A 104454-nucleotide genomic window follows, 5' to 3' on the forward strand; every position below is an offset into this window, starting at 1 on the left:
ATTTACGTAACTGGCAGGTCACGTTTTTATTATACACATTAGGAGTTAAAATAACTGAATACATCGCTAAAGCTTCTATAGAACCACGCGACTATCGCGTGGTTTTCCTTATACAAAAAGGGATACGAAACAATTTGTCTCGTATCCCTCTCCATAGAGCACAGGGACGGTGTTTGTACCACAAACACCATCCCCATGGCTCCATCTTGCCGCCAATTCAGCATCATTTATTATTTATTCACCGGAAATACAACGGTCAGAAGCATTTTGAATCTTTCTACTGCATAAACGGCATGCGGAATCGTCGCCGGCATTACCAGTGCTTCTCCTGCCTTGCAAACATGTTTCACTCCACCTACAGTAAATTCTCCAACCCCATCCAAGACAGTAACCATCGCATCACCTTTGGAGTCATGTGTTCCAATCTCCTCGCCTTTTTCAAAAGCAAACAAAGTAACGCTGACTGCATCATTCTGTGCCAGTGTCTTGCTGACTACCTGCCCCGGCATGTAATCTACTTCGCCTGCCAGATTTACTACTTTTTCATGTTCAATATTTTTAATATATGGCATAATTACAATCTCCTTTTTTATAAGTATCTGTCATGATCCATTTTATCATACACATAGATTTTTCTTTACAGCATAACTTTACTCTCTTTTCATACTTTCTGTCAATCCTGGTTTCCGAACTCTCAACGCGTCAGATCTTTCACCCACTTATATTTTCGGAAATGGTGCAGCACCCACGGTAATTTTCCTACTTCATCGATGCAGGTACATGCATAAACAACCACAACCGGCCAGTGAAAATAATAGGTACCGGCGGCAGCCAGTGGAATCGCCAGGCACCACATACAGACAGCAAGACTGTACATATCAAACAGTGTATCTCCACCTGCACCGAAAATTCCGTTGATCGTTACGTCATTGATCGCACGCCCGATCATATAAAAAGCTATTACGGCGAACATTCCTTTCAGGTAGGAAATTGCCTGTGGTGTCAATTTCACAAAATGTAAAACAACTGGTGCCGCCACACACATCAGAAGTGCTGCCACAATGCCGCAAAAGCAGGAAATCTTAAGAAGACGGATTCCATATTCTTTGCCACGTTCCAGATTTCCGGCTCCAAGTTCATTTCCTACCATGATGCCAGCCGCACCGGAAATTCCGGCACTAAGACAGCAGACCACATCTCGCACAACTGCCGCTACAGAGTTTGCTGCCGCTGCATCGACTCCCAGATGTCCCATGAACGAAGAATAAGAGGTAAAACCGATTCCCCAGAACAGACAGGCTCCCAGAAGTGGCATGGCACATTTGGAAAAATCTTTTGACAATTGTTTATTTCTGCGAAACAGAAACTTCATTTGCGGATGAATATATCCTTTTCTGTAAGATACTGCCACTGCACATGTCAGCTCGATGATACGTGCGATCAGGGTCGCCAGTGCCGCACCACGGACGCCCATTGCTTCCAGCCCGAATGCACCATAAATAAATACCGCGTTCAAAATAATGTTGATACAGACCGTTGCTGAACTGATGGCAGCTGTTGTCCTGGCATGCTCACTCACTTTCATAATAACCAGATAACACTGTGAAATTCCTGTAAGCAGATAAGAAAATCCTGCAATCCGCAGATAATTCACTCCGTAGTCAATCAGAACACTCTCATTTGTAAAGATCAGCATCAGATATCTGCCGCCGAATGCACAGGCTACAAAAAACACAACCGATACCAGCCCACAGAGCCGCAATGCCATGCAGAAGATTTCATCCAGTGTCTTCACGTCACCTTTGCCCCAGTACTGTGCTCCCAGAATTCCAAGGCTTGCTGTTGCGGCTGACAAAAACATATTCTGGATAAACTGAATCTGCGTCGCCAGCGACACCGCTGACATATAATTCTGATCCATTCCACCGAGCATAAATGCATCTGCAACCGCTACCAGTGCCAACATCAGATTCTGCAACACGATTGGAAGCATCAGCCCCCATAATTTGTTATAAAATATTTTGTTGTTCGTTTTTCCGTTCACTTTCTTTCTCCATTCCCCCACTTATTCTTTAATAACCAGATATTATGGCAATCGTATCATGTACTCTGTGCAAGTGCAATGTATTTTTATAAGCCAGTTTCATCCTCGTGAGATATCGCCTGTAAATACTTATCACATTTTACTTTGTTGACCTGTTGGATAACTACTTGAATTTAAACCATCTGATTTTGGGCATTTTATTGACTCCAGTCAGATTTACTTATATCAGGACCAACCATTTTTCATGCTTCCAATGACTTACTCTCTCCGCAGTCATCCCTATTGCACTTTATGACCACCATCAGCAGCATTCACCGGCAACTCCTCATGTCCTGCTCACTCCATCCCACAACACTTCCGTACTTCCTCTACCCACTCTTCTACATGACTGCAAAACAGTTCTTCATGCTGCATATCATGTCGACGGATATCCGGATTTTTGAAATATGTACGATATCTCTGCTCATATTTTTTGCCCATTTTGGTAGCGTAAAATACATGGATCGTAGTTCCCGGCACATCGATTCCATGCTGTACCTTTGTGACAAGATCCGAATAAAACTGGTTATAAATACTCTTCTTTGTAACCCACGGACTGCCACCTTTACCGATTCCGAACATATCCAGGAAACATTTTACAAGTTCCCTCTTCGCCTCATCTGCCTTCTCCATTCTCTTCTGCATAAACTTCGGAAGTGTACCTGTCTGCAACATTTTATACATGATCGGCACAATGATATTTGCCTGAATCTTCGCCATAAGCGGACCAGCCTCGTCCATATCACTGCTTCCAATGATGCCATGTGCTATCCGTATCCGCCTACGCTGGATCAGAAGTGATACAAAACTTCCACCAAGTGAACATCCATATGCTGCCATAATCTTTCCATTGTATTTCTGAATGATTTCCCGCTCAATCTTTACGCACTCATCTTCCATCGACTGAAATTCCGTTTTTTCATTCGGATCAAATCCATCATAAGACACAGCCACCGTATAAAAGTACTGATGCAATCTCTCCAGTACATGATCAAAACTGTTATATAAACAACAGGTCCCCGGGAATAAGAAAATCACCGGTTTATTTTTATCTCCACTTTCATAAAATTGCATAATCTATCCTCCCCGTCTGTTATCATACAATAGCGCTCATGTTAGTTTCTTCTAACCTCTGTATTCTACATTTTACCATACTCTTTCTAAAAAGGAAGTGAATTTCGCACCAAAGTCTGCACCAAATTTGTTGCACCAAAAAGGATGCAGAAAGCGTACATCACTCTCTGCATCCTCATATCTATGCCTCATCTAATACCTGTCTTACAGTTTCTTTCAAAACTTTCATATCTACCGGTTTCGCCACATGTGCATTCATCCCGGCATCCAATGCATCATGGATATCTTCCACAAAAGCATTTGCTGTCATTGCAATGATCGGAATCTTCTCCGCCATCGGATGTCCGGATTTGCGGATTGCCTTTGTTGCTTCATATCCATTCATAACCGGCATCTGCACATCCATCAGGATCAGATCAATCTCTCCCGGTGACGACTGTCCAAACATGTCCACAGCTTCCTGCCCGTTTTCACAGACTGTGCATACCGCTCCCTCCATTTTGAGAAGCTCGACAATGATTTCCGCGTTAATCTCATTATCCTCAACAACCAGGACATGCATGTCCTTCAGAATCTGTGCCTCTTTCTCAACAGCCGAAGACTCTCCATGCTGACTCCATACCAGTTTCTCACTGATACACAGTTCCAGATCCAGTGTAAAAGTAGACCCGGCTCCTTTCTGACTTCTGACAGAAATACTTCCACCCATCAGGTTTACAAGATTTTTGGTGATTGCCATTCCCAGGCCACTTCCCTGAATTTTATTGATACGTGTATCTTCTTCTCTTGAAAATACCTGGAAGACATTTTTTACATATTCTTCGCTCATTCCATAGCCATTATCTTCCACAATAAACCGGTAATTTGCACATGCCGCACTGCGTTGCGGAAGTTCCTGTACGCAAAGTCGGATATGCCCTCCCTGCGGTGTGTATTTTACCGCATTGGACAACAGATTCTGAAGAATCTGATTCAGACGAAGCCTGTCCACCATAACTATTTTATGCAGAAGATTTTCTGTAACAACATCAAACTGCTGCCTCTTCGCCATCGTCTGTGGTCGAACCAGAATGTCAATATTTTCAATGATCTCGTCCATATTTTCTTCTTCCAGGGACAACTGCATCTTGCCGGCCTCAATCTTGGACATGTCCAGCACATCATTGATCAGCCCCAGCAGATGACGACTGGAAAAAGCAATCTTACGCGTGTATTCTTTTACCTTTTCCGGATCATTATTAGCTTTTCCAAGCAACGTCGTAAATCCTACGATGGCATTCATCGGAGTTCGCATGTCATGACTCATATTGGAAAGAAACTGACTCTTTGACTGGTTTGCCTCCTCCGCAATATGAAATGCTTCTTCCGCTGCTTTCTTTGCCGCTTCCAGCTGCTGATTGACTTCCGATAATCGTTCGTTACTTTCCAGTTCAAACTGATACAGTGAACGCGTTTTCCTGTTCCTGTACCAGATATAGAATCCGGCACACAGGAGCGCCAGTGCAGCTCCGGTCAGTACAAAAAATGTATGTACGATGGAATTTATCATATTCATCGTATTTGCAGCTACGCTGTCCGCTGATACAAGAAAAAGCATCGTCCAGTCATAATCCGCAATCTTTTTCAGACAATAATAGTACTCCTGCCCCTCATAAAACACATTCGCACAAACAAATCCATTCTTGTCCAGATCAGCCTTACAACTTTCAAAATCCGCATAATGCGTGTATTCCATCTCTTCCAGAGTACGGAATGCATTACGTCCTTTCAGGAAACTGGTCTTTTGCTGTTCATCAGAGTACATTTTGACTCCATTATCCCGAAGGATATAAGTCAGATTGTCATTGGAATATGCATTCGATCTGAAATATGGTGTCAGTGCACTCATATCTTTCAGAAGTACCGCATGTGTGATGCAGATTTCCTCTGTGCCTTTCATAATCACCAATGACTGTGGAAGTTTTTCTGCAAAAGCCATCTGGTTTTCGCTGCTTCCCATGGAATCCGTCAAAAAGCTCTGACGCTTCTGCAAATCATCAATCTCTGCTGAACCGCTCCAGATTCCCTGTTTACCATTGCTGTCATAAAAAATCCCTTTATCATCCAGAAGAATGATCCTGCAGCCAAGTTGCTCCATTTCCAGCTGACTTATTACATTTCTCAGATATGAACGCATCTGCAGTATATTTCCCGGATGCTGATAATTCAGTCCACTCACAATACCTGAAAGATATATCCACTGAGAATCCAGTGTATTTTCCAGATTTGTATACAAAAGTTCCGTACTTTCCGTCAACTGACTTACGCGTTCTTTATATATCTGTTCATTCAGATATCTGCGGAAAAATCTTCCTCCTGCAGCACTTATACAAAGACCCGTGATAATGGCAAATATAATAGCCAGAACCGGTGGGAACATCCTTCTATTCGGTTGTCTCTTGTGTTGCTGTCTCTGTTCCTCTGTCATCTCCACTCCAATGTATCTGCTGATATCTCACCTTTTTGCTGCAGATAGGTTTTTGCTGCTTCAAGTCCGGAAATTCCTGTATCCTGAACCTTTCCATTTTCTTTAAGTTCCTTTGGATCTCCGCAGAGCACAGTTGTATACTCCTTATCCTCCTCCAGTTCTTCCCCGTCTTTTGTCATAAGAACATACGGATAAATAACATCATCCCAGTACAGACTGTATCCCTTCTGATACAGCTCTTTGATTTCACTTCCTGTAAGTTGTGCCGTATGAATCGTGTCATACCAGCCCGTCGGCAAAAATACGACCAGATCATCTTCTGTGATCGGCCCTTCAAACAATCTGCCATTTACTCCATAGAAGTTTTCCCATGCCGCATCAACATCTTCTTTCCATTCATTGACAGAAACCAGTGCCACTTCCGCATCGCAGGCTTCTCCAAACATAATTCCCGTCAGTTTCGCACACTGCTCCGTATCCAGCGTATCCTTTGCTGTTCCATAGCTTTCCTGTCCGTTTTTAATATAATTCGACTGGAGCCTGTCAAAAATCTCCAGCACTTCCTGCCCTGTTTTTTCCCCACGGATCCAGTCTGCCGCTGCCTCTCCACCGTCTGCGATCACAGCCTCCCATCCAGAATAAATAAGAGATGCTCCATGTCCCATCTGTATTTCTTCGGTAGCTTCCTTATATGGACTGTCGTCCGCAACTGTACCATCCTTCAGAGAAGAAATAGAACTGCCTCTGCCACCTTCCAGCGCTTCTTCTCCCTCCGGAGTCGACAAAACTTCCATAAAATGCAGCGCATCCTCTAACTTCTGCTCATTTCCTTCATCTTCCAGATGCTTGTTGATGCCATAATATCTTCGTACAGAAGTAATATACATATTCTCGCTGCCATCCTCTGAGAGATACGGCATTATCCCGTACTGATCTCCGGTTCCATCCTCATTTTGTGTCCACCGATCCATATTTCCGATTATAAATGCCGTATTTCCCTCATAAAATTTGTTCTGACAGTCAATAATTCCAAGATTGTCACTGTCACTGTTGATCATACCGCAGTCTATCCACTTCTGAAAATATTCCGCACAGTCTGAAAGGCCATCCACTGCTGTTGCTTTGCCTTCCTCAAACTCCTTTTCCCAGGCAATTCCATCTTTTGTCATCAGAAACATTGTATCTGCGACATTACAGAAATACTGAAAACTAAAACCCGGAAGTCCAAGCATCGTAATACATGGCTGCACACCTGCCTCTTCTATCTTCGGCAGAAGCACTTCGAGTTCGTTAAAATTTTTTGGAATATTCCATCCATGTTTCTCAAATAATGTTTTATTATAGATGATCCCTCTTATAGAATAATCTCCCGGAAGCAGATAATTTCCGCCGTCCACACTGCAGGCATCCAGATTCACTTCATTATAGTTACTGCTGAACTCTTCCCCGGAAAGATCCAGCAGATGCTCTTTCTGCAATTCATCATCCCAGGCATACGTCGTCGTATAGATGTCCGGAATACTGTCTGTTTCAAGCTGTCTGTAAAAATAACGCGACTGATTCTGACCAATATACCCCTCGATCTGAAGCCGGATCTCTGGATATTTCTCATTGACCAGTTTCATAAGTTCTGTATAATCCTGCCCTGAATCCACGATCGTCAACGGTTCGTGACCGTCTGTTTCTTTTGCAGGATCCTCTTTTTCTGTAATATTCTGTTCTGCATGATCTGTTGTTTCTTTTTGTTCTGCTGTTGGCATATTTCCTCCGCAGCCTGCCAACGCCGACACTGCCATCGCACCGGTAAGAGCCAGACATGCTAACTTTTTCTTTCCCATACGATACCCCTTTTATTCTTTTACAAATTCCATTCCCACAGAATGACATATATGCAGAATTATACTCGCCTGTACAACTTTTTGTAAATACATAACGTCATATTTCAAACGAAAAAAAATACGACATACCAGTTTTTAATCTCTTATCCGGTCTGATCCGGAACATTTTTTCTCTGGTATGTCATATTCTTTTGTTACTGTTCACTCCATTCACATTCACTCTTATCTGAAAATGTTTCGGAACGAACTTTCTGCTATTTCTGTAATTTAAATTTCACATACACCGGGTCATGATCAGAATAAGAATAGCCGGTATTGATATCCTCATAAGAAATACATTCTATATTATCCGAAATGATAAAACCATCCAGTGTAACCGTATAGGTTTCTCCCGGTACATATTCCATGTCTGCATTACGGGCACTGTCCCACAGATCTTCCCGCTCCTGATCAGTCAGCTGGTCAATGCAGAATCCAAAATGTTCCGGAAGTTTTTCACGCGGGAATGGATATGCCCAGGATTCTCTTTCCGTGGAGTCGTCCTCTGCAGCCTTCAGATCATGATTGAAATCACCACCGCAGAGCACATAATTTCCTGCTTCGTATTCTTTCTGCATATCCTCTGCCAGCATGCTGATCTGACCTTCCCGGATTGCATCGCTGTTCCCATAGGCCGACATATGCAGTTCGAAGATTACAAGTTCTTTGCCATTGTTCACCGGAACTCTGGAAATACTGTAGCAACGATCCAAATCAAAAAATTTGCTGAAAGAAGTCGATACCGGAAAGCTTCTTCTCAGAGAATCTGTAACCGGATATCTGGAAAACAGAGCCAGTCCGGATCTGCTCTTGCCATGTGGCTGGGTAAATGGATAAAATAAGAATGCAGAATCGTAATTCTGTGCAAATACGGTATCATAATCTGAGAAACAGTCCTTCAGTATGGAGTATTCGTTTACATGGTAGCTTCTGGTGGAATCCAGATCTACTTCTTCGATCAATGCAAAATCCGGATCGTAAGAAGCTACCAGTTCTCCTGCACCCTGAACCGTCTCAAGCACACTGTCCTTGCTCTTTGCCCAGGAAGATTTACCACCATCCATAAAGAAGCTGAAATCCGGTGTGTATGCGCCAAAGCCGATATTGTATGTAAGTGCGGAATATTCTTTGTCCGTCGTAAGCTCCGCCTCTGCCGCATGAGATTCCACCTCCAGCGACAGATTGTCCTCGATGCGGTGATAGCTTGCAAAAAGATAGATGATATACGCGATCAACGCGACCACAACCACCCCTGCTATTATTCCAATGATCTTAAAAATCTTTTTTGCTGTTTTCATAAGTTTACCCCCGCTTCCTTGTGATCCACAGAAATGTACATGTAAATATGATTCCTTTGACGATCGATGTTGCAGAAAGTGCCCACCAGATTCCGCTGAGTCCCATGATTCCGCCGAGAATAATTGCGAGCGGGATTCTGGCGCTGGTAAAGGTGATACTGATGATACTACAGAGTCTCGTCCTGCCAAGTCCGGACAAAGCCCCTACTGTTGTCAGTTCCACACACATAAATGCCTCGCTGAATCCAATGATCACGAGATAACCAACTGCTGTCTCAACTGCCTTCGGTTCGTGGAAAAAGATATCTGCGATCACATTGGGGAAGCATATGAATGCAAGTGAGATCAACACTCCCCAGATTCCAACCGTCCATAGTGATGCTTTGTAACCTTTTTTCACACGGTTCATTTTACCGGCTCCGTAATTCTGCGCAATAAAAGCATTCAGTGCCGCCGCAAAACCATCTGCCGTATTCCAGGAGATCGACTCGATCTGTCCACCGACTCTCTGTGTCGCAACTGCCTCTGCGCCATATCCCGATACCATTCGTGTCAGAACCATAGAAATTGCACAGTATGCCATTCCCTGAATCGCTGTCGGGATTCCAATCTTGCAGATTCCACCCAGATATTCACGTGGGATTCTGGCAAAAAGCCGGATTCCTTTCAGTACATTTTCTTTTTTCCGTACAATAATCGCAAGAACCATAATGCTCATAACGATCGCCTGTGCCGTTACCGTTGCAATTGCAGCTCCGATCACACCCAATTTCGGAAAAGGTCCCGGTCCAAGGATCAGAATGGGATCCAGGATCATGTTTGTGACAAGCCCGATCAGATTCGCCAGAAATGGTGTCTTGGAATCTCCCTGTGCCGTATAGAGTCCTGTCAGCGTCAACGTCATAAATGAAAATACAATCAGCCCGCACGCAATCCTCGTATACGACATAGCCGCTGCATGCGCCTCGGTATCTGCCAACTGAAAAAAGCCGACCATCTGCTTCGTAAATACCAGCGAAAGAATCGCATATGCCATTCCCATTGCCGCTGCCAGCTGTACTGCTGTCTGTGCAAATCCATGTGCCCTGTCCCGTTCACCGCGTCCGATGCACTGTGCAACCTGCACCTGACCGCCCATTCTCGCCATAGAGGCAAGTCCCTGCGAAAGCCAGGTAAACATACCGCCAACTCCAACACCGGCAACTGCCTTCGATCCAAGCAGCCCGATCCACGCCATATCCGTGATATTATACAAAGTCCCAAGAAACGACGATGCCATAATCGGAATGGCAAGCTTCGTCAACGTTTTCAGAATAGGACCCTTTGTTAAATTTCCCTCCATCAATTAAATTCCTCATCCGTTTTTATTTTCACTCTATTATGCAGATCTGGATCCATCTCAGAATTCCAGATATCTTTTGCATATCATCCAGTATTCCTATTATACATGGTTTGCAATATGTTTTCACCATATATTTCATACAGAAAAAAAGCTCTCACCACGTTTCATTGTGATGTGAGCTTCTTTCGACCATTTTTATTTATATTTCACCGCAGTTCCATAAGCGATCACTTCTGCTGCCCCTGCCATGACCTGAGAGGAGCCATACTTGACACCGATCACCGCATCGGCATCCATCTCTTTTGCCTCATCTACCATACGCTTCGTGGCAATCTGTCTTGCCTCATTCAGCATTTCTGTATAACCTACGATCTCGCCTCCAACCAGGGTTTTCATACCTGCCATGAAATCTCTGCCGACGTTCTTGGTCTGCACAACGGTTCCTTTTACGATTCCGAGTGGCTCAAAATCCACTCCCGGGATATATTCAATACTTAGAAGCTTCATCTTCTTCTCCTCCTTCGATCTCTTTCATTCTTCCTGCAAGTGCTATGAGCGTTCCTGCAATGATGACTGCCGGGATCCCTGTGATCAGCAAAAGCAGTCCCAGCGGAATCGGGTCCTGCGTGTTTGCCCAGAATACGATTACGATCGTAAGTAGCATGAGCACCGTCATAACCGCTGCACCGATGATCGCTCCCGTTCTTTTTTTCTTGTGCACATCCGTTTTGTTTACGTTCATAAACTTTGCACCTTCTTTCTCCATCTGCTCGATTTCTTCCAGACAGTCCTCTGCATTCAGAGATTCCAGTGACCGGTGTTCCAGGATCAGGCGTTCGCACATGTCCTGCATCTTCAAAAGACCTTCCTTTCGATGTTCCAGTTCTTTGAGATGCTGTTCCAGACAGATCTGCAGGCTTTTCTTTTTTTCGAAGAGAAGTTTCATTTCTTCTATGGAAATATCCATCTTTCGGAATAATTTGATCTCCTGAAGCCGTATGACATCCTCCTGATGATATTCCCTGTATCCGTTTTCGGCACGTTCTACATTGAGAAGCCCCTGGTCTTCATAAAAACGGATATTTTTTCTTGTGATTCCTACAAGCTCTTCCACCTGTTTGATCTTCATTGCGCTACCTCTTACTTTCCTGACAGTCTGAAAAACTCTTCATATCGCTGTCTGTACTTGTTTTATACAGCTTCCATAAGGTGGAAGGTCAAGTGTTTTTTGAAAATTTGTTTTTTTCGTAAATTCACATGTCCCGCTGCTCACAAATTATTGTTTATCACTTCTTACTATAGCAACGATGGATGCAAGCAGAAGAAACATCGGGTAAAAAAGTTTCGGAATGATCTGAAAAGCAGAAATTTCACCACCCAGCTCATTGACCGCTGAGATTGCCACGAGCATCTGTGCACCATATGGAATGATTCCCTGAAAGATACAGGAAAAAGTATCCAGCAGGGAGGCAGTTTTTCTTGGTGCGATCCCATACTCCTGTGCCATCTCTCTAGCAATCGGATTTGCCATGACAATGGCTACTGTATTATTCGCAGTTGCAATATCCATGGCTCCGACAAGAAGTCCCATACCAAGCTGCCCGCCTTTTCTGCCACGGAAGATTTTGTGGATCCAGCCAAGAAGTGCATCAAAACCGCCGTACTCACGAATCAGCGCACACATCGCCGCTACCAGGATCGCCACCATACAGGTCTCAAACATTCCTGATACGCCGGATCCCATATTCGTCAGAAGATCAACTGGCGTGATGTGCCCTCCGGCAAGCATGATGATCGCGCCGGAAACAATTCCTGTCAGAAGAACCACAAATACATTAATTCCAATAATACCGCCGATCAGCACCAGAACATACGGCAGTATCTGAAGCAGATGATAGGACTGGCTGACATGTCCCTGAATCTCCGTCTGAAAAGACAGGATCAGAATCAGAACAAGTGTGGTCAGTGCCGCCGGAAATGCTATCCAGAAATTTTCACGGAATTTATCTTTCATCTCACAGCCCTGTCCGTTGCAGGCTGCGATCGTGGTATCAGAAATGAAAGAAAGGTTGTCGCCGAACATCGCGCCTCCCATGACCGACGCCACACAGAATGCCAGGTCAAAACCTGACGCACTGGAAACAGCCGCCGCGATCGGCACCAGAAGCGTGATCGTTCCCACAGAAGTTCCCATTGCTACCGATACAAAACACGCAACTACAAATAAAACCGCTACAGAAAATCTCGCCGGAATCAGCGTCAGCATAAAATATGCCACACTTTCCGCGCTGCTTCTTCCTACCACGCCGACAAAAGAGCCTGCTGCGAGAAAGATCAGAAGCATTGTAATGATATTTTTGTCTCCGACCCCATGCGCCATGATCTCAAGTTTCCTGTCAAAACTTACTGCCCTGTTCTGCAGACAGGCAACCAGGATTGCGGCAAGAAATGTAACCACGATCGGTACATTATAAAATCCCATCGGAATCTTCATCACATACTCAAACAAAATGCCAAGTCCCAGGTACAGTATGAGAAATATCCCAATTGGCAGAAGTGCGATGGCATTGCCTTTTTCTTTTTTCATTATCAAATCCTCTTCCATAATAATAGTAAAAAAATATGGGAAGGCTAAGCTTCCCATGTAGAAATCTTTATTTCTGTAATTATAATAGGTTATTTCTCCGATTCTGTCAATCAAAATGGAAGAGGATTCAATTACGCCCGGATGTCTCTTTTTTTCAGAAACATTCCAGCAACTAGAAACATTGTTACCAGCCAGAAACTACAGCTGAAAAAGAATAAAATGTAATCTCCTCCGCCAAACACATCTTTGCTTTTGTTGGCGTTCATGCCTGCCTGCATCAGTGCATAAGGCCAGAACAGAGAAAGGCCTTTGCTCCCTGCCAGCAGACCAGTGATGCCGCCCACCAGCCCGAGAAAGATCGGAATGGCAAAGCTTCGGATGACCATAGCCAGTACAAGCTGTGCCGCAATGACCGCAAGTGCTCCCAATGCACCGCGAAGAAGAAAAGCCAGCAGGATCATCGGTGGAACTCCCGGAAGATGTGCAAAAACTTTTCCACAAAACGCATACAGCAAAAATACAAACAGATGTGTCAAAAGAGCCAGTTTTGCCACCACAACAAATTTCGCCAGAAAAAGATCTATCGGTCTGACCGGGCTTGTCATAATAAGATTCCAGTTGTGTCCAAGATGTTCCATTCTCCACAGATAGGCTGCATAAGCAGCCACCATTGCAGGAAAGAAAAACATCGAATAAAACAATGTATGCTGTGTCCAGAGGCTGTACCAGCCATCTTTGAGGATCTCCAGATTTTGCAGATAATTAAACGTTCCATATATTGCGGAAATGAGTGGCAATGCAAAAAACAGCCCCCAGATCGGAGACGCATGCAGTTTTCGGTTTTCTGCCTGAATACAGTGCTTCAACATCTTTTACACCTCCTGTTTCTGTACTCTTCGCCATGCTGTATAGAACAAGCTCATGACCAGCAGCACAGTAAAAATGAGCAGCCCCCAATTGTACGGCCGTGTTCCATAAGTAACCGTATGTGCAGCCTGGTCCCAGTTTGCAACTTCATAAGTTCCCAGTGGAACAAAATAACCCCAAGGAACAAAATAGCTGACGACCTTTGGCATAAAAGCAGAAAACAGCCCGGTCAATGATGCTATGATTCCTGCACAGAGTGCCAGAAGCGGATTTCCGGTCAGCAGCATGAGCAGAAATGCACCAAAAAAGAGCATCAGTTCCACTGCCAGTGTACAGCCTGTCAGATAAAAAAATTGACTTATTGGAAAATCCTCTGTGTAACCATATATTTTTCCTGTCAGAAATATGCCTCCCATTTCCAGAAAGGTCACAAGCAGAACTTCCATGATACCAAACAAAGCTTTTCCAAGGAACAGACTCCTACGGCTCTGCAGAGTATAAAGAAGTTTCCAGGTACTTCCCTTGACTTCCATATCCCATAACCGGCTTGCCAGTACTGCCATTACGATCGGAAGAATCAGCACATTGGCAATCGGAATGCTGTAAAACAATGCACTATACGCATTTGCCAGTTCATCCGGACCGGGCGATAACAGACCGCCTGTCCACAGCATTACGATCAAAGGGACCACCAGGCAGAACAGCAGATCATGCCTGCGGTGAGCTTTTTGTACTTCTACACGAAAAGCACCTGCCATATCATGCCACCTCCCCGCCGTTCTGTGTCAGACTCAGGAAAATTTCTTCCAGGCTTTTTGTCTCCGAAGTCAGTCCGACAACTCCGACACCATTTTCAGCAAGTGTTCGGACCAGTGCCGCCAGTATTTCATCAGAAATCGACGGCAGCTGCAGGATATCGGGATGATGTGTCATTGTCTGTGTCAGAATGCCCTGACGGTTCAGTATGTCAATTCCTTTTTTCACATTTAATACTCGAATCTGGAGGCCGCCCCGGCTGTGCTTACGCAGTTCCTGCAGGGAACCTTCGAATATCATTTTTCCATGATCCAGAATTCCAAGCTGTGTGACCATCTGCTCCATTTCACCGAGCAGATGACTGGAGATCAGTACCGTCGCTCCGGTGCTTTTCGGCATGGACGCAATGAGACTGCGCATTTCCTGGATTCCTGCAGGGTCGAGACCATTGGTCGGCTCATCCAGAATCAGCAGTTTGGGATTGCCAAGTAATGCCATTGCAATGCCAAGCCGCTGTTTCATTCCAAGAGAGTACTGCCCGACTTTGCGGTTTGCATCAGCAGTCAGATGTACGATCTCCAAAACACGATCAATGTCTTTGTGGTCGATGTCTTTCAGGTCTGCAATGATCTTAAGATTTTCACGTGCCGTCAGGTGCAGGTAACCTGACGGGGACTCGATCAGGCTTCCCGTCTTTCTCAGCAATGCGATACGATTTTCCTCATTCATCGTATGTCCGAATAGTTTTACACTGCCGCTGGTCGGGTGTACCAGACCAAGCAGGATTTTCATACTTGTCGATTTTCCGGCACCGTTGGGGCCAAGAAAACCGTAGACGCAGCCCTGCGGTACTGACAGATTCAGATGATCCACTACGATACGACCATTGTAGCTTTTGCAGAGGTCGTGGGTTTCAATAACAGAAATCATATACTATTCGCTCCTTCTTATTAAAAATATTGTCACTTTGCAAATTCCGGTTCCATATCAGGATTTCCAAACACTCTTCCTGTTGGAACAGTTTAAAGCTTACACTGTCTACCTTAATCCATCGCAAACCCTGTCTTAATTTTGGCTTAAGTTTTTGGGATTTTCAGATAGAGTGATTGAAAGTATGATATAGTAAAACTGAATTTAAGACTGACTGATTGTTTGAAAGGATTCTGATTATGAACAGTATTTATGAAGTTCGGATTCTGATCGTAGATGATAACAAAGATCTGCTTCGTCTTCTCTGCGAGCAGCTGTCTGGTGCAGGTTACAGACATATCCAGACCGCAGAAAACTGTGCTACGGCCAAAAAACTGTTTGCGGCTGAGATCCCGGAACTGATGATCCTGGATATCAACCTTCCGGACGGCGATGGTTTTTCCCTGTTCCGTACTCTGCGTGCCAAAGCAGACGTTCCGGCTCTTTTTCTCTCCGCAAGAGATGCCGATGCGGACCGTTTATTTGGACTCGGACTTGGTGCAGATGATTACCTGACAAAGCCTTTTCTGATACAGGAACTGCTTCTTCGTGTTCAGCATATCCTGCAGAGAACTTATCGTGCAGAACTCGCCCGCACCAAGTCAAAAGAGTTGAAACTTGCAGATCGAAGTGTGAATCTGAACGATGCCCTCGTTACGCTTTCAGACGGAGATACGATTCCTCTGACAGCCACAGAACTGGCACTGCTTCGCAAACTGGCGGATAACCGCGGACATATCGTGACTTATGATTCTCTCTGTTCTGCTGTCTGGGGTGCAGATTACTATGGATATGAAAACAGTCTCGGTGTTCATATCCGTCACCTGCGCCAGAAACTGGAGCAGGATCCAAACCAGCCGCGCTGTCTGCTTACTGTGCGGGGAATTGGCTATAAACTGGCAAAGGAGGAACTGGCGTGAAAACTTTTGCCCGACTGATCTGGCGATATGTACTGACAGCAGTTGGCGTTGTGCTTCTACTGTTGGTTCTGACAATTTCACTTCTGGGATGGATTGGCTGGCGTGAAGGATATCTTCAGCCGCAACGTGAATATTCCTGTAGTGAAATTGCAGATTCTATGGTTAAAACAGACAATGGAATGACTTTTGGAACAGAACATGCTCCGGAAGAATGGATGGACGGTTATGCATGGGCTATGATCCTTGACGAAAATGGAAATGTGAAATGGAATTATGGTCTGCCGGACGAACTGAATCACCATTATTCTTCCAGCGACATCGCCAGTTTTTCCCGCTGGTATCTGGATGATTATCCGGTATTCTGCTGGTCCGAAGATTATGGTCTGTTTGTGGCTGGTCTTACCAAGGGAAGTCTCTGGAAATATAATCTTTACAATTCACCAAATGTTCTCCAGGATATCGTCCACGGTATTCCGATGGTTGTTCTTGGCATGCTGCTGTTGGTTCTGATCTTTTGTTTATGGATTGGCTGGCACGGAACCAAAAGGTTAAAAATTGTGGCAGAAGGGCTGGATGCACTGGCTGACGGACAGACTGTCCAGTTACCGACAGATGGCTTTACCGGAGAACTGGCTCAGAAACTGAATCAGACCAGTTCTCATCTGCAGAAACGAAATGAAATACTTGTGCGGCGGGACGATACGCGAACGCAGTGGATCGCAGGTGTCAGTCATGATGTACGCACACCTCTGGCTCTGATCCTTGGATGGGGAGAACAACTGGAACAGGATTCTTCTCTGCCAGATACAGTACGGCACAAGGCTGCAGGGATCCGTACTCAATGTGAAAAACTTCGCTCTCTTATTGACGACCTGAACCTGACCAGCAAACTGGAATATGGTGCGCAGCCACTCCGAAAAGAAACTTTCACCGCCGGACCACTGTTCCGGGAACTGGTTGCTCAATTCTACGACAGTCCCCTGGCAGAAAACTGCGAAATTACGCTGAATCAGACAAATGCCGCCGAACACGCACAGATTTCTGTCGACCGTGCCCTGCTCGCTCGACTTCTCGAAAATCTGCTGAGCAACAGCGTGCGGCATAATTCTGAATCTGTTAAGATTTCTGTTCAGACTGAAATAACAGAAGATTTTCTATGCCTGACAGTAAGTGACAACGGCAAAGGCTATCCCCCGGAAGTTCTTGCGGCTCTGAATCTACAGGAAACCAATGAAAATACGCCGCATATTCTGGGACTGCATGTGGTCGAGCATATTGCTGCGGCGCATGGCGGAAGAAGTATTTTCGAACAAAATTATCCCAGCGGAGCCAGGACGTGTGTCTGGTTTCCGCTGGGATGATATTCCCATATTAATCTCATATTCTCAAAACAACATTTCCATCTGCTCACCAACCTCTATTCGCGCTGTAATCAGCTCATCTGGTTCTTTTCCTCTTTTGTGCTCGGCTTTCAAATACTGTAAACCACCCCGGAGGCTTGCCGCAATCAGATTCAATACATAAATATTGTCAAAGCGGTTGTAAATGGAATCGCCGCCCAGACCAGTCAGGCAGATGAGCTGTGTGTTGGTCTTTTTTGCCATATCCATCAGTGGAATCAGCAGATGCGAAGCATTTGTCTGTGCGAACGGATTGTCCATGATCAGGACTTTTCCTTCATTTTTGTCTGCAAAAATATCGGTATCATCCCGCCTCATATAATACAGAAGACTGGAAAGGATAACAAATGCGGACAAGAATCCCTCGCCCCCTGAGTTTCTGGAAACTTCTTTCCAGGTAATCGGATATTCCCTCTGTGCCTCGATCTTATAAAGATGGATCTGCACATTTCCGATTCCCACTACCTGATCATACAGATTCCTGGTAGTAATACTGGAGCCAAAAAATTCCTGTGCATTCTCATTCTTTTCGAAAAGTTCCACACCTTCCTTCGTGATCTTGTCAATAAAATCTTCCAGCCGAAGGTGATAAAGCCCTGCATTTTCCTCCCAGTCCGGAATCTGAATCTTCAACATTTTAATATTTCTGTCCCGGATGGTGATCGTGGAATTATGGTCGATCTTGCCCAGGTTATTATGAATTTCCTGAATATAATCTTCCATAAGCTCTACAATTCTTTCCTTTTCTCTTTCCACAACAGAAATATCCACTTCCAGCTTTTCCATAAGGCTGTCAAAGGACTGGACTGTTGTCTTCAGCTGCATCAGAACACGCTGTGCATCACCTGAAAGCTCCAGCATCTGCTCCAGAGGTTTCCGGTAAAAATCATCCTGAAAACTTTCCATGCGGATAATCCTGTTTAAAAGCTGCACGAGCTGTTCTTTTTTCTGCCGGGTCTCTCTGATCTTCTGATTGTAATCACGGATAAGAATTCCTTTGAAATTTCGCAGTTCTTCTGCGGTCAGAGTATCCGAAACCGGTTCCCGGTCTTCCATTTCTATCGGAATCAGTTCATTATATTCCGATAGAGCTGTCAGATTTTCTTCATAACTTCGAACTTTTTTACTCAAAAGATCAGCATGCTTTTTCTCTTCTTTCTTCTGATAAAGAAGCTGATTCTTTCTTGCTTCAAAATCCTGTCCCTGAATCTCCTTCTTTGGCAATGGTTTTTCTTCTCCACATACAGAGCGGATGCTTTTCTCCAGATCTTTGATTTTACTCTGAGCGACTGCTGCTTTTTTGTCTGCATCATTCCACTGCATATCTTTTGTCTGGATTTTTCTTCGGAAATCTTCCAGAATCACTTCCTGATGTGATTCTTCTTTTCGGTCATAAATTATATTCGCCCACTGCACCGGTTTCAGCCGATATTTCTTCTGAAGATGCTCAAGTTCATCCTGTTCTCTCTGGAAACGACCGACAGCTTTCGCCTCTCGCTCTTCCAGATCTTTCAGCTCCTGAGAAAGAACAGAAGTGATGGCCTCATAACGCGCCTCCATCTGCTCTGCAGACATTTCTTCCGGCAAAGTATACTGCCCCGCCTTTTCATATGCGGCATATCTGGTGTATTTCTCATTCAGTTTTTCGGCTTTCCGTTCCAGACTATTCAACGTATTTCGTGCTGTATTCTGTTCTTCCAGAAGTTTTCTCTGACGCTCCCTTGCCAGTTTCTGGTTTTCCTGAAAACGCTGTTCTTCTTTTTTGCATTTTTCCAGAGCTGCCCTGTTACCCTCGTATACGACATAGTCTTTTTCAAGCTGTCCAAAATCTGCAATACGCTGTTTCTGGTTCTGAATTTCCAGACCTGTTTTTACAATGAAATCCTGTAACTCTTCATGTTCTTTTTTCAGTCTGTCAAGGTTCTGTACCGTCTCCAGAATGTCTTTTTCAAGATTCTGTTTTTCCATTTCCAGCTTGTCCAGAAGTTCCTGGATTTCCTGCCATTTTTCCTTTGTTACAGACTGATTTTTAAGTACTTCCTGTCTCTGGAAATACTCTGCATATTCTGTTTTACGGACTTTTACAGCCTGTGCAGTTTTTTCCAGTTCCTGTTTTTTCTCCCAGATCATTTCCTGAAGTTTTTCTTCATCGAGAAGATTTTCATTAAACAAAATATAGAAACTGATTCCCGGAAAATGTACCAGTTTATCTGCATATTTCTCCTGGATTTCTTCGATTTTTTCTCTTTCTACAATCGGTACAGGAAAAGAAGTGCAGATATTTCTGCCGTTATTTGCCAGCTTTTCCATTTCCTGCCCTGACAGAATCAATGCATATGGGAGGAATGGATTCCTTCGAACAAGTTCCTGATTTTTCTTCTGGGAATATCCGTTTTTCTTCAGCCATTCCATACCATAAACAATGTGGATTCCCAGATTATCCAGTTCTTTTTTCAGATCTTCCGGCAGTTCCAGAACCTTGCCGCTGGTGAGATTCTGGTATTCTTTTTCCAATATATCTTCTTCTTTTTCCAGGTTTCTCCGTAGTTCCTCAAGCTCTTTCAGCTTTCGTTCTGATGTAGCAAGAATCCTATCACGGTCAAGGAGATATCCTGCCTCCATATCCAGATATTTGAGGATATTTTTTCTTATTTCCAGTTCTTTTTCATAACGCTGATAAACTTCTGTCTGTTTCTGTATTTCCGCTTTTTTATGAACCAGTGCTTCTTTCTTATCTTCCAGACTGCGCTCCTGGCTTCGGATCATCTCTTTTTCGGATTCCAGTTTCTTCTGGCTTTCTGTACGATCTCTTACAGTTCTGGTAAGCTCCTGTTCATAGATCTGATGTCGGATTTCCAGTGTTCCGGCCTCATAAACTCCCAGAATATTTCGCGCAAGCTCTTCCTGATATCTGGAATTAAACTGCTCCTCCTGACGACTGTATGTCTCAATCTGGCTTTCCAGCTTTCCCTTTTTACCATAACAGTCACGTATTTTTTCTTCCAGTTCTGTAACTCTGCGTCCTTCTTTCTCCGCTTCTGTTCCCGTCTTTTGAATATTTTCAAGCTGCGCATCCTGCTGCTCTTTATTCTCACGAAGATATTTTTCAAAAAGATTTCTGAGGGCAAATCCAAGTGCTTTTCGTTCCGGTTCCAGATCAGCTCCCTGTTGTCTCGCTGCTTTGATTTTTTCCCTGAGAAGATCCAGTTCTTCCTTTTCTTCTGACACAGACTGCTGCTGTCTGGCACATGTCAGAATATGAAGTTTTTCCTCTGTTTCCTCTGCCCGTTCCTGGAGATTTTCTCTCTCCATATCAATCATATCCCGGTTTCCCAGATGAAGATTTTTTTCGTCTTCCCAACCATAAAGCTCACTGGAAAGCCTCTCATATTCTACTCTGGAAATATCCTGATCCAGCTTTTCCATAACTGATTCTGACTGTCTGTATTCCTCTTCTGTTGTCTGTAAAAGACCGTTTATATCGTGGATAAACCAGGCGATTTTGTTCTGCTGCCGGCCTTCTTCGTGCTCCGCACTCTGATATTCTTCTGTCTGTTTCTGGATTGCATCGGCCTCTTCTTTAAACTGACGGATGCTGTCTCTTCGTTTGATTTTGGAACGATTGTCCTTATACTGTCCGGCATATTTTTCCAGTATGGACTGAAATTCCCGGATACGGTTTTTATCCTTGTTTAATTTACTTTCGATTGCTTCGAGAAACCATTTTTCTGTCAGCCCTTTTTCATCTTTGCAGTCGGAAAAAAGCTCTGAAAGTCCGGATTCTTTTACATTGATTTTCTTGATAATGGTCTCCCATTCTTTATAGTTGATCTGGTATTCCAGTAGTTTCTCGAAATACTGGCGGGACTGCGCATAATTTGTCAGATCATAATAAAAAAATTTCATATCTCTGTCTTTTTTGTAACTTTCAAAAAGCTGTCGACAGGAATTGAAATTCTTGAGGATCATCTCTTTTTTTCCTTTTTCTACTACAGGAAGATGACGGATATCCTGGATGCAAGGTTCCTGATACTCACTCACAATTCCTGTGATATCCAGATTTTCTTTGCTTTCTTCCTGCATATCCTGTGCTTTCCTGATCATAAGGCCAGTAAGGACGTAACCAGCTCCCTGATCCAGTGCCCACTCCACGAGAATAAAGGATGGCTTCGCTGTAGTAAAATAACTCTCAAACGGACGGTCTTTTGCATTACGATATCTTCCATGTACAAAAGGAGCTGTCAGCATCTGCACAAGTACAGATTTTCCACCTCCGTTCTGCAAGGAAATCAAGGTACTTTCGCCGTTAAAGTAAAGGATTTCATCGCTGACACGATTTGCATTATTATTGTAATTTACATTGATCAGGCGTACTGCATTAATTTTACTCATCTTTTGCCACCCCCAGTACTCTCAAAACTCTCTGGTAATTGTTCTGATTCAGAAGATTCCAGTCCATAAAATTGTCCAGTTTTCTGGTCGTCTTTATCATCTCATCCTGCACCACATATTCGATCAATCCCTGTTTCTGAAGGAACATGAGAATGTTGTAGATAAATCCTTCTTTGGTTGTTTTGGCTCTGGAACCTCTGTCATCGGATTTCAATGCCTCATAGGTCTGATAAAGTACCTGAAAAGAAATTCCGGCTGTATCTTCCTTTGTCTCTTCTTCATCCGCACCTTCTTTCAGACGAAGTGAAATACAGTTCATAAACTCTCCAACACGCATGTACTCCCTGGACTTACTGCTGCTTCCCTGCCCGTCAAAGAACTCCACAAGCAATGTGAGAATCGCAAACTGGGACAGATAATAATCTTTGTCGGTCGCTCCTGATTTACATAATACAGCCTTCAACTGCTGCTTGGAAAAACCAAGAAAATTATTTTCTTCCTTTGGAATAAGATAGATTACATTTCCATATCGTTCTATATTACTGCCTGCTATATCTCCCTGAGATTTCACCAGATTTCGCACGGTTTCTTCTTCTGTATATGCCTTGTATAAAAGAAGTTCGTCTTCCTCACGCAGTTCATGATGCTCCAGAAGATAATAAAATATTTCCTGACTGGTGCGTATTTCCTCTGCTTCGTATGCCATATCGATTATTCCTCGTTTCTTACAATCCGGATCAGGATATTTGAACAGCGGATACTCTTCGTTTCTCCCATTTCCGTTGGTACATTATCAAAAGTAACGGTGTTTCCGTCTTCAATCCTGTATACTTCGATCTTATTTATTTTCTGATCTGTAAATCTGTCTTCTGAAAGTTTGAGAAGCATTTCGCTCAATTGAAAATCCTCTGTCTGCTCCTGGATAAACTCGCTTCTCTCTTTCTTTATCTTTTCTATGTCAATCTCTTTGTTTCGTATCAGCTCAACCATGATTTCCTTAAAAATCTCCACACTCGGAATAAGCTGTTTCTGAATTTCTTCGGAAGTTTTTTCGTCTTTCTGAATTTTATTTTGCAGATTCAGAAGTGAAATTTCGCCCTCTGAAGCAGCCTGTTCCAGAAGAATTTCCAGACTGTTTTCGTACTGTTTCATTTTCTTTTTGTGCTTCTCTTCCTGCTCTTTTCGATACGTTTCTTCATCAAAATCCAGGATTTCTTCTGTATCTTCTTCCTCATTTCTGGTGGAAGGTTTCTCATACAACAATGCTTTATTCAGATTATAAATCTTGCCTGGTTCTCTGTTAAACAGTGGTCTGAGAAAATATTCCAGATTTTCCAGTGCCGCCGGATTTTCCAGAACTTTATCATAAAATTCATTACGGAAAGAAAATCTCCTTATCAGTGATACCTGTGACAGAAGTTCCAGTTCTCTGGTATAAAGTGCTTTCAGGTCAAAGTGGCTGCTGAGGATTTTCTGGTGCTCATCAATGGTACGGTTCAGATAGCTCTCAATGATACGCAGATTCTCCAGATTTTCTTCCTCTTTTTCACCAAGACGACGCACATTGATATTTTCTTCTTCAAGTTTTTTAACACGGCTTCGTACAAGTTCCCGGTATTTCTGGAATTTTTCTTTTGTATCACTTATTGTATCCAGATTTTCCAGCAAAATTTCTTCATAATCTTTGACAGAATAGTTCAGTGCATTTCTGCGGATCTTTCCCATTGCTTCCTGAATTTTCTGCAACTGGATGCGCATCAGATTAAATACATTTTTTATCTCATCCACAGCCTTATCGTAGCTCTGTTTCTCCAGATGCATCTGAAAAATCATTTCATGGATGGTAAGTTTCATATTATTTTCAATTTCAAGGGTGGAAAGGATGAGATTGTACCCGTCATCCGTCAGATAATAAGAAGTTCGACGGACCTCCTGATCAAGATATACAATTCGATTGGCAACATAACTGATATGCATGATATGATAAGCATTCTGATCAAAATCGTACCCATCAAAGTACATGGCACGGCCTTCATTTGACAGAATCACATTAACAACAAAGTCTCCCAGTTTCCTGCTGTCTTCATAGGAAATTTCTTTATGCAGGTACCTGCTGTTGATAGTGTCAATATATGCACCGATGTCATCCATCGTACAGTTTTCTTCCTTCAGAGACTGTTCCATAATATAAAGCATCACAGCAAAAATGAGATTCATCTGTTCATCAAATTTTGAGAATCCAAACTGTTTCCAGGATGTTTTCTGTATGCTGTTCTGTATGAGCACTGCATACAGCCCTACGTTTTTCATTCGTTTAGGGAAATTTTTCAGAAATTCGTACTGCATTGTTTTCTCCCTTCGTCCATGATGTCAAAATCCATCGTATTCAATATTTCCTGAGGGATATATCTGTCTTCTTCCAGGATCTTTTTCATCTTGCAAACAGTCTGTTCATCAAAATATGAAAAAAATTCTAAACTGATATTTCTGTTCTGGTGTTCTTTGGTTCCAGGTAATATTTTTACAGACTCAGCTTTCCTGAGCATTGCCTTATATGCCGATACAAAAGGAGTTATTTTCCATCTGTCTTTGAACTTTTCGGCAAGATTTTCATAAATCCCAATACCCTCATAATCCAGATCTCCGAAATATAATATCGTGTTTCCCGAATGCTTCATATATGGTTCTGCGCACAGATCAAAGTCCTGAAAAGAACGAAGAATTCCTTTCCCCGCACCATAGATCAACGTTCCTGTTTCTATATTAAAAATTTCAGTATGTCCACTTAACAAATAGTTTCTCATACTGAAAAAAGTATCTTTATTCTCCAAAATCAGAAGATTCTGAGGAACATTTCTTGTATGTGTGTAATATGGCAATGGTTCTGTTGTTCGGTATACATTCAGGGACTCTACATTTATTCCGCAACGCTTCAGAATTTTCCTGCCCTGTTCTCGGTCAAGGAACTTTTCTCTGTTCCATATTTCAAAGCTTCTCTCGTTCAGAGATTCTGCGATTTGCACTCGCTCTGAATTGTCTTTGAAATACTCATCCAACATAATTACCCACGGGCGATCCTTTTCATAAACATCCGGATGTGCCAGGTAATAATCCACGGAAATCTTTGTTGAAAGAGAATATTTCAGTTCTTCTATATAGTCACTGTAATCTTTTTGCTCTTCCAGAATCCAGTATTCCCGATAAAGTGCCGGCTTCTTGCCATTTGTTTTGGAGGCTTTTACCGGTTTTATCTTTCCTTCCCGCAGTAACTCGCAGACGTATTCGTATTGCTCCTGATAGGAAAGATTTAGTCTGGTATGAATGAGATTTTCCAGGGAGATTCGTTTCATGAAAGGTTTCTCCTATCAATTTTTTTCTCCACCCACTTTGGCTTCTATGGCAACATTATACATCAGGCCTTTGCTTTTGCACAACAATAAATATCATTATATTTCTGTTCCTTTTTTAGCAAAAACAGGGAGAGTACGACGCGTTACATGCATATGTAAAAATATCAAAAATTTTCTTCATTCTCTTGGTTATTAATCTCTTTGATCAACTGTACTGCTTTCTCCGTGTCATCGGTTTTCACGAATATATCCACTCCATATATTCCAAATCCAGGTGCTCCATGCATTGCAATATTTGCACCTGCTTCCTGCGAAAAAGCAGTGATTCCATTTTGTTTCAGCATTTCTACGAGTTGTTCTGCCTCTACTATGTCCCGTGCATTATAGATTTTCGTCCATTCTGTCTTCGTGGATGGCACGTCTTTTTCCATTTGACCATTTGCCAGGGCTTGACGTTTTTTTGATTTATTTATGCTGCAACTTTGTCCAGTGTTTCTTTCAGCTCTTTATTCATAGTCTGGCTCCTTTCACCATCCAGGAGCTCTCTTATTTCGATGTCGTAATATTCTGCCAGTTCAACAAGAACACCAAGATCCGGCATATTCGTTCCTGTCTCCCATCTCGACACGGTTCTTGCCGATACCCCAAACTTCTCGGCAAGCTGCTCCTGTGTAAGATTTTTTTCTTTACGACATTGCTGTAAAAAAGCTCCTATCTTTTTTGTATCCATGTCCTTACCTCTCTTTCACTTACAGCTTACCAACATCTACCAGAATTACCACGACATAAAACGAGAATTCATGTTTTTTCAAACCAGACATTGCATGTCTACCATGATCCGAAGGGTATTTTTACCTTTCATTGACTTGATTTCCAGCTACTGAACTCAGAGTCATCTGATTTTCGTTGTTTCATTGATTCGATTTAAGCTTGTTCATATAAAAGTCATCTGATTTGATAGCTTTCAATGACCTACATTATACTTACTATAACATAAACCAACCAATTTATGGAGTTTTGGTTGGTCTCTATCTGACTTTCTTCCACCTTAGTCATTTACAACCATCAATTTTGTGGACCTCAAGCAGTGTTACTTTTCTCCTAGTCATCTACAACCATCAATTTTGTGGACTTCAAGCAGTGTTACTTCTCCCCTGGTCATTTACAGCCTATAACTTTGTGGACTTCCAACAGCCTTACTTTTCTCCTAGTCATCTACAAGTATCAATTTGTGGGCTTCCAACAGTCTTACTTCTCCCCTGGTCATCTTACAGCAAATTTCTCGCGGGCTACCCACAGTCTTTCCTTAAAGCCAGTCATTTATGACCAATAGCTCAATTCCACACAACAGAAAAACCCCGGAAACCTTACGGTTCCGGGGCAATCTTACGCTTGAACACATGGTATCTTGTGATACCGATTTATATATTATTATCTGTCAATCAGTGATTACTCGATGATTGTAGCAACACGTCCTGATCCAACAGTACGTCCACCTTCACGGTATCGGTCTTGCATATTAAGACGTTTTTTTCGTATATTTCTGTCTTTTTATTATCATTTTCAGCCGGAAATCCGGAGCGTTTTTCTGATTTTGAATTATTTTGTTATCATACTGTTATCACAACTTCTTTGGTGAACACTCAATAAAAACAAATTTAGGATTGCATATACACTCACAGGTTGTTATGATCGTTCTATGGGTGCTACCTACACGGTAGGCGGTTAGTCCTTCTACGGAGGGACTGTGGTCTACACTCCGTTACGGTCGGTGCTAAACGAGTGCCACCGGCACTCAGCACCCCTCCGATTACATAGAAATCCCCAGCTCGGCTGACGGAAATCTTGCTAAAGGAGGGGATGCCAATGTTGACGCTTGAAGGTCTGATTGCTGTTATTAGCCTATACTTGACAGCTTTCAGTCTCGGATACACAATAGGAAGCAATAAGACACAAAAATAGCCGCCCCAGTCTGCTAAACTAAGCGGCAATTTTTGCTATATTCACACTCAATACACTGAATAAAATCCGTTACTGTTGAATCTCTTATTTACTGATAAAACTTGATTTTTCTTCTTTGAACCTTTAATATTCATTGTAGATACCTCTTGTATTCGTTAGATTTTACCAACTTGCCGGTCAGTAATAATCTAATTTTACTTGAGGTATTTTTTTGTCAATCTCTTGACCTATTTAAATTATACAGGAAGCTTTTTGGCGTTTTTTTAGGCATTCTGTGCTTTTCTTTTTGCAATTTCTTCTTTCATCGCAGGAAGTGTTTTTTCCAGATCAAACTTGCTTACAAGAATAAACATAATAACAAATATCACTAACGGTGTTACAATAGTGAATCCGTAAATTGCCATTTTTGTAGCTGCCGGCGCTGCAGTCAGTGCAGCATCATAGCCGACTGCCGCAAGGAACCAGCCGATAATAGATGTTCCGAGCCCGCTTCCCACTTTACCGCCAAAGCTGGATGCACTGTTGGAGGTTGCTACCATTCTTACACCATATTTATATTCATTATAATCAATTGACATTGCCGTCATAACTCCAACCAGACACATCATCGGAATGGTTGCAAATGTTGTAATACTTCCGAATAATGCGTAGCAGAAAAAGATGTCTTTTGTGAAGAGAAGCAGTATATTTGCTCCTGCACCCATTGCAAAGCTCACCAGCAGCGTTTTCACAACACCAAGTTTCTTAATCATCGGTCCTACAAATATGAATCCTAACAGGGTCGGAATCATTCCGATTCCTCCGAGAACGCCGACCAGGTTGTCATTGCCGAAAATCCATTTACAGTAATATACTCCCGCACCCGCTGTAAGACCATATATAATGCATGAGAGCAGATTCACCACAAGAACAATCACCCAGTATTTGTTGTGGAACAGCTTTCCAAGCGCTTCCTTAAACGGAATCACTTCTTCATCCTCTTCTTTCGCTTCTACTACCGCTCCTGCCTCTGTTGCTGTCTCACGGCTTGTTGCATAACAAATCAAGGCTGCCAGTATTACAATAATTCCCATGATAAAGCCAAATTTAATCCATGCGTTTTGGTTTCCGCCCAGTGCATTCGTAATCGGAATCATACAGATTGCAAATATCATACCTGCCACATAACCGGTCGCCGCTCTCCATGTTCCCATGATGCCTCGTTCTTCCTGGCTGTTCGTACGAACGGTCATAAGCGAGTTATAAGGGATTGCCATTGCCGTATATAATACTGCTGTCAGAAGAATGTTCGTTATTGTCACGTAAATAATCTGTCCCATATCTCCTATTTTCGGCACCGTAAACATCAGAACCATTACAATACCTGCCGGAATTCCCGCTTTCAAAAGCCACGGACGATATTTTTCTTTTCCCGGTTTTGTATGGTCAATGATATTTCCCATAATCAGGTCTGTAAATGCGTCAATAATCTTACAGACAATAAACATTGTTGCAATCGCCCCAGCAGCCATGCCAACCTTATCCGTATAGAAGTATGTAAGCTGTCCTACCAGTGTGGACATCGCATTCAATGCGAACTGTCCCGTAGCATCTCCGAAGTAATCCTTCACGCGCATTACTTTCTGAACGCCAAATTTGTCCTTTCCTAATGGTTTTTTACTCATTGTGTCCCTCCTTCATTTCGTATCACATTTCCTTGATATCTTGTAAGCTTAAAATATCACATTCCTATTTGTCTGTATTTTAATTTTAGCTTAATTTTTATAATTTTGAATTTGTAGCGTTCAGCGCATCAATGACTGCCAGATACATTGGCTTTGCCTGCGCATCTTGCACAAGCAGATCGGATATGGTCATGGACAATGCAAACTGAATCAGCGGGTCTTCCAGCATTCCCGGCATCATTTCTTCAAACATATTGCGGCCAAGTTCTTCGGCGACCAACTCTCCGAGTGTTGACTCCAACGAATATTTCTCGAATTTCAGATTTGTATCCGTTTTGTACTCGTAATGATATCTGCCGGAACCAACCGTAAATTCCGCTTCTTTCTCCGGAAGCTGGATAACAGCCGTTGTATTCACCGGAATCTGCACATCCACACAGATTTTTCCTTCTCTACAGCTCCATGCACTTACGATTGTTCCATATATGGATTCATAAGCTGCGGACACCTCTGTCATTCCCTTTGTCAGCGTCGGCTGAATCCGTATTTTCTTATATCCCGGTTCCATACAGCGTATTCCTGCAACTTTTTCGTACAACCAGCTTCCAATCGAACCGTACGCATAATGGTTCAGGGAGTTCATACCTGATTCGTCAAAATCCCCATTTGGCAGAATGGAATTCCAACGCTCCCAGATTGTCGTTGCGCCTTTCTTTACTGCATAGAGCCAGCCCGGAAAATCCTCTTTCATAAAGATTTCATCCGCCAACCCGTGAAGACCGTTTTCTGACAAACAATGACACAGATACGGTGTACCCACAAAACCTGTCGTCAGATGATTATGGTGTGCCCCGATATTTAACTCCAATGTCTCCAAAATCCGATTACGAAATTCCGGTTTTATCAAGTCAAAGTACAGCATCAGCACACAGGCTGTCTGTGTCTCACTGACCATTCGTCCGCTTCTTGTCACGTATTCCACATGAATGGCTTCTACTATTTTTTCATATAAGTCACCGTATGCTTTTGCTTCCTCTGCATACCCCAATGCATCCGCAGCATCCCGCACAATCCTGGTCGAATATGCGTAATAAGCATTTGCCACCAGATATTTGTCCGTTCCGCCTGTCCGGTCGGTGCTTCCGGATTCTATGTCCAGCGCCAGCCAGTCTCCATACTGGAATCCACTCTGCCACAATCCGTTTTTCGAGACTCTCGCATGTATATAATCCACCCAGTTCTTCATCATCGGGAATTGCTCCGCAAGCATCTCTTTATCCCCGTAAACCTTATAAATCGTCCACGGAATGATTGTCGCAGCATCGCTCCATGCCGCTGCTCCCGCCTGATTTCCGAGAATATTCGGAACAACATGAGGTACGCCCCACTCCGGAGTGGTCTCTGCTGCCATATCCCGCAGCCATTTTCGGAAAAATAATGCCGTGTGGAAATTATAGGAGGCTGTGCCACAGAATACCTGTGCATCTCCGGTCCAGCCCAACCGTTCATCTCTCTGTGGGCAGTCTGTCGGAACATCGAGGAAGTTGCCTCTCTGTCCCCACTGTATATTACTCTGCAGTTGGTTAACCAACGTGTTGTCGGATGTGAATGTTCCTGTCGGCTGCATGTCTGTGTGCATTGCACATGCCGTAAAATCCGATGCCTCTGTTTCCGTTCCTGCGCCTTCCACACAAATATAACGGAATCCGTGGAAAGTGAAGTGCGGCATCACAAGCATTCCCACCTGCTTTTCTCCGTATACGAATGTATCTGTACATCTTGCCGTCCGCAGATTCTCTGTATAGAAGTTTCCATCTTTATCCAGTGTTTCTGCATATCGAATAACTAATCTGTCTCCAATAAGTTTTGGAAGTCGTATTTCTACCAGTCCTGCCATATTCTGTCCGAAATCAAACACCAATTCTCCTTTTGGAGTCACGATCCTTTCCTTTACATCAAACCGTTTCGTTACCCGGACCGGCTCGGATTCCTGCGCCACAATCTGCCCGATATCATCCGTATGTTCAAACAGAACTGCCTTTCCTACCTGCCTTCTTTCTTTTGTATAATCCTGTATCTCACCGTGATAAATCTCGGAAAACAGAATTTCTCCTGTTTCCACATGCCAGTCCGTATCAGTGCCGATGCAGATAATTTCCCCGTCTTCGTACTCGATACGCACCATTGCCAGCAAAGCCGTTCTGTCGCCGTAAAGATTTGGTCTTGCATCAAACCCGAGTTCTCCCTTATACCACCCGTTTCCTACAGTAACCGTAATCTCATTATCTTTTTCCAGGAGTTCCGTAATATCATAAGTCTGATACTGCAGTCGGTGATGATAAGATGTCCAGCCCGGAGCCAGGAACAAGTCTCCTGTTTTCCTTCCGTTAATAAATGCCTCATATACACCACAGGCAGTCGCATACAGCCTTGCTCTCTTCACTGGTCTGTCCAGAGAAAAGCTGCGGACAAATACCGGACATGCAGTCTCTTCAGCCGGAAGTGTATGGGTAATCCATTTTGCATTCCAGTTTTCTTCTCTCATCAAACCGGTTTCAAAGTTTCCTGTCACCTGTCCCAGCTCTCCGTAATTATCCCATACACTGACCTGCACCTGATAAACAGTCATCTCTTTCAATGCAGCACCCTTATATGGCACCAGAACGGATTGGTCGCTTTTCACCCGGCCGCTGTCCCACATAAGCCGGCCTCCGCTGACAACCTGAATCTGGTAGTTTGTCTGCACAACATCCTGCTTTTCACTCTCCAACTTCCATGAGAAACGTGGTTTCTCATCGATTCCTATCGGATTTTTTCTGTATTCTATTGTCAAATCACGAATCATATGCATTTCCTCTCTCTTTTTGTTTTTCTGATTCTTTCTATTCTATGAAAATTTGTAACTGTGAGGGTACTGAACAGTTACGAAAATTTTGCCATTGTACGAATCAGAGCGGTAACATTCTCCTGAAGTCTTGCCATGTCTATGGTACCGTTCTCCAATCCTTTCTTTATCTGACCGGTATATGTATCATCATTAGAGCCCGGCGTAATCCAGCAGTTTCCCGCCTGTACCATTGCTGCCACATCTACACTGTCATAGGTTGTCCAATCCGTCATTACAAAACCGGCAAACCCATTTTCTTCTCTGAGAAGCCCCTGTAGAAGTTCTTCATCCGCTGCTGTCGGGCAGCCGTTTACCGCATTATACGCCGTCATAAAGCTGGCTGGCATATGAACATCCATCGCATATTCAAAAGTTCGGAAATAAATTTCCCGGATTGCACGTTCGGAAATCAGACTCTGATTTCGCTTTCTGGAAGATTCACAGTTGTTCCCGATAAAATGTTTATAGCAGCTTCCGATCCCGGCTCCTTCCAATCCTTTTGCATAAAATCCGGCCATGACACCGGACAAATACGGATCTTCCGAAAAATATTCCGGCTGTCGTCCATTTAGCGGATTTCTGTGAATATTAAATGCTGGTGCAAGAACCAGCGGCATGCCCAATGCCTTCGCTTCTTCCCCGATTACACACCCGATTGCTTCCGATAATTCTTTATTGAACGAAGCACAGATTGTAACGCCTGACGGCATTCCAATATTTTTGATGTTCAGATTGACTCCGCTGTTTCCATCGCTCACCGGAAAGTCCGGCAAATCATATCCTTCTGTCTGAAATACACGACCTGCCTCACCGATACCTTCCATTCCCCACCCTGCCGAGGCACAGATGCTGATGCGGGCAAGTTCCTCCGGTGACATCTGTGCCACAAACTCAGCCGCACGTGACGGATTTTTTCTTACAGCATCAAATGTTACCTTCTCTTCCGGTTTCTCCATATCAAACTTTGCAGGATAATGTTTCCTCTTCTCATAAGGCAAAAATGTCAACTTATTTTTGACCACTCCGGAATGCGCTCCTGTCGGCCATGTATCATCCGGATTTGTTTTGGATAATCTTGTAAATTTGTAATCGCAGCAAAGCAGATTGGTTACCTGTTTGATTATTCTTGTTTCTTCTTCGTCGAATCCGCCGCATTCCGCTGCTTCAATACTGTTTCCCACATAAATACGGTAATATCCTTTTGATAAAATATACGCCGCTTTTTCTTCCGAATATGAAGTCAATACTTTCACCGGAACATGAACAGGAATCTTCTGTTCCTCTCCCGGAAGCAGTTCCTTTGTTTTTTCAAAGAATACCAGTTCTTTTTCCGGCTGCTCCAGTTCTGATTCCGGTTTGCCTACATAAACCTGAACAACTTCTTTTCCGGCTTTTTCCCCGACATTCTTCACATATACATCCAGTTCCAGTACTTCCCCGTCAAATCGAATATTCTCCTGCCTGATACAAAACTCTGTATAACTTAATCCGTAGCCAAACGGATACGCCACTTTTTTCCTGAATGTTGTAAAATAACGATATCCCACATAAATGTCTTCCTCGTAACAAGTATCCACATATATATTTTCATCTGCTGTCAGACGTGTTTTATCTACACAGTCATAGAAATTTTTCGACGACGGAATATCAAAATAATCCTTTGCCCATGTATCCGGCAGCTTCCCTGACGGATTTACAGCCCCGCTCAGGATATCCGAAAGTGCCGGTCCTGCAAGCATTCCACCAAATCCCGAATATATAAGTCCTGCAACTGCATACTTTTCTGCAAATGTCACATCAATCGGATATCCGACATTTAAAACCACAATTGTCTTTGCAAATGTATCCGTTACTTTTGCAATAAGTGCTTCTTCAGCCTCGCTCAGATAGTATTCCCCTTTCGCCGTGGAAGCATCCTGGTTTTCTCCTGCTGCACGTGTCAGGAACACGATTGCCGTATCGGACAATTTCTTTGCACGCATCAACATCTCGTCCTCCGGTATCTCATCCCTGTCACAGCCGTAAAATTCAACCAGTTCTTCATTCAGTGAATAAGCTTCTCCTTCCCTGACAGCCTCCACAAAATTAACACTGTAGCGAGGATTGATTTTGCCTGCCCCCACTGCTCCGATACGAAATTCGTGAATACCTCTGCCAAACAGATTCAATACCGTTCCCTTCTTCAGTGGAAGAACTTCCGCCTCATTTTTCAAAAGAACGATTCCCTCCCTGGCGGCTTCCAGTGCAATCTGTTCATGTGCTGCATCTTCCGGCTTCGGTTTCACTTTTTCCACACCTCTGACCGTAAAATCCTGCGGATTCATCTCATTCCCATCCATGTCCACAAAACCTTCCACGTGAAGTTGATATTCCCGACCGTACTCTGTCACAAGTCCCCGAAGCGGAATTCCAAGCACCCACATATTTCCCATAACTTCCATATATTGGTTGATACAGCCGGATACCACCCTGCTATCTAAGGTGACGGTTCCCTGAATATCCGGATTCATCGGCTTTGCCCACATCATAAGCAGACAGCCGGATAGTCGACGATCCAGCATAAAATACAATCCGTCAATATCATGAAAATCGTACTCCAGCGGTCCCATTTCAAAAAGCAATGGTTTATCTTCTTTTCCTGTCGGAAGCTGTTCCCAAAAATCTTCCATTCCCATGTTGAGTTCTCCTTTTAAATACTTTCATTGAGTTATCGTAACTGTTCAGTACCCTCACAGTTACGAGTTATCTATAAAATATCAAACCATATAATTTTTGTATTACAATATTGATTACAATATTTCAATTTTGTCCTTGTTTTTATAAATAGAACACCTTATAATTAGTATTACATCCATTTCAAAGAGAGTTTAAAAGTACGGTTTTACCTGGAGGAGTCTTCCATGATTACTGATTTAAAGGCATTTTGTGAATTATTTTATGCATCAACCTCCATACCGATTGGCTATTACCACGCTTCACCCGACAATGACTGTTCCTTTCCTTCGATTTTGGAAGATCCGTCTGTTTTTAAAGGCATCCTGTCCGGTTTCCGACATTTCACAAAAAACCCGGACTATTTTATCTCGCAGTCCTTCGGCTATTATGGTTATATAAAGCCGGAGCATGCTGATTGCGTAATCATCATTGGCCCTGTATTCAGCACACCTATTTCAGATCTTACACTTCGCACTTTCATGCAGGAATGGGCAATCAGTCAGGAACACAAACCGGATATACTCCAATTTCTGGTCAATATTCCTCAGATTTCCTTTAACCAGTTTCTCCAGACACTTGCCTGGCTTCACCTGTGTTTCAACGATGAATATATTTCTGTTGGACAGCATTTTAATCTGGAAAACACAAGCAGCATCAGCGAGTTTTCCAATGTACATTCCAATCAGGTGATGAATGCAAAGGAAGAACAGCATTTTCATAATACCTACCAGTTTGAACAGAAACTTCTGCAGTATATTCAAAATGGAGACGTCGAAAAAATGAAAACATTGTTAAACACCCCCTCCGAATTATCGGGTGGTCTTATGGCTGACAACTCCCTCCGGCAGGAAAAGAATGTTTTCATTACAACTGTTGCAATTGTTACAAGAAGTGCCATTGCCGGAGGAATGGATATGGAACAGGCTTACCAGCTTGCCGATGTATATATCCGTGAATGTGAAAAGCTGCAGAATATTTCCCACATTGAAACCTTGTCTTATTCTATGCTGATTGATTTTACGGAACGGGTTTCGCAAAATAAAATTCCTCAGGGAATGTCTCTGGAAATATTTGAGTGTATTCAGTTTATTACTCACCACATCAACGAATCCATTCAGGTTGGCGATGTAGCTGAGCATATCGGAAGAAGCCGCTCTTATTTGACAAACAAGTTCAAAAAAGAGCTCGGCTTCGATGTCTGCAGCTTCATTATGCGGTGTAAGCTGGAAGAGGCAAAAAGTCTCCTGACATATTCGGATAAGACATTAAGCGAAATCAGTAACTATCTTTGTTTTTCCAGTCAGTCTTACTTTCAGACTGTATTTAAGAAAAAATATGGTCTGACTCCGACACAGTATCGGAATCAGACCCACAAAATCTACTAATATACCAGGCGGGGCATCTTTCTATTTGATGTTCAGAACGAGTTTTTCTTCTGCAAAATTTACCGCTGAAATGGTTACGACTGCCTTCCCCGAACATTTTGCAGCCCGGATTACTGCCATTACACTGCCGTCATAGGTATTCCATGTATGAGACTGGTAACTTCCTTCGCAGCTCGGGTCTGCACTTCCGAATCCCTGCAATGCAGCACATCCCTCTACTTTAATTGTAACTGCTGCACTTTCCCGACGATTGAAATTTCCTGCTGCGTCTTCCAGTCTGATTTTTACGAAAGTAAGACTTTCTCCGTCAGCAGGAAGTTCATTCCGGTCGGCTTCAACCTTAAGCTTCACCGCTTTCCCTGCTGTCTGTAAGACAGCCCGGCCTGCCTCCACTCCGTTCAGATAACTGACTGCCTCTAGCTTTCCCGGATGATAAGGTACCTCATACGTCACAACATATACTCCGCCAATCGACTTTCGTCCCAGACTTTCCCCATTCAAGAACAGTTCTGCCTCATCTGCATTGGCATAAACATCCACACTTGCTGTTTCCCCTTCATATCCCGGCCATGTCCAGCTTGCAAGGTTATCCTTCCACATCCACGGTGTTTTTCCGACTTCAATTCCTGCCTTATCCATCCGAAGTACACCGATAGATGGTGCATGGCCAATTCCAAATACTGCCTGCCGTAGATAACTGATTGGTTTACGATCACCAAGAATATCAATGTCACCGATACCTGCCAGTCTGTCCGGCCAATGCGCTGAAAAATTCACTCCTCCATTATAATGGAATATACCGCATCCGGCCTCTCCCAGATAATCATATCCGGTCCATGTAAAGTCTCCTAACACATGTGGATTGCGCTTTACGATATCCCACAAATGAACAATGTCCGCCGGAAAAGTCTCTGTGCCAAGCACAACCCGATTCGGATGACGTATGTGATCTTCTTCATGTAATGCCGTCAGATAATTATATCCGGCAATGTCATTTGCCGCAGCAAATTCTCCTATCATTTCTTCCAGAATCGGACTGGTGGCAATCGCATCTGCCAGCGGTCCCACCATAACCTCAGCCATCCCATTGATTTCATCTGCGCCTCCACGCTTCTGCTCATCCGGCTGCTGCATCGCTTCAAGCTGCTCCGGAGTCATCCCTGTAGCCTGGCACATAATTTCGCCCATTCGGTCATTTCCTGCCATCAGACCATTGATTCCGTTCGTCGTATAGCGTGTGGCATCCAGCCGTTTCATTTCTGCATGAATCCTCCGATTCCATTCTGCCCCTTTTTGAGTGCCCGCCTCCGGAATCTCATTTCCGGTCGAGTACAAAATCACGCATGGATGATTATAGTCTTTTTCCACCATGTCCCACACATCCTGCTTCCAATGTGTCGGAAAATAATTTGCATAGTCATGGGGATTCTTTGTCCGAGTCCACATATCACTCAGTTCATCCATCACCAACACGCCCAGCTTATCACAGGCATCCAGCATTGCCTTACTCATCGGATGATGTGCACTTCGAAGAGCGTTAAATCCGGCTTCCTTCATCTGGCGGCAACGCCGATACTCCGCATCTGGAAATGTTGCCGCTCCGATAATCCCATTATCATGGTGAATACAAGTCCCCCTCAGTTTCGTTGGTTTACCGTTCACCAACAGACCATGTTTTGCATTCAGCCGAAGTGTACGGATTCCTGTTGAAATATTTACACTGTCTATCGGATTTTCATCCTCAGAAATTGTAATCCGGCAGGAGTATAGATTTGGTGTTTCATCACTCCACAATGCAGGATGCTCTACAAGCAAACACTGACAGCACATCTGCGTGCTTTCTCCAAAAACAGTTACCGGTATGTGCTCTGCGGCTGCTTCTGCCCCATTCGGTCCGGTCAATGTAATTTCCACCTGTACCGTTTCGGAAACCATTCCCCGATTACAGATTGGAACCTCTACTTCCACGACTGCCGCCTCACAGTCAGCTTCTCTTGTTGTAACACGCACCCCCTGGGCAGGAATATGCACAGTCTTTCCCACCCATGCATACACAGAACGGTATAACCCCGCACCACTATACCAACGGCTGGACTGCTCTATACTGCATACTTCTACTTTCAGTTCATTTTCCTGGCCATACTTCAGATAACCGCTGACGTCTGCAAAAATACCTGTATATGGATTCACATGCTCTGTTACAAGATCCCCGTTCATATAAATACGGCAGGTATCTGCAACACCTTCAAATTCCAAAACAACTGTACATCCCCTCCACGCTTCCGGAATCTCCCACTTTTTCATGTATGTATATTCACCGCCCGGATAAAATCCTGTCTGATGTGCATTCGCAGTTGCCGGAGTTCTTTCCTGATAAATCATGGCATCATGGGGCAAATCAATATTTTCTATATTTCCTGCGTCTCCCATCATTAACTCCATCATTGTTATGGTTCCTTTGGCAAACTGCCAATTCTTGTTTAAAGATATTTTTTTCATTCGGACCTCCCTAATGCAGCTTGTTCATTTTTTTACTATTCTAACAGTTGAAGAGTATTCCGTATTATAAATATAAATTTATTATTATAATTTTGTAACACAATTTTTCAAATTATTCTTGACAAATCTCTTTTTGTGCGTATGATTACAATTAAAAGTTCTTTTTAGAACTGTTTTATTTAAAACTGTTCTGTGATACATTTTGGTTGAACTCAATCGAATCATTCTGTATCTGAACACAAAAGGAGTTTTGGATAATGAATTCAACCCATTTTCTTGTACAATTCCGGCAACTGAACAAACTGTACGAATGTATGCTGAAAGAAATATGCAGACGGCATAAGCTGACATTGATTGAGACAACGATCATCAGTTTTCTCTATAATAATCCGGGTCGTGACACAGCTGCTGACATCGTAGAACTACGGATGCTTTCCAAGGGAAATGTCTCTCAGGCTGTAGAACTGCTGATTCAAAAATCTTTACTGAAACGGATTCCGGATGAAAATGACCGGCGAAGGATTCATCTTGAGCTGCTTCCGGATGCAATTCCAATCACGAATGAGATTGATACGATAAAGGAGACATTCCGTACAGAGCTTTTCCATGGTTTTTCCAAAGAAGAGGAAGAGCAGCTGGAATTTTTGAACCGGAAACTGATGGAAAATGCAAAAAATGCATTCAAAATGCAGCAACAGAACTCAGACAAATAATTTGTAAAGGAAGAATGAGAAATGAACGAGAACAAGAATTTTTTAGGAACCGAACCTATCGGTAAATTGTTATTGCGTCTGGCACTGCCTACCGTTGCAGCACAGATGATCAACATGCTTTACAATATCGTAGACCGTATCTACATTGGTCACATTCCAAATGTAGGTGCTCTTGCACTGACCGGCGTAGGTGTTTGTATGCCACTGATCATGATCGTAGCGGCATTCGCTGCCCTTGTCGGAAACGGTGGGGCCCCGCGCGCATCTATTTTCATGGGACAGAGAGATACAGAGTCTGCTGAGAAAACCCTCGGCAACTGTTTTCTCACACAGCTCATCATATCTGCGATCCTTACTATCGTGCTTCTGATTGGAAACCGGACTTTCCTGCTTTCTTTTGGAGCAAGTGAGAACACGATTGAATATGCTGTTTCCTATATGAACATTTACGCTATCGGAACGCTTTTTGTACAACTCACACTTGGAATGAACGCGTTTATCACAGCTCAGGGATTTGCCAAAACCGGTATGCTCTCCGTATTGATCGGTGCTGTTACCAATATTATCCTGGATCCGATCTTCATCTTTGGATTTGGACTCGGAGTCCGCGGTGCTGCCCTTGCCACTGTTATTTCTCAGGCCTGCTCCTGCATCTGGGTTCTGACGTTCCTGTTTGGAAAAAAGACAACATTGAAACTGAAAGTTTGCAATATGAAACTTCAGTCTAAGATTATCCTGCCTTCACTCGCTCTCGGTTCTTCCATCTTTGTGATGCAGGCAAGTGAAAGTATCATCTCCGTTTGTTTCAACTCTTCTCTTTTGAAATACGGTGGAGATATCGCAGTTGGTGCAATGACAATCCTGACAAGTGTTATGCAGTTTGCCATGCTTCCGCTGCAGGGAGTCGGACAAGGTTCACAGCCGATCATCAGCTACAACTACGGAGCCAAAAATGTGGATCGTGTCAAATCTGCCTTTAAACTTCTTTTGAAGGTCAGTCTGACATACTCCGTTTTCCTGTGGCTCTGCGTCATGATCTTCCCGCAGGTATTTGCAGGAATGTTCACCTCCGATGCCACATTGCTTGCATTTACTGCAAAAGCGCTGCGCATCTATCTGGCATGTCTGTTTATGTTCGGTATCCAGATTGCCTGCCAGATGACATTTACATCTATCGGAAGAGCTAAAGCATCGATCATCGTTGCAGTTATGAGAAAATTCATCCTTCTCATTCCGTTGATCTACATCATGCCGGCAATCTTACATAGCAACCAGACAATGGCTGTGTATATGGCTGAGCCGATTGCAGACTTCTTGGCGGTCACATTCACTGCAGTACTGTTCTTCTTCGAATTCCGAAAAGCACTGCGGGAGTTGTTTGTTAAATAATTTTTGAGTTAGGAAATTTAATAATGCCTGACACCTGGTGGTCCTAGAAAAATACCGGGACAGAGGAAACTTGAATCCCCTGTTCCGGTATTTTTTTGTAGATCTGTATGTTTATTCTGCTGCGTTTAGCGCTGCAACAAGCTGGTTCAGTGCTTCCTTTGTCACTCCCGGTACAAAACTCAGCATCTGTCTGAGCGGCATGGCTTCCATCATTGCCGCCATCATTTCGTCGTTGATCACTCCGGAATCATCCTGCATCTGTTCCTCTGTACTCTCGCCGTCCATTCCTTCCATTTCACCCATTGCCTGTTCCAATATGGCTTTTCCTTTCGGGTCTGCCATGATTTCTCCCATTGTGGAATTGAGGGTATACACTTTCGGCAGGACGGTTTCTGATTCTACCTGTACTTCCTCTGACAGAAGCACTTCCTGTGCATTCCGGCAAATCTGGATTTCATAGGCTCCGGTCTCCACATGCCAGTCATGGATTTCCGTATTCCAGTATGCATAGGCTCTGCTGTCAAGTTCAAAGGTGACGGTTTTTGTCTCACCCGGTGCAAGTTCTGTTTTTTCAAATGCTTTTAACTCCCGTACCGGGCGGATGATTGTTCCGCCCTTCGGCGCTACGTAAAGCTGTACGACTTCCTTTCCTGTACATGCGCCTGTATTTGTTACGTCTACGGATACCAGCAGTTTTTCACTTTCCTTAAACTCCTTTTTGTCCACCGTAAGATTGCCGTAAGAAAAGGTCGTATAAGACAATCCGTATCCGAACGGGAACAGGACTTCCATTTCTTTGGATGTGTAATAGCGGTATCCCACAAATACGCCCTCTGAATAAACCGATTTGTCATGTTCTCCGCCGTAATTCAAATAGCACGGCGTATCCTGTATCCGAAGTGGGAATGTTTCCGCCAATCGTCCGCTTGGATTTGCATTTCCGTAAAGCACATTGACCACTGCGCCGCCCACAGCCTGTCCGCCCAGGTAGGCTTCCAGCACGGCTTTTACTTTTCCGAGCCACGGCATTTCTATCGGAGCGCCGTTGTGAAGCACAACTATGGTGTTCGGCTGTGCTTCCGCCACCGCTTCAATCAGTGCGTTCTGGCAGTTCGGCATCCCAAGATGCTTCCGGTCATACCCTTCGGATTCAAAGCTGTCCGGCAGTCCGGCAAAGATTACCGCCACATCCGCATTAGCAGCAGCCTCTACGGCTTTTGCAGCCAATGCTTCATCCACTTTATCCTCAACATCATCAAAGCCTTTGGCAAATGTGATGTTTTCCTTTTTTACAGTTGCGAGAAATTCTACGGCGTCCATTGCAGATTCTGTTTTAAAGCTGTTGATGTGGGAACTTCCGCCGCCCTGATAGCGTGGTTCCTCGGCGTATTTGCCGATAAAAGCCACCTTTTTGTCTGCGGACAACGGGAGAAGCGCATCCTCATTTTTCAGAAGCACAATACACTCCTCTTCGATTTCCCGGGCTGTCTCATGGTCTTTTTCATGCTGAAATACCGCGTTTTTGTCTCTGTTTTCCTCATATTTGAAAATAACATTCAAATATTCTTCACAGGACTTGTCCAGTACAGATTCATCCAGTGTTCCGTCCTGTACTGCGGCAACAATTTCCACATCCGTAGCGCCTTCACAGGACGGCATTTCCAGATTGCAGCCTGCTTTCAGAGCTTCCACACGGTCATTCATCGCACCCCAGTCTGTCATTACATAGCCGTCAAATCCCCATTCCTTGCGGAGCACATCTGTGAGCATTTCTTTATTTTCACAAAGGTATGTGCCGTTCAGCTTGTTGTATGCGTTCATAATGGTCCACGGCTTTTCCTTCTTTACCATTCCTTCAAAAGAAGCAAGGTAAATTTCACGCATGGTGCGTTCATCCATTTCTGAAGAGCTTGTTAAGCGGTGATATTCCTGGTTATTTGCCATAAAATGCTTCGGACTTGTTCCGATATGTTTGCTCTGGACGCCGTGGACAAGCGCACCTGCCATTTCCGTTGACACAAGTGGGTCCTCTGAATAGTATTCAAAATTACGTCCGCACAGCGGGGAACGCTTAATGTTCATAGCCGGGCCTAAGATTGTGCTTACATTTTCTGCCTGACACTCTTCCCCCAGTGTTTCTCCAAGTTTTGTCACCAGCTCACGGTTAAAGCTGGATGCGGTTGCACATCCCGCTGGAAAGCAAACAGCCTGAATGCTGTCGTTGATTCCCAAATGGTCTGCTTTATCGTCCTGCTTGCGGAGTCCGTGAGGTCCGTCTGAGACCATTTCCGAAGGGATTCCGAGACGTTCCACTCCTTTTGTGTGCCAGAAATCAAGCCCGGAACACAAAGATGCTTTCTCCTCCAGAGTCATTCTGGAGACCAATTCTTTTATTTTTGCTGTTTCCATGTTTCATCCTCCTGCCAATCTTTCTCTTTTGGATAAAGATAGCATATATTTTTCTTTTCGTATTATAGTTTTGAGTTATTTATTGTAAAAATAGGTTTGCATTTCCTTTACTGAATGGTCACGGAATGCAGTACCACATCTCCTTTACAGGTTACTTTGATTTCATAGGTTCCCGGCTCTGCTTCCGTGTATATTCCAGGATTTCGGGTCGCATTTGGCATTATCAATAATTATCCCCTGATAAGTAAATGGCCCTAACGGACTTTTCGACGTTGCATAGGCAAGGCAGGTCAGTTTTTTATCCCGGTACACACACGGATATACATAATAATAAATGCCGTTTCGCTTCCGCATGGAGCTTCTGATGATAAGCGTGATTATGAACTGTATTTGCGGATAGGCTGGAGCCCTGACAACTGATATATTCATAGCATAATGATATGGACAGGACATTTATTTAGTCCCGTCCTTCTTATATGTTGTATCACGTTTTAATCAGTACTATAATAAAGAAAACTTGAATTTGAAAGAGTGTTTGCAATGAATGAAAAGATATATAAAACGCAAAGTGGATGTATTCATTATTGGATAAATCTGGGACAAGATCCAGAAAAAGCAACCTTGATTTTCCTTCCAGGTTTAACTGCCGACCATAGACTATTTGATAAACAAATTGAATTCTTTGAAGGCATATATAATGTTTTTGTATGGGATGCACCTGGTCATGCAAAATCCTGGCCGTTTGAATTTAATTTTTCTTTGTCGGATAAAGCGAAATGGCTTGATGATATTTTGAGCTTGGAAAACATTCGGTATCCAGTGATTATAGGACAATCCATGGGAGGTTATGTTGGTCAAGCGTATGCAGAATTATTTCCCAACAAGCTGAAAGGATTTATTTCTATTGATTCTGCTCCTTTACAAAGAAAATATGTAACAGGAATCGAGCTGTGGCTTCTGAAAAAAATGGAGCCAGTATATAGATACTATCCTTGGAAATCATTATTGAAAACGGGAACAAATGGTGTGGCTACATCCGAATATGGTAGAAAATTAATGCATGATATTATGATGATCTACGATGGTGACCAAAAAAGATATGCCAAAATCGCAGGTCATGGTTTTAGAATATTGGCAGAAGCAATGGAAACTAATCTTCCATACAGGATAAACTGTCCGGCTCAACTGATATGTGGAGAAAAAGATCATGCCGGTTCTTGTATTCGTTACAATAATGCATGGCATAAAAATACTGGAATTCCTATTGCATGGATTAAAAATGCAGGACATAATTCAAATACCGATGCACCGGAGGAAGTGAATTCGTTAATAGAAAAACTGATAAATAAGATATGATGAATCGTAGGAAAATCGCAGTTTGTCGTAAACATTTACATACTATTGTTTAGAAAAAAACAGTTCCGTTTATCCCCTCGAATTTCTCCTATAAGTGAAGGAACAATTTCTAACTTTATGACAGGGTTACATGCCCTGTCATTTTTATGGTCATTTTTAGAAAATCTGTTCCCGAATCACAAGATTATATAGCAGTGACCCTGTATGATAGAATAAATTCATCCATAGATGCCCGGTCACAGAGGTATTGCTACCTCGGAAAGGAGATTTTATGAAGAGACCGGACAACAACAAAATAACAGCACTTTACGAAAGACTGTCACGAGATAATGAACTGAATGGGGACAGCAACAGCATTGTAAACCAGAAGAAAATGCTTGAAAAGTATGCCAAAGAACAGGGGTTTACGAACCTTGCACACTATACCGACGATGGATATAGCGGTACTAACTTTGACAGACCGGATTGGAAGCGGTTGACTGCCGACATTGAAGAAGGAAAAATCGGATGTGTTATCGTCAAGGATATGAGTCGAATCGGCAGAAATTATCTGGAAGTAGGCTTTTATACGGAGGTTTTATTCCGAGAAAAAGGCGTCCGCTTTATTGCCATTTCCAATGGTGTTGACAGCACACATTCTGAATCCAATGAATTTGCACCATTCTTAAACATTATGAATGAATGGTATGTGCGTGATACCAGCAGAAAAATCAAGTCTGTACTTCGCAACAAGGGTATGGAAGGCAAACATCTGACTTCTAATGCCATCTACGGATACAAAAAAGACCCGGAAGATAACAACTACTGGCTTGTTGATGAAGAAGCCGCTGCTGTGGTAAGACGTATTTTCCAGTTAATTATTGAAGGGAATGGACCGATGCAGGTTGCCAGAATACTCACAAACGAAAAGGTTGAGCGTCCATCCTACTATCTTGCGAAGACAAGCATTCCCAATATACTAATCCGGAGGACTGGATGATATTCAGAGATACGCAGGAAGCTATTGTTGATGAAGACACCTGGTATGTGGTTCAGAAAATCAGAGAGACCAAGCACCGCCCAATAGCACAGGGCAAAGCAAATCCGTTAACCGGACTCATGTTTTGCGCAGATTGTGGTGGTGAATTTATAAAATTTATCGCAACGGTTTTTAAGTTTTTGCTTCTTGATTACTTAACGGCGGAAAAAGAATGTTTTCACATAGGGCTGTTGTTTACATGTCATTTTTTTGTTTTTTTAATTCTATACCCACCAGTACAACAGATAGCATAAACGCTGAAAAATCAGCAACAGGTCCCGCAAGCAATACTCCCATAATTCCGAAACGAAGCGGGAGCAGCAGGGTAAGCGGAATCAACACAAAGGTCTGCCTTGTTAATGCCAACAGAGCACCTTTTAACGATTTTCCTATTGCGGTAAAAAAACTGGAAGAAAGCAACTGCACACCATTTACCAACACCATGAAAAGATAGGTACGCATGAACAAAACAGCAAATTCAAAATACAGCTCGTTCCCATCTCCGAATAGCGAAATGATAGATTGCGGGAAAAATTGAAATGCGATGAAAGCAATTGTGGAAACAACAAGGTTCCATTTTACCGCAAGCAGGTAAGCCTCCCGTACACGATGGTATTGCCTTGCCCCATAGTTGAAGCCGATAATCGGCTGTGTTCCCTGCGAGATTCCTACAACAATCGCAAGGATTATGGCATTTGTTTTCATAACGATTCCGCAAGCAGCTAAGGGAATATCTGTTCCATATTTTGTTAATGCGCCGTAATAAGTCAACGAATTGTACTGAATGATTTGAATCACGGTAACTGCAATCTGGTTTGAGCTGCTGCTGATTCCCATGCTGCAAATTTTCATACTTTCTTTGATGTCCAATAAAAACGACTCTTTTTCAAAATGGATTGTTTGGAAACGCCATAGATAACGGAGTGCGAGTATGAAGGAAAAAATTTGCCCAATAACTGTTGCCCAAGCTGCGCCGGCAATCCCCCAATCGCAAGCAAAAATAAAAATAGGGTCAAGAATGGTATTGATAATAGCTCCCATAACCATGCAAACCATTGAATACTTTGGTTTTCCATCTGCTCGAATCAAATTGCTCATACCATTCGTTACAATAAGAAACGGCATTCCAATCAATGTTATGCTGGCATACTGCTTTGCATATGGAAATACATCTGTCGTTGCCCCAAATGCCTTTAGGAGCAAAGACAGAAAAGCTTCACCAACCAATAAATAAATAATTCCGAAAATCCCCATCAGAACAATACCATTTCCCGCTGCTTTGGCGGCAGCTTTCGGCTCTTTGCGTCCAAGACAGAGGGAAACACGGGAAGCACTGCCAATTCCAACCAGCAGTGCAATAGCAAGGCAGATGGTAGAGAACGGGTAGGCAACATTGGTTGCTGCATTTCCCAGATAACCGACCCCTTGACCAATAAAAATCTGATCCACAATATTGTAGATTGAGCCGACAAGAGACGCCATAATACTGGGAATGGCAAAATCTTTCAACAGTTTTGAAATTTTTTCATATCCTAGGGGATTCTCAGTCATTAAATTCATCCCCCTTTCTTTCTATACGGAGTTCCGCTGTAATATTTTCACCTGCCTGAATCAGCAAATCAATAAAGAGGTTTTTATCAGATTCCCTGAAGCCTTGCAATAAAAGAGCTTCTGTCTTTTCACATACCGTCTGTATCTCATCAATTACAGACAGCGCACGTTCCGTAGGATACAGCTTACACGTCCGCTTATCCTTATCATTTGGGGAACGCATAATCATTCCCTGCTTTTCTAATGCCGCAACTGTCCGTACAATATTGCTCGGATGAACATAAAACATATCAATTAAAGAATCCTGTAAAATGCCAGGCGAACGACAGATTTTAATCAAAAACATATATTGGCTGTTGTTGATTCCAAAGGGGGCAAGCTGTTTATCCAAATAGATTTTGTAAAATCGGTCTGTTACTGAAAGCCATTTTAATAGTTTCATAGATATATTCCTCCTAACCACCAGTATTATAATACAATATGCGTGCGCACGCAACTACTTTTAACATTATATCTGCCGCTTTGTCCTCCTAAACACAAATCAATTCTACATCTATAATCTCTACTACTCTGCTACGAATATTATTCATTTTCCTAACCCATTCCATCTGATCCTGCATCTTCAGTTTTTCTGTCACGCCCCACTGCTCAGCCATCTGTTCCACCAGCATTTCAACTTTTTCTCTCGCTTCTTTATCGACCTGATTCAAATGCTCCGTCAATTTCCCGGTAAGTACCAGATACTGATACCTTGCACTCCTGTGTTCCTTCAGAAACTGTTTTCGCATTATTCCATATTTCCCATATGTAGGTTCTTCCTCATTGATTTCCAGATCCGGCAGATAATAATCTCCATGCAATGTGTAGCTCAGTCCGTTCTTTTCATCATAAATCTGTTTCTTCATATTCTTACAACTCCATTCCTCTGTATTTTGCTTTGTTCTTTTTTATCTGTGCATTGTATTCTTCACTTTGTTCTTTCGCCCATGGTATGCGATCACTTATTTTTTTCGGCATTTGTTCTTTCTGCTTTTTCGCTTCAAGTTCCGCCTGCATCCGGATATCGTCCTGCACCAGTCGTTCTACCATATCTTTCCCCAACATGCGTAAAAGTCGGTTATATCTGTCTGCAATTCCCTGCAGAATTTCTTTCTCACCGGATAATTTCTGATAATCCTTCTGAACTTCTGCCAGTTCCTTTTTAGTGTTCTCGTGCTCCTGCTTTTTCTTCTGAAACTTACTTTTCCACTTATCTCTTTCTCTGGTAAGTTCTTTAACCTGTACAGCCATCGCACCAATTTTATTCTTCATTTCAATGAACAAGGGTTTTATTTTCTTATCCCGATAAGTTACCGCACGTTCCAATGCTGTAGCTTCCGGCAAAAATGTTTTGATCATTCCATATTCTTTTATTTCCTTACTGACATTATCCATCACCGGTTGCAGGAATTCTCTTCTGTCCTCCAGTTTTTTCAATTCCGTTTCTGCGTTCTCGGCACGTTTTTCTGCTATTTCTTTATCTTTCTGGAACTGAATTTTTTCTTCTTCCAGTAGTTTAATATCTGCCCTTGCGTCCGCAATCTGAGAAATCAATCCTTCGTTCTCTGCTGTCAGATTTTCTTTTTCCTGCTCCAGTTCCTGCACTTCCTTTTTACGTTCCTTTTTCTTGAAATTATAAACGTCCAGATGCTCTTCATGTGTACCTTTCTGTTCCCATTCAATTCCACGTTGCATTGCGATTTCTGCCAGCACTTCTTTTTCATGATTTATCCACTGATTCAGTTCTGTATCATGCTTATTTCCGCCTTGAAATCCAAGACTTTTTAATGCCTGCTTCAGTGAAACTCTAGTATCCATTCCTTTTCCCTTCCAGTTGGTCACATAAGGGACAAAATCGATATGCAGATGTGGAGTAGCTTCGTCCTGATGCAGATAGCAACTAAATACCCGAAGTGTCGGATTCCGCTTCTGGAAATCTTTCATATATTCGTCCAATACCTTTACAGCCAGATTTCCTTCTGTTGTTCCCACTGCCATATCCTCTCGATTTCCAATCTGGAATATCACTTCATGGAACAACTTTTCCTGTTTGCTCTGTCGGATTTTTTCATAATAATTTGCAATCTGCCGGTCCTTTCTTTTCCCGACATTGTATCTCTCCGTAGCATCGTCAAACAGTTCCTTATAAACTTCTTTCAGATTCTCATTCTTATAACAAATGTTCAATTGCACTCTGTCCGGATCTACATTTTCTGCTACAAAATCCCGTCTGTTATGAGCCAGTGAACCGGCTCCGATCATGCCACTGATTGTCCGTTTCATCATAAATTTTCTCACCTCTTTTCTACTCGAGTGCCAGACATGGCACATAATTTTTATTTACGCCAGTTATGGCGATATTTAAGAAATTTTCGCCGGATACGGCGGTTTTGTTACTTTTGTCAAAAGTAACGCAAAAGCACTTTCGACAGCCGTACCGTCCATCAAAAGTCCCCTTGCGCCCTGCCGGGGGCATAACGTCCTTATGGACGTCTGTTCTGCACCGACCGAAGTGGATCATAGATCTGTTTATTCTGGTATCCTCGCCTGCACATATTCCAAATCTCCACAATAAGGTGTTCCCACCAGATACCATTCTCTTGCCAGATTCATCTCCATTCTGGTCTGTACCCATTCATCATCTACCAGCACTTCCAGTCCTTCTCCGCAGTGAAATCCTGTATCAATCCATAAATCTGATGATAATAATCCATATCTTCCATTGCTGCTGTTATATCCTAATCTTCCCTGTTTCATCATTTTCTGCTCCTTTCCAGTCTGTAAACGAAATTTGTAAACGGAGTTCAAAAGATTTTAAAAGTTAACGTTTTAAGTTTTTTCTTCAAGTTCCGTTTACATCGTTTACAATAATCTTTACTCAAACGGTATTTCCAACTGTTCCGGTACTTCTATAAATCCGTCTTTATCTTTCTTCACCGAATCTTTCATCCGTTTCCATGACCGCTGTATTCCATATTCCTTTCCGAATCGATGTGTACCATGTGGTTTCCAGCCTACAATCGCATTGTTCATAATATTGGCAATTTCTTTACCTTCCCACTGTTTCATTTCTCCGGTTCGATGTAGCGCTTCATCGAACAGAATTCTTGTACATACATAATCGTCATCGTAGTCATCAAGAAATTCCTGTATGATTCCGGCATTGGTATCTTCCGGCATAAATTCTTTCTGCAGACGCTTTGCCTCTTCCTCAATTTCCTTTGTAAATCCTAAGAACACATTTCCCTGTCGATACAGTACCATTGCCTCTGCCCAAGCCTGTTCGATATAGGCTTTGCTCTCTGCCTCATTGTCCAGAATATGAACTTCTGCTTTCGACATATCTGTCATCACCGGAGCAAATCTTCTGTTTCCGGTTCTGTCCAGCGGAAGGAAATTCAAATCATTTGAAGTACCGCAAAATACACACTGTCTCGGTCTGTCTTCCGGGTGAACTTCATAAGGTACTTTATAAGTTTCTTTCTGTCTGCTCAGAAACGATTTTATCTGTTCAATATTCTTTGCTGTGATAGTTGCCTTCATTTCTCCCATTTCGATAATCCAGTGATTTTGCAGTTTTCTGTAAATATTTTCATCATCCAAATGATCCAGATTGTCGCTGAACCATTCTTCTTTTATCGCTAGATATTTGAAAAATGTGGACTTTCCGGCTCCCTGACTCCCAACCAAACACAACATAATATCATATTTTATTCCCGGTTCATAAATTCTTGAAATCGCTGCCAGCATGTGCATTTTCATTACTCCGATTGTATATTTGCTCTTTTCTGCTCCCAGAAAATGTGGAAGCATATTTTCTATTCTTGGAATTCCGTCCCAGACCAGACTCTCCAGATAATCTCTAATTGGGTGATATTTATTTTCATTGGAAACAATATCTATTCCTGCTTTGATCACACGCTCACTTGTCAGTTCATAATTTTCTTCCAGATACATCTTCAAATTATTTTCATCAGTATCTGTAACCGTAGGACTGTTATTCCTCCGCTCCCAGGGAACCTCTTTTACAATGTCCATCCTTCCAGAAAGTTCATTTCGTTTAATCGCTTTTTTCAATACCGGATCATTTTGAAGTACGGTTACACAATTTCTAATTGTCTGCTTTGTTCTTCCTTTATCCGTATGCTCCAACATATTATTGACATCTTCTGTTGTAAGCATTTCCTCGTTCACAATATCTTCTAATTCCATCAAGGACTTCTCGCTGATATTCGTTAATTCTTTCTTCAATTTTTTCAACCTCCCTTCTCTTCATCTTGAAAAACTCTACAATCTCTTCTCCTGTTCCAAACATCAGCACGTCCAGATAGTCATTTATCTTTCTTTCATTTGCCAATGCCTCCGTAAATAATTCGTGCCACTCTTCATCTGGTTCTGGTTTGTAAATCTCTTTCCAGAACTGAATCCATTTCAGATATCTGATCAGCACGTCTGTTGCATGTTTCAACCACTGCTCCAGTTTTTCTCTGATCATCACAACTTTAGGTTTCTTTGATATCAAAGTATTCCTGCTTTGGTGCATCCTTTTGTATTTGTTTCTGTCTTCGATTTTTATATCCAGTCCAAAATCTTCTATCATCTTTTTCGCAGCTTCATACTGTGATATTCCAAATAACCTTGCTGTAAAATCTATCGCATCACCGCCCACTCCACATGCAAAGCAGTGATATATTTTATCGGCCTTCATACTTGGGTGTCGGTCTTTATGAAACGGACAACACGCCATTCCATTTCTTTTTACTTTAATCCCGTAATGCTCCGCAGCCTGTCTGGCTGTCACACATTCTTTTACCTGTTCAAATAATGTCACTTCTACCTCCTGCCCCTCCGGACAAGTCTCTGATGAACAGATATTCGGGAATTGTTGTATCGTTCAATTCGTGATATACTGAATCTGCCAAGATGATATATCAGTGAATCTGATTATCAGAGAACTTGCTCAGATATTTTGTCTGGGCTTTTTCTTTTTGTCTGTTAGTAGCCATAGTTCCACTCCTTATACGAATCTCCTTGTTGGGATAATGATAATTTCAAATTTGCTTCCATCCTCTAATTCAAGAAGAATCGCATAATCCGAATCTCGATCCGGTAAAATGGAACTTATCTTCAGCTTCTTACTATAATTGAGCGTATCAAATATTTTTCTGACTACTTTCTTTGTTTTCATGTGTCTTTTCCTCCATATTTAACGTTTGTTGTCCAACATCTCAGCTACCTTTTTTTTGCTGTGACGGATACAGGTGACCATAAGTGTTTAATGTCATCTGAATATCTTTGTGCCCCAGTCTTTCCTTGATGATCAGTGGCTCTACACCCTGATAAATCAGATATGCTACATGGCTGTGACGGATATCATGCACTCTGATTGGTTTTACACCGGTCAATGCTTCATACTTCTTAAGCCGTTTCTGCAGTGTTCTCGCCACAATCGGAAATAACCGCTGATTTTCCGGAAATCCATAATGCTTCTTCGCATACTCCTGCACCTCTTCTTTAAGAAAATTAGGAATATCAATGGTACGGACTGAATTTTCTGTTTTTGGAGTATCAATCACATCTCTTTTCCTGATCCGGTTATAAGTCTTATTGATATGCAAAAGATTACCACTCATATCAAAGTCTGAAAGACTCAATGCCAGAAGTTCTCCTTCCCTGATTCCTGTCCAGAACAGGATTTCAAATATCAGATAATCCTCACTCTCTGGCTCAATCCCGGCGATAAAGCTGTCATATTCTGCTTTCGTCCAAAATTCCAGCTTATTAGCATCCGATTTCCCCATCTTTTTTACTTTCTTACATGGATTTTCCTTCAGATTGTAAATTTTCTGTGCATGATTAAACAGTGCATTTAACTGATTCTGAATCATACGCTCATAAGTCTTGCTGTAACCTTTTTCCTGAATGGTGTTCTGCCACTGGATAATCTCTGCCGGTGTGATCTCATTCATTTTTCTTGTTCCAAAATACGGAACAATGTGCTTGTTCATCATGTGCTGCTTGTTACGGATTGAATTTTCTTTCAGTTCATTCTTTTTATCTTCAAAATAGACTTGAATAAAACTGTTCATCTCCATTTTCATATCCGCTGCAGTCTTTCTTATGAATTCCTTTTCATAATTCAATGCTTCTTTCTTTGTCTTGAACCCTCTTTTCAGCTTCTGCGTTTTCTTACCTGTCCAGTCAATATAGCGGAAGCTCACATACCAGGTTCCCTGTGTTTTGTCCTTGTAAGCTGACATCTTAAAACCTCCTTCACACTGCTCTCTGAGAGCATCCATAAAATTTTGTTTCCCAGTAGGGACGTGGAATCTTTCCACGAACTGCCACATATCCTTCCTTTGCCAGTTCATCATTAAGCTGCTTCAGAATGGAATATGCTTTACTGCGTTTCACGCCTAATTCTTCCATGACATCATCAACAGTCATCATATAATTAGTTCTCATAGCGTCCTCCTTTCCAGTCACTTTTGTGACTCTTTCGTTGTTCTCTTATAATAATTCACTTTTGTGAATTTGTCAATAAACATTTGCGAATTTATTTTTTCCATTCCATACCTATTGCTTGCGTATCGGCAATTTGTTAAATCTCACTCTTTTGTATCATTCACTTTTGTGCTAGAATAGAAGCACAAATATTATTAAGGAGGCAGCATTATGGTTGGCAAAAAAATCCGGGCATTCCGGGAATTTAGAGGATACAGTCAGATACAGTTAGCCGAGCTGTCCGGCATTAACGTAGGAACAATCAGAAAATATGAACTGGGAATCCGGAATCCGAAACCGGATCAGTTAGAAAAGATTGCAACTGCACTGGGATTAAATGTAAGTGTTTTTCTGGATTTTAATATTGAAACAGTCGGAGATGTACTCTCTCTGTTGTTTTCTATTGATGATTCGGTGAACCTCTCACTTGCTGAAACACCTGAGCAGAAGGTTGCACTGACATTCGAAAATCCTACAATGCAGGACTTTTTCAGGAAATGGTGTCAATTTAAAAATGTCTATGAAAAGGAAAAAGCTGAAATATTAGCTATTGAAGATGAAGATAAAAGACAGAAAGAACTGGATAAGCTGAACGCTACCCAGGAAGAATGGAAACTGCGTGCTATGGGAACTACAATAGGTTGTCATACCATCGTTAAGAAGGGCACTGAAGGTAATTCCATCAAGACATATGATCTGACATGATTTTTGCAAAAGAAAAAGAGCCCTTATGAGCTCTGAGTTTTTGGTGGTCTGGGTGGGAGTCTGCTTAGTATGTTAAACCGTGCAACCATTACACTTCACCATCGCATACTCCCAGACCAAATATTAATATATATTCTTTTCTCATCGAATCAAGTCCTTTCTTGCAAATATGTTTGACTGCATCATAAATCAATCCAGAAACTAGGCAATTCGACAATGCTCCCAATATTGGTTTGATGGTGTTTGGAATCGAACCAAATCCTGTTACTAATTATGTTATATTTATAGTATAACATAGTTTTAAAAATTGTCAATTTTCATATTTTGTTATCATTCTGTTATCACAAACGGTTGTCAGGACACTCTCCCGGCAACCGTTTTTCTATACTGTTCGTTATTCTTTTCTACTCTTTTACATATTTTCGAGCAACAGAAAAACCCGTAGAACCGAAGTTCTACGGGTATCTTACGTTTGGACACAACGTTATCTTGCGATAACAAATCTATATTCAGATTGTATTACTCGATGATTGTAGCAACACGTCCTGATCCTACAGTACGTCCACCTTCACGGATAGCGAAAGTAAGACCCTGGCTCATAGCGATTGGGTGGATCAGTTCGATTGTCATTTCGATGTTATCTCCAGGCATGCACATTTCTGTTCCTTCTGGAAGGTTGCAAACACCTGTTACGTCTGTTGTTCTGAAGTAGAACTGCGGACGATAGTTGTTGAAGAATGGAGTATGACGTCCACCTTCATCTTTTGTCAGAACGTAAACCTGAGCTGTGAATTTTGTATGGCATGTAAGTGTTCCTGGTTTAGCAAGAACCTGTCCACGCTCGATTTCGTTTCTCTGAACACCACGAAGAAGAGCACCGATGTTATCACCAGCCTGAGCTTCGTCAAGAAGTTTACGGAACATTTCGATTCCTGTAACAACAACTTTACGTGTTTCTTCTTTGATACCAACGATTTCAACTTCTTCAGATACGTGAAGAACACCAGCTTCTACTCTACCAGTAGCAACTGTTCCACGTCCTGTGATGGAGAATACGTCCTCTACAGGCATTACGAACGGTTTGTCTGTGTCACGCTGTGGGTCCGGAATGTACTCATCAACTGCGTTCATGAGTTCCATGATCTTGTCGCCCCATTCGCTGTTCGGATCTTCAAGAGCTTTAAGAGCGGATCCCTGGATAACCGGGATGTCATCTCCTGGGAAATCATACTCGGAAAGAAGTTCACGAATTTCCATCTCAACCAGTTCAAGAAGTTCATCATCGTCTACCATATCGCATTTGTTCATGAATACAACGATGTATGGAACACCTACCTGACGGGAAAGAAGGATGTGCTCTTTTGTCTGAGCCATAACACCGTCTGTAGCAGCAACAACAAGGATAGCACCATCCATCTGAGCTGCACCTGTGATCATGTTCTTAACGTAGTCAGCATGTCCTGGGCAGTCAACGTGTGCATAGTGTCTATGCTCTGTTTCGTACTCAACGTGTGCTGTAGAGATTGTGATACCACGCTCTCTTTCTTCTGGAGCTTTATCAATGTTCTCGAAATCTGTAGCGGAGTTTCCTTCTACTCTTTCAGCAAGAACTTTTGTGATAGCTGCTGTTAAAGTTGTTTTACCATGGTCAACGTGTCCGATGGTACCAATGTTACAATGCGGTTTTGTTCTCTCAAACTTAGCCTTTGCCATTTTAAAATGTCCTCCTTAAAAAACTATGCTCTCTCTTTCAGAGCATTTTATCAGTTTTTGACTTGCTATCCTTGATTATATTGCAAATCAAGGATATTTGCAAGCTTTTTTATATCATCAGTCTTTCTTAGAAAGAATCTTTTCCTGAACGGACTTCGGAACCTGTTCATATTTCTCGAAGAACATGGAGTAGTTACCACGTCCCTGAGTTCTGGAACGAAGATCTGTTGCGTATCCGAACATTTCAGAAAGCGGAACGAATCCACGGATCATCTTACCTCCGCCGATATCATCCATACCTTCGATACGACCACGACGGGAGTTGATATCACCGATAACATCACCCATGTAATCTTCCGGAGTAGTAACTTCGACTCTCATGATAGGTTCAAGAAGAATCGGAGATGCTTTCTGCATAGCATCCTTGAATGCAAGGGAACCTGCAATGTGGAATGCCATTTCAGAGGAATCGACTTCATGATAAGAACCGTCATATACGTTTGCATGAACGCCGACTACCGGGAATCCACCCAGAATACCAGCTTTCATAGCTTCCTCGATACCTTCACCAACAGCCGGGATGTATTCCTTCGGAATAGCACCACCAACAACTGTGGATTCGAACTTGTACAGTTCTTCTCCGTTGGCATCCATAGGCTCGAATTTAACTTTACAGTGACCATACTGTCCACGACCACCAGACTGTTTAGCATATTTGCTGTCGATGTCTACTGGTTTAGTAATAGTCTCTTTGTATGCAACCTGAGGAGCACCTACGTTAGCCTCTACTTTGAATTCACGAAGCAGACGGTCAACGATGATTTCCAGATGCAGCTCACCCATACCAGCGATGATTGTCTGACCTGTTTCCTGATTTGTATGTGCACGGAATGTCGGGTCTTCTTCTGCCAGTTTTGCAAGAGCTTCACCAAGTTTACCCTGGCCGGCTTTTGTCTTAGGCTCGATTGCAAGTTCGATAACCGGTTCCGGGAATTCCATGGACTCAAGGATTACCGGATGCTGGTCATCACAGATTGTATCACCAGTTGTGGTGAATTTGAAACCGATTGCTGCTGCGATATCTCCAGAGTATACTTTGTCCAGTTCCATACGTTTGTTAGCGTGCATCTGAAGGATACGGCCAACACGTTCTTTCTTGTCCTTAGTAGCATTGAGTACATAAGAACCAGAATTCATAGTACCGGAGTATACACGGAAGTATGCCAGCTTACCAACAAATGGGTCTGTCATAATCTTGAATGCCAGAGCGGAGAATGGTTCTTCATCAGAAGAATGTCTCACGATCGGGTTGCCATCCATGTCAACACCCTCGATTGGAGGAATGTCTGTTGGAGCAGGCATAAATTCAATGATCGCATCCAGAAGTTTCTGAACACCCTTGTTTCTGTATGCAGTACCGCAGCATACCGGTACAGCTGTACATTCGCAAGTAGCTTTACGAAGAACGGCTTTCATTCTTTCAACGGTCGGTTCTTCACCTTCCAGATATTCCATCATTAAATCATCATCGAGTTCGCAGATTTTCTCTACGAGTTCTGTATGATAAAGTTCTGCTTCTTCCTGCATATCTTCCGGAATATCTGTGATGGAAATGTCTTCACCTTTCTCATCGTTGTAGATATAAGCCTGCATTTCGAAAAGGTCGATGATTCCTTTGAATTCATCTTCTTTTCCGATTGGAAGCTGTAAGCAGATTGCGTTTTTACCAAGACGAGTCTTGATCTGATCTACAGCATTGTAGAAGTTTGCACCGAGGATATCCATCTTGTTGATGAATGCCATACGCGGTACATTGTAAGTGTCAGCCTGACGCCAAACGTTTTCAGACTGAGGTTCTACACCACCTTTTGCACAGAAGACGCCGACAGCGCCGTCAAGTACACGGAGTGAACGCTCAACCTCTACGGTGAAGTCTACGTGTCCTGGAGTATCAATGATGTTGATACGGTGTTCCAGAGCACCTGGTTTAGTCTTGCAGTGATCCTGCAGAGTCCAGTGACATGTTGTAGCAGCGGAAGTAATTGTGATACCTCTCTCCTGCTCCTGCTCCATCCAGTCCATTGTTGCGGTACCTTCATGAGTATCACCGATTTTATAGTTGACACCTGTATAATAAAGGATACGTTCTGTAAGAGTTGTCTTACCTGCATCGATATGAGCCATGATACCAATGTTTCTGGTACGCTCAAGCGGGTATTCTCTACCTTCTTTTCCAGCCAATTGGATTTCCTCCTTGATTAGAAACGATAGTGAGCAAATGCTTTATTTGCTTCAGCCATCTTGTGCATATCTTCTTTCTTCTTAACAGATGCGCCTGTGTTGTTCATTGCATCCAGAAGCTCATTTGCAAGTCTCTCCTCCATAGTCTTCTCGCCTCTTTTACGAGAATATGTGGTGAGCCAGCGAAGAGCCAGTGCCTGACGTCTGTCTGCTCTTACCTCGATCGGAACCTGGTAAGTAGCACCACCGATACGTCTTGCTTTTACTTCGAGAAGTGGCATGATGTTGTTCATAGCCTCTTCAAAAACTTCGATAGCTGGTTTGCCAGCTTTTTCTTCAATTCTAGCGAATGCGCCGTATACAATCTTCTGAGCGACACCTTTCTTACCATCTAACATGATGTTGTTGATAAGCTTGGTAACCACTTTGTTATTGTACATCGGGTCTGCCAGAACGTCTCTTTTCTGAGTATGTCCTTTACGTGGCACGTTACTTCCCTCCTTAATCAAAATGATTAAATCATCGGTACTCACTATTAAAACTAAGGTGTTCGCACTGGTAAAGTCCTATATTTAACCCGCAACCGACAGGGTATATGGAATACCGTACAATATTTATAGCTATAAGTGAATCTTCGATTGATTGCTTATTTTCTATTTTGTCTCCCATTCAGACGGGAACCTTCTTAAACGCTTCGCATTCAAGAAGTAGCGTAAATTTTACTTTAGTAAAATTTACTTATTTCTTTTTAGGTCTCTTAGCACCATATTTGGAGCGGGCCTGTTTTCTGTTTGCTACACCTGCAGTATCCAGTGTACCTCTGATGATGTGGTATCTGGTACCAGGTAAGTCCTTAACACGTCCACCACGGATAAGAACTACGCTATGCTCCTGAAGGTTGTGACCTTCTCCTGGGATATAGCTTGTTACTTCGATTCCGTTGGAAAGACGAACTCTGGCGATCTTTCTAAGAGCTGAGTTAGGTTTTTTAGGTGTTGCAGTTTTAACTGCTGTACAAACTCCACGTTTCTGTGGTGCAGACTGTTCAACAGCTTTCTTTCTTAAAGAGTTGAATGTTTTCTGCAGAGCCGGTGCTGTAGATTTCTTTACAGCTGTCTGACGTCCTTTTCTTACTAACTGGTTGAATGTTGGCATTCCATTTCACCTCCCGATTATTTTCTCCATGGTTTGCCATGGGGTAGCGCGGTTGCTATTGTCAAATTATTATATTGCGCACAAAAAAACAGCGTTCCTGTTGCACGCTTGCTCATTATATCCCGTAAAAATGCGGCTGTCAAGGCATTTTACAGGATTTTTTCGTTATTTTACGATTTCCTGATTATTGCTTTTTGTCATAGCTCTGATTATAATATAAAAAAGCAATTTTTACTTTTTCCTTTTACCACTATAATATAAGAAAGGATTTTTTATGAAAAACAAAATGAACCCGGCTGCCGTTCTGCTCATCATCACTGGAATCGTGTTTATCTCCGGCATCTTTGTTATCGGAAACCGTACCAGACAACAGATTCAGGCAACCACCCAGAGTCTCAGCACATTTTCTGATCAGGTCAAAATGAAGCAACAGGAGATCATTGATTCACAAAGTGCTTTTTCAGATGCTATCCAAAAGAAAAAGGAGCTCATTACCTACCAGAAACAGAAATCGGCTCCTTCCCAGACTTCCGTGCAGGAGCACCGCGAAGTTCCGGACATTACACAGGAACCAAAAACTTCTGTATTCAGTCAGGATCACAATTAATAATTAATTATAGAAAGGATTTTTTATGGGACATAACAAACAAAAAAAACCTGTTTTTCTTTATTGTATCATCGTTTTTCTTGCACTTGTCATCCTGGGTCTTGGAGCTCTCACACTTTATTCCCTTCAGGATCTGACTGAACTGCGAACAAAAATTGCAGATCTGCAGGACACCGTACAGGAAATCACAGACAGTTCTGCAGAACTTATCAACCAGGCAAAAGAACTTGCCTCTCTGGAGGATGAACAGCAAAGCTCTGCTACAGATTCTGTTGATTCTCAGAACGATTCTTCATCTACAGGCGTTCAAGAAGAAGGAACGCTCTCTCCTTCACACTCCTCAGACAGTTCCACTGATGAAAGTCTTGAAAATCTGCTTTCCCAGATTAAGCCACTCCTTCCTCAAAATAATGGAACCTGGTCTGTTTACGTATGTAACCTCATGAAAAAAACAGAGGGCAGCATTAATGTTCAACCAATGCAGGCTGCCAGCCTGATCAAACTTTTTATCATGGGAACTGTTTACGAAAACTATGATGCACTTTGCGGCGCCTATGATACTGATACTATAAACAATTACCTGAATTCCATGATCACTGTCAGTGATAATGATGCTGCCAATTCTCTTGTCAATATGCTTGGTGGTGGAGACGATGCTGCTGGCATGAATGCAGTCAATTCTTTCTGCGCTGCACACGGCTATACCAGTACCTCCATGGGAAGACTGCTTCTTCAGAGCAATGATAACGGCGATAATTATACATCTGTAGAAGATTGTGGACATTTTTTAAAAGAAATCTACCAGAGTAATGCCGTCACAGCTTCCTCCACTCTTTTACATACTGATGCCATGTATGCTCTGCTCAAGATGCAGGAACGAAGAAATAAAATTCCTGCCAATCTGCCTGATGGTGTCAAAGTTGCCAATAAGACAGGAGAACTGGAGGATGTTGAGAATGATGCGGGAATCATTTTTAACACAGCCAAAAATATTGACCTTGTTGTCTGCTTCATGTCACAAGACCTCAGCGATTCCAGCGAAGCACAGGCCGTGATTGCTCAGGATTCGCGCCTGATCTATGGATATTATAACGAATAAAACTTTTATAGAAAACACCCTGTCATTCCGATCCGACAGGGTGTTCTTTTGCTCTAAATTATCTTTTCTTATCTTATTATTCTTCCTGCTTATCTTCTTCATAAGACATCTCCCAGATATCCGCAAACACGGCCAAGGGACAGTCTGTCAGAAGACACATCAGCAAAAAGCATTCGTATGGATTCACTATATAAATCTCACTCATTCCACACTTCTTAAGGATTTCCTGGATTTCTTCAAGGAAATGATGATAACGATTATATGGATCATCGTCCTGCATTTCCTGCGATATAATAAAAAATTCCAATGTAATCAGATCAAACCGCTCTACTGGAAATTTATGATTCATAATACTGTTGATTCTCTGTCTGCTGAATCGCTTCTGGCTGAAATGCTTCGCCAAAATGGAGGCAGACATTTTTTTGAGATTTCCCATCTTGTTGACAGGAATTCCACTGCAGATGACTTTTTCCACATCAGAATCCGTAATATCCGAAATATTCCACACCTTATTTCGTGACTTTTCTACCTCATCACCCTGATACATTCTGGCAATAATCTCTTTTGCATGGGTGAGCAGCTTTACAAACTCCTGATAAGCCTGGCTCTTTTCTGACATTGGATCGTCCGCTCCAACCTTTACGTATGCCAGATAACGAAGTAATTTTTCTTCCGAATCCAGACAGACCTTGCCACTGTAAACCTGTGGCGCATCTGTATAACTTTCATCTGGTTCCAGGTCTTCATATTTTTTCTTAAGTTCTTCTGCTTTGTGAAAACCAAACTGCTGTGAATAGCAATACCAGTAGATTACCTCATCCGGGTTATGAAAATCAAAATCCTGTTCTCGCAGCACTCTCGTCAAAAAATCCGATACATCTTCCGCACTCATCCTCAGACCAAATCCAAGTAAAAAAACAGTCTCTCTTTTCACAGAAGCCTGCGTCAACCAGTTGTTTACCAGTGAAGTCAGTTTCGTAGAAGTCGGATTCATTGACTTCGGTGTACAGGTTTCATGAAATGACTCAATAACGATATCTCTGTAAATATCCTGCGTCACTTCATTATAAGGTTCCTCCAGGCCCGCCCGCTCGTAAATATATCGTTTCAGATGATCTCCAAAGGAAACCAGTTCCATTTCTTTATAAAGATAATGAAAAATAACATCTGCATCTTCATCTTCAAATCCATCCAGACTGACTACCTGGCGAAATCTCTGTGCTGCTTTTCTGGTAAATTCAAAATCCTTTACAGAGTCAAAGGCAACTGTCTGTTCAAAATCCAGATCCTGCATTCGATTTTTCATGTCGCATCACCCTCATCCTATTTATAGAATCTGCTTAACAAACGCTGAAATCTCGTTTTTTCCTGTTCCATGATCTCACATAAAATTACTGTGATATTATCTCTTCCGCCCTTTTTCAAAGCACGTTCAACCAATACCTCTGTTGTTTCTTCCACCGGAATCTCCCGACTCAGAATATCTGCAATCTCTCCATCTGAAAGCATATCTGTAATCCCGTCCGAACAAAGCAGAAAACGGTCTCCAACCTTAATATCCTGTTCACTGACCGACGGTTCCAGTTTCAGATTTTCTTCTTCCATGCCCAGATACTGTGTCAGAGGAGCTTTTCCAAACAGACTTCTTCCAAGAACATGATCTTCTGATATCTGGCAAAACTTTTCACCGTCAGATCTATAGATCCTGCTGTCTCCCAGATTACAGCTATATACCCTCTCTTCATCAAAAGCAAGTAATGCCGCTGTCGTTCCCATACTGTAAATTTTGTGTTCTGCTCCATAAGCACAGATTGTCTGATTCATATTCTCACAAAGCCTGTCCAAAAATATTTCCGGTTCTGTCCGAAGCCTGTACTTTTCAGCTTCGTAATATCGACCGCAGGACTCCGCAGCAAGAAAAGCAGCCATTTCTCCGCAGCTTTCCCCACCCATTCCATCAAAGACAGCCAGAAGAGGCAGTTCCGACTGTCGGATACGTCCACTGTGAATATGGCTCATTCCCTGATTCTGTGCTGCAAGCTGTTCTCCGCAGCACCAGAAATTGTCTTCATTATTATTTCGGATCTTTCCTATATGACATGTATACGCATATTCAATCTGATAAGCCATATTCCGTCCTTTCCTATGATGCTGAATTCCCTGTATTTCCTAATTGGCATCGGATGAAAGATTCAGTTCATCACTGTATTCCTCCGCCTGATTCAGATATTTTTCGCCTCTGCGAACATACTCTTCGTTATCCGTCTCATTATCATGGCATCGGTTATTTTCATCAATCCAGCGAACAAGTTTACCATCATCATAATAATAGCGTTCAATCTTTTCCGAATCCTCTTTTTGAGAACCGGAATCCCCGCCATCTGTCCAGATATAAGCGAAGAACAGCTCATCATCCCAATAATAGTATTCTTCGTATTCTCCTTCATCAGAAAGAGAGGGATACACAAGAACTTTCATTACCTCATAATTTCCATTGCTCAGTTCTTTCAGATAACTGATCTTTCCCTGCTCTTCAGAGCCAATCCAGCTATAACTGTTCAGATTATTGCTGATTTCTGTTGCCTGTGTCTGGATTTTTTCCAGTGTTTCCTGCAATTGCTTGTTTTCTGCTGTCTGTACTGTTTCTGTTACAGATTGTTTCAGTTTCTGAAGTTCTGCATTTTCACGAATCAGCCAGACAAACACTCCCACAACCACACATACCGCAATAAACATCACAATCACAGCCACAACAAGCGGATCAATTTCTCTTCGGAATTTTTTCTCCGTAGAAACAGGCGGTTCTGCCTGCACTCTCCTCTGTGCGGTCTGTTGTGGAACTTTATGTACTGCTTTTTGCGGCTTTTTCTGTGCCGCTTTTCTCTCGTTCTTTCTGACGATCACAGTTCCTTCTGCATCTGGTTCGGCAGGCGGCATCTGCTGAACAGCTTTTGTTTTCTGCACCGGTTTCTGAAGCTGTGTTTTTCTGTGATGTTCCTGAAATATCGGTACTGTGCTTTTGTTTTTAACTGCTTCCAGTGCTGTTCGAAATTCTTCTGCATCTTTAAAACGTTCTTCTCTGTCATAAGCGCATGCCTTAAGTATTACCTGCGACAGTGCATCTCCCGCTTCCGCAGGTCTCGGAAGTTCTTCTCCCGCCATGCGTTTATTCAGCGCATTTTCTTTGTCTCTGTATGTAATAAGCTGCTTTTCCAGACTGATAAAAGGAAGTCTGTTGTGATTACGCAATTTATATAAAACAATTCCAAGAGAATAAATATCTACCCTGGCATCATAGGCATCTCCCCGATACATTTCAGGTGCCATATAAGAGTAAGTTCCCTTTTTGGACAACCCACTCATAGTGCGCTCCAACTCACGGGCAATTCCAAAATCACCAAGCTTGAACTCCCCAAATCGAGAGACAAAAATATTCTCCGGTTTGATATCTCTGTGAATGATGTTCTGACACTGACAGTATTCCAGTGCTTTACACAAATCTATCCCAAGCCGAATCACATCATCTTCAGAAAGTGATCTTCCGGCACAATACTCCATAAAACTGGTCAGATATTCCATCCGAATATAAATATCCCAACCAATATCATCCAGATATTCGACAACTTTGTAATCCTCGACTGAAACCACATGGGAATTTCCTCTGAAATACTCCATCGTACTGACTTCCTGGATGCATTCATCTACCAGTCCCTGAAAATACTCTTTTACAGACTGTTCATTCGGACTTTCCGAGCGCACACTGCTCAGTTCTCCAGGATTAGAGGGAATCGTGATAACTTTGATTGCCGAATAAAAAGTAGTTCCCTGCTCATTCCGACATGCTTTGTAGACTTTTCCAAAAGATCCTTCACCGATCTTTTCTGTAATCTTCCACTCCGGCCATACTGAAACCGGTAACTGTTTATCCATTTCCCCCTCCTTTCCCGACAATATTATATCAGGTACTTCATGTCGTTTATCTATACTTTTTTCATTATAGCATGCAAACAATTGCCTGTCTGTAATTTTCGATATTCTTCCAGTTTTTTTCATACAATATTCATAATTTTCCAGTTCTATTTATCTTTTGTTTTTTAAACAGCCGCATCCTCGCAAAGCGTTTTTTACTTTATTGGAATATTGCGAAGTAATTCCTTATGAAGCAAAAAAATCCTCCAAACACCTAAGTGCTCAGAGGATTTCTCTTTTTATTCTTCAGTTGTATCTTCTTCAGAAGTCTCTTCTGCATCGATCAGCTCATCGTCTGTATTCTCTGCATTTTCTTCCAGTGTGATTGTTTCTTCATCTTCCGGAAGTGTCTCTTCTACATCTTCTTCAACATCCAGTTCTTCCTCCGGCATACCGGTATCAAGCTGAATATCTCCGTAACGTTTGAGACCTGTTCCTGCAGGGATCAGTTTACCGATGATAACGTTTTCTTTCAGACCTACCAGATGGTCAACTTTACCCTTGATAGCAGCTTCTGTCAGAACTTTTGTTGTTTCCTGGAAGGATGCTGCTGACAGGAAGGAATCTGTAGCCAGAGAAGCTTTGGTAATACCCAGCATTACCTGCTTACCTTCTGCCGGAATCTTTCCTTCTTTTTCAAGGTTTTCGTTAACTTCTTCAAATTCAAGAACATCTACAAGTGTTCCCGGAAGGAATTCTGTATCTCCGTTATCTTCGATACGAATCTTCTTCAGCATCTGACGAACCAGAACTTCGATATGTTTATCACTGATTTCTACACCCTGGAGACGATATACTCGCTGAACTTCACGGATCATATAATCCTGAACTGCACGAACACCTTTGATTCTCAGGATATCATGCGGATTTACACTACCTTCTGTAAGTTCATCACCAGCTTCCAGTACCTGTCCATCTGTGATCTTGATACGTGATCCATAAGGAATCAGGTATGTCTTGGAATCTCCGTTTTCCGGATTTGTCACGATGATCTCACGTTTCTTCTTGGTATCATTGATAACAGCAACACCAGGAATTTCTGTGATGATTGCAAGACCTTTCGGTTTTCTTGCCTCAAAAAGCTCCTCAACTCGAGGAAGACCCTGTGTGATATCTCCACCGGCTACACCACCACTATGGAATGTACGCATGGTCAGCTGTGTACCAGGCTCACCGATAGACTGAGCTGCGATAATACCAACAGCTTCACCAACCTGAACAGCTTCACCAGTTGCCATGTTTGCACCATAACATTTTGCGCAGACACCAACTTTGCACTTACAGGTCAGGATCGTACGGATCTTAACTTCTTCAATCGGTCCACCAGTTTTGCTTACACCTTCACTCATGATACGTGCAGCACGTTTTGGTGTGATCATATGGTTTGCTTTAACAAGAACTTCTCCATCTTTGTTTGTGATGGTCTCGCAGGCAAAACGACCTGTGATACGTTCCTGAAGATTCTCAATCTCTTCTTTTCCATCCATGAAACCTTTGACATACATACCAGAAATTTCCGGTCTGTTTTCACAGCAGTCAGTTTCACGAACGATCAGCTCCTGAGATACGTCAACCATTCGTCTGGTCAGATAACCAGAGTCGGCTGTACGAAGAGCTGTATCGGACATACCTTTACGGGCTCCATGTGCAGACATGAAGTATTCCAGTACTTCAAGACCTTCACGGAAGTTTGACTTGATAGGAAGCTCGATCGTATGACCAGTTGTATCGGCCATCAGACCACGCATACCAGCAAGCTGTTTGATCTGTTTATCAGAACCACGGGCACCGGAGTCAGCCATCATGAAGATGTTGTTGTATTTATCAAGACCATCCAGAAGTGCTTTGGTAAGCTCATCATCGGTCTTTTTCCATGTTTCAACAACTTCTTTGTAACGCTCTTCTTCGGTAATAAGACCACGTTTGTAGTTCTTTGTGATCTTATCAACGATATTCTGTGCATTCTGGATCATCTCAGGTTTCTGAGGCGGCACAGTCATATCAGAAATAGATACGGTCATCGCTGCACGTGTGGAGTACTTGTAACCAGTTGCCTTGATATCATCAAGAACTTCTGCTGTCTTGGTAGCTCCGTGTGTGTTGATAACTTTTTCCAGGATCTTTTTCAGCTGTTTCTTACCTACCAGGAAATCAACTTCCAGAAGAAGTTCATTACCCGGAATGCTTCTGTCTACGAATCCAAGGTCCTGAGGAAGGATTTCGTTGAACAGGAAACGTCCAAGTGTGGACTCTACGATTCCAGTCATCTCTGTTCCGTCAGGCATTGTCTTGGTAATACGAACCTTGATTTTGGACTGAAGAGTAATAACTTTGTTTTCATAAGCAAGGATTGCTTCGTTTACGCTCTTGAAGAACTTACCTTCTCCCGGGTTGCCAGGTCTTTCCTGTGTCAGATAGTAGATACCAAGGACCATATCCTGTGAAGGAACGGCTACAGGGCCACCATCTGAAGGTTTCAGAAGGTTGTTCGGTGAAAGCAGCAGGAATCGGCACTCTGCCTGAGCTTCCTGAGAAAGCGGAAGATGAACAGCCATCTGGTCACCATCGAAGTCGGCGTTGAACGCAGTACAAACGAGCGGATGAAGTTTGATAGCTTTACCTTCTACAAGGATTGGCTCAAATGCCTGGATACCCAGACGATGCAGTGTAGGTGCACGGTTCAGCATAACCGGATGTTCTTTGATAACATCTTCGAGAACGTCCCAGACTTCCGGCTGAAGTTTTTCAACCATCTTCTTGGCATTCTTGATGTTATGAGAAGTTCCGTTTGCAACCAGCTCTTTCATAACGAAAGGTTTGAAAAGCTCAATAGCCATTTCTTTTGGAAGACCACACTGATAAATTTTCAGTTCCGGTCCAACGACGATAACGGAACGTCCGGAGTAGTCAACTCGTTTACCGAGCAGGTTCTGACGGAAACGTCCGGATTTACCTTTCAGCATATCAGAAAGAGATTTCAGGGCTCTGTTTCCAGGTCCTGTTACCGGACGGCCACGACGACCGTTGTCGATCAGAGCATCTACTGCTTCCTGAAGCATACGTTTTTCATTGCGGACGATAATATCTGGCGCACCCAGCTCCAGGAGACGTTTCAGACGGTTATTACGGTTAATGATTCTTCTGTACAGGTCATTCAGGTCAGATGTCGCAAAACGTCCACCATCCAGCTGTACCATAGGACGCAGATCCGGTGGGATTACCGGGATTGCTGTCATGATCATCCATTCCGGACGGTTTCCGGATTCACGGAAAGATTCTACAACTTCCAGTCTCTTGATGATTCTGGCACGTTTCTGACCAGTTGCATCAACAAGTTCAGCTTTCAGTTCAGCAGCGTCTTTTTCAAGATCGATTGCTTTCAGAAGTTCCATAATAGATTCCGCACCCATTCCTACACGGAAACCATATCCGTATGCTTCACGGGCATCCTGATACTCTTTCTCTGTGAGTACCTGTTTGTACTGAAGTCCGGACTCAGCCGGATCCAGTACGATATAGTTAGCAAAGTATAAAACTTTTTCCAATGTTCTTGGAGACAGATCAAGGATCAGACCCATACGGGACGGAATACCTTTAAAATACCAGATATGAGAGACCGGAGCTGCAAGCTCAATATGTCCCATACGTTCTCTTCTGACAGATGCTTTTGTAACCTCTACGCCGCATCGGTCGCAGACAACACCTTTATAACGGATTTTTTTGTATTTACCACAATGGCACTCCCAGTCCTTGCTTGGCCCGAAAATTCTCTCACAGAAAAGTCCGTCCTTCTCCGGTTTCAGAGTACGGTAGTTGATGGTTTCCGGTTTCGTTACCTCACCTCTGGACCACTCTCTGATCTTCTCAGGGGACGCCAGTCCGATCTTGATGGCATCGAAAGTCATTGGCTGATATGTTTCATTTGTTGTGGTTGATTCTGCCATGTATTCTTTCCCCTTTCTACTCGTTGTCTTCATCATCGTAGGAATCGTCGAAGTCAATGAAATCATCCTCTTCTTCCTCATCCTCTTCAACATCTACAAGTTCTTCACCTTCGAATTCCTGTTTGGTATAACCATGTTTTCCGAAGGATTCTTCATCTCTGTGATGTCTGCTGTCGCCTTCGATCACTGAACGAAGGTCTGTATCACCATAATCTACTGTCTCCAGCAGATGTACTTCTGTATTGTCATCTTTGAGGACTTTGACATCCAGACCCAGAGACTGAAGCTCTTTAAGAAGAACCTTAAAGGATTCAGGGATACCTGGCTCAGGGATATTGTCACCCTTGATAATGGCTTCATAAGTCTTAACACGACCAACAACATCATCGGACTTCACTGTCAGGATCTCCTGCAGTGTGTAGGAAGCACCATATGCCTCCAGAGCCCAAACCTCCATCTCACCAAAACGCTGTCCACCGAACTGAGCTTTACCACCCAGAGGCTGCTGTGTAACAAGTGAGTAAGGACCTGTAGAACGTGCATGGATCTTATCATCAACCAGATGATGCAGTTTCAGGTAATGCATGTGTCCGATTGTTACACGACCATCGAAATACTCGCCGGTACGTCCGTCACGGAGCTGCACTTTACCATCTCTGGAAATCGGAACACCCTTCCACAGTTCTCTGTGGTCTTTGTGCTCATCCAGATATTCCATAACATCAGGAGCAAGTGTATCCTGATATTTTGCACGGAATTCTTCAAAATCTTCAATATTTACATAATCATTTGCCAGTTCCAGAGTATCCTGGATATCAATTTCACTCGCACCATCGAATACAGGTGTGGAAACATTAAATCCAAGAGCTTTGGCAGCAAGACTTAAGTGGATCTCCAGGACCTGACCGATATTCATACGGGAAGGTACACCCAGCGGGTTCAGTACGATATCCAGCGGACGGCCATTCGGCAGGAACGGCATATCTTCTACTGGGAGCACACGGGAAACGACACCCTTGTTACCATGACGACCAGCCATCTTGTCACCAACAGAAATCTTACGTTTCTGAGCAATATAAATACGTACTGCCTGATTTACTCCAGGAGACAGCTCATCACCATTCTCTCTTGTAAATACTTTGGCATCTACGATAATACCATATTCTCCGTGAGGAACCTTGAGGGAAGTATCACGAACTTCTCTTGCTTTCTCACCAAAGATTGCACGCAGAAGACGCTCTTCTGCAGTCAGTTCTGTTTCTCCCTTAGGAGTAACTTTACCAACCAGGATATCACCGGCACGAACTTCTGCACCGATACGGATGATACCACGCTCATCCAGATCTTTGAGTGCGTCATCGCCGACACCCGGAACATCTCTTGTGATCTCTTCCGGTCCCAGTTTGGTATCACGTGCTTCTGCTTCATATTCTTCGATATGAACAGAAGTGTAAACATCGTTCTGTACCAGTCTTTCACTTAACAGAACGGCATCCTCGTAGTTGTAACCTTCCCATGTCATGAATCCGATCAGCGGGTTCTTACCAAGGGCAAGCTCACCATTTGATGTAGAAGGACCATCTGCAATAACCTGTCCTGCCTCTACGTGTTCTCCCTGGAATACGATCGGCTTCTGGTTGTAACAGTTGCTCTGGTTACTACGCAGGAATTTGATAAGATGATAATCATCTTTTGTTCCATCATCATTTTTGATGGTAATGTCTGTAGAAGTGGAACGAAGTACAGTACCGGACTTCTTAGCCAGAACGCAGACACCTGAGTCAACAGCGGCTTTTGTTTCCATACCAGTTCCTACTACAGGAGCTTCTGTTGTAAGAAGTGGCACTGCCTGACGCTGCATGTTGGATCCCATCAGCGCACGGTTAGCATCATCGTTCTGCAGGAACGGAATCAGTGCTGTAGCTACAGAGAATACCATCTTAGGAGATACGTCCATGTAGTCAAACATACGCTGCTCATATTCCTGAGTTTCTTCACGGAAACGACCAGATACATTTTTATGGAGGAAATGACCTTCTTCATCCAGTGGCTCATTCGCCTGTGCTACATGATAATTATCTTCCTCATCTGCTGTCATATAAACAACTTCATCTGTTACGATCGGATTGGACGGATCTGTTTTGTCAATTCTACGATACGGAGCTTCGATAAATCCATATTCATTGATTCTTGCATAGGATGCAAGAGAGTTGATCAGACCGATGTTAGGACCTTCAGGGGTCTCAACCGGACACATACGACCATAGTGAGAATAGTGGACATCTCGTACCTCGAATCCGGCTCTGTCTCGTGACAGACCACCAGGTCCCAGTGCAGAAAGACGTCTCTTATGAGTCAGCTCACCAAGAGGGTTGTTCTGATCCATGAACTGTGACAGCTGAGAAGAACCAAAGAACTCCTTAACTGCTGCTGTTACAGGTTTGATATTGATCAGTGACTGCGGAGAAATTGTCTCTGTGTCCTGTGTAGTCATACGTTCACGTACAACTCTTTCCAGACGGGAAAGACCGATACGATACTGGTTCTGCAGAAGTTCTCCGACAGAACGGATACGACGGTTACCCAGGTGGTCGATATCGTCATCATATCCGATACCATATTCCAGATGCATATTGTAGTTGATGGAAGCAAGAATATCTTCTTTTGTAATATGCTTCGGAATAAGATCATGAATATCTCTCTTGATTGCAGCTTTGATATCCTCGAGATCATCATTTTCTTCCAGGATCTTTTCGAGTACAGGATAATATACTGATTCTGTAACGCCCAGATCCTTTGGATCACAGTCAAGATCCACATGTGCAGTAATATCAACCATCATATTGGAAAGGACTTTGATCTTACGTTCTTCGCCCTGAATCCATACAAACGGTACTGCTGCATTCTGAATCTGATCAGCAAGCTCGATTGTTACATTTGTGCCTTCCTCTGCAAGGATTTCTCCAGTAGATGGATCCACAACTGCTTCTCCAAGCTTATGTCCGACAATACGTTTATTAAAATGAAGTTTCTTATTAAATTTATAACGACCAACCTTTGCAAGATCATATCTTCTTGGATCAAAGAACATAGCCATGATAAGACTCTCTGCACTTTCTACTGCAAGAGGCTCACCCGGGCGGATCTTCTTATACAGCTCAAGAAGACCTTCCTGATAGTTGGTGGATGTATCCTTTGTAAAACTTGCAAGGATTTTTGGCTCTTCACCAAATAATTCTACAATTTCTGCATTAGTGCCGATACCAAGGGCACGAATCAGCACTGTGATCGGAACCTTACGGGTTCTGTCCACACGTACATAGAATACATCATTGGAGTCTGTCTCATATTCCAGCCATGCTCCTCTGTTAGGGATAACGGTACTGGAAAACAGTCTCTTACCAATTTTATCATGCGCGATGGCATAGTAAATACCAGGGGAACGTACCAACTGGCTGACGATAACACGCTCTGCACCGTTAATTACAAAAGTACCTGTCTCTGTCATTAACGGAAGATCTCCCATAAAGATCTCGTGTTCGTTGATTTCCTCTGTTTCTTTATTAATCAGTCGCACGCGAACCTTCAAAGGTGCCGCGTAAGTTACGTCACGTTCTTTACACTGTGCAATGTTATATTTTGCATCTTTAGCGTCATACGTGAAATCGATGAATTCCAGGCTGAACTTTCCGCCATAATCCGCGATCGGAGAAATATCATCAAACACTTCTTTGAGGCCCTCATCGAGAAACCACTTATAGGAATCTTTCTGGACTTCAATCAAATTTGGCATTTCCAGAACTTCTTTTTGTCTCTGGTAGCTCATGCGCATGCTTTTTCCAGTTTTTACAGAACGAATTCTGTTTTTTTCCATTGACGTTTCACCCCTGTTTTTTTATTTATTTTACAACATGATCCTGTTTACGGTTTGAGATAAACAGGCATATCCTTGCCATAATATAGCATTCTTCACTATAGCATAGCCTTGTCAACCTGTCAACAAGTTTTTTTTATTTTTAAGCAAAAATATAGGGACACCGTAAGGTGTCCCCGTATCACTTTCATCTTTAACAGAATTATTTAAGAGTGATCTTAGCGCCTTCTGCTTCAAGTTTTGTTTTGATGTCTTCAGCTTCTGCTTTGGATGCGCCTTCTTTAACAACCTTCGGAGCACCGTCAACTACTGCTTTAGCTTCTTTCAGTCCAAGACCGGTAACTTCACGAACAACTTTGATAACTTTAACTTTGTTCGGTCCAACTTCTGTAAGTTCTACGTCGAACTCATCTTTTTCTTCAGCTGCTTCTCCAGCTGCTCCAGCTGCTGCTACTACAACACCTGCTGCTGCGGATACACCGAACTCTTCTTCGCAAGCTTTTACGAGATCATTTAATTCTAATACAGATAATTCTTTGATTGCTGCAATAAATTCTTCTGTTGTTAATTTTGCCATTTTAATTTCCTCCATTTATTAGATTTTATTATTTTTAGGATTCGCAGTATTTATAAAGAACTGCGAACTACGCTACGCTTCGTTTGCGTATTTCAGTGAATAATTCAGGATTATTCAGCTGCTGCCTCTGTATCAGCACCACCCTGTGCTTCTGCGATCTGGTTAAGCACACGAGCGAAGTTTGTGATAGGAGACTGGATGCTTCCAAGAAGTTTTCCAAGAAGTTCTTCTCTGGACGGGATCTGGGACAGAGCCTGGATTCCTGCCTGATCATTGTAGCTTCCTTCAACTACACCTGCGATCAGTTCAAGAGCTGGGAACTGTTTTGCGTATTTAGCAAGGATTCTTGCCGGTGCTGTAGCATCTGTTGCAGAAATTGCAAGAGCGTTTGTTCCTTCCAGATGCTGGCTAAGTTCTTCACAATCAGTACCTGCGAATGCACGTTTCATCATTGTGTTTTTGTAAACTTTGTACTGAACACCAGCTTCTCTTAATTCCTTACGCAGAATTGTATCCTGTTCAACTGTAAGACCACTGTAGTTAACAAGTACTACTGCCTGTGCGTCTTTAATGCTGTTTGAGATTTCTTCTACGATTGGTTGTTTCAGTTCTACTTTTGCCATAAATGGTACACCTCCTTATAGATTTTGATATACCGCCGCGTCAAAACATAAAAAAGCCTTACTGCATGACAGTAAGGTCTCTGTAATCTTAACATAGAATACTAAGTCCTCGGTAGGCGTTTTAATCCTTATGCCTTACGGCACCTACTGTCTTCGGCAGCGTTCTATATTAACCTATCACACTTTTCCTCTAATGTCAACCCCTGTTTTATTAAAAATGAAGTTTATTTTACAGTAAATATTCTATTTCTGTTAATATTATGTTATATTACTTTTTATGAAAGGTAAATACCCTTACTATAACCATCACATCAGTTTTGGAGGATTTATGATACCGACACCACATATCAGCGAAATCGAAACAGATCTCAGCCATACTGACGGAGTTTTTCCTGCTGAAATCCGTTCTGTTTCTTTATTTAATGCAACTTTATTCATCCATGATTTTTCTCCTGAACAGTATGAACAGATTCAGTTTATTCTGGCAAGAGAAAACAACTCTTCTGAACAGGTCCATCTTCCTTCTGTCCGAAATAAGAACGAATTCTGTCTGGATCTGTCACCCATGAAAGAGCTTTTTGAATTAAAGAAAAATAAAAGGTACCTGATTTATATACAGTGTATTACTTCTCAGAAAACCCAAGTTTTTCTACTGCAGTATTTCCAGAAACCGGATATCGCACCTGACGTACCTTTTGTCTTTGCCGACGAAGTTTATTTTCCGGAAGATCCCGCGCTGCGTTCCAAAGAGCATTTTGGCATCTTCTTTCCATCTTCCGACAATCGCTATCTTCTGCTCTCCGTCTGCACCAGAAATAATTACCTCAGCCGTACGCACAGCTGCTCCCTGAAAAGCCTTCGCATGCGCCACGGTATTCTTAAAATATGCATTGATCTGGAGCCAGGTTCCTATGAATATTCCGGAACCGAATTTTCTTTTCGTAACAAGCTCGCTGAAGATGCCTTTGCCTACACCTTTGACACTGTACGCACTGTACAGAAAGGACAGAAACTCCGGATTCATCTGACCCTGGATCTTCACACGATCGAATGTAAAAGTCTGTACTGGGATATTTTTGTTCTGCTCACAGATCCCCGATCAGGAAAAGTCACAGAAATTCCCGTCAATATGAGTACACCGCAGCGAATGTTCCAGAAATTTCTGTACAATGGTTCTTTCAGGACAGACAACGGTTTTTTTCTGTATCCATATTATACCGGAGCCAAAACCCTGGCTTTTGTGTATCGAAAAGAAGAAAAATATGACGGAATGGATATTGTTTTCAAGGAATTCCTTGCAATCTTTCTCTATCGGATTGCCCGTCCATACTGGGACAGGAAACACATCTGTCTTGTAAGTGAGAAGTTCTCTTCCATGGCACAGGACAACGGCTATTACTTTTTCAAACACTGTATGGATGAAGATGAAGAGAAGTATCTGAATAAAAAAATCTTCTATATAATATCCAAAGACTCACCGGATCATTACAAGGTAGATCCTTACAAAAACCGTGTGCTTGATTTTATGTCCATCCGGCACATGATCTATATTGAAGCTGCTGATCTGATCGTCAGCTCCGATTCCAGATATCACACGTATGCCATGGTATGCCGGCATAGTATTTTTAACCGCTATCTTCGCAGAAAAAAATTTGTCTTTCTGCAGCACGGTGTAATCGCATTGAAAAAAGTAGATAACTTTTATGGAAAAGGAATGCGCGGTGAATGCGATCTCTTTGTGGTCTCTACCAATGCAGAAAAACAGACCATCATTGACTATTTTGGCTATGAACCGGACGAAGTCATTAACACAGGGCTTCCCCGCTGGGATGTCCTTCAGGATAAGTCTGAGGGAACCCGCGAGATCATGATCATGCCAACCTGGCGTAACTGGCTTGATTCCGTGCCTGACAGTGATTTTGAGCAGAGCGATTATTTCCGTCACTATATGGGACTTCTGAATTCCCGACGTTTCAGCGAAATTCTTGAAAAATATGATCTGCAGGTCAATTTTTACCTTCATGCCAAATTTCAGGAATATGTAGATACCTTCAACGCTCATAATGCCCGAATCCATCTCATTTCTTTCGGAGAAGTTGCCGTCAATGAAATGCTGATGCGATGCCGTATGCTGATCACTGACTATTCCAGTGTTTCCTGGGATGTTCTGTATCAGGATAAGCCGGTTCTGTTTTATCAGTTTGACCTGGACAAATACAACGAAGCCCATGGCAGCTATCTGGATATGCACACAGAACTTTTTGGTGCCCGGGCAGAAAATGAAGAACAGCTTCTGGACCGCCTGGAAGAAACTATCTGTGATAATTTCAAAATGAAACCAGAATATGAACAGAAACGTATGGAATATCTCCAGTTCAAAGACAATCGGCACAGCAGACATATCTGCGAAGAAATCAAAAAAAGATATTCCTAAATAAAAACGCAGTACCTTATGCAGAGATTTTGACATCGCCGCATCCGGTACTGCATTTTTGATTTTAAAACAAACTGCCGTAAAATAATTTTATAAAGTTCTGTCTGCCCATCCAACAATCTGTTCTGTGATTTTTCCCGAAATCCGGTTATAACAAATTACTTTTTTGACTGTTTCCAGTCCAATCGAGATCAGAACACTGCTTCCCATAAGGAACAACCAGATCAATGCTGCATGACCAAAAGAATAGGTCAACTTTTTCAGCCACAATGCCCGGATAAAGGTATGTATATAAAAAACATTCGCTGAATGTTTTCCCAGGAATTCAAGAAGCTGCCTGATAACAGGAATTTCAAGAATGAATTCATATGCCCAATAAATAAATATTACCGGTATCAGACCCGTCAGTGCAAATTCAAAATGTTCCAGTCCCCATCTGCTGTCCCAGACTTTCAACATTGCCAGAAGGATTCCCGTACTGATTGCAAATTTCAGCATCTTATTCATCACATGATTTCCCACTATGCAAAAAGCCTTCAACCGCTCCAGCACTTGCCGGTCCGCAAAACAAACAGCAAACGGCGCTACAAAAAGATACTTTGTCAGATGAACATGTTTTTCAATCAGAAAACTTCCCGGCAAAAGAAACATCAGGATCATCAGCCAGCTGTATTTACGATAAAACCGAAGAACAAATGGCATAAACACAATAATAAGAATCTCAAGGCTCAAAAACCACCAGGTATTCACCAGCATCTGCGTTCCAAACAGATGTCCCAGACCAAAAAAGTCCATAATCACACTGATAATATTTTCCCACAAACTTCCGCCATAACGAGAGGTATCTGTAAGAAACGTTACACCAGTGCAGAAGAAAAATGGAATCAAAAAAGTAAGAATCAGTTTCACATATCTTTTCAATACAAACAATGTTGCCGCGTGACCATCAAAATCATAATCCGGATATTTTCCCTTCATCGAAAGTGTCAGTCCGTATACCGAAAGAAATGCAAACATTCCGACACAGTGCACCATCCAGCGTCCAAGCATCATTGCCGTTTGCTGTGAAAGTGGATAAAAACTCACTTCCGCTCCTCCCATTCTGGAAGCCTGCGAAAAGCAATGGTAAAACAACAGAAAAGAAATTGCAATTCCCTTTACCGCCAGCGTATTTTTCTTTGTAAATTTGCAGGTTTGTTCCATTTTCTTCTCTCCTGTTCCTCTGTTTATTTCTGCTTATTTTATCGCAAAATGTCCAAATCTGTCAATCAAACGGCCCAAGTGTCATCACATCTGTTCTTTTTCCTGGCTCGTAAATCACTATCCTGCCCCTTGCAAATGCAGTCTCTCTTTTGTATAATTTCCTTAGCAAATTTACAAGGAGTTATTTATGGAAGAACGGATTTATATTACTGAACTTAAGATAAAACGTAAAACACTTCTTATCACAATAAAGCATTCCGGATCCGTCTCCACTCTCCAGGCGTGCACTCATTTCTGCAATGCCTGGCTTGATCATACACATGCATTTCCTGTTTCACAATCTGGAACAGATACACTGCAATGTTCCATTGACATATCGTCTCTGGAAACAAATGAGGGAGACTGGGAATTTTTTCTTTATGATAAAGACTCTGGAATCTCTTATACCCCGACTTTGAGTAACCAGTGCCGTCTTTCTCTGTTACTCGGAAGGCATTATATCCGAAGCAGTGGACTGCTGTATTTTCCTATGGGAGGTTCTGCTCATAAACTGCTCATTCGATGCCGCCACTGGCAGAAATATGACCGCCTCTCACACCGGATCAAAGAATTGACTGCATTTATCATTTATAAGCTTTTCGGACGTTTCCTTAAAAAGGAACATATCTGGCTGGTATATGAGAAATACTGCATTACCGCCCAGGAAAATGGCTTCTATTTTTTTGAATACTGTATGAAACACGAAAAAAAACATGTTTTTTTTATACTGGACAAATCTTCGCCCCAGTGGGAATATATGCAGAAATATCACGAAAATATCATTCCTTTTTTGAGTTTTCGCCATATTCTGTACCTTCTTTGTGCGGATTTGTATATTTCCCCTGATGCACGTTATCATGCTTATGCATGGAAACCTATGCCAAATCCGATCACCAGGGAATTGAATCGTAAAAAACTGTTGTTTCTTCAACACGGTGTTACAGCCATGAAAAAAGTCGATCATCTCTTTGGTGCAAAAGGATCCAGTCCTGTATCATACTTTGTTACAACTTCTGAAATGGAGCAGAAAATCATCACAGACAATTTCGGATATACTGCTGAACAGGTTCCTGTTCTGGGATTTCCTCGCTGGGACGGACTTCAGGACACTTCCGATCCGGCACATCCGGTCATCCTGCTTATGCCTACCTGGCGTTCCTGGCTGGAAGGACAGGATGACGAAACCTTCCGGCAAAGCAGTTACTATCAGCATTATTCCAGACTCCTCAACAATCCGGAACTTCAGGACTGTCTGTGCAGACATCATCTGAAGCTGGCCTTTTATATTCATCCGAAACTACGTGAGTTTATCAGTTCTTTTCATTCAGATGACTCCCAGATCGAGCTGATTTCTTTCAACTCAGTTCCATTGCATGAGCTGCTCATGAAGTGCTCACTTATGATTACCGATTATTCAAGTGCCTGCTGGGATGCTTATTATATGAAAAAACCAATTTTGTTTTACCAGTTCGATCTCGAACAGTACAATAAAACTAACGGAAGTTATATAAATATGGAACATGATCTTTTTGGCGACCGGTGCATGCATCAGAGTGATCTCATTCAGTTTATTGAAGAGTATGCCAACAATCATTTTCACGAAAAATCAAAATATGCCGATATGCGAAAAGAATATTTCTCATACCAGGATCACAACAACTGCCAGCGAACCTACGAATACATCAAAAGCCAGGGCTTCTAACCCTGGCTTTCGTTATACGCTGTCAAATCAATTCTGTAACTACTTTGATAAAGAAAATCACAATCACCACGATCATGACTGGTTTCACGATCTTATGTCCATTAGAAGTAAAACTGTGGCTTCCAAGATAATTGCCTGCCATGTTGCAGCATCCCGCAGCGATTCCAAGCGGCAGGAGCACTTTTCCATTAATCAGAAAGACAACCAGTGCCGTAATGTTCGTTGTGAGGTTGATCGCCTTTGTTGTTCCTGCGGCATCATTCAGAGTCATGTGGCAGAACCCTGTAAACAAAAGCATCAGGAAGGTTCCGGTCCCCGGTCCATAGATTCCATCGTAAACACCGATGACCACTGCAATTATCACGCACTTGAAGATAAGCATGCCATTGATGACATCTGTCGCATTTTCATCATCACCTTTCAGTGCCTTGCTCCTCAGAACATAAAATAAAATCACCGGAAGAACGATCAGCATGGCAATCTTCAGAACTCTGTCTGAAATCAGCAGTGCCAGATGCGACCCCATCCATGATCCGACAACTGCACCCACAATAGCCGGAATACAGATCTTCCATTTCATAAAACCTTTCTTCATATAATAATAGGTAGAAACAGAAGTTCCCATAAAACTGCTCATTTTATTTGTTGCAATTGCAGTATGCACCGGCAGTCCTGCGATCATATATGCCGGAAGCGAGATCAGTCCGCCGCCGCCTGCAATCGAATCTACAAAACCTGCCAGAAACACAAAAAAACACACTACCAGATAAACTAATATCACTTTTTCTCCCACGTTCCCTGTCCTCAATTTCTTTTGTTTTATTGTACATAATCCGCATCTTGCAGATACAGATCCATGTTTTCCTCAAATCAGCTATTTCTTCTTCATTGCGACCAGTGTCGGCCTCAGGATCTCCACATACTCCTCATACATGACTTCTCTGAGAAAATCCACATATTCCCAGAAAGTCAGCTCCCCGTCTGGTGTAAGGAGTTCAAAATCCGTATCATAGACATTCACAAACAGGCCTGTCTCTTTAAGTCCGTTTCGCAGATAAAAAGCTTTTCTACGCCTGCGGTCTTCGGCATTCTCAGCCTTTTCATCCTGTGTCTCAATCTCAAAGATATATTTGTGGCCTTTGAAACGTTCCAGCAGAACCTCAAGTCCCTTACTTCCATATCCACCGTTTCGTCTCTCCGGTACAATCGCATAATAATCCAAAAGTGCTCTGTTCTGCTCTGCATCGATCAGATTGATTGCAAGTCCTGCAAATTCATCCTCATCAACCATTGCAAGCATTTCCATCTTGCCGTCAGCAACCAGACGTTCCATGACCTGAACCGGCTTTTTCTCCTGCTCAGGAAAAGCCTTATCATATAAGTCGTACAACTGCCACTTATACTGTGCACCTTCATCGGCAATATTCATCAGTTTCATCTTACCAGTCTCCCGTCTAGTTATTGATCATATCCGGCCAGGACAGAATCTCTGTCGCGATTTCTTTCTCATAATCGCCCTCAATATCCTGACTTCTGCCTGCTTCATAGATATTGGTCTCCGCGCCCCAGATCTCATCATGATATTCCCATACATGAAAACGAAGCCCGCGAAACATAAAATCCAGGCTTCCACAGTTATCTTCTTCTGTATATTCGTAGTTGATATTTTTTTGTTTTAATGCATCCTGTACCGTCTGCAGTCTCATATCTGTTTCCCTCACCTTTATGATCCTTATTTCAGATTTTGTTAATTTCTTATTGAATACTTTTTCTTAAAACACCCATGTTCTTTAGTATAACACATCCCTGTCGGTTGTCTATTGTAAAAATCACTTTTATGCTTTATTATAATAAAGATACAGGGAACAAAATCCCTCATCCATGATACCAAAGGAGTGTATACCAATGACTACAAAAATGGTTTTTCACGGAAGTGATATAGAAAAGATTTGTGCTTATTATCATTTAAATAAAGAAGATATCGTAAAATTCGGAGCAAATGTCAATCCACTCGGACTTTCTACCTCAGTCAAAAAAGCAATTGCCGAAAACGTGGATCTGTTTTCTTCTTATCCTGACAGAGATTATGTCTCACTCAGAAATACAATTGCCAAATACTGCCAGATTCCGGCAGAATTCATTCTCCCGGGAAATGGCTCCAGCGAACTGATCTCTCTGCTGATCCAGGAGCGTGCACCAAAGCATACTCTGATTCTCGGGCCAACTTACTCCGAATATTCCAGGGAACTTTCTTTTTCCGGCAGCACGCAGGAATATTATCATCTGCAGGAAGAGCGTGACTTCACTCTGGATGTGACGGATCTGTGCAAGGCACTGGAAAATGGTTATGATTTTCTGATCATCTGTAATCCGAACAATCCGACCTCCTCCGCAATCGTGCAGGAAGACCTGCGAAAACTGATTGCCTTCTGTGCAGAAAAAAATATTTTTGTGATGATCGACGAAACTTATGTAGAATTTGCACCGGATATTAACGCGGTGACAGCCGTTCCACTGACCAGAGAATTTACGAATCTGATGGTTCTGCGCGGTGTATCCAAATTTTATGCAGCTCCGGGCATGCGTCTCGGTTACGGGATCACCGGAAACAGAGAGTTTCTCGCCAAAATGAGAGAAAAACAGACTCCATGGTCCCTGAACAGTCTCGGTGCTTTTGCCGGAGAAAAAATGCTCCTCGACCACGACTATTTCCGCAAGACCAGAGAACTGATTCTCGGCGAACGTAAGCGGATGGAAAAAGAACTGAAAAAAATTCCTGCTTTTAAGGTTTACCCGGCATATGCAAACTTCATCCTTCTGAAGATCCAGAAAGAAGCTCTGACCTCCGCAGATGTATTCGAATCCTGCATCAAAAAAGGCCTGATGATCCGCGACTGTTCTTCCTTCCAGTGTCTGGATGGAGAATTTGTCCGTTTTTGCATCATGATGCCGGAAGACAACTCAAAGCTATTAGAAGTACTGAAGCAGCTGTGATCCAGCTGCTTCTTTTTTTATTTCACTCTACACTATTCAATGGTGCATATGCAGGTACTTTTCTCTGGTGGCAAGTCCACCACGGATATGGCGTTCTTCTTTATTCACGTCCAGAATCTTGCGTGCCTCTCCTGCAAGTGCCGGATTGATCTGGATGAGCCGGTCTGTCACATCCTTATGCACCGTGCTCTTGCTGATTCCAAATTTCTTCGCCGTCTGTCGTACCGTTGCCCTGGTTTCCACTATGTAATGTGCAATCTCCACTGCACGCTCTTCGATATAATCTCTCAAAGAAAACTCCCCCGAAGACACCGTTTTTACAGTGTATGCAGAGGAGTTTTGTGGTATGTCTTACTTATTGTTTATCACCGGCTCAGCTTCTAAAAGATCACCGGAATAATATAAATTCCAAGTGCAATGATCGTTGCAATGACTGTTCCGATCTTCCAGATGTTGTACTCTTTGTCCATCTTTGCCTTTTCTTCCGGAGATGGCTCTTCGAGAACACCAATTTCTTCTTCGATCGTTGGAATCTTGTTCTCATGTTTTCTGGTAAAGATTGCCCAGTAAATAATTGCCGCAACTGTTACGACTGCTGATGTGAGCAGGGCTGCTCTGTCTGCAAAGATCAGCATGAAGATATACACAACGATCGTGAAATAACAGCCCAGTTTTCCACCAGGAGCCACATATGGTCTGTGCATATCCGGATAATGTTTTTTCAGCCCCAGGTATGCCAGGCATCCGATAATATAACAAAGTGCCAGGGAGATCAATGATACAGATGCAATATAATCAATGGAACCTGTTGCGATCAGGATAATGTTGATGATACCAACTGCTGCAACTGCAGTATATGGTGTTTTGTATTTCGGGTGTACTTTGCAGAAGAAAGAAGGAAGGGATTTATCTTCTGCCATTGTATAAATATATCTTGCCGGTGCTGCAATACCAGGGTTAATCGTAGATAAATCGCCGCCAAATGCAATACCAATGCAAAGAAGGATGATCGGGAATCCAATCAGTCCCGCAGCTTTCAGACCTTCTGCATAAGGTGCATCCGCAACTGCAAGCAACGGATAAAACTCGTGAGGCACCAGACCTACCAGGAACCACTGGAATAATGCATTGCATACAAATACAAGGAATACAGATACTTTTAAAGCTCTCGGAAGTGTATACTGTGGATATTTTGTTTCAGCTCCCATAGATACACATGTTTCAAAACCTGTGTAGCACCACCATACAAGACCAAAGATATACATCAGTTCTTTGAAAGGCGGCAGGGAATCCATGGCGATCCCACCGAAATATTCCAGATGAATCTTCGGGATCATATACAGGAACCATGCAATCGCACAGCCCCAGAAGAAAAAGATGAATCCTGTCTGAGCTTTACCGGACATCTCAATTCCTTTGAAGTTCAGTACCAGGAAAAACAGTACCAGAATGATTGCAATAATACGGGAATCTACACCATCCAGATTGATTCCAAACTGTCCGAAAAGGATCTTAAAGTAGTTCGCAAAAGCCAGCGTCTCACCGGCACCGATTCCAACTACTGAAATAATATAATGCCATCCTGCCAGGTTTGCCCAGACTCTGTTCAGTCCACGTTTTGCATAATTGTATGTACCACCTGCACAAGGCAGTGCTGCTGACATTTCACCATAGATCAGACATGGCCAGATTGAGATCAGCAAGGATAAGAATGTGATGACAATGATCCATGATCCTACATGACCGATCTGTGAAGAACCGCAGGTAAATAATCCGACACCTACGACCGTTCCGATCGTCATACTGATGGATTCCTTTAATCCAAGTGCTCTGACAAGCTGTGTTTCTTTGTTTTCCATAATAACCACTCCTCTTTCCGCGTTATTTTTGTAACTGACTGTTACCCGGTCAATTACAGATTTATAAAAAAACGGAGCCTGGAATTTTTCATTCCCATGCTCCATTGCAGTTTTTATATATATTCTTTATTTTTTAACTCGCATTGCTGAATTCTACACCACTTTTCTTTTTCTCAAGTATCTGAGCAATCAGATCCACGATATGGGCTGCTGCCTCTACCGGTGGAATTCCATGTCTGCTGATATTTGAAACTACCGTATACTCTGATTCCAGCATATCCGGTCTTGCATTATAGGCGATATATGCCGACATACTTTCTGAGGTAAGAAGTCCAGGTCGTTCTCCGATCAATACACAAGTCACTTTTGCATCAAGCAGCGGTCCGATGGTTCTTGCTGTATTGACTCTGCAGTACCTGACAAAAAACGGTGTTCCGACGGTGATTCCTTTATCCTCCAAACCCATTTTGATCGTAGGAAAAAGATCTGGGATATTTGCCTCTATGGACGGTGAACAGAGTCCATCACCAAAATAAATCTGCACCTGTGGATGATGTATACAATTTTCGGAAATCTTTTTCTGTGCATCCGGAAGAAAAACTCTTCCCCAGTCCGGTCTCAGAAGCATCTCATTTTTATCAGCACATTTCGTCTGCACTTCAAAAACTCCCAGTTTTCTGACCGTCTCTTTCGGAACTTCATTGTAAACAGCATCATTTGCCGCTGCATGCGAAGCCAGAAAACGAAGCTCTGCTTCCGTTGTATATCTTGGTCCGCAATGTCCGATTCCAATCCTTGCCGGAGTCGCATGTTTCATCTTCCACAGTTCTTTCTCATTATATGGATGATCGACATGCATATAATCCATAATATCCGTTTCCATAATATCCCGAAGACATTCTGCTGTGCTCATTACTCTTCCCTCCTGTACTTCCGATATTTTCAAAATTCAACGATGGATCTATCTGCTTTTATCTGGTAAAAAATACAGATGGATCACCGGCATTCTTTCCAAGATGTCCGTTTTCCCAAAATCCCCATTTTTCCAACCACTGTCTGAATTCCGGGATTGGCTGCTTTTTCAGAAGCTGTCTGACACTCGCCACATCGTGATAACTGGTTGACTGGTACATCAGCATAATATCATCTGCCTGTGGAAGCCCCATCACATAGTGAACGCCCGCCGTTCCAAGCAATGTAAGAATGGTTTCCGAATCATTCTGATCTGTCGGCATATGATTCGTATAGCAGACATCACATCCCATCGGAAGTCCGTGCAGATGTCCACAGAACACATCTTCCAGTGCTGCCCTTGTCAACTGCTTGGTATCATAAATGTATTCCGGTCCCATAAAGCCAACGACGGTATTTACCAGAAATGGATGATAATGCCTTGCCAGTCCGTAGCACCGACACTCCATGGTCTGCTGATCCGCTCCAAATGCCGCTGAAGAAGAAAGTTCCGATCCCTGTCCTGTTTCAAAATACATGACATTCGGACCTTTTGCATGCCCTTTTTCTCTGAATAACAACTCTGCCTCTTCCAACATTTCTGTCGTTACGCCAAAAGCAGATAGCGCTGCTTCTGATCCCGCAATAGACTGAAAGCAGAGATCTGCACTTCCCTGTCCGCTTCGCAATGCCTCCATCTGTGTTGTCACATGTGATAACACACAGGTCTGTGTCGGAATCTCATATTTATCCCGGATATCTCCAAGTGTTTTCCAGATGGCAAGCGTACTGTCAACAGTATCAATTGCCGGATTCAGACCAATCACTGCATCACCGGAACCATAACTCAATCCTTCCAGCGTACTTGCCGTCACGCCTTCCACATCATCGACCGGATGATTTGGCTGAAGTCTTGCTGCCAGAACATTTTCCGTACCGATCGTTGTATTACAGGTGGCTGTGATACGCATTTTACTTCCGGCAAGAATCAGATCCATATTTCCCATGATCTTTGAGATACCTGCGATCACTTCACTTGTCATGCCCTTGCTGGCTCTCATGATCTTGTCGCTGTCTGTCTCATCATCCAGTATCCATTCCCTCATCTCCTGGATGGTTTTTCCTTTAATTTCCTTATAAACTTCTTCATCTATATCATCCTGAATAATTCTTGTAACAGAATCTTCCTCATACGGAACTGCAGGATTTTCTCTTAAATCCTCTACCGTAAGCTGTCCAAGCACTTCTTTTGCCGCAATCCTCTGAAGTTTGCTTTCCGCTGCCACACCAGCCAGCTCATCACCGGATTTTTTCTCACTTGCTTTCGCCAGAACATCTTTGACATCTTTAAATTCATATACCTGGCCCAACATAGAAGTCTTCAAAATCATATTCTGCACCTACCCGTTAAATATTAGTGTCTTCACAATGACCGGAATAACTTTTCCCGATACGATCGGCTCTCCCAGATCAATAAAATCGCCGCTCTCGCAATAGATTCCATCAATACAGATAATTTTTCTCCGATTCTTTATCCTGTGATGAAGTGCCTGCCCAAGTGCTTTTCCTATATCTTCTTCCAGTACGATGATCAGGGCATTATCCGGACTGTTTTCTTTTTCATACTGCGCCGCAAGTTTTTCTGCAATTTCCTGTATCTGTGCAAAAGTCGGACATTTCAGCCCTTTCATCGCAAGTGCGATCTGCCTGCCTTCGCCCCGGCTTTCGTGATAGATCTGCATTGCCCGGTGAAGTTTCTCATCGAGATCTGTAATGTCTGTTTCCTGCTCCAGATTCAGCTTCACGACCGGAATATTTTTCAGTGGAAAAGTATCCTCTGTGTACTCGATCGTGCTTCCGGAAATATTCATGCTGTAATTTCCGGCCCCGATCACTGTTGCCCGCATCGTTTCTTTTGCCTTGCGAACATTCCCCTGTTGAAAAAAATCACTTTCCAGAATAGACTGTGCAAGCAGTACTCCTATATCACCGTATCGAAAAATATCTCCGATTTCTTCAAAACAGGATGCCACACCGCCCGAAAAAGTAAACAACTCCGGTCTCTTCTCACAGGTAATACCATGGTTTGTTTTCATCTTTTCGATATAAACATTTGCTCTATCAATATCTGAACTGCCTTCCTCTTTATCCTCCAGCCCCATTGCCTTCGCCAGGATTTCTGCCATAGCATCTGTGAGAATCTTCAGCTTCTGAACATCTGCTTTCTGACCTTCTGTAATTTCCAACCCAAGCTTTTCGGACAGCCAGCTGATCTTCGGTGCTATATAAGTTATTTTTCCATCACTTATCTTTACCAGTCTTCCACCAATGTCAAAACACGCTGTATCAAGGACATTTCCATTTTCAAACAGACAGATATTTGTTGTTCCACCGCCAATATCCAGATTTGCAACAACCTTTTCGGTTTTTCGTGAAAGTTCCGCTGCACCGGCACCTTTTCCCGCAAGTACTGATTCCAGATCCGCCCCGGCAGTTGCCATTACAAAATCTCCCGCCACATCTGCAATCGCTTCCACTACGTCTTCTGCGTTTTTCTTTCGGGAAGTCTCTCCTGTTATGATCACTGCTCCTGTTGAAAGATCTGTCGGTTTGATTCCGGCTTTTCTGTATTCCTTTTTAATGATCTGGTCTACCCATTTTCCGTCAATTTCCTCTCTGGAAAGCAACGGAGTAAAATACACCTGACTTCTGTAAATCACCTCTTTGGAAACCACCCTGATCTGTGGTATCTTGCCGAATCCTCCTGTATTCTGAAGAACCATCCTGCTGAACACCAGCTGCGTCGTTGATGTCCCGATATCAATTCCTGCACTTAAGATTTCTTCTGTCTGCATATCTTTCATCTCCATGAAACAATAAAGAAAAAAGGAGCACCAACCTTTGTTGATGCCCCTTTGCACTTCGCTTGTTTGAAATTGATTGCATTATAGCACGGAGTTTTTTATTGTACAATTCAACTTTTTAACAAAATTTATTCGTAATTTCAGAAATTTTCATTATATTTGTATGATTGTACAAAATTTAGTTCAATATGATTTTTATCAAATTTTCTTTTAATTTAATGAGATCTCATCGATCAGTTTCAACTCTTCTTCCGTAAGAGGTGCACTGGCAATTGCTTTTATGTTATCCAGAATCTGCTGTGGCTTGGATGCACCGATCAGAACACTGGTGACTTCTTTCTGCTGCAGAAGCCATGCAAGAGCCATATCTGCCAGCTTCTCACCACGCTGTGCAGCCAGATCGTTCAGTTTACGGATCTGGTCAAGTCTGTGCTCATCGAGAATGCTTTCTTTGAGAAATCTGCCATCGGTACGGATACGACTATCCTCAGGAATTCCATGCAAATACCGGTCTGTAAGCTGTCCCTGTGCCAGCGGACTGAACGTGATCAGACCTTTCTTGAGTTCACCGGTTGTTTCTTTCAGTCCGTTTTTCTCCACGGTTCGGTCAAAAATGGAATAACGGTTCTGGTTGATCACAAACGGACAATGCAGATCTTCCAGGATCGCGGTTGCTTTTCTCAATGTCGCTCCATCGTAGTTGGAAAGTCCGACATAGATTGCCTTGCCACTCTGTACAGCACTTGCCAAAGCTCCCATTGTCTCTTCCAGTGGTGTATCCGGATCCATTCTGTGGTGATAAAAAATATCCACATAGTCCAGTCCCATACGCTTCAGACTCTGGTCCAGGCTTGCAAGAAGGTATTTACGACTTCCCCAGTTTCCATAAGGGCCATCCCACATCTCATATCCGGCTTTTGTTGTGATAATCAGCTCATCACGGTATACCCCTAAGTCTTCTTTCAGGATACGTCCAAAATTTTTCTCAGCACTTCCCGGTTCCGGACCATAATTATTTGCCAGGTCAAACTGTGTGATTCCGTTATCAAACGCAGTAAAACAAAGCTTTCTCATATTTTCAAAATTTGCTGTATCACCAAAATTATGCCACAACCCCAGTGACACCTTCGGCAGCATCAGTCCGCTGTTTCCACAGTGAGCGTACTCCATAGTTGTATATCTCTCTTTTGATGCAGTATACATATTCGTTTCCTCCCAAAATATAGTTTGCTTCTTTATACAAAGATTAACACTTCAAGTATACTTGAAGTCAAGAATTTTCACTCAACTTTCACCGCAAACTTCTTAAATACACTTTTTGTTCCGGTGTGATCCGATAACTTTCCACCGCCTTCTGGATGGTCTTACGATGTACCCACTCCGGCAGTCGGCGTTCTTCGAGATATGGGATTGTCGCATCCCACTGTTTCGCCAGTGCAGTTGCCAGATACCATGCGATCATCATATTTACATAATACTCGTCTGAATGAATATCTGCTGCCATTTTCAGATATTCCGGTCTGAAATCATCATCCAGATAAAAACTCATCAGCATACCAATTCCATATCGAACTGTATAGGTTTCTCCGGATGCAATCCAGCTTTTAATCTCCGTAAGCAGCTCTTCTTTATGCTTTGAAAAACATTTTGGTGCCGGAAGGTCACAGGTTGCCCAGTTATTCACATACGGCAGAAATCTTTTTACCTCTGCCAGACACTTCTCATAATCTCGGATCCAGCTTACGATCATCATATGCATATTATTTTCTTCGTAATAACGATGTGGCAGGTCACAAAGAAAAAGGTCTGCTTCCGGTGTTTTTACAAATTCTTTTGTAAATTTCCGGAGAATCGGTGTACGGATTCCAATGATCGTTTCTTTATCAATTCCCGGTAACAGTTTACTGTGAAAATCCCGGTATTTCAGGTCCTGCAGTTCAAACAGCTGTTTCTCCAGTTCTTCTATACCAAACATAAATTTCCCTCATTTTCCATACATTTTCAAAAAACTCTGTGCATTTTACCTGTACAGAGTTTTTTGTAATCTGAGTATTCTTCTTATTCTGCCTTTGTTTCTTCCAGAATGGATGTACAGTGCGGACATCTGGTTGCCTTGATGCTGATCTCACTCTGGCAGTATGGACAGATCTTTGTCTCTGGTTCAGCCGGCTCTTCCGGTTTCTTTGTAAGCCCTGTCAGCTTATTGATTGCCTTCAGCAGACAGAAAAGAATAAAAGCCATGATAATGAAATTTACAACCGCCGAAAGGAATGACGATGCAAATCCCGCAACATCAGCCAAAGAATATGTAGCACCGCCCGTCAGAACATTCAGGATTGGATTGATAAAGTTATCGGTCAATGACGTTACGATCCCAGAAAAAGCACCACCGATAATTACACCAACTGCCATATCCATCACATTTCCACGGAGTGCAAAAGCCTTAAATTCTTCTATGAACTTTTTCATCCTTCGTATCCCCCTTCATTTGATACTACAAATTATAACACACTGCCCATTTTGTACAATCCTTCATGCATAATTTCTGTGTTTTCTTTATACCTTTAACTAAAAGCCTGTGGAGTCTGCCATGTTACGGGACAAACAAGACAAATTTCTCTCAAAGTCGGATTCCCTTATGCTGACACTCGTCCTTATCCTGGCTGCTTTCGGATTGCTTATCCTCCTCAGTGCCAGCGAATATAATGGCAGAGTACGCTTCCATGACTCTGCTTATTATTTTAAAAAACAGCTTTTCGCCACCTCCCTCGGACTTGGCACGATGTATCTGGTCTCCACCATCGATTATCACTTTTTTGTCCGGCTTGCACCGGCTGCATACCTGCTTTCCATGCTGCTGTCCACCGCTGTTCTTCTTTTCGGTCAGGAAATCAACGGTTCCAGGCGTTGGCTGAATCTTGGTCCCCTTTCCTTTCAGCCTTCTGAATTCGCCAAGGTTGCTGTCGTTCTTTTTCTGACCTGGCAAATTGAAAAAGCCCGTAAAAGAACCGATGGATTCTGGTTCATGTGCCGTACTATGCTGACACTCCTTCCCATCGTCGGGCTGGTTGGCTCCAACAACTTAAGTACTGCCATCATCATTCTCGGAATCGGTGTCATTCTGATCTTTGCCGCCAGTCCACGTTATATGCAATTTGTAGCTCTGGGTGGCTCAGGCATTGGTTTTATCGCCATCTTTCTTGCTGCCGAAAGTTATCGTCTGGAACGCCTTGCAATCTGGCGTGATCCTGAAAAATATGAAAAAGGCTTTCAGACGATCCAGGGACTTTATGCAATCGGAAGCGGAGGACTTTTTGGCAGAGGTCTTGGCAACAGCATACAAAAACTGGGCTTCGTTCCCGAAGCCCAGAATGATATGATCTTTTCGATTATCTGTGAAGAAATGGGTCTGGCTGGTGCCATTATCCTTATCCTCATTTTTGCACTTTTACTTTGGAGGCTCTGCGTCATCTCCATGCACTGCCAGGAACTTTCCGGAGCGCTTCTGGCTGCCGGAATCATGGGGCACCTTGCCATCCAGGTTATCCTGAACATTGCCGTTGTCACCAACACCATTCCAAATACCGGAATCACGCTCCCATTTATCAGCTACGGAGGTACTTCCATCGTATTTCTGCTCGGTGAAATGGGGCTGGCACTGAATGTCAGCCGTCAGAAAAACAGGCCGCCCACCAGATAAACTGCGAAAGAAACCAGCCATGCGATCACACACTGTGCCAACACAACAAAAATCGCCCATTTTCCACCAAGTTCTCTTTTGATTGAAGCGATTGCCGCCACACATGGCGTATACAGCAGGCAAAAAGCCAGAAGACTGAGTGCCGAAAGCGGTGTAATGCTGCCAAGCAATGTCGCCGTATTTCCAAACAGAATGGACAGAGTTGATACTACACTTTCTTTTGCCATAAAACCAGTGATCAGCGCTGTAGAGATTCTCCAGTCGCCATATCCCATCGGTTTAAAGATCGGCGCGATCACACTGGCCACCATTGCAAGAATACTGTCCTTAGAATCTGTCACAATACTCAGATGAGAATTAAACGTCTGCAAAAACCAGATTACCAGAGTTGCCATAAAGATTACTGTAAACGCTCTCTGCAGAAAATCTTTTGCTTTGTCCCAGAGCAGATGCCCTACGTTTTTTGCCCCCGGCATACGATAATTCGGCAATTCCATAACAAACGGTACTGCCTCGCCGCTGAACAATGTATTTCTCATCAGAAGCGCCATCAGGATTCCCATGATGATTCCACCAAAATACAGTGCAATCATCACGATTGCCCCATGTTTCGGGAAAAATGCCGCGGTAAAAAATGCATAGATTGGAAGTTTTGCCGAACAGCTCATAAATGGTGTCAGCAGAATCGTCATCTTACGGTCACGCTCCGACGGAAGTGTGCGGCTCGCCATAACACCCGGAACCGTACATCCGAATCCCACAAGCATCGGCACAATACTTCTTCCGGAAAGTCCGATCTTTCGAAGCAGTTTATCCATCACAAAAGCAACTCGTGCCATATATCCGCTGTCTTCCAGAAGCGACAGAAAGAAAAATAACGTTACAATTACCGGAAGGAAACTTAATACACTTCCGACGCCATTAAATACTCCATCCATAACCAGCGAATGCAACACATCATTGACGCCCGCTGCTGTCATCCAGTTATCCACGATATTACCCAATGCCGTGATTCCCATATCCAGAACATTCTGCAAAAAAGCGCCGATCACACTGAACGTCAGGAAAAATACAAGTCCCATGATTCCGACAAAACACGGGATTGCTGTATACTTGCCAGTAAGGATCTTATCAATCTTCACACTTCGAAGGTGCTCTTTGCTTTCTTTTGGTTTCACGACCGTCTCATCACAGACTTTTTCAATAAAATCAAAACGCATATGTGCGATTGCCGCCGCTCTGTCCAGTCCACGTTCCTTCTCCATCTGTTTGATGATATGCTCCAGAGTCTCTTTCTCATTCTGATCCAGTTTCAGACTTTCCATGATCAGAGAATCCCCCTCTGCAAGCTTCGCTGCCGCAAAACGTACCGGAATGCCGGCTGCTTTTGCATGGTCTTCGATCAGATGCATGATCGCATGCAGACATCTGTGCACAGCTCCACCATCTTCATTGACATCACAGAAATCAATTGCTCGTGGTGGTTCCTGATATTTCGCCACATGGATCGCATGATGCACCAGTTCGTCAATTCCTTCGTTTTTGGCTGCCGAAATCGGAATAACCGGAATTCCAAGCATCTCCTCCATCTGGTTCACCAGAATGGAACCGCCGTTTTCCCGAACCTCATCCATCATATTCAGTGCCAGGACCATCGGGATATCCAGCTCCATCAGCTGCATGGTCAGATACAGATTTCTCTCTATATTTGTCGCATCTACAATGTTGATGATTCCCTTCGGATGCTCATCCAGTACGAAATTTCTTGTCACGATCTCTTCACTGGAATATGGCGACATCGAATAAATACCCGGAAGATCTGTCACAAGAGTATTGCTCCTGCCACGGATATTTCCGTCTTTTCTGTCTACCGTAACTCCCGGAAAGTTTCCAACATGCTGACTGGAACCAGTCAGCTGATTAAACAAAGTAGTCTTGCCACAGTTCTGATTTCCTGCAAGTGCAAATGTCAGTATCTCATGATCCGGTAATGGATGCTCATTTTCTTTTGTATGGTATTTGCCACCTTCGCCGATGCCCGGATGTGGAATCCCCATCGCCCCATCCTGTTTCCGTGCTGCTTTACTCTCCGTATTCTTTGCCGCATCACGGATATTTTCTATCTCAATCTTCTCTGCATCTGCCAGACGCAGTGTCAGTTCATAGCTGTGGATACGAAGCTCCATAGGGTCTCCCATCGGTGCATATTTCACCATGGTCACTTCGCCCTTCGGAATCAGCCCCATATCCAGGAAATGCTGTCTCAGAGCACCCTCACCACCAACAGAGCGTATCGTCGCAGTTTTCCCGATCGGTAATTCGCGTAATGTTGTCATGTACGATTTCCTCTTATCTTTCCCGTTCTTTGTTGATACTTTTTATCATTAAGTACGTATGAACTAACCCTAATGTAAATGAGAATTTTTGTCAATAGTTTTCTGTGATCGAACATAAAACCAGGCATAAAAAATCCCTGTCAGGATATGATCTCCGGATATTTTTCCAGATTTCATAGCCCACAGGGATTTCATATTGCATCTGATCTGATTTTATCTGTCAGAAATAAGTAATTTCTTTTCCAGAATGCTTTTTATCAAAAAAATCTTATTTGCACAGTTCCTCTGCCATCTGATCAAGTTCTTTCATATTTTCATCGCTTAAGGAAGACATGATCTTGACTGTTGTATCCAGCCAGGTGATGTTTTTGCTCTTTTCAAACTCTGCCTTCATAACTTTGGCAGCGTTCGGAGCCCAGCTTCCGTTTTCAATGAGACCGATGGTACGGTTCTGATAATTTCTCTCTGTCAGATGATCAATATATGTCTTCATGAACGGGAAGATATCTGCGTTGTATGTAATGGTTGCAAGAACCAGCTTACCATAGCGGAAAGCATCCTCGACCGCTTCTGCCATGTCATCTCTTGCAAGGTCAAATACAGTAACCTTCGGGCATCCTTTTTCTTCCAGCTTCTGAGCCAGAACTTCGACTGCTTTTTTTGTATTTCCATATACAGATGAGTAAGCGATCACAACACCTTCACTCTCTACTTTATAAGATGACCAGATGTCATATTTCTCAATGTAATGTCCCAGATTCTCTGTCAGGATCGGTCCATGAAGCGGGCAGATTGTCTGAATATCCAGAGTTGCTGCAGCTTTGAGGAGTTTCTGAACCTGCGGACCGTATTTTCCAACGATACCAATGTAATAACGGCGTGCTTCGCAGTCCCAGTCCTCTTCTACATCAAGAGCACCGAATTTACCAAATCCATCTGCTGAAAACAGAACTTTATCTGTGCTGTCATAAGTCACCATAACTTCCGGCCAGTGAACCATCGGTGCAAATACAAATGTCAGCACATGTCTGCCAAGTGTCAGGCTCTCACCATTTGCCACTACCAGTTTCTTATCTCCCAGATCCATGCCTCTGAAGAAGTTTTCCATCATGGTAAATGTCTTGGTATTAGCTACAACTGTCACATCCGGATATGCTTTGACAAAATTTTCGATGTTGGCAGCATGGTCAGGTTCCATGTGCTGTACAACCAGATAATCCGGCTTTGCACCATCAAGTACTTTAGCCACATTTCCGAGCCATTCTTCTGTAAAATTACCATCTACTGTATCCATAACTGCGATCTTTTCATCCATGATCACATAAGAGTTGTAAGACATACCGTTCGGTACATCATACTGTCCCTCGAATAAGTCTACCTGATGGTCATTTACACCTACATAATAAATATCATTTCCAATTTTCATTGTTGCCATTTACCTCCTCATTGGTCTGGTTTTCTTTATTATTTCTTTGCTACTTTCATATTGTAAACGAACATTCCCAGAGATGCAAGAATGATCAGTCCATATCCGATAAAACTGTACGTATCCGGAATCTCTCCAAACAGGAAAAATCCAAGAAGTGTTGCAAATATGATCTGCGAATAATCAAAAATTGAAATCTTCCCCGCCGGTGCATACGTGTATGCCGCAGTAATCGTAAACTGACCGCCGGCAGCAAACAGGCCCGCCATCAGAAGTGTTGCAAGCTGCTTTCCTGTCATAGGTGTATAATGAAAGATCAGATATGGCAGTACAAACAGGCAGGAAAACATGGAAAAATAAAACACAATGATAGGACCTTTGATTCCATGTGTTCCAAGAACACGTACCATTGTATATGCAATTCCTGCTCCAAGACCACCGCAGACACCGATCAGTGCAGGAATCAATGCCGCATTCTGAAATCCCGGCTTTACAACGAACAGGCATCCGATAAATGCCAGAAGTACACATGCCCCCTGTACTGGTGTGATCTTTTCTTTCAAAATCAGAAAAGAAAAGATAATTGCAAAAAACGGCGACAGTTTGTTCAGAATCGATGCATCTGCAACCAGAAGGTGATCAATTGCGTAAAAATTGCAGAGAATTCCAAGTGTGCCAAATGCACAACGGAGAAAAAGCGATCCCCAGTACTGTTTCTGTACTTTCGGAACAATATGGTCTTTACTCAGAATGATCGCTGCAAAAACTGCTGCTACCAGATTACGGAAAAAGCTTTTCTGCACCGACGGAAGATCGCCGGCCAGGCGCACACTCACATTCATACACGCGAAGAAAAAAGCGGACAGAATGATCATTGTCATTCCCTTTATATAATTTTCCTGTTTCATTTTAAATTTTTCAGACCTCCTAATATTTTTACAAATAGATAAATCGTAGTTTATTATCTATATCATATCTTTCGTGATATGAACCCTTTGTATTATATGTGTTCCTGTCTATCATAGCACCAACCCACAGGCAGATACAATAGCTAACTGTTTACAGCTTCCACACACACAATATATTATAGAAGGAATTCGGTTTTCGCAAATTTTATATGGAAGTTTCGAATTCTTTCCGTTATAATGATAGCTGAACACACACTTAGAGAGACGCGGCACTTTGCTACAGTACTAAAGCCGCCTCAGAACGGAGGAAATTTATTATGGAAATTGTTTGTTTAGACCTTGAGGGCGTACTGGTACCTGAAATCTGGATCGCATTCGCAGAGGAAACCGGTATCCCGGAATTAAAGAGAACAACAAGAGATGAGCCGGACTACGACAAATTAATGAAATACCGTCTCAATATTCTGAAAGAGCACAATCTTGGACTGAAAGAGATTCAGGAAACAATTTCCAGGATTGATCCGCTTCCGGGCGCAAAAGAATTCCTCGACAAGCTCAGAGAAATGACACAGGTGATCATCATCAGCGATACCTTTTCTCAGTTCGCAGGACCTCTGATGAAAAAACTCGGCTACCCGACTATCTTCTGCAACTCTCTCGTTGTAGCAGACAACGGCGAGATCACAGACTTCAAGATGCGCTGTGAAAAATCCAAATACACGACAGTCAAAGCCCTGCAGTCCATCGGCTACGACACCATCGCCAGCGGCGACAGTCACAACGACCTCGGCATGATCCAGGCAAGCAAAGCAGGCTTCCTGTTCAAGAGCACCGATGCCATCAAATCCGAATACCCGGAAATCCCGGCATACGAGACTTATGATGAGCTGTATGATGCGATCAGGAAAGTGATCGAAAGATAATTCTATCAATCAATAAATACACAACTGGTGTCTTTTTGATTCCAATGCAATAATAAACTCCCCGACGGATCGTCCCCTCATATACAGAGGTTAGCGATCCACCTGGGAGTTTTCGTTTCGTATTTCATATTTGTCCAATTCTGTAGATCTTACAGAAACTGGCTGAATTCTATTTTCTCTTCATTCGGTCCTTTGATCGTGAAGAAACGGACACCATTATCCCAGAATGGAAGAAAATGAATCTCGTCCTGCAGTGTATTCATATTTTTATCGCAGATTTCCTTATAAACCTGCTCAATATCTGTGACATCGATCGCAACATGCTCAATGGCACCGATTTTTCCAGCTGCATCCTCCGACTCATAAACTTCCATAACCAGATTGTGCATTTTGAGAAAACACACCCTCGCGCCGTCATTCACTGTCTCAAACGCAGCCTCAAATCCAAGATCCTCATAAAACTTTTTTGTTGCATCCATATCTTTCGTAGGAATTCCTACGTGCTGGATTCCTGTTGCATAGTCTTTCATCCCGATTGCTCCTTTGTTTTTTCTTCATATTAACAGTTATTACTATCTTTTTCCAATATACAAAAAGCACCGATTTATAAAAAACCAGTGCTTTATCGCAACAAAAAAAGCGGGTGATGGGAATCGAACCCACGTATCCAGCTTGGAAGGCTGGTGTTCTACCATTGAACTACACCCGCATCTGTAATGCATTTACTATAATACCATATTTTACAGAAAATGCAAGCAGAATTTTAAAAATTTTTTATATTTTTGTATTTGTATATATTGTTTGTGTTTTTAATACTCTACACCTGCCGCCTCGGTCATCTTCTTCATGAACAGATGATTAAACAACGCGATCACACGTCCAACGCCAAGTACCGCAACAACGGTTCCAATCCCCACTCCAACCAGCTTATGTGCAAAAATTATTCCCACACTGATGGTAATACAGATGTTAAAAAGGTCAAAACAGTTCTTGGTAAAACCAACCGGTTTGTGGATAAAGTCCGCGATCGCCTGTACGATACCGTCGCCTGGATTTGGAATGATGCGCATATTCAGAGACATTGCCGCTCCGATTCCTGTGCAGATAATGCCTCCTGCCAGAACAAGAAGCTGTGAAGCAAATCCATGTGATGGTGCCGGGATCCACGCAGAAAACAGATTCATAAATCTGGTAAAGATCAGACTCAGCGGAAGCTGCAGAAGATCCATTCCAAGGATAAGAGGAAGTGATTTCCTCGCCGCTGGTTTTAATGCTGTGCTTTCCTTCGCCGCCTCCCTGCGATTCCAGATCGTATGCAGGATCATTTCCACAATCACAAAAACTGTATACAGTACAAATGTCATGTTGCCAAAATTGAAATTCCATATAGTAGAAATACTATAAGATACCGAGATGATCGGCGAAACGCCAAGCCCTGATTTCGTATTCAGAATGATTCCCAACGCCAGGACAAGAAGCCCCACAACGTAGAAAATCACCCGTAAAGTTGAACTCTTTTTCATTTATATCCTCTCACTTTCCGGGGATTATCTTAGCACAAAATCCCGCATATATCAAACAAAGATGATATATGCGGTAACCTGTCTATAGACAAAAAAACCGGGATCCTTTCGGATCCCGGCCATATATATGGGGGGAGAATAAGCAATGGAGGTTTAACCTTCGATTGCGATGTAACCATTCTTCTCAACGGCTTTCGGTGCTTTCTTCGGAACAGAAAGTTTCAGAATACCGTCTTCATATTTCGCGTGGATATCTTCCTCGCTGACTGCATCACCAACATAGAAGCTTCTGCTTAAGGTTCCTGCATAACGTTCACGTCTGATGTAGTTGCCTTCCTTATCTTTCTCATCTTTGTCAAGACCTTTGGCTGCTGCCAGTGTCAGATAACCATCTTTCAGCTGAACCTTGATCTCATCTTTCTTAAATCCCGGAAGATCGACATCCAGTTCATAGCTGCCATCTGTTTCACGGATATCTGTTTTCATCATGTTCTGTGCATGTTTACCATAAAGTGGATTCTTCTTGCCCCAAAACTCATCGTTAAACGGGAAGTTCATCCAATCATCATCAAATAAGTTTTCTCCAAAAATACTAGGCATTAACATAAGTCATCTCTCCTTTTCATGACAAACAAATAATTTATATAAAAGTCTTTCAACTGTTGTTTTTCAAATCATCTTTCTTCATTATTCAATGGTAATATATTTCGGATCATTGGAAACTGGTTTTGCTTCTTTTTTCGGAACAAACAGTTTCAGGATACCGTGTTTGTATTCACCTTTAATGTCTTCCTGTGTAACATCTTCACCTACATAAAAGCTTCTCTCGCATGCTCCTGCATAACGTTCACGTCTGATGTAACGTCCTGTCTTCTTGTCATCCTGTTCTTCATCAAGGCCTTTGGCTGCGCTGACGGTCAGATAACCATCTTTCAATGCTACCTTAACTTCATCTTTCTTGAATCCAGGTACATCAATTACCAGTTCGTAACCCTCTTTGGTTTCTTTGATATCTGTTTTCAGAAGGTTCTGTGCTCTGTGTCCGTACAGCTTCTTCTCTGCTTTCTTCCCATCTTTGTCATCGTAATAGAACGGTGTAAAGAAATCATCAAATAAACTTTCTCCAAAAATACTAGGCATTAACATAAGTCATCTCTCCTTTTTCTCTATAATCTATATCAACTAAATATTAAGTACTGAACTCGGTCGGTAGAAAGACATCTAAGAGATTTTCTTCAATCTTCTTATCTCTTTATCCCTCTTCCTTTGTTCTAGTTGTAATATAACACTTGTTGTTAGCACTGTCAAGAGGTGAGTGCTAATTATTTTGTGAACTCTTTGTGAACTTTCCAGCAACACCTTGATTTTACTGGCTTTGCGGCATCTTTGACTTTTGTTATTTTTTCCCTTTTTTGGTGTTTTTAGTGGTTTGACACCAATTTGACACCAATTTTTATTTTTTGGGTGTCAGCTATTTACTATGTTTTCCAGTCCTGTAATTTCACTCTCGATTCTGGACATTTCACTTACATGGTTGTATACGTCCATTGTTACGTCTATGTGGGCGTGTCCCATAATATATTGAAGAACTTTTTCGTCTATTCTCTTTTCTGCCATTCTGGTACAAGCCGTATGTCGCATAATGTGAGCGGATACCTTTGGTAACAATTCAGCATTTCTATGTTCAGTCTTTGCAATTTGAACTTCTTTTTTGTTATATGCGTCTAATCTCCATCGGGAAGTTGTCCGTATCATGGATTGCGTATTCTTCGTACTCTGCATTTAAGCCGATACGTTCTGCAATCACTTCTTCGTCCAACGGAAAAGAGAGCCAGTCCCCGACCAGTTCTCCATCATTGTACTTGCCAAGATTGGCTATATAGACTTGCATATCATCAATCATAAGCGGTTCACTTCCTTTCGGTTGTATTCATAAAATCTGCCATAAGAAACACCGCCACAATAGGGAATCAACTCTTTATAAGCTTACTGAACTTCTGGCGATAAATCCGTATAGGCAAAGTACAGCTTGTTTAATCGTCTGACAGAAGTTGTCCTTACAATATCGCCAGCAAAGGGGAGCTTCATATCTGTGATTTGATAATCGTCACTGTCTACTCCCACACCGAGCAGGTCACGGAACAGCTCAGAATCAATGGGTAAATCAAACCAGCGAGAGGTTTTATCCTCTGCTGATTTGGTCGTTTCAATCAATACGCTACATTCTTCCATCGTAATTCAGTCCTTTCTTCTAATTTTGAGCATGAAAAAAACAGTCGATCATAAATGAAAGACTGCTTTAAATCATATCCTTTATTGCTTTGTGTGGAGATTTAACTGATTGTCTATGTCCCGTCCGGCATACATTACTCTAAGTATTGTTACAACTTTTTTATCGCTGTCCGGAATATAAAGTACCACATAATTATCTACTGGTAATACACGAAGTCCACGGCTTTTCCACGGTTCTTTTTCATATTTTCGATAACGCTCCGGCATCGTATCCAGACTTAATATCTGTTCTTCCAGACGGTCAAGCTGTCCGCTTGCATTTTCCGGCGATTGTAATTCAAAAGCAATATATTCAAAAATCCCTCTCAAATCACTGTCAACCTGTTCGGATACTTCTACTTCATATATCATAAGCCATAATCCTTGCGAATGTCAGCAAAGGCTTTCTTCGCATTTTTTGTCCGTCCAGCTTGCATATCTGCATATCCTTTCTCCAATTCTTCATTGAACTCTGCTTCTGATAATGTGCTGATGTCAACAGGTCTGGCAGATGGTATTTTTACTTCAAACGGAAGTCCTCTCTGTAAGATAATCTGTTTGTAAAACATATTGATAGCACTGGAAGCAGGGATACCAAGTGTAGACAGGATACTTTCTGCTTTTTCTTTGACATCTGGTTCAATCCTTGCATATAAATTTGCTGATTTTGTAGCCATATAAAACATCTCCTTTCGTGAGTAGTGTTTCCATCTATCTTTATTATATGCAAATGTCCGCACAATAGCAATACTAATTTTACGTTCCAATAACCTTATTGAATAACTGTAACAATACGGCTTTTACGCCGGACGAGATGATCCTGAAATGATTGAACTGCTTTTCTGGCTACCTTGTCCACTTCCAGAAGATGTTCTCCAATAGTGTCCTGCAGAAGCATGACCTGATACAGAGAATTTTTATGACTCTTCAGATAATCTCTGCGTAAGAATCCATACTTACCAGGCTGCTCCATCTGTTCACCGGATTTATAAGGAAAATTCGGAATCAGGTATCCATTTACATTCGTATACGTTATATAAATAGGACACTGCTTTACAATACCAGACAAAATGACTGATGCCCCGGAAAGCCTATAAATCAACAAATTGTAAACCTTTTTTATTGCCTGGTTGACAATTTGCGCTTTTATATGTTAAAGTGATATCCATACAAAAAAATCAAGAGGCTTTCTCCCCGTGCCTGAAGGCAATGGGGTCTGCCTGTGACAAAGGAAAGGAAAATTTATGAATTCCGAATTATATGAAAAAGATGCATCTGCTCTTTCCAGAGAAGATGCGATCGCCATTTTGAATACTCCTGACGAAGAACTGGATGCACTGATCGAGCGTGCGAAGAGTTTACGATATCAATATAAGGGAAACCGTGTAAGCATTCATATTCTTACCAATGCCCGCAGCGGAAACTGTTCCCAGGATTGTGCTTACTGTGCACAGTCATGTCGCTCCACTGCAAATATTGATAAATACAAATGGGTAGATGAAGATAAGCTGTACCAGGATAATGACTTCGTAAACGATTATCATTTATCCAGACACTGCATCGGTCTGAGCGGTATGAAATTTACAGATAAAGAAATCGAAGAACTTGCCCGCCGGATCCGTAAGATGAAAGAGCACGGAACGCATCTCTGCTGCTCCATCGGTTTTCTGACAGAAAAACAGGCCAGAATGCTCAAAGAAGCCGGTCTGGACCGAATAAATCACAATCTGAACAGCAGTCGTTCCTATTATCATAACATCTGCAGTACACACACTTTTGAACAGCGCGTGCAGAATATCCACATGCTTCAGGGACTTGGATTCGAAATCTGCAGCGGCGGGATCATTGGCATGGGCGAAAGTAAGGAAGATGTAGTTGACATGCTTCTCGAACTGCGTGAAATCCAGCCGGAAGCACTGCCGATCAACTTCCTCCTGCCGATCAAAGGAACCCCTCTTGGCGACGCTGATATCTCCGTTCTGACAACCGAATACTGCATGAAAGTCCTCTGTCTTGCAAGACTTCTTGTGCCAAAAGCAGATATCCGCTGTGCCGCCGGAAGAGAAGTATACTTTAAAGGAGAAGAAAAGAAACTGCTCAGTGTGGTTGATTCTATCTTTGCCTCAGGTTATCTGACAGAAGGCGGTCAGGGAATCGAAGATACTCTGAAAACTATCACGGATGCAGGATTTACCTATGAGATTGAATCCGCATAACTGCCAGACTTTACAAGGATGATTACTTCGCCGCCGCATTTGCATCAGCCTGAAGCTGATCGATAGTATCCATACATTCATCTACAGACTGACCGCCAAGCAGGTCACGGACAACCTCACAGGTATTTCCCCACAGTTCCATATTGATCGATGGATTTGTAGAAGAAACAGTACGGCCGGCATCAATATCATCTACAAAATCTGCAACCGCAGGTTTGCTCTCCATCGTGGTCGTCACGTCGGATCGACTCGGGAAGTTTCCTCCTCTTTCACAATAACGGCGGACACTTTCCGCAGATCCCAGAGCAGAGATCGCCCGCTTCGTATCATCCAGATGTGCATCATCGGCAGGAACAATCATGCCTGTCGCATTTACAAGGGCCACCTGACCGTTGTCTGTTGGCAGACCAGTCACATGGAGGTCAAAATCATAATTATTCAGCTTACGTCCCTCTCCGGTTACAGCACCGGTAAAGCTGACCATAAAAGCAGACTCTCCGCCAAGGAAAGCATCTCTTTCCATAAAGGCTTCATATTCCAGAGCCTGTTCTGCATTGATATATCCATTGTCAATGCAGGTTTTCAGGAACTCAAATCCCGGACGCATATATTCACTCATCTTCGTAGTGCCATCATTCAGGTCAGCGATCAACTGATCTGTATCATCAGACTGATAAAAATCCGCAAATCCCTGTGTCAGAACAAAGCATTCCAGCCACCAGCGGTTTGCCGCCATTGGTGTCTCCATGCCATCAGCCTTCAGCTTCTCACAGCAGGCAAGAAATTCTTCCGGAGTATCCGGCATTTCAAGGTCATGTTCTTTCAGAATGTCATTATTGACGATCAGACCATAAGCGACATATTCCCACGGGAATGCCACCAGTTTTCCATCCACTGTCAGACTGGAGCGGACTGCCGGAAGCAGCTGATCAGCCAATGTCATTTAGTTAAGGCATTAAAGAGCTACTTCTTCCAGAGCAAGGTAGATAGAAATATGTACCTTGCTCTTTTTTTGTAACTTTTTCTAAAAAACACTTGACAAATATCTGAAAATTTGCGGCGAAGCCCCTTGAATGTAATACATTTTAGGAGGTAACGTCTATGATATTTGCAGAACGGGTAAAA

Annotated in this window: 84 protein-coding genes, 1 tRNA gene, 3 pseudogenes and 1 other annotated feature; of the genes and pseudogenes, 17 read left to right on the plus strand and 71 right to left on the minus strand. The window is 42.6% G+C overall.

The window, feature by feature from the left end; translation table 11 throughout:
* Positions 1 to 230 precede the first annotated feature (230 nt).
* The 13 genes from KQI91_RS15045 to KQI91_RS15105 form a co-directional block, all read right to left on the minus strand.
* Positions 231 to 572 (minus strand): cupin domain-containing protein, encoded by a 342-nt coding sequence (locus KQI91_RS15045; RefSeq protein WP_216393580.1) that lies wholly within the window; start codon positions 570 to 572, stop codon positions 231 to 233.
* Positions 573 to 694: 122 nt separating this feature from the next.
* Positions 695 to 1993 (minus strand): MATE family efflux transporter, encoded by a 1299-nt coding sequence (locus KQI91_RS15050; RefSeq protein ID WP_216393632.1) that lies wholly within the window; start codon positions 1991 to 1993, stop codon positions 695 to 697.
* A gap of 387 nt (positions 1994 to 2380) precedes the next feature.
* Positions 2381 to 3157 carry a hypothetical protein gene (locus tag KQI91_RS15055; RefSeq protein ID WP_216393581.1) on the minus strand — a complete coding sequence of 259 codons (777 nt, stop codon included), beginning with the start codon at positions 3155 to 3157 and terminating at the stop codon, positions 2381 to 2383.
* Positions 3158 to 3338: 181 nt separating this feature from the next.
* On the minus strand, positions 3339 to 5624 hold the full coding sequence (locus KQI91_RS15060) for an ATP-binding response regulator (RefSeq protein ID WP_253288646.1): 2286 nt from the start codon (positions 5622 to 5624) through the stop codon (positions 3339 to 3341).
* Positions 5621 to 7462, minus strand: a complete 1842-nt coding sequence (locus KQI91_RS15065; RefSeq protein WP_216393582.1) for an extracellular solute-binding protein — start codon at positions 7460 to 7462, stop codon at positions 5621 to 5623. Before KQI91_RS15065 ends, KQI91_RS15060 begins: the two co-directional genes overlap by 4 nt.
* A 254-nt stretch (positions 7463 to 7716) precedes the next feature.
* Entirely contained in the window at positions 7717 to 8799 is a 1083-nt protein-coding gene (locus KQI91_RS15070; RefSeq protein ID WP_216393583.1) for an endonuclease/exonuclease/phosphatase family protein, read from the minus strand.
* A gap of 4 nt (positions 8800 to 8803) precedes the next feature.
* The gene (locus KQI91_RS15075; protein WP_216393584.1) at positions 8804 to 10141 is read right to left on the minus strand and encodes an MATE family efflux transporter; all 1338 of its coding nucleotides are present in this window, start codon (positions 10139 to 10141) and stop codon (positions 8804 to 8806) included.
* Between the two features lie 195 nt (positions 10142 to 10336).
* On the minus strand, positions 10337 to 10648 hold the full coding sequence (locus KQI91_RS15080) for a YbjQ family protein (protein WP_216393585.1): 312 nt from the start codon (positions 10646 to 10648) through the stop codon (positions 10337 to 10339).
* Complete coding sequence (locus KQI91_RS15085) at positions 10629 to 11270, minus strand: MerR family transcriptional regulator (protein WP_216393586.1); 642 nt, start codon at positions 11268 to 11270, stop codon at positions 10629 to 10631. The genes KQI91_RS15080 and KQI91_RS15085 overlap by 20 nt, the downstream gene beginning before the upstream one ends.
* Before the next feature lie 147 nt (positions 11271 to 11417).
* Complete coding sequence (locus tag KQI91_RS15090) at positions 11418 to 12728, minus strand: Na+/H+ antiporter NhaC family protein (protein ID WP_216393587.1); 1311 nt, start codon at positions 12726 to 12728, stop codon at positions 11418 to 11420.
* Between the two features lie 131 nt (positions 12729 to 12859).
* Complete coding sequence (locus KQI91_RS15095; RefSeq protein WP_216393588.1) at positions 12860 to 13597, minus strand: ABC transporter permease; 738 nt, start codon at positions 13595 to 13597, stop codon at positions 12860 to 12862.
* A 3-nt stretch (positions 13598 to 13600) separates the two neighbouring features.
* Complete coding sequence (locus tag KQI91_RS15100; protein ID WP_216393589.1) at positions 13601 to 14353, minus strand: ABC transporter permease; 753 nt, start codon at positions 14351 to 14353, stop codon at positions 13601 to 13603.
* A 1-nt stretch (position 14354) separates the two neighbouring features.
* Positions 14355 to 15281, minus strand: a complete 927-nt coding sequence (locus KQI91_RS15105) for an ABC transporter ATP-binding protein (RefSeq protein ID WP_216393590.1) — start codon at positions 15279 to 15281, stop codon at positions 14355 to 14357.
* A 239-nt stretch (positions 15282 to 15520) separates the two neighbouring features.
* Between KQI91_RS15105 and KQI91_RS15110 the strand changes: the two genes are divergently transcribed.
* Positions 15521 to 16240 (plus strand): response regulator transcription factor, encoded by a 720-nt coding sequence (locus tag KQI91_RS15110; protein WP_216393591.1) that lies wholly within the window; start codon positions 15521 to 15523, stop codon positions 16238 to 16240.
* A complete protein-coding gene (locus KQI91_RS15115) occupies positions 16237 to 17601 on the plus strand; it encodes a sensor histidine kinase (protein WP_216393592.1) in 1365 nt (454 codons plus the stop codon). The genes KQI91_RS15110 and KQI91_RS15115 overlap by 4 nt, the downstream gene beginning before the upstream one ends.
* A gap of 24 nt (positions 17602 to 17625) precedes the next feature.
* Here KQI91_RS15115 and KQI91_RS15120 read toward each other — a convergent pair whose 3' ends face one another.
* From KQI91_RS15120 to KQI91_RS15155, 8 genes and pseudogenes are all read right to left on the minus strand, one after another.
* Positions 17626 to 22032: a hypothetical protein gene (locus tag KQI91_RS15120; protein ID WP_216393593.1), complete on the minus strand. Its 4407-nt coding sequence runs from the start codon at positions 22030 to 22032 to the stop codon at positions 17626 to 17628.
* Entirely contained in the window at positions 22025 to 22738 is a 714-nt protein-coding gene (locus tag KQI91_RS15125) for a DUF6063 family protein (RefSeq protein ID WP_216393594.1), read from the minus strand. Before KQI91_RS15125 ends, KQI91_RS15120 begins: the two co-directional genes overlap by 8 nt.
* A gap of 5 nt (positions 22739 to 22743) precedes the next feature.
* Positions 22744 to 24378, minus strand: coding sequence for a hypothetical protein (locus KQI91_RS15130; protein WP_216393595.1), 1635 nt, complete (start codon positions 24376 to 24378; stop codon positions 22744 to 22746).
* Positions 24360 to 25382: a Wadjet anti-phage system protein JetD domain-containing protein gene (locus KQI91_RS15135; RefSeq protein ID WP_216393596.1), complete on the minus strand. Its 1023-nt coding sequence runs from the start codon at positions 25380 to 25382 to the stop codon at positions 24360 to 24362. The genes KQI91_RS15130 and KQI91_RS15135 overlap by 19 nt, the downstream gene beginning before the upstream one ends.
* A gap of 164 nt (positions 25383 to 25546) precedes the next feature.
* A pseudogene (locus KQI91_RS16435) lies at positions 25547 to 26112 on the minus strand (helix-turn-helix domain-containing protein).
* Positions 26113 to 27607: 1495 nt separating this feature from the next.
* Positions 27608 to 29008, minus strand: a complete 1401-nt coding sequence (locus KQI91_RS15145; protein ID WP_117943791.1) for an MFS transporter — start codon at positions 29006 to 29008, stop codon at positions 27608 to 27610.
* Positions 29009 to 29105: 97 nt separating this feature from the next.
* On the minus strand, positions 29106 to 31853 hold the full coding sequence (locus KQI91_RS15150) for an alpha-L-rhamnosidase (RefSeq protein WP_117943809.1): 2748 nt from the start codon (positions 31851 to 31853) through the stop codon (positions 29106 to 29108).
* 77 nt (positions 31854 to 31930) lie between these two features.
* Positions 31931 to 34570, minus strand: a complete 2640-nt coding sequence (locus KQI91_RS15155) for a glycoside hydrolase family 3 protein (protein WP_117943790.1) — start codon at positions 34568 to 34570, stop codon at positions 31931 to 31933.
* A gap of 225 nt (positions 34571 to 34795) precedes the next feature.
* Between KQI91_RS15155 and KQI91_RS15160 the strand changes: the two genes are divergently transcribed.
* Positions 34796 to 35995, plus strand: a complete 1200-nt coding sequence (locus KQI91_RS15160) for a helix-turn-helix domain-containing protein (RefSeq protein WP_117943789.1) — start codon at positions 34796 to 34798, stop codon at positions 35993 to 35995.
* Positions 35996 to 36016: 21 nt separating this feature from the next.
* Here KQI91_RS15160 and KQI91_RS15165 read toward each other — a convergent pair whose 3' ends face one another.
* On the minus strand, positions 36017 to 38494 hold the full coding sequence (locus tag KQI91_RS15165) for a glycoside hydrolase family 2 protein (protein WP_117998137.1): 2478 nt from the start codon (positions 38492 to 38494) through the stop codon (positions 36017 to 36019).
* Between the two features lie 257 nt (positions 38495 to 38751).
* On the opposite strand from KQI91_RS15165, the gene KQI91_RS15170 reads away from it, so the two are divergent.
* Positions 38752 to 39207: a MarR family winged helix-turn-helix transcriptional regulator gene (locus KQI91_RS15170; RefSeq protein WP_180201242.1), complete on the plus strand. Its 456-nt coding sequence runs from the start codon at positions 38752 to 38754 to the stop codon at positions 39205 to 39207.
* Between the two features lie 21 nt (positions 39208 to 39228).
* Positions 39229 to 40596 carry an MATE family efflux transporter gene (locus KQI91_RS15175; RefSeq protein ID WP_117943786.1) on the plus strand — a complete coding sequence of 456 codons (1368 nt, stop codon included), beginning with the start codon at positions 39229 to 39231 and terminating at the stop codon, positions 40594 to 40596.
* 111 nt (positions 40597 to 40707) lie between these two features.
* Here the strand turns inward: KQI91_RS15175 and KQI91_RS15180 are convergent, their stop codons facing one another.
* Positions 40708 to 43005 carry a glycoside hydrolase family 3 C-terminal domain-containing protein gene (locus tag KQI91_RS15180; RefSeq protein ID WP_117943785.1) on the minus strand — a complete coding sequence of 766 codons (2298 nt, stop codon included), beginning with the start codon at positions 43003 to 43005 and terminating at the stop codon, positions 40708 to 40710.
* Between the two features lie 540 nt (positions 43006 to 43545).
* Between KQI91_RS15180 and KQI91_RS15185 the strand changes: the two genes are divergently transcribed.
* From KQI91_RS15185 to KQI91_RS16505, 3 genes are all read left to right on the plus strand, one after another.
* Entirely contained in the window at positions 43546 to 44361 is an 816-nt protein-coding gene (locus tag KQI91_RS15185; protein WP_117943784.1) for an alpha/beta fold hydrolase, read from the plus strand.
* A 271-nt stretch (positions 44362 to 44632) separates the two neighbouring features.
* Positions 44633 to 45340: a recombinase family protein gene (locus KQI91_RS15190; RefSeq protein WP_330654600.1), complete on the plus strand. Its 708-nt coding sequence runs from the start codon at positions 44633 to 44635 to the stop codon at positions 45338 to 45340.
* A complete protein-coding gene (locus tag KQI91_RS16505) occupies positions 45337 to 45633 on the plus strand; it encodes a hypothetical protein (RefSeq protein WP_330416485.1) in 297 nt (98 codons plus the stop codon). The genes KQI91_RS15190 and KQI91_RS16505 overlap by 4 nt, the downstream gene beginning before the upstream one ends.
* Here the strand turns inward: KQI91_RS16505 and KQI91_RS15195 are convergent.
* The 10 genes from KQI91_RS15195 to KQI91_RS15240 form a co-directional block, all read right to left on the minus strand.
* On the minus strand, positions 45575 to 46930 hold the full coding sequence (locus KQI91_RS15195) for an MATE family efflux transporter (RefSeq protein WP_330385184.1): 1356 nt from the start codon (positions 46928 to 46930) through the stop codon (positions 45575 to 45577). The genes KQI91_RS16505 and KQI91_RS15195 overlap by 59 nt on opposite strands.
* On the minus strand, positions 46923 to 47372 hold the full coding sequence (locus KQI91_RS15200) for a MarR family winged helix-turn-helix transcriptional regulator (protein ID WP_044921762.1): 450 nt from the start codon (positions 47370 to 47372) through the stop codon (positions 46923 to 46925). The genes KQI91_RS15195 and KQI91_RS15200 overlap by 8 nt, the downstream gene beginning before the upstream one ends.
* Before the next feature lie 88 nt (positions 47373 to 47460).
* On the minus strand, positions 47461 to 47835 hold the full coding sequence (locus KQI91_RS15205) for a TnpV protein (protein WP_044921766.1): 375 nt from the start codon (positions 47833 to 47835) through the stop codon (positions 47461 to 47463).
* A gap of 4 nt (positions 47836 to 47839) precedes the next feature.
* Positions 47840 to 49255, minus strand: coding sequence for a plasmid recombination protein (locus KQI91_RS15210; RefSeq protein ID WP_305855884.1), 1416 nt, complete (start codon positions 49253 to 49255; stop codon positions 47840 to 47842).
* 243 nt (positions 49256 to 49498) lie between these two features.
* Positions 49499 to 49726 carry a DUF5348 domain-containing protein gene (locus tag KQI91_RS15215; RefSeq protein WP_055066584.1) on the minus strand — a complete coding sequence of 76 codons (228 nt, stop codon included), beginning with the start codon at positions 49724 to 49726 and terminating at the stop codon, positions 49499 to 49501.
* A 117-nt stretch (positions 49727 to 49843) separates the two neighbouring features.
* On the minus strand, positions 49844 to 51181 hold the full coding sequence (locus KQI91_RS15220; protein ID WP_044925412.1) for a virulence-associated E family protein: 1338 nt from the start codon (positions 51179 to 51181) through the stop codon (positions 49844 to 49846).
* Positions 51126 to 51800, minus strand: a complete 675-nt coding sequence (locus tag KQI91_RS15225) for a CHC2 zinc finger domain-containing protein (protein ID WP_044925415.1) — start codon at positions 51798 to 51800, stop codon at positions 51126 to 51128. Before KQI91_RS15225 ends, KQI91_RS15220 begins: the two co-directional genes overlap by 56 nt.
* Before the next feature lie 186 nt (positions 51801 to 51986).
* The gene (locus KQI91_RS15230; RefSeq protein ID WP_165854697.1) at positions 51987 to 52157 is read right to left on the minus strand and encodes a hypothetical protein; all 171 of its coding nucleotides are present in this window, start codon (positions 52155 to 52157) and stop codon (positions 51987 to 51989) included.
* Between the two features lie 40 nt (positions 52158 to 52197).
* Positions 52198 to 53229 (minus strand): site-specific integrase, encoded by a 1032-nt coding sequence (locus tag KQI91_RS15235; RefSeq protein ID WP_216393598.1) that lies wholly within the window; start codon positions 53227 to 53229, stop codon positions 52198 to 52200.
* Positions 53230 to 53242: 13 nt separating this feature from the next.
* Positions 53243 to 53434 (minus strand): helix-turn-helix domain-containing protein, encoded by a 192-nt coding sequence (locus KQI91_RS15240; RefSeq protein WP_009243123.1) that lies wholly within the window; start codon positions 53432 to 53434, stop codon positions 53243 to 53245.
* A 210-nt stretch (positions 53435 to 53644) separates the two neighbouring features.
* Between KQI91_RS15240 and KQI91_RS15245 the strand changes: the two genes are divergently transcribed.
* On the plus strand, positions 53645 to 54178 hold the full coding sequence (locus KQI91_RS15245) for a helix-turn-helix domain-containing protein (RefSeq protein ID WP_216393599.1): 534 nt from the start codon (positions 53645 to 53647) through the stop codon (positions 54176 to 54178).
* Positions 54179 to 54697: 519 nt separating this feature from the next.
* Here KQI91_RS15245 and tuf read toward each other — a convergent pair.
* The 4 genes from tuf to rpsL all read right to left on the minus strand — a co-directional run bounded on the left by tuf (position 54698) and on the right by rpsL (position 59287).
* The gene (gene tuf / locus KQI91_RS15250; RefSeq protein ID WP_216393600.1) at positions 54698 to 55891 is read right to left on the minus strand and encodes an elongation factor Tu; all 1194 of its coding nucleotides are present in this window, start codon (positions 55889 to 55891) and stop codon (positions 54698 to 54700) included.
* Between the two features lie 117 nt (positions 55892 to 56008).
* Positions 56009 to 58132, minus strand: a complete 2124-nt coding sequence (fusA, locus tag KQI91_RS15255) for an elongation factor G (protein WP_256444120.1) — start codon at positions 58130 to 58132, stop codon at positions 56009 to 56011.
* 17 nt (positions 58133 to 58149) lie between these two features.
* Entirely contained in the window at positions 58150 to 58620 is a 471-nt protein-coding gene (rpsG, locus tag KQI91_RS15260; RefSeq protein ID WP_044925146.1) for a 30S ribosomal protein S7, read from the minus strand.
* Between the two features lie 250 nt (positions 58621 to 58870).
* On the minus strand, positions 58871 to 59287 hold the full coding sequence (gene rpsL / locus KQI91_RS15265; protein WP_216393601.1) for a 30S ribosomal protein S12: 417 nt from the start codon (positions 59285 to 59287) through the stop codon (positions 58871 to 58873).
* A 274-nt stretch (positions 59288 to 59561) separates the two neighbouring features.
* Here rpsL and KQI91_RS15270 point away from each other — a divergent pair, with 274 nt between their 5' ends.
* Positions 59562 to 59894, plus strand: a complete 333-nt coding sequence (locus KQI91_RS15270) for a hypothetical protein (RefSeq protein ID WP_216393602.1) — start codon at positions 59562 to 59564, stop codon at positions 59892 to 59894.
* A 25-nt stretch (positions 59895 to 59919) separates the two neighbouring features.
* Positions 59920 to 60993: a serine hydrolase gene (locus KQI91_RS15275; protein WP_216393603.1), complete on the plus strand. Its 1074-nt coding sequence runs from the start codon at positions 59920 to 59922 to the stop codon at positions 60991 to 60993.
* 76 nt (positions 60994 to 61069) lie between these two features.
* Here the strand turns inward: KQI91_RS15275 and KQI91_RS15280 are convergent, their stop codons facing one another.
* The 7 genes from KQI91_RS15280 to rplJ form a co-directional block, all read right to left on the minus strand.
* Positions 61070 to 62299, minus strand: coding sequence for a hypothetical protein (locus KQI91_RS15280; RefSeq protein WP_216393604.1), 1230 nt, complete (start codon positions 62297 to 62299; stop codon positions 61070 to 61072).
* 17 nt (positions 62300 to 62316) lie between these two features.
* Positions 62317 to 63123, minus strand: a complete 807-nt coding sequence (locus KQI91_RS15285; RefSeq protein WP_216393605.1) for a PP2C family protein-serine/threonine phosphatase — start codon at positions 63121 to 63123, stop codon at positions 62317 to 62319.
* Between the two features lie 39 nt (positions 63124 to 63162).
* On the minus strand, positions 63163 to 64923 hold the full coding sequence (locus KQI91_RS15290; RefSeq protein ID WP_216393606.1) for a serine/threonine protein kinase: 1761 nt from the start codon (positions 64921 to 64923) through the stop codon (positions 63163 to 63165).
* A gap of 278 nt (positions 64924 to 65201) precedes the next feature.
* Positions 65202 to 68906 carry a DNA-directed RNA polymerase subunit beta' gene (rpoC, locus tag KQI91_RS15295; protein ID WP_216393607.1) on the minus strand — a complete coding sequence of 1235 codons (3705 nt, stop codon included), beginning with the start codon at positions 68904 to 68906 and terminating at the stop codon, positions 65202 to 65204.
* Between the two features lie 16 nt (positions 68907 to 68922).
* Positions 68923 to 72780, minus strand: coding sequence for a DNA-directed RNA polymerase subunit beta (gene rpoB / locus KQI91_RS15300; protein ID WP_216393608.1), 3858 nt, complete (start codon positions 72778 to 72780; stop codon positions 68923 to 68925).
* Between the two features lie 202 nt (positions 72781 to 72982).
* On the minus strand, positions 72983 to 73357 hold the full coding sequence (gene rplL, locus KQI91_RS15305; protein ID WP_216393609.1) for a 50S ribosomal protein L7/L12: 375 nt from the start codon (positions 73355 to 73357) through the stop codon (positions 72983 to 72985).
* 110 nt (positions 73358 to 73467) lie between these two features.
* On the minus strand, positions 73468 to 73980 hold the full coding sequence (gene rplJ, locus KQI91_RS15310; protein WP_216393610.1) for a 50S ribosomal protein L10: 513 nt from the start codon (positions 73978 to 73980) through the stop codon (positions 73468 to 73470).
* A 40-nt stretch (positions 73981 to 74020) separates the two neighbouring features.
* Positions 74021 to 74155 (minus strand) — a sequence feature (ribosomal protein L10 leader region).
* A 153-nt stretch (positions 74156 to 74308) separates the two neighbouring features.
* Between rplJ and KQI91_RS15315 the strand changes: the two genes are divergently transcribed.
* Complete coding sequence (locus KQI91_RS15315) at positions 74309 to 76414, plus strand: CDP-glycerol glycerophosphotransferase family protein (protein WP_216393611.1); 2106 nt, start codon at positions 74309 to 74311, stop codon at positions 76412 to 76414.
* 90 nt (positions 76415 to 76504) lie between these two features.
* On the opposite strand, the gene KQI91_RS15320 is transcribed toward KQI91_RS15315, so the two are convergent.
* Positions 76505 to 77617, minus strand: coding sequence for a hypothetical protein (locus KQI91_RS15320; RefSeq protein ID WP_253288647.1), 1113 nt, complete (start codon positions 77615 to 77617; stop codon positions 76505 to 76507).
* A 187-nt stretch (positions 77618 to 77804) separates the two neighbouring features.
* Here KQI91_RS15320 and KQI91_RS15325 point away from each other — a divergent pair, with 187 nt between their 5' ends.
* On the plus strand, positions 77805 to 79358 hold the full coding sequence (locus KQI91_RS15325) for a CDP-glycerol glycerophosphotransferase family protein (RefSeq protein ID WP_216393612.1): 1554 nt from the start codon (positions 77805 to 77807) through the stop codon (positions 79356 to 79358).
* Positions 79359 to 79380: 22 nt separating this feature from the next.
* On the opposite strand, the gene KQI91_RS15330 is transcribed toward KQI91_RS15325, so the two are convergent.
* From KQI91_RS15330 to KQI91_RS15340, 3 genes are all read right to left on the minus strand, one after another.
* Entirely contained in the window at positions 79381 to 80139 is a 759-nt protein-coding gene (locus KQI91_RS15330) for a sulfite exporter TauE/SafE family protein (RefSeq protein WP_330654601.1), read from the minus strand.
* Positions 80140 to 80232: 93 nt separating this feature from the next.
* Positions 80233 to 80796, minus strand: coding sequence for a GNAT family N-acetyltransferase (locus KQI91_RS15335; protein WP_216393613.1), 564 nt, complete (start codon positions 80794 to 80796; stop codon positions 80233 to 80235).
* A gap of 16 nt (positions 80797 to 80812) precedes the next feature.
* Positions 80813 to 81064 (minus strand): kinase, encoded by a 252-nt coding sequence (locus KQI91_RS15340; protein ID WP_216393614.1) that lies wholly within the window; start codon positions 81062 to 81064, stop codon positions 80813 to 80815.
* Between the two features lie 199 nt (positions 81065 to 81263).
* Between KQI91_RS15340 and KQI91_RS15345 the strand changes: the two genes are divergently transcribed.
* Positions 81264 to 82352 (plus strand): pyridoxal phosphate-dependent aminotransferase, encoded by a 1089-nt coding sequence (locus tag KQI91_RS15345; protein ID WP_216393615.1) that lies wholly within the window; start codon positions 81264 to 81266, stop codon positions 82350 to 82352.
* 36 nt (positions 82353 to 82388) lie between these two features.
* On the opposite strand, the gene spoIIID is transcribed toward KQI91_RS15345, so the two are convergent.
* The 8 genes from spoIIID to mscL all read right to left on the minus strand — a co-directional run bounded on the left by spoIIID (position 82389) and on the right by mscL (position 90495).
* On the minus strand, positions 82389 to 82643 hold the full coding sequence (spoIIID, locus tag KQI91_RS15350) for a sporulation transcriptional regulator SpoIIID (RefSeq protein ID WP_216393616.1): 255 nt from the start codon (positions 82641 to 82643) through the stop codon (positions 82389 to 82391).
* Positions 82644 to 82732: 89 nt separating this feature from the next.
* Complete coding sequence (locus KQI91_RS15355) at positions 82733 to 84211, minus strand: APC family permease (RefSeq protein ID WP_253288648.1); 1479 nt, start codon at positions 84209 to 84211, stop codon at positions 82733 to 82735.
* Between the two features lie 133 nt (positions 84212 to 84344).
* A complete protein-coding gene (eutC, locus tag KQI91_RS15360) occupies positions 84345 to 85124 on the minus strand; it encodes an ethanolamine ammonia-lyase subunit EutC (RefSeq protein WP_216393617.1) in 780 nt (259 codons plus the stop codon).
* A 58-nt stretch (positions 85125 to 85182) separates the two neighbouring features.
* A complete protein-coding gene (locus KQI91_RS15365) occupies positions 85183 to 86553 on the minus strand; it encodes an ethanolamine ammonia-lyase subunit EutB (protein ID WP_216393618.1) in 1371 nt (456 codons plus the stop codon).
* 9 nt (positions 86554 to 86562) lie between these two features.
* Positions 86563 to 88017, minus strand: a complete 1455-nt coding sequence (locus tag KQI91_RS15370; protein WP_216393619.1) for an ethanolamine ammonia-lyase reactivating factor EutA — start codon at positions 88015 to 88017, stop codon at positions 86563 to 86565.
* A gap of 219 nt (positions 88018 to 88236) precedes the next feature.
* A complete protein-coding gene (locus KQI91_RS15375; RefSeq protein WP_216393620.1) occupies positions 88237 to 89229 on the minus strand; it encodes an aldo/keto reductase in 993 nt (330 codons plus the stop codon).
* 88 nt (positions 89230 to 89317) lie between these two features.
* Positions 89318 to 90001: a DNA alkylation repair protein gene (locus KQI91_RS15380; RefSeq protein ID WP_216393621.1), complete on the minus strand. Its 684-nt coding sequence runs from the start codon at positions 89999 to 90001 to the stop codon at positions 89318 to 89320.
* 83 nt (positions 90002 to 90084) lie between these two features.
* On the minus strand, positions 90085 to 90495 hold the full coding sequence (gene mscL, locus KQI91_RS15385) for a large conductance mechanosensitive channel protein MscL (RefSeq protein ID WP_216393622.1): 411 nt from the start codon (positions 90493 to 90495) through the stop codon (positions 90085 to 90087).
* Positions 90496 to 90616: 121 nt separating this feature from the next.
* On the opposite strand from mscL, the gene KQI91_RS15390 reads away from it, so the two are divergent.
* On the plus strand, positions 90617 to 91726 hold the full coding sequence (locus KQI91_RS15390) for an FtsW/RodA/SpoVE family cell cycle protein (RefSeq protein WP_216393623.1): 1110 nt from the start codon (positions 90617 to 90619) through the stop codon (positions 91724 to 91726).
* Here KQI91_RS15390 and feoB read toward each other — a convergent pair.
* From feoB to KQI91_RS15405, 3 genes are all read right to left on the minus strand, one after another.
* Positions 91699 to 94062 (minus strand): ferrous iron transport protein B, encoded by a 2364-nt coding sequence (gene feoB / locus KQI91_RS15395; RefSeq protein ID WP_216393624.1) that lies wholly within the window; start codon positions 94060 to 94062, stop codon positions 91699 to 91701. The genes KQI91_RS15390 and feoB overlap by 28 nt on opposite strands.
* 268 nt (positions 94063 to 94330) lie before the next feature.
* Complete coding sequence (locus KQI91_RS15400) at positions 94331 to 95488, minus strand: FprA family A-type flavoprotein (protein WP_216393638.1); 1158 nt, start codon at positions 95486 to 95488, stop codon at positions 94331 to 94333.
* A 38-nt stretch (positions 95489 to 95526) separates the two neighbouring features.
* Positions 95527 to 96396, minus strand: a complete 870-nt coding sequence (locus tag KQI91_RS15405; RefSeq protein ID WP_216393625.1) for a DMT family transporter — start codon at positions 96394 to 96396, stop codon at positions 95527 to 95529.
* 317 nt (positions 96397 to 96713) lie between these two features.
* Between KQI91_RS15405 and thrH the strand changes: the two genes are divergently transcribed.
* Positions 96714 to 97319 (plus strand): bifunctional phosphoserine phosphatase/homoserine phosphotransferase ThrH, encoded by a 606-nt coding sequence (gene thrH, locus KQI91_RS15410; protein ID WP_216393626.1) that lies wholly within the window; start codon positions 96714 to 96716, stop codon positions 97317 to 97319.
* Positions 97320 to 97468: 149 nt separating this feature from the next.
* On the opposite strand, the gene KQI91_RS15415 is transcribed toward thrH, so the two are convergent.
* From KQI91_RS15415 to KQI91_RS15465, 11 genes and pseudogenes are all read right to left on the minus strand, one after another.
* Positions 97469 to 97849 carry a VOC family protein gene (locus KQI91_RS15415; protein ID WP_022213540.1) on the minus strand — a complete coding sequence of 127 codons (381 nt, stop codon included), beginning with the start codon at positions 97847 to 97849 and terminating at the stop codon, positions 97469 to 97471.
* Positions 97850 to 97957: 108 nt separating this feature from the next.
* Positions 97958 to 98028 (minus strand) — tRNA-Gly (locus tag KQI91_RS15420).
* 100 nt (positions 98029 to 98128) lie between these two features.
* On the minus strand, positions 98129 to 98842 hold the full coding sequence (locus tag KQI91_RS15425; protein WP_216393627.1) for a YczE/YyaS/YitT family protein: 714 nt from the start codon (positions 98840 to 98842) through the stop codon (positions 98129 to 98131).
* Positions 98843 to 98995: 153 nt separating this feature from the next.
* On the minus strand, positions 98996 to 99448 hold the full coding sequence (locus KQI91_RS15430) for an Hsp20/alpha crystallin family protein (protein ID WP_072522282.1): 453 nt from the start codon (positions 99446 to 99448) through the stop codon (positions 98996 to 98998).
* 81 nt (positions 99449 to 99529) lie between these two features.
* The gene (locus KQI91_RS15435; RefSeq protein WP_216393628.1) at positions 99530 to 99988 is read right to left on the minus strand and encodes an Hsp20/alpha crystallin family protein; all 459 of its coding nucleotides are present in this window, start codon (positions 99986 to 99988) and stop codon (positions 99530 to 99532) included.
* Between the two features lie 321 nt (positions 99989 to 100309).
* A pseudogene (locus KQI91_RS15440) lies at positions 100310 to 100570 on the minus strand (tyrosine-type recombinase/integrase); the annotation flags it as partial.
* Positions 100569 to 100745 (minus strand): annotated as a pseudogene (locus KQI91_RS15445) (antirestriction protein ArdA); the annotation flags it as partial. The pseudogenes KQI91_RS15445 and KQI91_RS15440, both read right to left, overlap by 2 nt.
* 83 nt (positions 100746 to 100828) lie before the next feature.
* Positions 100829 to 101074 (minus strand): hypothetical protein, encoded by a 246-nt coding sequence (locus KQI91_RS15450; protein ID WP_253288649.1) that lies wholly within the window; start codon positions 101072 to 101074, stop codon positions 100829 to 100831.
* A gap of 81 nt (positions 101075 to 101155) precedes the next feature.
* Entirely contained in the window at positions 101156 to 101485 is a 330-nt protein-coding gene (locus tag KQI91_RS15455) for a type II toxin-antitoxin system RelE/ParE family toxin (protein WP_216393629.1), read from the minus strand.
* Complete coding sequence (locus tag KQI91_RS15460; RefSeq protein WP_028087852.1) at positions 101482 to 101790, minus strand: type II toxin-antitoxin system RelB/DinJ family antitoxin; 309 nt, start codon at positions 101788 to 101790, stop codon at positions 101482 to 101484. Before KQI91_RS15460 ends, KQI91_RS15455 begins: the two co-directional genes overlap by 4 nt.
* Positions 101791 to 101885: 95 nt before the next feature.
* Positions 101886 to 102155, minus strand: a complete 270-nt coding sequence (locus tag KQI91_RS15465; RefSeq protein ID WP_216393639.1) for a TnpV protein — start codon at positions 102153 to 102155, stop codon at positions 101886 to 101888.
* A 202-nt stretch (positions 102156 to 102357) separates the two neighbouring features.
* Here KQI91_RS15465 and bioB point away from each other — a divergent pair, with 202 nt between their 5' ends.
* Positions 102358 to 103329 (plus strand): biotin synthase BioB, encoded by a 972-nt coding sequence (bioB, locus tag KQI91_RS15470; RefSeq protein ID WP_216393630.1) that lies wholly within the window; start codon positions 102358 to 102360, stop codon positions 103327 to 103329.
* A 22-nt stretch (positions 103330 to 103351) separates the two neighbouring features.
* On the opposite strand, the gene KQI91_RS15475 is transcribed toward bioB, so the two are convergent.
* A complete protein-coding gene (locus KQI91_RS15475; protein ID WP_216393631.1) occupies positions 103352 to 104272 on the minus strand; it encodes an ABC transporter substrate-binding protein in 921 nt (306 codons plus the stop codon).
* Positions 104273 to 104454: the final 182 nt, after the last annotated feature.

It is taken from the genome of Blautia sp. MSJ-19 (assembly GCF_018918125.1).
GTDB lineage: Bacteria > Bacillota > Clostridia > Lachnospirales > Lachnospiraceae > Blautia_A.

Excerpts from the sequence above, each read along its gene's own strand:
- KQI91_RS15080 (WP_216393585.1), bottom strand. The coding sequence starts at position 10,648 with ATGAAGCTTCTAAGTATTGAATATATCCCGGGAGTGGATTTTGAGCCA.
- KQI91_RS15120 (WP_216393593.1), bottom strand. The coding sequence starts at position 22,032 with ATGAGTAAAATTAATGCAGTACGCCTGATCAATGTAAATTACAATAAT.
- KQI91_RS15130 (WP_216393595.1), bottom strand. The coding sequence starts at position 24,378 with ATGCAGTACGAATTTCTGAAAAATTTCCCTAAACGAATGAAAAACGTA.
- KQI91_RS15405 (WP_216393625.1), bottom strand. The coding sequence starts at position 96,396 with ATGAAACAGGAAAATTATATAAAGGGAATGACAATGATCATTCTGTCC.
- KQI91_RS15335 (WP_216393613.1), bottom strand. The coding sequence starts at position 80,796 with ATGAAACTGATGAATATTGCCGATGAAGGTGCACAGTATAAGTGGCAG.
- KQI91_RS15270 (WP_216393602.1), top strand. The coding sequence starts at position 59,562 with ATGAAAAACAAAATGAACCCGGCTGCCGTTCTGCTCATCATCACTGGA.
- KQI91_RS15125 (WP_216393594.1), bottom strand. The coding sequence starts at position 22,738 with ATGGCATACGAAGCAGAGGAAATACGCACCAGTCAGGAAATATTTTAT.
- KQI91_RS15055 (WP_216393581.1), bottom strand. The coding sequence starts at position 3,157 with ATGCAATTTTATGAAAGTGGAGATAAAAATAAACCGGTGATTTTCTTA.
- KQI91_RS15165 (WP_117998137.1), bottom strand. The coding sequence starts at position 38,494 with ATGAAAAAAATATCTTTAAACAAGAATTGGCAGTTTGCCAAAGGAACC.
- KQI91_RS15100 (WP_216393589.1), bottom strand. The coding sequence starts at position 14,353 with ATGGCAGGTGCTTTTCGTGTAGAAGTACAAAAAGCTCACCGCAGGCAT.
- rplL (WP_216393609.1), bottom strand. The coding sequence starts at position 73,357 with ATGGCAAAATTAACAACAGAAGAATTTATTGCAGCAATCAAAGAATTA.
- KQI91_RS15365 (WP_216393618.1), bottom strand. The coding sequence starts at position 86,553 with ATGATTTTGAAGACTTCTATGTTGGGCCAGGTATATGAATTTAAAGAT.
- KQI91_RS15315 (WP_216393611.1), top strand. The coding sequence starts at position 74,309 with ATGATACCGACACCACATATCAGCGAAATCGAAACAGATCTCAGCCAT.
- thrH (WP_216393626.1), top strand. The coding sequence starts at position 96,714 with ATGGAAATTGTTTGTTTAGACCTTGAGGGCGTACTGGTACCTGAAATC.
- KQI91_RS15155 (WP_117943790.1), bottom strand. The coding sequence starts at position 34,570 with ATGGGAATGGAAGATTTTTGGGAACAGCTTCCGACAGGAAAAGAAGAT.
- KQI91_RS15460 (WP_028087852.1), bottom strand. The coding sequence starts at position 101,790 with ATGGCTACAAAATCAGCAAATTTATATGCAAGGATTGAACCAGATGTC.
- KQI91_RS15280 (WP_216393604.1), bottom strand. The coding sequence starts at position 62,299 with ATGAAAAATCGAATGCAGGATCTGGATTTTGAACAGACAGTTGCCTTT.
- KQI91_RS15285 (WP_216393605.1), bottom strand. The coding sequence starts at position 63,123 with ATGGCTTATCAGATTGAATATGCGTATACATGTCATATAGGAAAGATC.
- KQI91_RS15070 (WP_216393583.1), bottom strand. The coding sequence starts at position 8,799 with ATGAAAACAGCAAAAAAGATTTTTAAGATCATTGGAATAATAGCAGGG.
- KQI91_RS15375 (WP_216393620.1), bottom strand. The coding sequence starts at position 89,229 with ATGTATACTGCATCAAAAGAGAGATATACAACTATGGAGTACGCTCAC.
- rpoC (WP_216393607.1), bottom strand. The coding sequence starts at position 68,906 with ATGGCAGAATCAACCACAACAAATGAAACATATCAGCCAATGACTTTC.
- KQI91_RS15095 (WP_216393588.1), bottom strand. The coding sequence starts at position 13,597 with ATGTTGAAGCACTGTATTCAGGCAGAAAACCGAAAACTGCATGCGTCT.
- KQI91_RS15195 (WP_330385184.1), bottom strand. The coding sequence starts at position 46,930 with ATGACTGAGAATCCCCTAGGATATGAAAAAATTTCAAAACTGTTGAAA.
- KQI91_RS15425 (WP_216393627.1), bottom strand. The coding sequence starts at position 98,842 with ATGAAAAAGAGTTCAACTTTACGGGTGATTTTCTACGTTGTGGGGCTT.
- KQI91_RS15320 (WP_253288647.1), bottom strand. The coding sequence starts at position 77,617 with ATGGAACAAACCTGCAAATTTACAAAGAAAAATACGCTGGCGGTAAAG.
- KQI91_RS15345 (WP_216393615.1), top strand. The coding sequence starts at position 81,264 with ATGACTACAAAAATGGTTTTTCACGGAAGTGATATAGAAAAGATTTGT.
- KQI91_RS15475 (WP_216393631.1), bottom strand. The coding sequence starts at position 104,272 with ATGACATTGGCTGATCAGCTGCTTCCGGCAGTCCGCTCCAGTCTGACA.
- KQI91_RS15370 (WP_216393619.1), bottom strand. The coding sequence starts at position 88,017 with ATGCAGACAGAAGAAATCTTAAGTGCAGGAATTGATATCGGGACATCA.
- KQI91_RS15170 (WP_180201242.1), top strand. The coding sequence starts at position 38,752 with ATGAATTCAACCCATTTTCTTGTACAATTCCGGCAACTGAACAAACTG.
- KQI91_RS15325 (WP_216393612.1), top strand. The coding sequence starts at position 77,805 with ATGGAAGAACGGATTTATATTACTGAACTTAAGATAAAACGTAAAACA.
- KQI91_RS15455 (WP_216393629.1), bottom strand. The coding sequence starts at position 101,485 with ATGATATATGAAGTAGAAGTATCCGAACAGGTTGACAGTGATTTGAGA.
- KQI91_RS15185 (WP_117943784.1), top strand. The coding sequence starts at position 43,546 with ATGAATGAAAAGATATATAAAACGCAAAGTGGATGTATTCATTATTGG.
- tuf (WP_216393600.1), bottom strand. The coding sequence starts at position 55,891 with ATGGCAAAGGCTAAGTTTGAGAGAACAAAACCGCATTGTAACATTGGT.
- KQI91_RS15045 (WP_216393580.1), bottom strand. The coding sequence starts at position 572 with ATGCCATATATTAAAAATATTGAACATGAAAAAGTAGTAAATCTGGCA.
- KQI91_RS15105 (WP_216393590.1), bottom strand. The coding sequence starts at position 15,281 with ATGATTTCTGTTATTGAAACCCACGACCTCTGCAAAAGCTACAATGGT.
- KQI91_RS15075 (WP_216393584.1), bottom strand. The coding sequence starts at position 10,141 with ATGGAGGGAAATTTAACAAAGGGTCCTATTCTGAAAACGTTGACGAAG.
- KQI91_RS15355 (WP_253288648.1), bottom strand. The coding sequence starts at position 84,211 with ATGGAAAACAAAGAAACACAGCTTGTCAGAGCACTTGGATTAAAGGAA.
- rpoB (WP_216393608.1), bottom strand. The coding sequence starts at position 72,780 with ATGGAAAAAAACAGAATTCGTTCTGTAAAAACTGGAAAAAGCATGCGC.
- KQI91_RS15145 (WP_117943791.1), bottom strand. The coding sequence starts at position 29,008 with ATGAGTAAAAAACCATTAGGAAAGGACAAATTTGGCGTTCAGAAAGTA.
- KQI91_RS15200 (WP_044921762.1), bottom strand. The coding sequence starts at position 47,372 with ATGAAACTATTAAAATGGCTTTCAGTAACAGACCGATTTTACAAAATC.
- KQI91_RS15450 (WP_253288649.1), bottom strand. The coding sequence starts at position 101,074 with ATGGAAGAATGTAGCGTATTGATTGAAACGACCAAATCAGCAGAGGAT.
- KQI91_RS15060 (WP_253288646.1), bottom strand. The coding sequence starts at position 5,624 with ATGACAGAGGAACAGAGACAGCAACACAAGAGACAACCGAATAGAAGG.
- mscL (WP_216393622.1), bottom strand. The coding sequence starts at position 90,495 with ATGAAAAAGTTCATAGAAGAATTTAAGGCTTTTGCACTCCGTGGAAAT.
- KQI91_RS15215 (WP_055066584.1), bottom strand. The coding sequence starts at position 49,726 with ATGAAACAGGGAAGATTAGGATATAACAGCAGCAATGGAAGATATGGA.
- KQI91_RS15390 (WP_216393623.1), top strand. The coding sequence starts at position 90,617 with ATGTTACGGGACAAACAAGACAAATTTCTCTCAAAGTCGGATTCCCTT.
- KQI91_RS15180 (WP_117943785.1), bottom strand. The coding sequence starts at position 43,005 with ATGGAAACAGCAAAAATAAAAGAATTGGTCTCCAGAATGACTCTGGAG.
- KQI91_RS15205 (WP_044921766.1), bottom strand. The coding sequence starts at position 47,835 with ATGAAGAAACAGATTTATGATGAAAAGAACGGACTGAGCTACACATTG.
- KQI91_RS15290 (WP_216393606.1), bottom strand. The coding sequence starts at position 64,923 with ATGGATAAACAGTTACCGGTTTCAGTATGGCCGGAGTGGAAGATTACA.
- KQI91_RS15230 (WP_165854697.1), bottom strand. The coding sequence starts at position 52,157 with ATGAAAACAAAGAAAGTAGTCAGAAAAATATTTGATACGCTCAATTAT.
- KQI91_RS15175 (WP_117943786.1), top strand. The coding sequence starts at position 39,229 with ATGAACGAGAACAAGAATTTTTTAGGAACCGAACCTATCGGTAAATTG.
- KQI91_RS15275 (WP_216393603.1), top strand. The coding sequence starts at position 59,920 with ATGGGACATAACAAACAAAAAAAACCTGTTTTTCTTTATTGTATCATC.
- bioB (WP_216393630.1), top strand. The coding sequence starts at position 102,358 with ATGAATTCCGAATTATATGAAAAAGATGCATCTGCTCTTTCCAGAGAA.
- KQI91_RS15235 (WP_216393598.1), bottom strand. The coding sequence starts at position 53,229 with ATGTCAGCTTACAAGGACAAAACACAGGGAACCTGGTATGTGAGCTTC.
- KQI91_RS15150 (WP_117943809.1), bottom strand. The coding sequence starts at position 31,853 with ATGATTCGTGATTTGACAATAGAATACAGAAAAAATCCGATAGGAATC.
- KQI91_RS15435 (WP_216393628.1), bottom strand. The coding sequence starts at position 99,988 with ATGTTAATGCCTAGTATTTTTGGAGAAAGTTTATTTGATGATTTCTTT.
- KQI91_RS15380 (WP_216393621.1), bottom strand. The coding sequence starts at position 90,001 with ATGTTTGGTATAGAAGAACTGGAGAAACAGCTGTTTGAACTGCAGGAC.
- KQI91_RS15340 (WP_216393614.1), bottom strand. The coding sequence starts at position 81,064 with ATGAGACTGCAGACGGTACAGGATGCATTAAAACAAAAAAATATCAAC.
- rplJ (WP_216393610.1), bottom strand. The coding sequence starts at position 73,980 with ATGGCAAAAGTAGAACTGAAACAACCAATCGTAGAAGAAATCTCAAAC.
- eutC (WP_216393617.1), bottom strand. The coding sequence starts at position 85,124 with ATGAGCACAGCAGAATGTCTTCGGGATATTATGGAAACGGATATTATG.
- KQI91_RS15110 (WP_216393591.1), top strand. The coding sequence starts at position 15,521 with ATGAACAGTATTTATGAAGTTCGGATTCTGATCGTAGATGATAACAAA.
- feoB (WP_216393624.1), bottom strand. The coding sequence starts at position 94,062 with ATGACAACATTACGCGAATTACCGATCGGGAAAACTGCGACGATACGC.
- KQI91_RS15085 (WP_216393586.1), bottom strand. The coding sequence starts at position 11,270 with ATGAAGATCAAACAGGTGGAAGAGCTTGTAGGAATCACAAGAAAAAAT.
- KQI91_RS15430 (WP_072522282.1), bottom strand. The coding sequence starts at position 99,448 with ATGTTAATGCCTAGTATTTTTGGAGAAAACTTATTTGATGATGATTGG.
- KQI91_RS15220 (WP_044925412.1), bottom strand. The coding sequence starts at position 51,181 with ATGGAATTAGAAGATATTGTGAACGAGGAAATGCTTACAACAGAAGAT.
- KQI91_RS16505 (WP_330416485.1), top strand. The coding sequence starts at position 45,337 with ATGATATTCAGAGATACGCAGGAAGCTATTGTTGATGAAGACACCTGG.
- KQI91_RS15190 (WP_330654600.1), top strand. The coding sequence starts at position 44,633 with ATGAAGAGACCGGACAACAACAAAATAACAGCACTTTACGAAAGACTG.
- KQI91_RS15400 (WP_216393638.1), bottom strand. The coding sequence starts at position 95,488 with ATGAAAATTGGAAATGATATTTATTATGTAGGTGTAAATGACCATCAG.
- KQI91_RS15135 (WP_216393596.1), bottom strand. The coding sequence starts at position 25,382 with ATGAAACGAATCTCCCTGGAAAATCTCATTCATACCAGACTAAATCTT.
- KQI91_RS15415 (WP_022213540.1), bottom strand. The coding sequence starts at position 97,849 with ATGAAAGACTATGCAACAGGAATCCAGCACGTAGGAATTCCTACGAAA.
- KQI91_RS15090 (WP_216393587.1), bottom strand. The coding sequence starts at position 12,728 with ATGAAAAAAGAAAAAGGCAATGCCATCGCACTTCTGCCAATTGGGATA.
- KQI91_RS15160 (WP_117943789.1), top strand. The coding sequence starts at position 34,796 with ATGATTACTGATTTAAAGGCATTTTGTGAATTATTTTATGCATCAACC.
- KQI91_RS15240 (WP_009243123.1), bottom strand. The coding sequence starts at position 53,434 with ATGAGAACTAATTATATGATGACTGTTGATGATGTCATGGAAGAATTA.
- rpsL (WP_216393601.1), bottom strand. The coding sequence starts at position 59,287 with ATGCCAACATTCAACCAGTTAGTAAGAAAAGGACGTCAGACAGCTGTA.
- KQI91_RS15050 (WP_216393632.1), bottom strand. The coding sequence starts at position 1,993 with ATGCTTCCAATCGTGTTGCAGAATCTGATGTTGGCACTGGTAGCGGTT.
- KQI91_RS15210 (WP_305855884.1), bottom strand. The coding sequence starts at position 49,255 with ATGATGAAACGGACAATCAGTGGCATGATCGGAGCCGGTTCACTGGCT.
- KQI91_RS15065 (WP_216393582.1), bottom strand. The coding sequence starts at position 7,462 with ATGGGAAAGAAAAAGTTAGCATGTCTGGCTCTTACCGGTGCGATGGCA.
- KQI91_RS15245 (WP_216393599.1), top strand. The coding sequence starts at position 53,645 with ATGGTTGGCAAAAAAATCCGGGCATTCCGGGAATTTAGAGGATACAGT.